Annotated in this window: 94 protein-coding genes, 2 pseudogenes, 1 riboswitch and 3 other annotated features (1 of these 100 running past the window's edge); of the genes and pseudogenes, 70 read left to right on the top strand and 26 right to left on the bottom strand. The window is 38.6% G+C overall.

The window, feature by feature from the left end; translation table 11 throughout:
• The 5 genes from FC19_RS02325 to FC19_RS02305 form a co-directional block, all read left to right on the top strand.
• Window positions 1-480 carry the 3' portion of a DUF1129 domain-containing protein gene (locus FC19_RS02325; protein ID WP_057875389.1) on the top strand. It extends 255 nt beyond the left edge of the window, so only the last 480 of its 735 coding nucleotides appear in the window; its start codon lies off the left edge, out of view; its stop codon occupies window positions 478-480.
• Window positions 481-590: 110 nt separating this feature from the next.
• Window positions 591-825: a binding site (T-box leader), on the top strand.
• A 126-nt stretch (window positions 826-951) separates the two neighbouring features.
• On the top strand, window positions 952-2100 hold the full coding sequence (locus tag FC19_RS02320; protein ID WP_057875388.1) for a trans-sulfuration enzyme family protein: 1149 nt from the start codon (window positions 952-954) through the stop codon (window positions 2098-2100).
• 30 nt (window positions 2101-2130) lie between these two features.
• Complete coding sequence (locus FC19_RS02315) at window positions 2131-2829, top strand: amino acid ABC transporter permease (protein ID WP_057875387.1); 699 nt, start codon at window positions 2131-2133, stop codon at window positions 2827-2829.
• 24 nt (window positions 2830-2853) lie between these two features.
• Entirely contained in the window at window positions 2854-3597 is a 744-nt protein-coding gene (locus tag FC19_RS02310) for an amino acid ABC transporter ATP-binding protein (RefSeq protein ID WP_057875386.1), read from the top strand.
• A gap of 15 nt (window positions 3598-3612) precedes the next feature.
• The gene (locus FC19_RS02305) at window positions 3613-4422 is read left to right on the top strand and encodes a transporter substrate-binding domain-containing protein (protein ID WP_057875385.1); all 810 of its coding nucleotides are present in this window, start codon (window positions 3613-3615) and stop codon (window positions 4420-4422) included.
• A 172-nt stretch (window positions 4423-4594) separates the two neighbouring features.
• Here the strand turns inward: FC19_RS02305 and FC19_RS02300 are convergent, their stop codons facing one another.
• Window positions 4595-5356, bottom strand: coding sequence for a CPBP family intramembrane glutamic endopeptidase (locus FC19_RS02300; protein WP_057875384.1), 762 nt, complete (start codon window positions 5354-5356; stop codon window positions 4595-4597).
• Window positions 5357-5636: 280 nt separating this feature from the next.
• Between FC19_RS02300 and FC19_RS02295 the strand changes: the two genes are divergently transcribed.
• The 12 genes and pseudogenes from FC19_RS02295 (at window position 5637) to FC19_RS02250 (ending at window position 18826) form a co-directional block, all read left to right on the top strand.
• Window positions 5637-6485, top strand: a complete 849-nt coding sequence (locus FC19_RS02295) for a BglG family transcription antiterminator (protein ID WP_057875383.1) — start codon at window positions 5637-5639, stop codon at window positions 6483-6485.
• Between the two features lie 158 nt (window positions 6486-6643).
• Window positions 6644-8605, top strand: coding sequence for a beta-glucoside-specific PTS transporter subunit IIABC (locus tag FC19_RS02290; RefSeq protein WP_057875382.1), 1962 nt, complete (start codon window positions 6644-6646; stop codon window positions 8603-8605).
• Window positions 8606-8620: 15 nt separating this feature from the next.
• Window positions 8621-10048, top strand: coding sequence for a 6-phospho-beta-glucosidase (locus FC19_RS02285; RefSeq protein WP_057875381.1), 1428 nt, complete (start codon window positions 8621-8623; stop codon window positions 10046-10048).
• 17 nt (window positions 10049-10065) lie between these two features.
• Window positions 10066-11529: a glycoside hydrolase family 1 protein gene (locus tag FC19_RS02280; RefSeq protein WP_057875380.1), complete on the top strand. Its 1464-nt coding sequence runs from the start codon at window positions 10066-10068 to the stop codon at window positions 11527-11529.
• Between the two features lie 284 nt (window positions 11530-11813).
• Window positions 11814-12449 carry a superoxide dismutase gene (locus tag FC19_RS02275; protein WP_057875379.1) on the top strand — a complete coding sequence of 212 codons (636 nt, stop codon included), beginning with the start codon at window positions 11814-11816 and terminating at the stop codon, window positions 12447-12449.
• Window positions 12450-12619: 170 nt separating this feature from the next.
• Window positions 12620-12703, top strand: coding sequence for a CAT RNA binding domain-containing protein (locus tag FC19_RS11990; protein ID WP_420805483.1), 84 nt, complete (start codon window positions 12620-12622; stop codon window positions 12701-12703).
• Window positions 12694-12834: pseudogene (locus FC19_RS11285) on the top strand (family 1 glycosylhydrolase); the annotation flags it as partial. The gene FC19_RS11990 and the pseudogene FC19_RS11285, both read left to right, overlap by 10 nt.
• A gap of 363 nt (window positions 12835-13197) precedes the next feature.
• Window positions 13198-14991, top strand: coding sequence for an SEC10/PgrA surface exclusion domain-containing protein (locus FC19_RS02270; RefSeq protein ID WP_162261177.1), 1794 nt, complete (start codon window positions 13198-13200; stop codon window positions 14989-14991).
• 306 nt (window positions 14992-15297) lie between these two features.
• Window positions 15298-16374, top strand: coding sequence for a hypothetical protein (locus tag FC19_RS02265; RefSeq protein ID WP_057875377.1), 1077 nt, complete (start codon window positions 15298-15300; stop codon window positions 16372-16374).
• 3 nt (window positions 16375-16377) lie between these two features.
• On the top strand, window positions 16378-16923 hold the full coding sequence (locus FC19_RS02260) for a phosphoribosyltransferase family protein (RefSeq protein ID WP_057875376.1): 546 nt from the start codon (window positions 16378-16380) through the stop codon (window positions 16921-16923).
• A gap of 386 nt (window positions 16924-17309) precedes the next feature.
• Window positions 17310-17945 (top strand): alpha/beta hydrolase, encoded by a 636-nt coding sequence (locus FC19_RS02255; RefSeq protein ID WP_057875375.1) that lies wholly within the window; start codon window positions 17310-17312, stop codon window positions 17943-17945.
• 2 nt (window positions 17946-17947) lie between these two features.
• Complete coding sequence (locus FC19_RS02250) at window positions 17948-18826, top strand: VOC family protein (protein WP_057875374.1); 879 nt, start codon at window positions 17948-17950, stop codon at window positions 18824-18826.
• A gap of 114 nt (window positions 18827-18940) precedes the next feature.
• On the opposite strand, the gene FC19_RS02245 is transcribed toward FC19_RS02250, so the two are convergent.
• Both FC19_RS02245 and FC19_RS02240 read right to left on the bottom strand, forming a co-directional pair.
• Entirely contained in the window at window positions 18941-20275 is a 1335-nt protein-coding gene (locus FC19_RS02245; RefSeq protein ID WP_057875373.1) for a dihydrolipoyl dehydrogenase family protein, read from the bottom strand.
• A 108-nt stretch (window positions 20276-20383) separates the two neighbouring features.
• On the bottom strand, window positions 20384-21568 hold the full coding sequence (locus FC19_RS02240; protein ID WP_057875372.1) for an ArgE/DapE family deacylase: 1185 nt from the start codon (window positions 21566-21568) through the stop codon (window positions 20384-20386).
• Window positions 21569-21751: 183 nt separating this feature from the next.
• Here FC19_RS02240 and FC19_RS02235 point away from each other — a divergent pair, with 183 nt between their 5' ends.
• From FC19_RS02235 to FC19_RS02150, 17 genes are all read left to right on the top strand, one after another.
• Entirely contained in the window at window positions 21752-22171 is a 420-nt protein-coding gene (locus tag FC19_RS02235; RefSeq protein WP_083488295.1) for a (deoxy)nucleoside triphosphate pyrophosphohydrolase, read from the top strand.
• Window positions 22164-25097, top strand: coding sequence for a DUF3427 domain-containing protein (locus tag FC19_RS02230; RefSeq protein ID WP_057875370.1), 2934 nt, complete (start codon window positions 22164-22166; stop codon window positions 25095-25097). Before FC19_RS02235 ends, FC19_RS02230 begins: the two co-directional genes overlap by 8 nt.
• A gap of 70 nt (window positions 25098-25167) precedes the next feature.
• Window positions 25168-25512, top strand: a complete 345-nt coding sequence (locus FC19_RS02225) for an Arc family DNA-binding protein (RefSeq protein WP_057875369.1) — start codon at window positions 25168-25170, stop codon at window positions 25510-25512.
• A gap of 31 nt (window positions 25513-25543) precedes the next feature.
• Entirely contained in the window at window positions 25544-26359 is an 816-nt protein-coding gene (locus FC19_RS02220; protein ID WP_057875368.1) for an SPFH domain-containing protein, read from the top strand.
• A 202-nt stretch (window positions 26360-26561) separates the two neighbouring features.
• The gene (locus FC19_RS02215) at window positions 26562-27152 is read left to right on the top strand and encodes a uracil-DNA glycosylase family protein (RefSeq protein ID WP_235809301.1); all 591 of its coding nucleotides are present in this window, start codon (window positions 26562-26564) and stop codon (window positions 27150-27152) included.
• Window positions 27153-27321: 169 nt separating this feature from the next.
• Window positions 27322-29439, top strand: coding sequence for a cation:proton antiporter (locus FC19_RS02210; protein WP_057875367.1), 2118 nt, complete (start codon window positions 27322-27324; stop codon window positions 29437-29439).
• Window positions 29440-29828: 389 nt separating this feature from the next.
• A complete protein-coding gene (locus FC19_RS02205) occupies window positions 29829-30668 on the top strand; it encodes a homoserine O-acetyltransferase/O-succinyltransferase family protein (RefSeq protein ID WP_057875366.1) in 840 nt (279 codons plus the stop codon).
• Between the two features lie 88 nt (window positions 30669-30756).
• Window positions 30757-31018: a binding site (T-box leader), on the top strand.
• Between the two features lie 99 nt (window positions 31019-31117).
• The gene (locus FC19_RS02200) at window positions 31118-31960 is read left to right on the top strand and encodes a MetQ/NlpA family ABC transporter substrate-binding protein (protein WP_057875365.1); all 843 of its coding nucleotides are present in this window, start codon (window positions 31118-31120) and stop codon (window positions 31958-31960) included.
• A gap of 55 nt (window positions 31961-32015) precedes the next feature.
• On the top strand, window positions 32016-33098 hold the full coding sequence (locus FC19_RS02195; RefSeq protein WP_057875364.1) for a methionine ABC transporter ATP-binding protein: 1083 nt from the start codon (window positions 32016-32018) through the stop codon (window positions 33096-33098).
• On the top strand, window positions 33091-33792 hold the full coding sequence (locus FC19_RS02190) for a methionine ABC transporter permease (RefSeq protein ID WP_057875363.1): 702 nt from the start codon (window positions 33091-33093) through the stop codon (window positions 33790-33792). Before FC19_RS02195 ends, FC19_RS02190 begins: the two co-directional genes overlap by 8 nt.
• A gap of 45 nt (window positions 33793-33837) precedes the next feature.
• Window positions 33838-34983: an ArgE/DapE family deacylase gene (locus tag FC19_RS02185; protein WP_057875362.1), complete on the top strand. Its 1146-nt coding sequence runs from the start codon at window positions 33838-33840 to the stop codon at window positions 34981-34983.
• 79 nt (window positions 34984-35062) lie between these two features.
• The gene (locus FC19_RS02180) at window positions 35063-36247 is read left to right on the top strand and encodes a pyridoxal phosphate-dependent aminotransferase (RefSeq protein ID WP_057875361.1); all 1185 of its coding nucleotides are present in this window, start codon (window positions 35063-35065) and stop codon (window positions 36245-36247) included.
• A gap of 187 nt (window positions 36248-36434) precedes the next feature.
• Window positions 36435-38240: a sigma-54-dependent Fis family transcriptional regulator gene (locus tag FC19_RS02175; protein ID WP_057875360.1), complete on the top strand. Its 1806-nt coding sequence runs from the start codon at window positions 36435-36437 to the stop codon at window positions 38238-38240.
• Window positions 38241-38663: 423 nt separating this feature from the next.
• Window positions 38664-40016, top strand: a complete 1353-nt coding sequence (lpdA, locus tag FC19_RS02165) for a dihydrolipoyl dehydrogenase (protein ID WP_057875358.1) — start codon at window positions 38664-38666, stop codon at window positions 40014-40016.
• A gap of 84 nt (window positions 40017-40100) precedes the next feature.
• Window positions 40101-41069, top strand: coding sequence for a thiamine pyrophosphate-dependent dehydrogenase E1 component subunit alpha (locus FC19_RS02160; RefSeq protein WP_057875357.1), 969 nt, complete (start codon window positions 40101-40103; stop codon window positions 41067-41069).
• A gap of 23 nt (window positions 41070-41092) precedes the next feature.
• Window positions 41093-42124, top strand: coding sequence for an alpha-ketoacid dehydrogenase subunit beta (locus tag FC19_RS02155; RefSeq protein WP_057875356.1), 1032 nt, complete (start codon window positions 41093-41095; stop codon window positions 42122-42124).
• Between the two features lie 13 nt (window positions 42125-42137).
• The gene (locus FC19_RS02150; RefSeq protein ID WP_057875355.1) at window positions 42138-43373 is read left to right on the top strand and encodes a dihydrolipoamide acetyltransferase family protein; all 1236 of its coding nucleotides are present in this window, start codon (window positions 42138-42140) and stop codon (window positions 43371-43373) included.
• Window positions 43374-43476: 103 nt separating this feature from the next.
• On the opposite strand, the gene FC19_RS02145 is transcribed toward FC19_RS02150, so the two are convergent.
• The 6 genes from FC19_RS02145 to FC19_RS02120 are packed head-to-tail and all read right to left on the bottom strand — an operon-like array spanning window position 43477 to window position 49592.
• Entirely contained in the window at window positions 43477-43986 is a 510-nt protein-coding gene (locus FC19_RS02145; protein ID WP_057875354.1) for a shikimate kinase, read from the bottom strand.
• Between the two features lie 5 nt (window positions 43987-43991).
• On the bottom strand, window positions 43992-45086 hold the full coding sequence (locus FC19_RS02140; RefSeq protein ID WP_057875353.1) for a prephenate dehydrogenase: 1095 nt from the start codon (window positions 45084-45086) through the stop codon (window positions 43992-43994).
• Between the two features lie 6 nt (window positions 45087-45092).
• Window positions 45093-46406 carry a 3-phosphoshikimate 1-carboxyvinyltransferase gene (aroA, locus tag FC19_RS02135; protein WP_057875352.1) on the bottom strand — a complete coding sequence of 438 codons (1314 nt, stop codon included), beginning with the start codon at window positions 46404-46406 and terminating at the stop codon, window positions 45093-45095.
• A gap of 5 nt (window positions 46407-46411) precedes the next feature.
• Window positions 46412-46939, bottom strand: coding sequence for a hypothetical protein (locus FC19_RS02130; protein ID WP_057875351.1), 528 nt, complete (start codon window positions 46937-46939; stop codon window positions 46412-46414).
• Window positions 46940-46955: 16 nt separating this feature from the next.
• The gene (gene aroC, locus FC19_RS02125) at window positions 46956-48122 is read right to left on the bottom strand and encodes a chorismate synthase (protein ID WP_057875350.1); all 1167 of its coding nucleotides are present in this window, start codon (window positions 48120-48122) and stop codon (window positions 46956-46958) included.
• Between the two features lie 27 nt (window positions 48123-48149).
• Entirely contained in the window at window positions 48150-49592 is a 1443-nt protein-coding gene (locus tag FC19_RS02120; protein ID WP_057875349.1) for an MFS transporter, read from the bottom strand.
• Window positions 49593-50113: 521 nt separating this feature from the next.
• Here FC19_RS02120 and guaB point away from each other — a divergent pair.
• From guaB to FC19_RS02080, 8 genes and pseudogenes are all read left to right on the top strand, one after another.
• Window positions 50114-51598 carry an IMP dehydrogenase gene (gene guaB / locus FC19_RS02115; protein ID WP_057875348.1) on the top strand — a complete coding sequence of 495 codons (1485 nt, stop codon included), beginning with the start codon at window positions 50114-50116 and terminating at the stop codon, window positions 51596-51598.
• 315 nt (window positions 51599-51913) lie between these two features.
• Entirely contained in the window at window positions 51914-55966 is a 4053-nt protein-coding gene (locus tag FC19_RS02110; RefSeq protein WP_057875347.1) for a glycosyl hydrolase 53 family protein, read from the top strand.
• Between the two features lie 75 nt (window positions 55967-56041).
• Window positions 56042-56314 (top strand): annotated as a pseudogene (locus tag FC19_RS02105) (oligopeptide ABC transporter substrate-binding protein); the annotation flags it as partial.
• 164 nt (window positions 56315-56478) lie between these two features.
• The gene (locus tag FC19_RS02100) at window positions 56479-57198 is read left to right on the top strand and encodes a demethylmenaquinone methyltransferase (protein ID WP_057875583.1); all 720 of its coding nucleotides are present in this window, start codon (window positions 56479-56481) and stop codon (window positions 57196-57198) included.
• A gap of 225 nt (window positions 57199-57423) precedes the next feature.
• Window positions 57424-59025, top strand: coding sequence for an APC family permease (locus FC19_RS02095; RefSeq protein ID WP_057875345.1), 1602 nt, complete (start codon window positions 57424-57426; stop codon window positions 59023-59025).
• 23 nt (window positions 59026-59048) lie between these two features.
• Window positions 59049-59825 (top strand): NEAT domain-containing protein, encoded by a 777-nt coding sequence (locus tag FC19_RS02090; protein ID WP_057875344.1) that lies wholly within the window; start codon window positions 59049-59051, stop codon window positions 59823-59825.
• 186 nt (window positions 59826-60011) lie between these two features.
• A complete protein-coding gene (locus FC19_RS02085) occupies window positions 60012-60866 on the top strand; it encodes a bifunctional hydroxymethylpyrimidine kinase/phosphomethylpyrimidine kinase (protein ID WP_057875343.1) in 855 nt (284 codons plus the stop codon).
• Window positions 60867-60994: 128 nt separating this feature from the next.
• Entirely contained in the window at window positions 60995-61513 is a 519-nt protein-coding gene (locus FC19_RS02080; protein ID WP_057875342.1) for an ECF transporter S component, read from the top strand.
• A 365-nt stretch (window positions 61514-61878) separates the two neighbouring features.
• Here the strand turns inward: FC19_RS02080 and FC19_RS02075 are convergent, their stop codons facing one another.
• The 7 genes from FC19_RS02075 to budA all read right to left on the bottom strand — a co-directional run bounded on the left by FC19_RS02075 (window position 61879) and on the right by budA (window position 68758).
• A complete protein-coding gene (locus tag FC19_RS02075) occupies window positions 61879-62160 on the bottom strand; it encodes a hypothetical protein (protein ID WP_057875341.1) in 282 nt (93 codons plus the stop codon).
• 79 nt (window positions 62161-62239) lie between these two features.
• Window positions 62240-63259 carry an ornithine carbamoyltransferase gene (gene argF / locus FC19_RS02070; protein ID WP_057875340.1) on the bottom strand — a complete coding sequence of 340 codons (1020 nt, stop codon included), beginning with the start codon at window positions 63257-63259 and terminating at the stop codon, window positions 62240-62242.
• Between the two features lie 240 nt (window positions 63260-63499).
• Window positions 63500-64651: an acetylornithine transaminase gene (locus tag FC19_RS02065; protein WP_057875339.1), complete on the bottom strand. Its 1152-nt coding sequence runs from the start codon at window positions 64649-64651 to the stop codon at window positions 63500-63502.
• A gap of 16 nt (window positions 64652-64667) precedes the next feature.
• A complete protein-coding gene (argB, locus tag FC19_RS02060; protein ID WP_057875338.1) occupies window positions 64668-65399 on the bottom strand; it encodes an acetylglutamate kinase in 732 nt (243 codons plus the stop codon).
• Between the two features lie 54 nt (window positions 65400-65453).
• Window positions 65454-66656 (bottom strand): bifunctional glutamate N-acetyltransferase/amino-acid acetyltransferase ArgJ, encoded by a 1203-nt coding sequence (gene argJ, locus FC19_RS02055; RefSeq protein WP_057875337.1) that lies wholly within the window; start codon window positions 66654-66656, stop codon window positions 65454-65456.
• 19 nt (window positions 66657-66675) lie between these two features.
• Window positions 66676-67707: an N-acetyl-gamma-glutamyl-phosphate reductase gene (gene argC / locus FC19_RS02050; RefSeq protein ID WP_057875336.1), complete on the bottom strand. Its 1032-nt coding sequence runs from the start codon at window positions 67705-67707 to the stop codon at window positions 66676-66678.
• 340 nt (window positions 67708-68047) lie between these two features.
• Entirely contained in the window at window positions 68048-68758 is a 711-nt protein-coding gene (budA, locus tag FC19_RS02045; protein WP_057875335.1) for an acetolactate decarboxylase, read from the bottom strand.
• Window positions 68759-69128: 370 nt separating this feature from the next.
• Between budA and croR the strand changes: the two genes are divergently transcribed.
• The 4 genes from croR (at window position 69129) to FC19_RS02025 (ending at window position 75992) form a co-directional block, all read left to right on the top strand.
• Window positions 69129-69818, top strand: a complete 690-nt coding sequence (croR, locus tag FC19_RS02040) for a response regulator transcription factor CroR (RefSeq protein WP_057875334.1) — start codon at window positions 69129-69131, stop codon at window positions 69816-69818.
• Between the two features lie 23 nt (window positions 69819-69841).
• Window positions 69842-71002 carry a sensor histidine kinase gene (locus tag FC19_RS02035; RefSeq protein ID WP_057875333.1) on the top strand — a complete coding sequence of 387 codons (1161 nt, stop codon included), beginning with the start codon at window positions 69842-69844 and terminating at the stop codon, window positions 71000-71002.
• A 79-nt stretch (window positions 71003-71081) separates the two neighbouring features.
• Window positions 71082-72422: a D-alanyl-D-alanine carboxypeptidase family protein gene (locus FC19_RS02030; RefSeq protein WP_057875332.1), complete on the top strand. Its 1341-nt coding sequence runs from the start codon at window positions 71082-71084 to the stop codon at window positions 72420-72422.
• A gap of 312 nt (window positions 72423-72734) precedes the next feature.
• On the top strand, window positions 72735-75992 hold the full coding sequence (locus tag FC19_RS02025; protein WP_057875582.1) for a YhgE/Pip domain-containing protein: 3258 nt from the start codon (window positions 72735-72737) through the stop codon (window positions 75990-75992).
• Window positions 75993-76243: 251 nt separating this feature from the next.
• Here FC19_RS02025 and FC19_RS02020 read toward each other — a convergent pair whose 3' ends face one another.
• Genes FC19_RS02020 through FC19_RS02010 form a run of 3 tightly spaced genes read right to left on the bottom strand, consistent with a single transcriptional unit; the run spans window position 76244 to window position 78892 of the window.
• A complete protein-coding gene (locus FC19_RS02020; RefSeq protein WP_057875331.1) occupies window positions 76244-76927 on the bottom strand; it encodes an energy-coupling factor transporter transmembrane component T family protein in 684 nt (227 codons plus the stop codon).
• 5 nt (window positions 76928-76932) lie between these two features.
• The gene (locus tag FC19_RS02015) at window positions 76933-78333 is read right to left on the bottom strand and encodes an ABC transporter ATP-binding protein (protein WP_057875330.1); all 1401 of its coding nucleotides are present in this window, start codon (window positions 78331-78333) and stop codon (window positions 76933-76935) included.
• Between the two features lies 1 nt (window position 78334).
• On the bottom strand, window positions 78335-78892 hold the full coding sequence (locus FC19_RS02010) for an ECF transporter S component (protein ID WP_057875329.1): 558 nt from the start codon (window positions 78890-78892) through the stop codon (window positions 78335-78337).
• Window positions 78893-79010: 118 nt separating this feature from the next.
• A riboswitch (TPP riboswitch) is annotated at window positions 79011-79099 on the bottom strand.
• Between the two features lie 299 nt (window positions 79100-79398).
• Between FC19_RS02010 and FC19_RS02005 the strand changes: the two genes are divergently transcribed.
• The 5 genes from FC19_RS02005 (at window position 79399) to FC19_RS01985 (ending at window position 83657) form a co-directional block, all read left to right on the top strand.
• Window positions 79399-79650, top strand: coding sequence for a hypothetical protein (locus FC19_RS02005; RefSeq protein WP_057875328.1), 252 nt, complete (start codon window positions 79399-79401; stop codon window positions 79648-79650).
• Window positions 79651-79686: 36 nt separating this feature from the next.
• Window positions 79687-81075, top strand: coding sequence for a TrkH family potassium uptake protein (locus FC19_RS02000; RefSeq protein WP_235809300.1), 1389 nt, complete (start codon window positions 79687-79689; stop codon window positions 81073-81075).
• Window positions 81076-81190: 115 nt separating this feature from the next.
• Window positions 81191-81961 (top strand): AzlC family ABC transporter permease, encoded by a 771-nt coding sequence (locus FC19_RS01995; RefSeq protein ID WP_057875327.1) that lies wholly within the window; start codon window positions 81191-81193, stop codon window positions 81959-81961.
• Between the two features lie 2 nt (window positions 81962-81963).
• Window positions 81964-82308: an AzlD domain-containing protein gene (locus tag FC19_RS01990; protein ID WP_057875326.1), complete on the top strand. Its 345-nt coding sequence runs from the start codon at window positions 81964-81966 to the stop codon at window positions 82306-82308.
• Between the two features lie 176 nt (window positions 82309-82484).
• Window positions 82485-83657, top strand: a complete 1173-nt coding sequence (locus FC19_RS01985; protein WP_057875325.1) for an SAM-dependent methyltransferase — start codon at window positions 82485-82487, stop codon at window positions 83655-83657.
• Between the two features lie 281 nt (window positions 83658-83938).
• Here the strand turns inward: FC19_RS01985 and FC19_RS01980 are convergent, their stop codons facing one another.
• On the bottom strand, window positions 83939-84952 hold the full coding sequence (locus FC19_RS01980; RefSeq protein WP_057875324.1) for a LacI family DNA-binding transcriptional regulator: 1014 nt from the start codon (window positions 84950-84952) through the stop codon (window positions 83939-83941).
• Window positions 84953-85268: 316 nt separating this feature from the next.
• Between FC19_RS01980 and FC19_RS01975 the strand changes: the two genes are divergently transcribed.
• Together FC19_RS01975 and FC19_RS01970 are read left to right on the top strand one after the other, a co-directional pair.
• On the top strand, window positions 85269-86573 hold the full coding sequence (locus FC19_RS01975; protein ID WP_235809304.1) for an SLC45 family MFS transporter: 1305 nt from the start codon (window positions 85269-85271) through the stop codon (window positions 86571-86573).
• Window positions 86574-86602: 29 nt separating this feature from the next.
• Window positions 86603-88273 carry a glycoside hydrolase family 13 protein gene (locus FC19_RS01970; RefSeq protein WP_057875322.1) on the top strand — a complete coding sequence of 557 codons (1671 nt, stop codon included), beginning with the start codon at window positions 86603-86605 and terminating at the stop codon, window positions 88271-88273.
• 329 nt (window positions 88274-88602) lie between these two features.
• Here the strand turns inward: FC19_RS01970 and FC19_RS01965 are convergent, their stop codons facing one another.
• Window positions 88603-89220: a DedA family protein gene (locus FC19_RS01965; protein WP_057875321.1), complete on the bottom strand. Its 618-nt coding sequence runs from the start codon at window positions 89218-89220 to the stop codon at window positions 88603-88605.
• 150 nt (window positions 89221-89370) lie between these two features.
• Between FC19_RS01965 and FC19_RS01960 the strand changes: the two genes are divergently transcribed.
• A complete protein-coding gene (locus tag FC19_RS01960) occupies window positions 89371-90219 on the top strand; it encodes a hypothetical protein (RefSeq protein WP_057875320.1) in 849 nt (282 codons plus the stop codon).
• Between the two features lie 160 nt (window positions 90220-90379).
• Here FC19_RS01960 and FC19_RS01955 read toward each other — a convergent pair whose 3' ends face one another.
• Entirely contained in the window at window positions 90380-90976 is a 597-nt protein-coding gene (locus tag FC19_RS01955) for a histidine phosphatase family protein (protein ID WP_057875319.1), read from the bottom strand.
• Between the two features lie 167 nt (window positions 90977-91143).
• Between FC19_RS01955 and FC19_RS01950 the strand changes: the two genes are divergently transcribed.
• Window positions 91144-92913, top strand: a complete 1770-nt coding sequence (locus FC19_RS01950) for an ABC1 kinase family protein (protein ID WP_057875318.1) — start codon at window positions 91144-91146, stop codon at window positions 92911-92913.
• 123 nt (window positions 92914-93036) lie between these two features.
• Here FC19_RS01950 and FC19_RS01945 read toward each other — a convergent pair whose 3' ends face one another.
• A complete protein-coding gene (locus FC19_RS01945) occupies window positions 93037-94407 on the bottom strand; it encodes an amino acid permease (RefSeq protein WP_083488291.1) in 1371 nt (456 codons plus the stop codon).
• Window positions 94408-94511: 104 nt separating this feature from the next.
• Window positions 94512-94736 (bottom strand) — a binding site (T-box leader).
• Between the two features lie 134 nt (window positions 94737-94870).
• Window positions 94871-97243, bottom strand: a complete 2373-nt coding sequence (locus FC19_RS01940) for a phosphoketolase family protein (protein ID WP_057875316.1) — start codon at window positions 97241-97243, stop codon at window positions 94871-94873.
• Between the two features lie 392 nt (window positions 97244-97635).
• On the opposite strand from FC19_RS01940, the gene FC19_RS01935 reads away from it, so the two are divergent.
• Entirely contained in the window at window positions 97636-97866 is a 231-nt protein-coding gene (locus FC19_RS01935) for a hypothetical protein (RefSeq protein ID WP_057875315.1), read from the top strand.
• A gap of 4 nt (window positions 97867-97870) precedes the next feature.
• Entirely contained in the window at window positions 97871-98077 is a 207-nt protein-coding gene (locus FC19_RS11985) for a 3-dehydroquinate synthase family protein (protein ID WP_083488289.1), read from the top strand.
• A gap of 83 nt (window positions 98078-98160) precedes the next feature.
• Here the strand turns inward: FC19_RS11985 and FC19_RS01925 are convergent, their stop codons facing one another.
• Window positions 98161-98886 (bottom strand): GntR family transcriptional regulator, encoded by a 726-nt coding sequence (locus FC19_RS01925; RefSeq protein ID WP_057875313.1) that lies wholly within the window; start codon window positions 98884-98886, stop codon window positions 98161-98163.
• A gap of 282 nt (window positions 98887-99168) precedes the next feature.
• On the opposite strand from FC19_RS01925, the gene galE reads away from it, so the two are divergent.
• The 3 genes from galE (at window position 99169) to FC19_RS01910 (ending at window position 103589) form a co-directional block, all read left to right on the top strand.
• The gene (galE, locus tag FC19_RS01920) at window positions 99169-100164 is read left to right on the top strand and encodes a UDP-glucose 4-epimerase GalE (RefSeq protein WP_057875312.1); all 996 of its coding nucleotides are present in this window, start codon (window positions 99169-99171) and stop codon (window positions 100162-100164) included.
• 473 nt (window positions 100165-100637) lie between these two features.
• On the top strand, window positions 100638-101708 hold the full coding sequence (locus FC19_RS01915) for a 2,3-butanediol dehydrogenase (RefSeq protein WP_057875311.1): 1071 nt from the start codon (window positions 100638-100640) through the stop codon (window positions 101706-101708).
• 186 nt (window positions 101709-101894) lie between these two features.
• The gene (locus FC19_RS01910; RefSeq protein ID WP_057875310.1) at window positions 101895-103589 is read left to right on the top strand and encodes an oleate hydratase; all 1695 of its coding nucleotides are present in this window, start codon (window positions 101895-101897) and stop codon (window positions 103587-103589) included.
• A 369-nt stretch (window positions 103590-103958) separates the two neighbouring features.
• Here FC19_RS01910 and FC19_RS01905 read toward each other — a convergent pair whose 3' ends face one another.
• On the bottom strand, window positions 103959-104267 hold the full coding sequence (locus tag FC19_RS01905; RefSeq protein ID WP_057875309.1) for a hypothetical protein: 309 nt from the start codon (window positions 104265-104267) through the stop codon (window positions 103959-103961).
• A gap of 261 nt (window positions 104268-104528) precedes the next feature.
• Between FC19_RS01905 and FC19_RS01900 the strand changes: the two genes are divergently transcribed.
• The 10 genes from FC19_RS01900 (at window position 104529) to FC19_RS01855 (ending at window position 114942) form a co-directional block, all read left to right on the top strand.
• Window positions 104529-106454: a fructose-bisphosphatase class III gene (locus tag FC19_RS01900; RefSeq protein WP_057875308.1), complete on the top strand. Its 1926-nt coding sequence runs from the start codon at window positions 104529-104531 to the stop codon at window positions 106452-106454.
• A gap of 236 nt (window positions 106455-106690) precedes the next feature.
• On the top strand, window positions 106691-107761 hold the full coding sequence (locus FC19_RS01895) for an AI-2E family transporter (RefSeq protein WP_057875307.1): 1071 nt from the start codon (window positions 106691-106693) through the stop codon (window positions 107759-107761).
• Window positions 107761-108942, top strand: coding sequence for a MalY/PatB family protein (locus FC19_RS01890; protein WP_057875580.1), 1182 nt, complete (start codon window positions 107761-107763; stop codon window positions 108940-108942). The genes FC19_RS01895 and FC19_RS01890 overlap by 1 nt, the downstream gene beginning before the upstream one ends.
• Window positions 108943-109047: 105 nt before the next feature.
• A complete protein-coding gene (locus FC19_RS01885) occupies window positions 109048-109734 on the top strand; it encodes a 2,3-diphosphoglycerate-dependent phosphoglycerate mutase (RefSeq protein WP_034988528.1) in 687 nt (228 codons plus the stop codon).
• Between the two features lie 271 nt (window positions 109735-110005).
• Window positions 110006-110749 carry a hypothetical protein gene (locus FC19_RS01880; protein ID WP_057875306.1) on the top strand — a complete coding sequence of 248 codons (744 nt, stop codon included), beginning with the start codon at window positions 110006-110008 and terminating at the stop codon, window positions 110747-110749.
• 113 nt (window positions 110750-110862) lie between these two features.
• The gene (locus tag FC19_RS01875; RefSeq protein ID WP_057875305.1) at window positions 110863-111060 is read left to right on the top strand and encodes a hypothetical protein; all 198 of its coding nucleotides are present in this window, start codon (window positions 110863-110865) and stop codon (window positions 111058-111060) included.
• 393 nt (window positions 111061-111453) lie between these two features.
• Window positions 111454-111915, top strand: coding sequence for a hypothetical protein (locus FC19_RS01870; protein WP_157061235.1), 462 nt, complete (start codon window positions 111454-111456; stop codon window positions 111913-111915).
• A complete protein-coding gene (locus FC19_RS01865) occupies window positions 111908-113578 on the top strand; it encodes a DNA primase family protein (protein WP_162261176.1) in 1671 nt (556 codons plus the stop codon). The genes FC19_RS01870 and FC19_RS01865 overlap by 8 nt, the downstream gene beginning before the upstream one ends.
• Window positions 113556-113771, top strand: coding sequence for an excisionase family DNA-binding protein (locus FC19_RS01860; RefSeq protein WP_057875302.1), 216 nt, complete (start codon window positions 113556-113558; stop codon window positions 113769-113771). Before FC19_RS01865 ends, FC19_RS01860 begins: the two co-directional genes overlap by 23 nt.
• Before the next feature lie 67 nt (window positions 113772-113838).
• The gene (locus FC19_RS01855) at window positions 113839-114942 is read left to right on the top strand and encodes a tyrosine-type recombinase/integrase (protein WP_057875301.1); all 1104 of its coding nucleotides are present in this window, start codon (window positions 113839-113841) and stop codon (window positions 114940-114942) included.
• The last annotated feature ends 401 nt before the right edge of the window (window positions 114943-115343 follow it).

Below are 115343 nucleotides of genomic sequence, written 5' to 3'. Positions count from 1 at the left end.
GCCAGCAAACTGTACGGAACGATCAGCGAACGTACCGAAGCAATCATTGCTGGGCCGAAGAAGAAAGCTAAAGAGCCTTCATATTGGAGTGTTGCGCTTGATAACGGCTTAATTATGTTTATGATGTTTTGTATTATGTACGCGGCGTTAGGGGCCTTTTCAAAAAAACAAGCAGAAGTTAATGGCGGAATTTTAACATTGATTGTGACGTCCGTGATTGCAGGTTTAGGAATGGCTTACTTCTATAAGGTAGCAGGCTATCGGCGTGATCGTAAAAAACGTATTCCGTTCTGGAAAACATTGCTGCTCTCGGGTGCATTAGTTGTTATCTGGATCACAGCATATACTCTGGTCATGGCAGTACCAGGAGTTTTGAACCGTACATTTGAGCCAATTGTTTATGCTGTATTGGCTGTTATTGCATTTGGTGTGCGTTATCTTCTGAAAAAGAAATACGGTCTTATCGGATCGATGTTTTAAGCAGATGTTGCTTCTAATGAATCCTTATTTTGTGCGAAAAAAGCTGGATAAAAAAATAGGGTTGACATTTATTAGAATTAGGTTAAAATAAGTATCTGTATTATGATTTGATAAACAAATTGATCAGGAAAGTAGCTTTTCCGTATATCTAAGAGAGGTTGCGTGTGGTGCGAGCAACTGGTAGACGGAATTGTGAAAATGACCTGTGATTGGTTGTTGCGAGGCTTTGCTGGAGCAGCAGACGGGGTGCCCTCCGTTATTTTGGGACACTATTGTATGTGATAGTAGATTAGCTATGCATTTTTGCATAATTAGAATGGTACCGTGGGTCCTCTCACTTCTAAAAAGAAGTGGGGGGATTTTTTTGTTTTAGAAGAAGATAGAGAGATTACTTGGGACATAAGCATAAAAGGCAAGCATATTTTTAATGGGCTTGATTGAATAGTGTTATACAGAGAGGGAGAATTAAAAATGACAAACTTTGACACAAATTTAGTTCATGGAAAATGTTGTAATGACAACAATACTGGAGCAGTCAATGTTCCGATCTATAATTCATCGACGTATGTTTATCAAAGTGCTGATGCAAAGGTTAAATGGGATTATGCCCGTTCAGGGAATCCGACACGGGCCTTCTTAGAAGATCAAATAGCACTACTTGAAGGAGGAAAACGTGGTTTTGCTTTTTCTTCAGGATTAGCCGCGATTCATGCAGCTCTGGCAATCTTTGCGCCGGGAGATCACATCATTATCGGTGATAAGATATATGGCGGGACTTTCAGGCTGGTCAATCAGTATTTCAAGAGGTGGCAACTTGAATTCACAACAGTTGATACGCAGGATGCAACTGCAGTTGAAGCGGCTGTTAGGCCCAATACTAAGGCAATCTATTTTGAGACTTTCACTAACCCGCTGTTGCGAGTTACAAGCGTTAAAGCAATGTCAGAGATCGCACAGCGGCATCATTTGTTGACGATTGTCGACAATACTTTTTTAACACCTTATTTACAGCAACCATTGAAATTAGGGGCTGATATTGTTATCCATTCAGCAACTAAATATTTAGGTGGACATTCAGATGTTATCGCAGGGCTAGTGGTTGTTAAAAATTCTGAATTGGCAGATAAAATTTATTTTTCTCAAAATGCACTTGGAGGAGTTTTGTCACCTGAAGATTCTAATCTGATTCGACGCGGGATACAGACACTGGGAGTGAGGATGGATCGGCATTTGGCGAATGCCGCTAAACTTGTTGACTTTTTGACCGAAAGACCGGAAATAGCCAAGGTCTATTATCCAGGGATAGAAGGATCTACAGACAATGAAATTGCTCGAAAAGAATGTCGCGGTTTTGGCGGAATTATTAGTTTCGAGTTGGTTGATTCTATAGATTCAAAAGCCTTTGTGGAACATTTGAACTTATTTCAGTTAGCTGTGAGTTTAGGTGCAGTCGAAAGTCTGGTAGAATTGCCGTATAAGATGTCTCACGCTGAACTATCAGCAGCTGATTTGCAAGAATGTGGGATAAGCACACAGCTGATTCGTCTATCTGTTGGTATTGAAGATGCGGAAGATTTGGTCGCTGATCTTGCGCAGGCATTGGATTCGTTCCAAAAATAATATAATTGAAGGATGTGTCAGGTTAAGATTATGTGGGATATTATTGTCAACGCAACACCTCAATTGGTCGTTGCGGGTCTGAAATATACGATCCCGATTTCGATCGTTTCGTTTCTGCTTGGATTAATACTTGCATTGATAACGGCTTTGATCAGGTTGTCGAGCAAGAAGGGACCATTTAGGATACTCAAAGCAATTTTTAGATTTTATGTGTGGCTTTTCCGAAGTACACCATTGTTAGTGCAATTATTTATTGTCTATTTTGGGTTGCCATACCTTAAGCTGACGTTTATTGCACCGGATGGGATTAAATTAACTCCACTTGTGGCTGGAATTATAACATTTTCATTGAATACAGGGGCCTATTGTTCAGAAACAATCAGAGCTTCGATTCTTTCAATTCCTAAGGGTCAGTGGGAAGCTGCTTATTCGATTGGAATGACTAGATCGCAGGCACTTTCACGAATTATTTTACCCCAAGCTGTGCGTGTTTCACTGCCACCGTTAGCCAATAGCTTCATTGGCCTAGTCAAGGATACTTCATTGGCAGCTTCGATTACAATTGTGGAAATGTTTGAAGTCAGTCAACAAATTGCGGCGGAGAATTATCAACCATTAGTTATGTACTGTTTGGTGGCTGCTTTATATGCAGTTGCCTGCTCGTTGCTGTCTTGGCTGCAGGGATATCTTGAGAAAGTGACCTCGCGTTACGTCACGAATGCTGATTAAGATCAGAAGGAGATTAGTACAGTTATGCTTAAATTGGAAAAACTTAACAAGAGCTTCGGCGAGCATCACGCCCTAGTTGATATTACGACCACCTTTCCCGAACATCAAACAACTGTTATCCTAGGACCATCGGGGTCAGGAAAATCAACACTTCTTCGGTCGCTCAATCTTTTGGAAAGACCGGAATCCGGCAGATATTTTTTCGATGATGATGTTTTTGATTTTGCTAAGGGAATTTCGGTCAAGGATACGTTGAATATTAGGAAACGGACAGAGATGGTGTTTCAAGGTTACAACCTTTTTCCGCATTTAACAGTTTTGAAGAACATCATGGAAGGACCGATCCAGGTGTTGCGCCGACCTAAGGCGGAGGTAGAAAAAGATGCACATGCCTTGCTGAAAAAAGTTGGCTTAGCTGACAAAGCAGATGTCTACCCTAATCAGTTGTCTGGTGGGCAGGCACAGCGTGTGGCGATCGCACGTTCGTTGGCAATGCAGCCAAAGTATATTTTATTGGATGAACCGACAAGCGCACTTGATCCAGAACTTGAGTTGGAAGTCCTTAAGGTTTTGAAACAAATTTCAACAGAAAAACGTTCAATGATTATTGTGACGCATAACATGGCATTTGCCCGCGAAGTTGCTGACAAAATTATTTTTGTCGAAGATGGGCACATTCTGTTTGATGGATCGAACGAAGACTTCTTTAAAACAGAAAATAAGCGGATTGCTGACTTTATCTCGGCAATGACATTTGCAAATATTTAAAAAGGGTGGAGAAAAATGAAGTTAAATAAATTGTTAAAGAAAACATTTATAGTTGCTAATATTTTGACAGCAGGAGTTATTTTGGCTGCTTGCTCATCAAGCGGTAAGTCAACTTCAAACGATAGCTACAAATCTGAACTTAATCAAAAAGGAACTTTGACGATTGGACTAGAAGGTACTTATTCACCATATTCTTACCGCAAAGATGGCAAGTTAACAGGATTCGAGGTTGAACTTGGGAACAAGCTAGCAAAAAAAATGGGACTGAAAGCCAAATTTGTTCCAACTAAATGGGATGGATTAGTTGCAGGACTAGGTAGTAATAAGTATGATGTTGTTCTGAACAACATTACTGCTACACCTGCACGTGCTAAAAACTATATTTTTTCTAAGCCCTACATCTATTCGCGCTACGCGTTAATCACCCGTCAAGGTGACAGTATCAAGAAACTTAATGATATTAAGGGGAAAAAGCTGGCTGAAGGAACTGGAACCAATAATGAACTTGTCGCAAAACAAAATGGAGCTACAATTGTTCCATCGGGTGACTTTGCAACTAGTCTGTCATTGGTCAGACAAAAACGTGTGGATGCTACAATCAACGCTCGGGAAGCATGGTATTCATACAAAAAGAGCAATTCAACTGATGGTTTAACGTATCATGACCTTTCATCTGAAAAAGATCCGGCTAAGATCGTTGGCCTGTTCAACAAGAAATCTACCAAGTTACGTTCTGAAACGAACAAGGCTTTGAAGGCTTTACGAGCAGATGGGACGTTGAAGAAGTTGTCTAATAAATATTTTGGGGCGAATATTACAGAGTAGCCAACACAAAAATAATTTTAGAATAACAAAATATAAGGCTTTAGTCCGATACATTTCAGGTATTGGATTAAAGCCTTTTTGTGTACTGCTGCGATTATTCATGAGCTGGGTTATATAAAATTGAACTTGTTGATTTACAGGTCATAGTGGGAATTATAAAGGTTAGTTTGTGTTAAATAGTTCTGTAATGCTGCAGTAATTTATTATCATAGTCATTTGACATTACAATTACTGAAATGCCAATATATATGAACATCCACATAATCGCTGAAACTATCGAATAACTTGTTGTTCCAGGAGAAGAATTAGAATATCCCCAGAAAAGAGTTGAAAGTGAATCAATGAAGAAATGGATCGACATTGGAAACACTATGCTCCCGCTTTTTATGTATACTACTGCTAATAATATGCCCATCCCAAAAACCTGAATCATTTGACAGATAGTACTTATTAAGGACTGGTCAGATAGATTAGTTAGGTGAATAAGACTAAAAAGCAAACTAGATATTAGTATTGAGAATAGGATACTCATGTTTTTATCCTTTGATTTAAATGAAAATAATTTCAACATTTTGCCAAGTAAAATCCCCCTGAAAAGATACTCTTCTGGAACAGCTGCTACAGTACCCACGATCAGAGCCTCAGGTAGCCTTTTTGAACCTGCCAAAAAAAAGATTAGAAAAATTACTGGGATTATTGCCAAAGCCTTAATTATATTGGCTGATGGTGTAAATTTAAAAAAAACTGACTGCTTTGTGAGCAAATAATTAAGGCAAAGTAAAATAATGAATGAACAAACCTTATAAAAGAATAATCCTGAAATTCCTGAAAGATTTAATGCTATTCGTATCTTATGAATTACGCTAAATTCCAGCAAAAAATCTATTATAAGTAATAACATTAAATAAAAAGACTCTTTTTTTATATTTATCAAATAATTTTCCTCCTCGATTGTCGTCCAAGTAACATAATACTCTAACAAAAAAGTTTGGCAATAATAATTTTATTTAAAATAAGCTTGATGTATGTTATTTTTTGTTTTAAAATATTCAAAATAATCATTGACACCGTTTTCATTTACTGTTAGTATAATCTTTGAAGATAGCGTGTGTTACTGATTCGATCAGGCATAAACCTACAGTACTTGTTTAGCATAGATTTCGATTGCTAGGCTGTGCGTAGGTTTTTTTTATCACTTTATAGGGGCGGTGACTATGAATTATATCAGAAACTTTAACAACAATGCTGCACTGGTTAGTGATAGAGAAGGGGTCGAATGGGTTGTTGTTGGGAAAGGGGTCGGTTTTGGCAAAAAGCAAGGTGAAGAAATTGATGAAACATTGGTGGAGCATAAATTTGTCGCGGCAGATAAAAATTCTCCAGAGATTGAAGAATTCAAGGATATTAAGCCGCAAGCTTTGCAGCTTACAACTGAGGTAGTTAAGTTAATCGAGCCATTGCTGGGAATCACTTATAATGATTATCAATACTTTACACTGGCTGATCATATCGATTTTTCATTGAAACGTGCTCGTGATGGAATTGAAATCGATAATGGGACAGTCAGGTGGGAGGTACGCAAATTATTCGCACGTGAATTTACGGTTGCACAAAAGGCAGTTGAATTAGTAAGGAAAAGGACAAATATGACTTTCCCAGATAGTGAGGTTGTTTTCCTGACGTATCATTTTGTCAATGCAGAGTCGGATGGCTCCAAACTGCAGGAAACGATTAAAATTTCACGCTTAATTGCAGGAATAGTTGAAATCGTTCAGTATCAATATCATCTAACGTTAGATACGGAATCGTTTAATTACAACCGTTTTATTACACATCTTAGAGCGATGATGGTCCAACAACTCAGTAAATCTCAAGATAGTGGGGAAGAGCTGGATCCATCGTTGCTTGAACTGATGCGGATTAAGTATCCACTGGCATTCGCAACAGTTGAACGCATTGATGCTTTTTTACAGGAAAAAGCAGGCTGGAAATTAGGCCCCGATGGAAAAGTTTACATGACACTTCACATCTGGCGAGTCACTCATCGACAAAAAATTGAATAGAAAAAAGGATTCTTTAGGTGTGTTACAGGAAACTGGCATTAACCCAAATATCTTTACTTAAGTGATCGGAGCAGGAATAAATTTTCTGCTATGCAACTTAAGCAAGGACATTTGGGTTTTTGTTTTAACTAGAGGAAACAAATAAGGAGGAAAATGTTATGAAATATGAAGAATTAAGCCGCTTGATAATTGATGGTGTTGGCGGCAAGGACAATGTTAAAAGTGTCGTTCACTGCACAACAAGGCTGCGTTTTAAACTTAAAGATGAGAGCATTGCTAAAGATGATATGTTAAAAAACAACGATGGTATCATCACTGTTGTTAAGTCAGGAGGGCAATATCAGGTGGTGATCGGCAATCACGTTGCCGATGTGTATGATGACTTGCTTCAAGTTGGTGGTTTCGCTGACGGGGGCTCTGTTCCTGACGATTATGAGGAGACTGAAAAATTAAATGTTTTAGACAAATTTATTGATCTGGTTTCAGGAATCTTTAATCCGATCTTAGGACCTTTGTGTGCTGCTGGGATGATCAAGGGATTTGCAGCTATGTTTACTTCACTTGGATGGCTAAGCACCAATTCAGGAACATATAAAGTATTATACGCAATTGGTGATGGTTTCTTTTATTTCTTACCAATTGTTTTAGGTGTGACAGCAGCCAAGAAGTTCAAAGTAGATCAATTTGTTGGAATGGCAATTGGAGCTGCTTTGTGCTATCCGGATATTGTAGCACTGAATAGCAGTAAGAATGTTTTATACACGATATTTAGCGGTACTTTTTTCCAATCTGATATTCATGCAACCTTTTTAAAACTTCCCATAATCATGATGAGTTATACGTCATCTGTTATACCGATCATCTTAGCAGTTTGGTTTGCTTCGCATGTTCAAAAATGGGCACGAAAGGTCATCCCAGATGTTGTTAAGACTTTCTTGGTTCCATTTGTAACTTTGCTTGTTGCTGTTCCCTTGACCTTCTTGGTGATCGGACCAATTGCAACATGGTTAAGTGATGCTATTTCAACTGTTTTCGTTGGGATTTATGACTTTAGCCCGCTCGTAGCCGGCCTTGTGATGGGAGCCCTTTGGCAGGTCTTTGTTATGTTTGGGATTCATTGGGGCTTCGTTGCTGTTGCGATGGCCAATTTGGCTTCAAAAGGCTATGATCCTATTCTTGTCCTCTCTTTGGCGGCATCCTTTGCACAAACAGGTGTTGTCTTGGGAATGATTATGCAAACTAAAAATCAGAAAACACGCAGTATTGCTATTCCGGCATTTATCTCGGCAATTTTTGGAGTAACTGAGCCGGCTATTTACGGGCTTACTTTGCCGCGGAAACGTTCATTTGTGCTGAGTTGTATCGCAGCTGCAATCGGTGGCGGAATTATCGGCTTGGCAGGCTCAAAAATGTATATGATGGGAGGAATGGGAATATTTAGCATTCCTACAGCCATCGGAAGCAAAACAGGAATCGATAGTTCCGTTTACGGGCTAATCATTGCAATGGCAGTCGCAACTGTTTTAGGATTAGGACTACAGCTTTTGTTCGGGAAAAAGGTCGTTGATAATATTGAACCTGCAACTGTAGCGGCAGCCGCTGCGCCTTCTGCGCCTGTAACGGAAGAAACAACAAATGTCGTACAAAAACCGAAATATCAACCCGCAACTAAGATAAACAGTCCACTTTCCGGTAAAATAATCTCGCTTAGCAGTATAGACGATGAAGTATTTTCTTCCGGTGCAATGGGTAAGGGCATAGCAATCGAGCCTGATGAGGGAATTTTGATTGCACCTGCTGCTGGAACAGTGACACTTGCCTTCCCAACGGGTCATGCCGTGGGGCTTAAACTGGATACAGGGGCTGAATTATTGATGCATATTGGAATGGACACAGTCGAGCTTGATGGTAAAGGTTTTGAATTACTGGTCAAGCAAGGAGATAAGGTAGCTGCAGGACAAAAACTGCTTAGATTTGATATTGGCTTAATAAAACAGGCTGGATTCAAATTAACAACGCCAATCGTTGTGACGAACACGAAAGAATACCATGAAGTAAATACTATTGATCCGCAACGGGAAAGCGTTAAAAGAAATGATATCTTACTTGATCTGAAATAAATTGGAGGTTTGAATATGGTTTTTCCTGAAAAATTTTTATGGGGTGGAGCGACTGCCGCTAATCAATGCGAAGGCGCGTATGATACTGCTGGAAAAGGGCTCTCATTAGTTGACATTCTACCGGCAGCTAAAGAAAACAGGGAATACGCACTTTTTCATCCTAAAGAGGCGATGCAAAAAGAGTACAGTTACTATCCCAGCCATGAATCAATCGACTTTTATCATCACTATAAAGAAGACATTAAACTGCTTGCTGAAATGGGCTACCGTGTTTTCAGGATGTCACTGAGTTGGCCACGGATTTTCCCAAATGGTGACGACGCAGAACCAAATGAAGCTGGTTTAAAGTTTTATGACGATGTGTTTGCAGAATGTCAGAAATATGGGATCGAACCTCTAGTTACATTGAATCACTTCGATACACCATTAGCGTTGTTTGATAAGTATAATGGGTGGTCAGATCGAAGCTTAATTAAGCTTTATGTCCATTATTGCGAAACGGTTTTGAAACGCTATCGGGGCAAGGTCCATTATTGGCTAACTTTTAATGAGATTAATATGATCCTGCACATCCCCTTTTTGGGCGGAGGAATGGACGTAAATAATGTTGAAAACTCTGAACAGGTAAAATACCAAGCTGCACACCACCAACTTGTTGCATCTGCTTTGGTGACAAAATTAGCACATGAAATTGATCCTGAAAATAAGGTGGGTTGTATGCTAGCAGCTGGTCAAACATATCCATATACATGTGCGCCAGAAGATGTTTTTGCAGCAATGCAAGCAGACCGCGAAAGCTATTTCTTTATTGATGTCCAAGCACGTGGTTATTATCCAAGCTACGCTGAACGAGTTTTTGCAAATAAAGATGTGACGATCGAAATGGCGGCAGATGATAAGAAGATATTGCGTGAGCATACAGTTGACTTCATTTCGTTTAGCTATTACTCGTCGCGTCTAACAAGCACAGATCCTGAGGTTAAGAGTAAAACAGCCGGAAACATTTTTGCCTCCTTAAAAAATCCCTATTTAAAGACAAGCTCATGGGGCTGGCAGACAGATGCTTTGGGATTAAGGATCACGATGAATCAGATCTATGATCGTTACCAAAAACCGCTTTTTGTTGTTGAAAATGGTCTTGGTGAGAAAGATGTGCTGACTGAAGAACATGCAGTTCATGATGAATATCGGATTGCTTATCTAAAGGATAATATCAAAGAAATGGGAGAAGCAATTGCTGATGGAGTTGAATGCTGGGGATATACAAGTTGGGGATGTATTGATCTTGTTTCTGCCGGTTCAGGTGAAATGAGCAAGCGTTATGGTTACATTTACGTTGATCGCGATGACAATGGAAATGGGAGCCTTAGAAGATATAAAAAAGATTCTTTTAATTGGTATACCAAGGTTATTGCAAGTAATGGTCAGCTTTTATTCAAATAAGAAAGGAAGATGTCTAAATGTATTCAAAAAAAGTTCCTGATAAGTTTCCTGATAATTTTTTATGGGGAGGGGCAACTGCTGCCAATCAGCTTGAAGGAGGCTGGAATCTGGATGGTAAAGGATTGACTACAGCCGAAGTGGTTAAGAAGGCTGAGGATCGGCAAAATTTTACCATGAATGAAGTCACGCCTGAGAGTTTACAGGTGGCAGTTAATGACAAAACAGACGAATTATACCCGAAAAGACGCGGAATTGATTTCTACCATCATTATAAAGAAGACATTAAACTTTTTGCGGAAATGGGCTTCAAGGCTTTTAGGCTTTCAATTGCGTGGGCACGTATTTTTCCGAACGGCGATGAAACAGAGCCAAATGAGGCCGGTCTGCGTTTTTATGATAGCGTCTTTGCAGAGTGCAAACGCTATGGAATTGAACCTATTGTGACAATTTCACACTATGAGATGCCCTTAGGAATTACCTTAAAATATAATGGCTGGGCCAGTCGGAAAACAATTGCCCTTTTTACGAAATATACAGAGGTTTTATTTAAACGTTATCAAGGAGTTGTTAAGTATTGGATGACCTTTAATGAGATCAATGCTTCAACATGGGGATTTACAGGAACGGGGGCCCTCGATAGTGAGCTTGACGAACCAGCTAAGATGCAGTTACGTTATCAATCTCTGCACCATGAGTTCATTGCAAGTGCGCTTGCAGTTAAACAGTGCCATCAAATCGATCCTCAAGCGAAGATCGGCTGCATGTTGGCAAGAATGCAGACATATCCAAATACACCCAATCCGATTGATGTGAGGGCGGCACAGTTGCAGGATCAATTGAATTTGTTCTTCACTGATGTTCAAGTGCGTGGCGAATATCCTGAGTATATGAATCGCTATTTTGCTGAGAATGGAATCACACTTGAAATGCAAGCAGATGACCAGCAAATAATTAGTGCGGGTAAAGTAGACTATTTAGGATTTAGCTACTACATGTCGACAGTGACCTCTGCAAACGATGAAGTTGAAAAAGCAACTGGCAATTTTGCTTTTGGAGGTAAGAATCCTTACCTGGAAGCCAGCGATTGGGGCTGGCAAATCGATCCGCTTGGGTTAAGGATCACTTTGAATGAGTTTTGGGACCGTTATCGAGTTCCATTGTTCGTTGTTGAAAACGGCCTGGGTGCGCTTGATAAAGTTGCGCCGGATGGCAAGATACATGATAATTATCGGATTGAGTATTTACGTAAACATATTGAACAGATGAAGGAAGCAATCCGAGACGGAATCAACTTGATGGGATACACCATGTGGGGACCGATTGATCTTATCAGTGCATCGACATCGGAAATGTCCAAAAGATACGGGTTTATCTATGTTGATCAAGATGATGAAGGCCAAGGGACACTTAAACGTCTGCGGAAGGATTCATTCGACTGGTACAAGAAAGTGATTGCTTCAAACGGTGAAGATTTAGCATAAAAAAGAATAGCTAATTCTGAAAAAAGTAAAGTACAAAAAAGGTATAAGAAGGGCTGAGGGCAAAGAAAATTTTTTTATCCTCAGCTTTTTCTGTGCGCGACTTGCCTTAAAACAAGTTAAGTTTCAATCATGATAGTTGTTATGAATTATCCAAGGTTTGCGTGAAAATAAATGCAGATATGTATTCAGAGGTAGAAAGTTAGGCATCTTTCTTGGTATTTTGAAGCTCAGTAGGTTAGAATGTAGTGAGATAAAGCCCTTACAAAAGAAAGGAGACTGATAACATGGCGTATACACTTCCTGACTTGCCGTACGATTACAGTGCTTTAGAACCCTATATTGATGAACAGACGATGCGTTTGCATCATGATAAACATCATCAGACTTATGTTACTAATTTGAATGTGGCTTTGAAAAATCATCCTGAACTTTCTGAACTCCCAATCGAGGAATTAATGACTCAGTTAGACAAGGTACCTGAAGGAATTAAAAAAGCTGTGCGTAACAGTGGAGGAGGGCACGCCAATCATTCGCTTTTTTGGAAGTTACTCTCTCCGCATTTTGACAGTAATCTAGAAGGTCCCTTGCGGGAAGCAATCGATAGCAGATTCGGCAGCTTTGAAAAATTCAAACAGCAGTTCACAGAGGCGGCTTTAAGTGTCTTCGGTTCAGGCTGGGCATGGCTTGTAAAAGATAAAAATAGTGCTTTGAAGATTGTTACGACGCCAAACCAAGATTCACCGCTTTCTGAAGGCTTAACACCGGTGTTAGGTCTTGATGTATGGGAGCATGCTTACTATTTGAAATATCAAAATCGCAGACCGGAATATGTTGAGGCATTCTGGCATATTGTAAATTGGAAAGAGGCTGGTCGATTGTTTGATAGTGAATTAGCAGGAATCGGATCAAAAGTTAAATAAAGCACTTGCAAAAAATACTGAAAAGTAGTAATATTCTAGTTGTCGAAGGATTGTTACCGCTGTCATAAGTGGGCAAAACCTGTCGCAAATTTGGTGTGTGGGCTAGTGATAGTCTGTATGGCGGTTTGTGTACAGGTTTTTTTATATTAACTGTTATTTAGGGAGAATCTATGAAGGCCAAACAGGTTTTTAATAACAATGTTCTTTTAGCGAATCAAGGGGACCAAGAAGTAGAATTGGTTGGTTGCGGATAACCTTGAATGAGATGTGGGATCGCTATCGAAAACGATTATTTATCGTTGAAAATGGGTCCGGAGCTTTAGACAAGCTTGAAGATGGGAAAGTGCATGACAATTACCAATTTGACTACTTAAGGAAACACATTGAAGCAAACTAAAAAGGATTCCTTTTACTAGTATAAGAAGGTTATTTCTTCAAATGGAAAGAATTTAGAATAGAAGTAAGAGCTGGGGAAAGGCATAACTTACCCTCAGCTCTTATTTTTGATGAATAATAAATAAATGTAAAAATTTTGTGCATTAGTGAGAAAGTACTGAGGGTCAATGTATTGAGCGCTTTCAAAATGACTGAACTTTTTAATGCACCGTTGTGGGCTAAACCTCAATATGCTAGTGTTTATTTTATTAGGGATAAATAGCGATAGAAAAGAAGATAAAATACTTTTTGGCACATGAAGTCATGAATCATGCTGTTAACAAAAAGAAATGGGATACGGGGTTGGTTTTTTATGGAGAAAAGGGAAAAGATCATTACGGCAACAGCAGCAACGTTAGCAGCACTAACACTCGGTACAGTACATAGAGATGAGATTAAAGCGGATAATATTGCCCAGACAACCGAAAAATCAGTTTCAACTAGGAATGATCAGGAAAATGGTAGTGCTTCTAGCGAGGTGGTATCTAACCGCAGTGAGACTTCAGAAAATAAGGACAGTCAAACAGCGGTTTCACAATACCAGCAGTCAGAAAAATCAAGTCAAAGTAGCAATTCTTCAGTTAAGGAAGAGCAGCAGAGTAAAATGGTGGAACCAGCAACAGAAAGTAGGGTTGAGCAGACTGCAGACCCAAAACAGCAGGTTACAGAGTCAACTGCAAATAAAAGTCTTGCCGATAAAACATTGACCGAACAGACAGTTAAGATCAATGACGAATACGATACTCAAGCCAACCAGCAGAAACAGGACAATGATCAAAAGCAAAGCACGGCGCAGACAAAACTTGAACAAGCACAAACCAAAGTCCAAAGTTCGGCAAAAGAAGAGATTAAAGCAGCGGTTCCGATTGCACAAACAGATGATCCTGCACAAGCTTATGAAAAAGGACATGTGATCAATACAGATATTGATCTTCCGGTTCAATTACTCAAACCACAAATAACAAATGCTGCAGCCCCGACTTATTATGATTTTTATGGCTACAATGGAGAAAATGATACTTCGGATAAAATCAATGGAACTTTAACCCATAATCAGCAGTATGAACTGGCAGATTACGCATTAACACTATTGAACAATTGGCGTACAGCCAATGGGATGGATCAAATTCATTATAATCAAAACGTTGAGGAGGCGACTCTAGAATTAATCAATTTGCGGAACGAAGAAAACAAAGATTTTGAACACATTACTTTTAATAGTCAAGAAACAGCGTTTTTTTCAAAATATGGTTTAAGCCTAGTGGGGGAAAATCTCGGAGTCTCTATTCCAGAAAAAACGACATTACTGCAGCTAAAAGTTGAAACACTGAATGCAATCACGGCGATGATATGGCAGGATGAAGCTCATTATAACGGGCATTTATTGAACTTTGAGAATGCAGAATACATGGGCTTTGGTGTTCAAGCCAATAAAAACATGACTTATCCATATCAGTTGGTCTTTGAAATAGCCGAGTTGAGTGATTCAAAAAATACGCAAGCACCGGACATCCGGTTAACTTCGGAGGCACTTATTGAAGGCAAACGTGCTGCTGCTATAGCTGATCTTATTGAAGCTGATAGAGGTGTTCAGACAGCAAAAATAAATACTTTAAACATTAAGAATGAAGGCCAGAATGCGCTCATACTGCTTCAAAATCAGCGCCAGGTTGAGTTGGATAAAATTAATGCACTGTACGAGGCAGACTTGAGAGCTTTGTATTTGAATTATCAAAATGAACTTTCAAGTCTACAAGATCTAGAGAGTATACGCTCAGAACAAAAAAAATCGAGCCGAGCTGAAGTGATATTAAATGAGAGACGGCAGCTAGTTAGAAAAGTTGACTTGGGCGGCAAAAAGGTGACAAGCAGGCTGAAAGTTTCATGCTGCGATAAAGAAAGTGGTTCATTCTCACCAGATACAGCATTTGTTCCGACACTCAAGCCGAAATTTCAAGAACACTCGAATGGTTCACTCCCACAACTTGGAACAAAAAAAGATGTACGAGTTTCATTAGCAGGAATGATACTTTTTTCTGTAGCTGCATTGTGCGGATTTAAACATTTTAGTAGAAAGAAAAGATGGGCGTCAAAAACTAAATTTTGATCCCCCATATTGACTCCGGATCAATATGGTTTGTAAACCAAAATTTTCCGTCTAATTTCGAATTATTCATAGCAAAGAAATACGTGGTGTTCGTAGTTTCACGTCAGCACTCAAATTTTACTGACTTACAGTATACATCCACATTTTCAAGTGAAAAAGCAGCCTTAAATCCACGGCTGCTTTTTTATTGTTCATAATATAGCAAAAAAAGATTGCTATAAGGTCTTATTTATAATAAAATAATTCATAAATACGAACTATAAAACACTGAAAAGTGTAAAACGTTTACTGTAAGGAGAAATTATTATGCATTTTATAGCTGACTTAATGGCAGCGCTCGGAGTTGTTTTGAATGGAATACCACAAGGAATAATGGCGATGGGACTAGGATTTGCAGTTTTCCCAACAACTTTCTCATTTGTTTTTGCATCGGCAATTAATGGTTTTTACGGATCTGTAGCGCCGCTTTCGTTCCAAGCGGAATCATTAGCTTTAACTGGAAATCTTGGAAAGACGATCCGTGAGCGGACATCAATTATTTTTGGTGGCTCATTGATCATGGTTTTCATTGGGCTGACTGGAACTTTGACCAAGATTGTTTCATATCTGGGAAACAATATTATGACAGGGATGATGGCTGGTGTCGGCTTGATGCTGGCTAAAATTGCAATTGAGATGACTAAGAAGCAGCGCAAAATCGGCTGGATTTCGATTGCATTGGCTGCAATAACATATTTGATAACTAAGGATCTTGTATGGACAATTACTATTTCTGTAGTTTTTTCCAGCCTCTATGCAGTGAAAATTGAGCATTATCGTGCGGAACTTCCTGAATATGTTACAGAACGAAAATTTAATTTTATGCGTCCGCAGTTCAATTTGCGAATTTTGCGAGGAGCACTCGGTTTAGCTTGCTTGAATATTGGTGCTAATATTTCTTACGGTTTGATTACTGGCCAAATGACAGGTGTTAAACCGAACCCAGTTAATCTGAATTTATTGACAACGACCCAAGCAATCGCGGATATGGGAACTAGTTTGCTTGGTGGAGCTCCGGTTGAGACGATTATTTCTGCAACTGCTAGTGCACCAGAACCTGTAATCGCAGGAATTATGATGATGCTGATTATGGCAGTGATTTTATTTGCTGGCTGGCTTCCTAAAATTGGCCGCTATGTCCCTAGTACCTCAATTGCCGGTTTCCTATTCATTTTAGGCGCTGTCGTTATTTTTCCTGAAAATGCAGCAGCTGCGATGTCTGGTTCAGGAATGACGATTGCTGCAATTACCCTAGTGGTAACGGCGATTTTTGATCCATTTGCTGGTTTGGTAACAGGAGCCGCTTTAAAATTTGTTTTGCCATTACTAGGCTTGGGGGTTTAACAGTTGGAAAAATATTATGAACTAAAAATAGGTGACTTAACGCGGAAGTTACCACTGATAAAACTTAATGATGATTTAGCGATTGCTTCATTTGTTCTTTTGGGAGATGCTGAATTAACACATTATGCGGCCGAGAGGTTGGCTAAAAAAATAGATTTCGAATTTGATTATTTGGTAACGATGGAGAGCAAAGGAATTCCGTTAGCGCAAGAAATGTGCCATTTCTTAAATAAACCACGGTATGTTGTTTTACGCAAAAGCATTAAGGATTATATGAACTCGCCCTTGACTGTACCGGTTAACGCGATTACAACAAGTGCCCAGCAACAACTGGTGATTGATGGTAATGATGCTGCTTTATTGAAGGGAAAAAGGATTGTTATTATTGATGATGTTATCAGTAGCGGTGGTTCAATTACGGCAGCTGAGAAGCTGCTACTCAAAGCAGAAGCAAATGTGGTTGACCGTTTTGCTATTTTAGCGGAAGGAGCCGCTGCTAAGCGCAAAGACATCCAGTTCTTAGAAGAATTGCCACTCTTTCAGCCATAAACTTTTTAGAAATATGACCGCAGAACAGTTGAAAAGCAAATGAGTGTAAGATTGAGGATAGCAAAAGTTAAAGATCCTTAAGTTGTTGTTGAACGGGGAAAGTTTTTTTGAACGCGTCAGTTAGGGAAATAGAAGTTAAGTTGAGAAGAGACAGGGCCAAAGCACACATTTTGGTCCTGCCTCTTTGTGTTATTTTGTATGGTTATTAGGTAAATTTACTTGCGTAGTTAAAGTTTTCTCGACTAATGGTTGAATTCAAAAACGCTCATCTCGTGTGCTTAGGATCAAAAAATACTGATTTTGGAACTGCTCGATAATAAAAACTATACTTACTAATTGTAAGAATATATAATGATATTAGTTATTGAAAAAGGTGAGGTGATTAGATGAAGTATCAGTATGAATTGCTTTACCCAAAAGCAAAAGTGACATCCAAGACGCCTGTCGTGATTACGATGCACGGAATGGGATCAAATTTTTATGACCTAAGACCTTTGCTTGAATTCTTTGATATCCCTGTTATTCAACTACATCTTCAAGGGGATATCTTGTTTTCAAATGGTTTTGCTTTTTTTGATCCTGATTTTTCCCAACAAACTGAAGATGAGGTGATCGGACCGGTGATTACTGCTGTTTATCGTGAGATTAATGCGATATTAGGTGAGCAGGGGCTGGAAGCTCAACCCAAACTGGTACTCGGGTTCAGCCAAGGAGCTATTCTGACAGCCAGTTTAAGTGTGGTTTATCCTAGATGGATGTCAGGTGGAATAATATTGAGTGGTCGCTTGCCTACTTTTATTGAAAAAACTATCAGTGATAATAACAGTGAAAAACGTCCCCCAATCTTTATCTCACAAGGCAAGAAAGATCCATTATTCGCCCCTCAAATTGGGCAAAATCTTGCTAAGTTTATGCAAGAACATGGTTACGACGTGACTTATCGAGAATATCTAATCGGACATGGCGTACACCCTAAAGCTATCAGTGATCTGAGGGATTGGACAAAAGGAAAGGTGTGGTAATTATGGCAGTAGTTATACCGCAATTTAAATTATCGGAAAATACACACACGGGAACAGTTGCTTTGAAAGTAGCTAATCTAGAAAAACAAACACTTTTTTATCAAAATGTAGTAGGCTTGAAGCTGCTGTTTAAGACCGAAAAAGAGAGTATCCTAGCAGCTAAGGGAGATAAGACTCCATTGCTGATTTTGAATAAAGTCGAGGGTACACTCCCGACAGTGAGAAAGACAGGATTGTATCATATAGCTTTTTTACTTCCGAGTAGGAAAGATTTAGGTAATGCTCTAATTCATTACCTGATGATTAAAGCCCCGCTTATCGGTGCAAGTGATCATGGCTACAGCGAGGCACTTTATTTAACCGATTTAGAAGGTAATGGGATTGAGGTATACCATGATAAGCCACATAGCTATTGGGGAGTCCGTGAAGATGGTGAAATTCCAGCAATTACAAAAGAGATGGATGCTCAAGGTGTAGTTGAAGCGGCTGATAAAAGATGGGACGGCTTTCCAAGTGGAACTAAGGTAGGCCACGTTCATCTTAAAGTTGCAGAATTAGATGAGACTCAGACTTTTTACAATGAAGTTTTGGGCTTATCCTTAAAAACTAATTATGGGAATCAAGCCAAGTTTTTTGCAGCTGGAAAGTACCATCACCATATTGGGACTAATATTTGGACAGGAAGAGATATTCCGGCTATGAGTGAAAATGATTTGGGCTTGGACTACTACACTTTCTTTGTCGAAAATAAAGCTGAGCTGGTAAGAATAGAGCACCATTGGAAGATAAAAGGTATAGTTTATCGACAAGATGAGGCAGGTAGTTTATGGATTAAAGATCCAAATGGAATTAAGATCCAGATAGAGATCGAAGATTTTTAGAAGGAGATATAGGGAATTAATAGGAAACTAATTTTTGATGAGCAAGATAAAAAAGCCACCAGGGAGACTAATTGAAAAGTTTCTCAGTGGCTTTTTGAATTATATTATAAATTTTTACAGCAGTTCCCAAGAAGCTGATCCAATAGTTGGAAAGAGGTGAATTAAACGTTCAATCTGTTCAGGTTTTAGTTTTAGTTCGATGGCTGGAAGCAGGCTGTTGATAACATCTTCGGCATGTTCACTAACCTCTGTCGCACCAATGAGATGATGTGATTTATCGAAGACAAGAGCATTTTCACCAAATGTTTCACGTGTAACTTGTCGATACCAGTTATCCAAAACATTGTTTTTGACAACTGTATAATCATCATTTTCTGCAGCTTTCTCAACTGGAAGACCAACGCGCGCAATACGTGGAGATGTGAAAACAACGGAAGGAATCGCAGGGTAGCTGATGGCACTACTTGTTTCACCAGCAAAAAGATGCATTAGATACGTTGATTCGAAGATAGCTGTTGGTGTCAATTTAGGCTGTGATTTTTTAAGGACATCTCCACTTGCATAAATATTGGGGACAGTTGTTTGGAGATGGTCATTAACGATAATGCCATCTTTGTCATATTTAACACCAATGTCTTTAAGCCCAAGATCTTCGACATTGGGAATACGTCCGGTTGCATCGAGAACCCAGTTGACACTGACAGTCCTGTCGTTGGCATAATGAACGATTGTCTCGGCTTCTTTTTTTTCGAAATATGCTACATTAGCACTGCGAACAAAATGGACACCGCGTTTTTCTAAATCTGCGATGATATGTTCAACAAATGGTTGATGAAATTTGCGCAGTGCTTTCTGTCCGTGCATCAAAACGATAACCTCTGAACCGAAAGCATTGGCAATAGTGGCAAACTCTAAACTAATATAACCAGCGCCAATGATCGCGATTTTAGCAGGCAATTCTTTTAAATCCATGAACTCGGAACTGTCGTGCGCAAGTTCACTCCCCGGAATATTTAAGCGATGCGGTCGCAGACCGGTTGCGATGACTATCTTAGCGGCCGTTGCGGTCTGCCCGCCAACACTAACTGTATGCCGATCGAGCAGTTTACCGCGACCGTGGAGAACAGTAACGCCATTGTCTTTTAACAGCCCTGCAATAAAAGCAGGGAGGCCACTAATAACATCATGCTTGTGCTTAACTGTTTCAGACCAATTCAGAGTAATTGGACTAGTGACAATGCCCTGCAGATCTTCAACTTGTCTCTGCAAAGGAACTGGTGCGTCTAATGTAATTTTCGCATTGCAACCGCGATTAGGGCAGGTGCCGCCAATCAAGCCGCTTTCAACGACGGCAACCTTAAGGCCTTTACCAGCCAGAGGGATAGCACCATCAAAGGTACCATGACCGCTTCCAAGATATAGGACATCATAATCATACTTGTTTTCCAATATAACCAGCCTCCTATTGTTTTTTCTCTCTATTCAACAGTAGCGCAGGGAGGCTGTTCAAACAAAGTAAATGCTCACTACATTGAAAAAAGTATCGGCAGATGATACCTAATCGGCTGCAGGAAATTCTTTTCTGATTTGTTTGTCTTGGAGAAAGTCTAATGCGAATTGCTTATAAAATTCAATTGCGTTCAAATAATCGTTTATTTCAACATATTCATTACTTTGGTGTGAAGTGTTTGAACCGGGACCAAGTTCAATACTGTTGAAATTGCCTTTTGCCTGTAAGAATTCAGAACTATCATTTGCACCGGAACTTCCGGTTATTTTAGCTTCAGATCCGAGAACATTTTGATGGGTTCTCTGTGCAATTTTGATAATCCTTGAATCAGGTTTACCAGGAATGGCTTCTTCAGGGAAACTATAAGTAATTGCTAATTTAAACCCCTGTTGTTGATTTAATTCAGCAATGATTGCTTCCAATTCATCATAAAAACACTGGTTAGGATAAGCTGGAATGGTGCGGATGTTTCCCATCAACTCTGCATATGACGGGATACTGTTAACCTGCTCGCCACCTTTTATTTTAGTGATGCTGTGAGTCACACCACCAAGAACGGGATCGGTTTTACTGAATTTGAGCAATCTTTCTATTGCAAGATGATAAAAAACAATCAGATTGTCGATAGCGTTGATTCCATCTTGAGGTTCAGCACTATGTGCAGTTTTGCCGTATGATTTTACCTTATAGTCAATTACACCGCGCGCGGTATAGACAATATTCTGCATGTGCGATGTTGGCTCGGCAACAAGCAAGCCTGCAAGATTATCGGCAAATCCCTTAGTTGTCAGTTGAGCTGCACCATATTCACCGGTTTCTTCTCCAACCGTTGCTAGAAGACGAATTTTACCGGGAAGCTCTGTTTTTTGTTCTAAGAGTTCAAGTAGGGCAACCACGAGCGCGGCCAAACCGCTTTTCATATCAGTGGCACCCCGACCATAAACCTTATTATCAGCAATAGTTGCTGAAAAGGGATCATATTTCCAATCTTCAAGATTTCCAGGTGCAACAACATCCATGTGTCCTGTTAGTCCTAGCATTGGTCCCTGATTTTTACCGATCGTTATCACAAGATTATCTCTGTTTGGAGCGTAAGTAAATTTTTGAATATTAGTTTCAGGAAATCTAGAGAAGAGTGAACTTATATAATCAGCGACTTCACTTTCATTGTCATTAACGGACTTAATTTGAATAATTTTTTGGAGGATCTCAATTTTTTTCTGGTTCTTCATCATTTGCACCTCATCTTTAAAAGTATCAATTCTCACTCATTCTGCAATTATACACTTTTTGTGAATTTTTTCATCTTTAAATGATTAAAAAACCATATTCTGAATATTAGTCTTTAAAATCAGAGAAATTAAGTAGTGTTTGTTATACTCAATGCAGGCGTGAATAGTGAAGGAGTAATGGAAGTGAAAAAAGATATTTATGTAGTAGGTGCCGCATTACTTAGAAATAATCGTATTCTAGCGGCAAAGAGGAACCCCGATCGAATGCTGGGAGGAATGTGGGAATTTCCTGGAGGAAAAATTCAAGGAAATGAAACACCGCAAGCAGCGCTTAAAAGAGAACTTGCGGAAGAGTTCTCTGATAAAATCATTACTGGTCCGCAAGCTGCAATGGAAGTGCATCACGAATATACTTTTGGAACAGTTAACTTAAAAGTTTATTATGCTAAATTGCTGACGCAAAATTTTAACCTGATTGCGCATAGTCAAATTTGCTGGGTTCAATCCTCAGAGTTAAAAAAATTGGATTGGGCACCAGCAAATTGGCCGATTATTGAAAAAATCGCAAAAACTGATTTGAAAAGGGTGAATTTTGATGACTGACATCATAAAGCGTGAGCTGCAAACCGCTATTTTAAATGGGTACGTTGATCAGAAGGAAAACTATGCAGCAGCTGAGTTTTCTCCACAATTGCTGAATAATAGTCAACAAGAAACGGTCTGGGAACGAATTAGATATGAGTTAAACAATTGTTCGACTTTTACTTTTGCAGTTGCCTTTATCACGGATGATATGTTGACACCATTAAAAGCTGTGCTTGCTGATCTTAATTTGCGTGGTGTCCATGGAAGGATCTTGACTTCAAATTATTTGTACTTTAATCAACCTAAGGTCTTTACTGAATTGCTGAAAATTTCGAATTTGAATGTCAGAATACTACAGCAAGCAGGTTTTCATGCTAAGGGCTATTTGTTTCAGCATGCGAAGCAGAATTATCAATCGGTGATTATCGGTAGTTCTAATCTGACAAGATCAGCTTTGCTGCGCAATTATGAATGGAATATCCGTTTTACTTCATATGCGGAAGGCGCAATCACTAAACAGATCAGTGATGAAGTTTCGTATGCGTGGACAAAGGCAGTGCCATTAACGCAGAAGTGGTTGGACGAATATAAATATCTTTTTGCAAAAAAGAGAACTGAGATTGTTAAAGAAGCGGACCAGCTCATCAACGAAGACAAAGCTGCATATCCAGAAACCTCAGAGATCATACCAAACAAAATGCAGCGACAGGCTTTGCAAAAACTCCGAGAATTGCGGGAAAGTGGCGAACATCGCGGGTTAGTCATTTCGGCGACTGGAACGGGAAAAACATATTTAGGTGCCTTTGATGTTAGGCAATTTAAACCGCGACGTTTCTTATTTATTGTTCATCGTGAACAAATACTAGAAAAAGCGCGGCTAAGTTTTCGGAAAGTACTCGGCGGACCAGCAAGCAACTTTGGTATTTTGTCAGGACAGCACACTGATAAAAATGCAAAATATCTATTTGCGACAATTCAAACGCTGTCCAAGCTGGAAAGCCTTAAACATTTCACACCTGAAGAGTTTGATTATATTCTTGTCGATGAAGCCCATCGAACTGGTTCCAAAAGTTACCGTCGAGTGTTGAACTATTTCAAACCAGAATTTTATTTGGGGATGACTGCAACACCCGAACGAACTGATGATTTTAATGTTTATCAATTATTCGACTATAATATTGCTTATGAAATCAGACTACAAGACGCATTAAATGAGCAGATGCTGACACCGTTTCATTATGTAGGACTGCGAGATTATGAATATCAGGGAAAGTTAATCGATGAAAAGTCACCACTGCGTCACCTAGCTTCAAAAGAACGTGTTGCTTATGTACTGGAACAGTTAGAGTATTATGGATGTTCAGGCGATAAAGTCCACGGATTGCTTTTTTGTAGTCGTCAAAAAGAAGCGTACGAACTTGCAAAATTGATGACGGAAAAAGGTCACCCAGCGGTCGCACTTACAGATGAAACAATTCAAACACGCGAAAAAACGATTGAAATGCTTGAGAATGGCGTAATTGAGTATATTGTGACGGTTAATATATTTAACGAAGGGATTGATATTCCTTGTCTTAATCAGATTGTAATGCTGCGCAACACACAATCAAGCATTGTGTTTATCCAGCAGCTTGGCCGTGGTTTGCGCAAATTTCCGCATAAGGAATATGTGACGATTCTAGACTTTATCGGAAACTATAAGAACAATTACTTGATACCAATGGCTTTGACGGGAGACCGATCACGAAATAAGGATAATGCACGAAGTGAAGTCAGTTTGCAGCCGACTATTGGGATTTCTACGATCAACTTCACTGAAATTGCACGGCAGCAGATCTATGCCTCAATTCAAGCGACCAAGCTGGATTCACTGATGGAGATGCGGAAAGATTATCAGGAATTGAAACGCAAAATTGGAAGAATTCCGCTCCTTATTGACTTTGAAAAATACGGTTCTATTGATCCAATAGTGTTTGCAAATAATAATCTCTTGCCCAATTATTATCATTTCCTTTTGAAAATGAAAGAGAGCATCAAATTAACATCTTACCAAGACAAAGTTTTGTACTTTTTGACAAAAGAATTATTGAACGGGATGAGAAGGCATGAACTGCTGCTGTTACGAGAATTAATGCAAAAAAGAATAATAACAGAAACACAATTTGTTGATGTATTGTATAAAAAAGGTTGTTACGTGAATAGTGCTGTTTTAAAGTCAGTGGATGCAATTTTAAGTCTTGAATTTTTTCATGTCAAAGCAGGAAAAAACTTCAAGTCAGATCGATACGGAGGACAACCGCTGGTTTATCATGAAGAAGGAAACTATTATTTGAACCAGGACATTTTGACAATGCTCAATAAAAATGTTTTTTTTAAGTTCTTATTCAAGGACATCGTGAAAACAGGTCTTTTAAAGGCTAGATCTTTTGACCCTGCAGTTCCTTTTACACTTTACCAAAAATATACGCGTAAAGATGTTTGTCGCCTCTTGAATTGGAAAAAAGATGTAAGTGCACCAATGTATGGTTATCGTGTAGGCAAAAATGATTGCCCTATTTTTATAACCTATACAAAAGATAAGAATGTAAAACACAAGGGTGAGAACTATGAGAATGCATTTTTGAGTACATCTATCATTCGTTGGTTTACACGCAGCCCGCGTCATCTTTATTCAGATGAAGTTCGGAAACTATTGCAGACTGATGGAGAAGGAAATCCGATCGTTAAAATTCATTTATTCGTCAAGAAAAGTGATGCTGAAGGTAAAGACTTCTTCTATTTGGGTGAGAGTGAAATAATCAGAGATTCAGCATCTGAAAAAATGATTTTAGGGAAAAACGGACATAAGAAAGCAATTGTTGCACTGGACCTTCGTTTGAAAGATCCTGTACAACATCGCTATTATAAGCTGCTGACGGATACTGATAGTGAAATAAACGGTTGACTAATGATATCTAAATGATATCATTAATATATCGTATGAAGCGATTCTAACTTGCAAGGAAGTGATCTTCATGGAGAAAACCGCAACGTTTTTACTACGGTTGCCTCAAGAGTTGAAAAAAAAGCTTGAAATACGTGCGAAAGAACAGAACAGAAGCGTTAACAGCATGATTCAGACAATGATTGAAGATGAATTAGGGCTAACTGATAAACCGGTGACTTCACTTGAGCATCGGCAGTTTATTGGGCAGGTTATTTCTAGTAAACAGATTGATCAGAGTAATGGTTTAGTGCAGGTTAACGGAATTTTTTATCGTTACTTGATCGAAAGTAATTTGGATTTCAATTCGGATAAGAGTTATATCGTGATTGAAGCCAATGGTAATATATTAACGCTAAGGCCGGTTGAACTTTAAGCATGTCTGGCGCAACAGGGGGAATTTTATATTGTTTGGAATTAAAATTGTGCAACAGAATTGTCAGGGATTAGTAGAGACTTTAGGAAAATATCGCAAAAATGTCGAAGCAGGATTGCACTTCTATATTCCTTTTATTCAACGTATTCGCTCGGTCAACTTAGCAATGAGGCCTTTACAGCTATCGCAGTATTCGGTAATTACTAAAGATAATGCGGATATTAAAGCGAGTGTGACACTTAATTATCATGTTACTGATGCACAAAAATATACGTATGAGAACACTGATTCTGTCGAATCAATGGCTCAATTGGTCCGCGGGCATTTACGTGATATTATCGGACGCTTGGATTTAACTGATGCACTCGGTTCAACATCGAAAATAAATGCAGATCTAGCTGCTGCGATTGGAGATCTGACGAATGTTTATGGAATCAATGTTGACCGTGTTAATATTGACGAGCTGACACCTTCTGCTGCAATTCAAGAGGCGATGGACAAACAACTGACTGCTGATCGTGAACGAATCGCGACGATTGCCAAGGCACAGGGACAAGCACAGAATATCAAGTTGACTACAGATGCTCAAAATAGAGCACTTATTGAAACAGCTCAGGCTCAAGCACAAGCAACCAAAACACGAGCGGATGCTGAGAGCTATCGGATTAATAAGATCCAAGATAGTTTGAAAGATGTTAATGGCAATTACTTTAAAGATCAAAGTATTCATGCCTTTGAAGGCTTGGCAAATTCCAATACTAATTTGGTTGTCTTATCAAAAGATGAAATGACAACTTTAGGTCAGGTACCAGTTATCAAAAAAATGCTGGATCAGGAAAGCAATTAAATAATTTAAAGTAAAAACGTCCTTTCGATATAATAGTTTTCGACTACCAACCAAAACTAAAATCGAAAAGGAGTTTTTTTTCTTGTCTAAAAATTCTAGTAGATTAGCATACACCAGGTGAAATTTTAAGTTCATTTGCAAGATCAAAATGGTGGTTAATGCTACAATAAAAAAGATTATGTTTACTGAGGAGAGGGTTACATTGGTAAAGTCGGACTATAAGGAAATTAATAAAGAAATATGTAATGATCCGCAAAACGCGGCATATACCCGGTGCGGTATCAAACCGCTTTATTCTGCAAGCCCCAAAGCCAAAATTTTAATTATCGGACAGGCACCCGGAAAAAAAGCGCAAGATACACACATTATTTGGAACGATGCAAGCGGGATAAGATTACGGCAATGGCTCGGGGTTTCAGATGAGACTTTTTATCAGTCGGGGAAGATCGCTGTGCTTCCAATGGATTTTTATTTTCCTGGGAAAGGAAAAGCAGGAGATCTTCCTCCCAGAAGGGGTTTTGCCGCTAAATGGCACTCTTGTTTATTAAAAACGATGCCTGATATCCAAATGACAGTGTTGGTTGGAAGTTACGCAGTCAAGTATTATTTAAATTTGAAGAGTTCTGCCAAATTAACTGATGTCGTTCGCGAGTATCAGCGCTATCTGCCAGAATATTTTCCAATAATACATCCTTCACCACGCAACCAAATATGGATGTCTAAAAATCCATGGTTTAATGCGCAAGTGATACCGGCATTAAAAACGAAAACAAAAAACCTGTTAAAAATTTGAATAATTAAAAACATGTTAGCAGATTTTATGGTTAATTATTGAAAAAGCCTGTCGCATACCCTAAAATTTCCATCAGAAGTTCTAATAGAACGTCAAAAAATTGAGCAGTAATTTTTGAATGGTTATTTTACCATATGTACGTAGTTGATATGAGTTTGGAGGCAGTGTTATGACATTTATTTATTCAATAATTTTATTGGTCACGGCTGTGATATTGGCGAATTTTATTGCACAAAAATTTACTGCTGTTCCGCAATCTATTTGGCAAATAATTTTAGGCTTGCTGTGCGCGATGACACCATCATTATCCAATTATATAGTCAACTTAGACCCAGAATGGTTTATGATGCTGGTCATAGCCCCGTTGCTATTTTTTGAGGGACAGCAGACACAGAAACAAACGATCTCGCAAAATATAAAAAACATCTTGCGCCTTTCAATCATGCTGGCATTGATAACAATGATCATCATAGGTTGGGGGATTCATCATTTCTTAAATTGGCCATTTGCAATCGCACTTGCATTGGCAGCAATTGTGACACCGACAGATGCGACTGCCTTAAACTCGGTTAATAATGGTCTGATAATGCCCACGAAGGTTGAACGTTCATTAAACCTTGAATCAATGTTTAACGATGCGACTGGTATCGTTGCTTTAGAATTGGCGATCGTTTGGATCAATACAGGGCATCTCTCAGTCAGTGAGGTTTTGCGAAAATTTGGTTTTGTTGCTTTGGGAGGAATTATTTTTGGTTTGGCGGCAGGCTTTTTCGTTATTCAATTACGTAAATATTTACTACGGAAACAATTCGATGATATGACGGCCCAAGTTCTGTTGCAACTCTTAACGCCGTTAATAATCTATGTTGCAGCAGAAAAAATAGGCGTTTCAGGTATTATTGCGGCTGTGATTGCAGGAATTATCCATCATGAAGAACGGAACCGGACACTGTTGGTTTCTGCTCAAATGAATAATTTGATTACACAGTTATGGAAAGTTATTACACAATTATTAAATGGTGTGGTTTTTGTTATTTTGGGATTGAGTCTAGTGCCGATTCTGAAAAATGTTTTTGGTCTTCGTCTTGAAAAAAGTGTTGGAATTATCACAATTGCCTTTCTCATTTATGCTGGTATGCTGTTACTGAGATATTTTTATGCACTTTATGATGCAAAGCGAATAAATAAAAAAATACCCAAAGACGTTTTTAAGGATGCACTTGTTTTTTCATTAGGAGGAGTTCATGGCACAGTAACTCTTGCGATGGCTTTTTCATTGCCACTTTATTTAGCCAATCATCAGATTTTTAAAGTTAGAGAAAGCATTTTAACAATCTCAGCATTAGTTATTTTATTCAGCTTGATTGTTCCATTGATACTGCTACCTAGAATCTTACCTAAAGAGCAAGAAACGTTCGATATCAATGAATTAGATCAAGCATATAAGGAAATTGTGAATGCAGCGCTGGCTTATATCAATACCTTAGAAATTTCAGATGAGCGACGGCAAAAATTGACACACCGCATTCAAACGCAGCTGGTATATAAATATAATCGAGATCCTCAAACGTGGAATAAAGTGGTTAAGGAATTGGATGATGTCCGCAATCGCGCGGTTGAAAACGCAATTGAAGATGATTTGTTATCAGCGGATGCAATCAAGCTCTGGCATAGAATGAACGAGGGTAGAAAATACAAGCAGCAGACCGTGAGAGGACTTAAAAATAGAATAAGATGTTGGCATATGTTGTATCGCTCTTGGGAAAGAATGCTCAATCTCTTTTTAACAGATAAACAGAAAGTACAGTATCGAGTAAGAAAGTACCGACGTCGAATTGGGAAACTTGAACGAAAAAAGCTGAAGGCAACAAATAAAGAGGAGCGTACATATATCCAAGGTAAGATTACAAAACTTGAACGAAAAATATCATTCGTACAGATTTACAGAGATGATGAGCAGCGACATCGTTGGACAGAAGCTCTGCAAGAGATTGATGATGTGACGGCGGATGATGTTGCTTTGTTTGTTGAAAAAGTTGATGAACAAAATTCGGATAAAGGAATAGTTATTGCTTTACGTGAAAAAATCAATAATGAAAAGTTGAATGTGCGCACACAGCTTGATGTTGAGGCACAGCAAAATGTAGATTTAATGAGTATCTTGCAATTTGAACTCGGATTTATAAAAGATCGGCATATAGAAGGCAAGTACAGTGGAAATTTAACTAAGATTTTGTATGACGATATTATCGCGGCTCAAAGCATTATTTTAGAAGTCGGAATATAAGTTACGAAATTTGCTAATGCTTATTGAGATATAAATGTAAAAGTGCAAAACATGGTTAAGAATTAGCAATAGTTTGCTTTTTAGTCAAGAGCAATGTAAAATTTAACATAATTAAGAATTGAGGGTTGAGGATGGGAACTTTTAATGCAGAAACAGTACACAGTTGTTGTTGTCGTATTTCGTGCACAGGCATTTGGAATACGTCTATTTTGGAGTATTGCTGTTTCTGCATTGGCAGTTGAGCTGCTCATCTTCTAAAAATAGCAATTCTATGCTTGGAGGCACGAATCTCACTGAGGTTGGTGCCTTTTTTGTATTTTCGACGAAGAAAACGAAATTAAGATATTCGATTTAATGGCTAAAAACAGCTTGTAAAAAGGAGAAACGCGATGAAAAAGCAGGAAAGAGTAAAAATTGGAATCCTTAATTTGATGCATAACAAAGAAGAATCGCAGAAACAATTTGCCAAAGTACTGACCAATAAAAATATGCCAGTTGATTTAACTTTTTATTATCCGGTAACACACTACGAAAAACGGTCAGTTCCAGAGAGACTTCAACAGATTGCCAGTCCGCTTGACTTAGAAGAAGTAAAACAGCAAGATGCGTTTATTATTTCAGGAGCACCGATTGAAAAACTGGATTTCAGAGAAATTCGTTACATGCCTGAAATAGAAAAACTGCTCGATACTTTGGAAAAAAGTCTAATTGAGCAGTTATATGTTTGCTGGGGAGCTATGGCTGCGCTTAATTATTTCTATGGGATACAAAAAAATATGATGCCGACTAAGGTTTTTGGTATTTATCCAAATGTCATTCACTCAGAAAGTGCCCTTTTGCAAAATTTTCATGACGGTTTTTTAGCCCCCCATGCTCGTTATGCTGAAATGGACCACCAGCAGATTGCTGAACAGGAGGCCCTCACTATTTTGGCTTCAGATATGAAGGACCGTTTGACTTTGGTAGAAGCGGCAGAAGAATCTCAGACATTTCTATTTTCACACTTGGAGTATGATAAAGAAGCGCTTTTGAAAGAATATCAGCGTGAAATAGCGGCCTATCCGGAGAATGAAGAGAGTTTGGTCAAACCAGAACATTATTTTAAATATCCAGAAAAGATGGAAGAACCTATTTTCAGCTGGGAAGATACACAAAGAAGATTTTATGATAACTGGCTCAAAAAAGTTTTTATTTCTAGGAACAAAAGTATTGTGGCTTATGAACGTTGAATTGCGAGAAACCGAGATATCTTTAGTTAAAAACACTTGACAATTTTTTTAATTAAGTTAAAATACGATTATAATAATTATATGAACGATAAACATATTGAAGAGTAGAGTACATGTTGGATTCTCTAAGAGAGCTTCTGGTTGGTGCGAAGAAGTGTGATGAAGATTTGGAATATGGACTTGGAATGGTAGCGGTGATGTTTAGCCGCTGACGGAGTTGCGTCCGTTAATGATGCAAAGTTATACTGCTTTATTTTAGGAGTGAAGTACAGCAGTGTATCTTATCGAGGTAGTCTGGCGTGAGCTGGCTGCGAACGAAGGTGGCATCACGGAGAGCATCCGTCCTTTTTTAGAGGACGGATGTTTTTTTGTTTGAAAACCAAAAAGACTTCTTCTTTAGTTTATCGTATTCATATTTAATTAAAAAAACGTATAGGGGAGAAAATTAAATGAAAAAATCATTAAAATACATTATCGGGATACTGATTTTATTAGTTATTATTGTTGCAGGTTACTTTAGTTTTGGCGGTGGAAAGAAAGCCGAAGCTGAGACGGTCACCATCGGAATTATGTCAGGTTCTAAACAAGATGATCAAGTTTGGAAGGCCGTTTCCAAAACAGCTAAAGACAAATACAATCTTAATTTGAAATTTAAAAAATTTACTGACTATTCACAGCCTAACAAGGCATTGACGAGCGGCAATGTTGATCTTAATTCGTTTCAGCACTATGCTTTCTTAGATGCATGGAATAAGGCAAATAAAACGAGTATTGAAGCAATCGGTAAGACCATTATCATACCGATTCGTCTGTACTCTAACAAAGTAAAAAGTGTCAAAGACATCGAAAATGGGGCAACGATTGCTATCCCAAATGATGCAACCAATGAGTCACGTGCCTTGTATGTTTTGAAGAATGCAGGACTCATCACATTGAAGCCTAATACCAAGCTGGCAACAGTTAAATCGATTGCTAAAAACCCTAAGAATCTTCAAATTAAGGAGCTTGATGCAAGTCAGACTGCGCGTTCACTATCAGATGTTACAGCGGCTGTTATCAATGGTAACTATGCCCAGACTGCCGGAATCAGTTATAAGTCTGCGATCTATGTAGAACCGGTCAACAAAGACTCCGAGCAATGGATAAACATTATTGCGGCAAATAAAAAGGACAAAAATAAAAAAGCTTATAAAGAAGTTGTAAAAGCTTATCAGACAGAGGCAACTAAAAAGGCTATTAAGGATGCATACGGGACTGCCGAGGTACCAGCATGGGATATTAAGTTGAAGTAGGCGCTTCCCTGTTGAGCAGACACAGCAATTTATGAAAGTCATGAGGTGCAGCAGTATGACAGAAAAAATTATTGAACTGGATAATATTAGTGTTACTTTCAAACAGAAAAACCAAACGATTGAAGCTGTAAAAAATGTTTCTTTGGATATCAATAGAGGAGATATTTATGGAATTGTCGGATATTCAGGAGCTGGGAAATCAACTCTTGTAAGAGTTATTAACTTGCTGCAAAAACCAACTTCTGGAAAAGCCAAAATTAATGGCGATCTTTTTTATGAAAACACGGATGGACATGAAAAAGTAATTGAAACTAACAAGTTGAGGAAGAAGCGGCGTAAAATAGGAATGATCTTTCAGCATTTTAATCTTCTTAATGAACAAACGGTTGTTCAAAATGTTGAGTTTGCACTTAAGCACAGCTCGTTGAAGGAGAAGGAAATAGCATCTAAAGCCTTAGATCTGTTGAAGTTGGTAGGCTTAGAGGACCGTGCAAATGCTTATCCTTCACAGTTGTCGGGCGGACAGCAGCAGCGTGTTGCTATTGCACGAGCATTGGCAAATGATCCGGAAATATTGATTTCGGATGAAGGCACTTCAGCTTTAGATCCTAAGAATACAATCCAGATTCTCGATTTATTGAAACGACTGAACAATGAATTAGGCTTAACAGTTGTTTTGATTACGCACGAAATGGAAGCTGTCAAGCGGATTGCAGATCGCGTAGCGGTCATGGAAAACGGTGAAATTATTGAAACCGGAAATCTGTTAGATATTTTTACGAATGCTAAGCACAAATTGACGAGAGAATTTGTTGGGACAGAGAGCGCCTCTTCCAAAGCATTAGCAACTTTGAAGGCTGCTAAGCTGGTACAGCTTGATGATGATCAAGAATGCATTCAATTGACTTATATCGGTTCATCGGTTAGCGAATCCTTGATAGTTAAGCTGTATAAAGATTTTGATGTTATTGCCAACATCATCTATGGGAATATCGAAATTCTTCAGGGGACACCTGTTGGTGCGCTTTTTGTAATTGTTAAAGGAAGCGTGGAGAATCGTAAAAAAGCTATTAAATTTTTGAAAGAACAAGACATTATTGTAACTAAAGTGGAAGAAGGTGAAGTATTCAATGGCTGAATTATTTGCTAAGTATTTTCCAAATGTTGTGTATCAAGGTTGGAACGGTGATGGTGGGTGGCTTCCAGCGATTGGACAAACGCTTTATATGACATTTTGGTCTGCTATTTTTGGTGGAATTTTAGGTCTCGTATTTGGAATAGGCCTTGTTTTAACAGATTCAGATGGTATTCTGCCTAACCGAGGAACTTTTAGTTTCTTCGATAAAGTCGTTTCCTTTTTCAGAGCTATTCCGTTTATTATTTTACTGGCGTTTATTGCACCGGTTACACAGAAAATCGTTGGGACACAAATCGGAACAACAGCTGCGCTTGTCCCACTTTCGTTAGGTGTTTTCCCATTTTATGCGCGCCAGGTGCAAGTGGCACTGGCTAGTGTTGATCATGGCATTATTGAAGCCGCGCAATCTTTAGGGGCTACTTTCAGTGATATTGTTTTTGATGTTTACCTGCGTGAAGCACGTTCGGAATTGATCAGGGTAACAACTGTTACGTTGATCAGCTTGATTGGCCTAACAGCAATGGCTGGAGCCATTGGTGCCGGTGGTTTAGGTAATATGGCAATTGCTTATGGCTACAACCGTTTTGCAAACGACACCACATTTGTTGCTACTTTGCTGGTATTGATTTTTGTGTTGCTTGTGCAGTTGATCGGAGACTTTTTGGCGAGAGTCTTAAATCACAAAAACATTTGATTCAGTAACTGCTGCTGTTATCTTTTTAGAGAGATGCGATGACTTATGAAAAAAAAAGAAAAAATTAAAATACTAACAGACTTGATTAAGATTCAGTCTGTAAATGGTAATGAGCTTGAAATTTCTGAATACATTGCGGCGTTGTTTAAGGAAAAAAACATCGCAGTTAGACTAGATCGCTTTGACAATACGCGAGCTAACCTGATCGCTGAGATCGGCACGGTGGGGAGCAGGGGCACTTTATGTTTCACTGGACATCAAGATACTGTTGCAGTTGCAGAAAAGAACGAGTGGAAGTATGCCCCCTTTTCAGCCCAGGTTATAGATGGAAAAATTTTTGGACGTGGTGCCGCAGATATGAAAAGTGGACTTGCTGCACAGATAATTGCACTGATTGAATTAACTGAAGAACAGCATGCCCTCAATGGAATCGTACGTTTTGTGGCAACTGCAGGCGAAGAGTACGGGGCGCAAGGAGCGTATCGATTGTGTTCCCAGGACGTAGCGAGTGATATTACTGCAATGATTGTGGGTGAACCGACAAGCGGACAAATCATCTATGCTCATTCAGGAAGTTTAAACTATCAAATTAAGTGTTATGGCAGATCTGCACATAGTTCCCGACCAGCGCAAGGCGTCAATGCGATCAATGGCCTAGTGCAGTACATCAATGCGGAAGAAACACTGTTTGATGATGCTCCGTCAGATCCTTTTTTAGGACGTGTTCAACACAGTGTTACAGTAATTAAAGGTGGTCAACAGGTTAATAGCATTCCAAGTTATGCGGAACTCTATGGGAATATCCGTCCTACGAAAAAATACAATAATGATCAGGTAATTGAGCGAATACAGAATAAAATTAAAGAAATAAATCATGAAAGTCTGTTCAACTTGGAACTCTCAATTGTGCATAATTTTTATCCGGTTGGAACACCACCTGATAATAGTTTTGTAAAAGCGGCACTAAAAATTGCAGCCGGGCAGTATCAAGATCGTAAGATTAATTTAGAGACAATTAATGGTGCCACAGATGCGAGTGTGTTTATTCAAAGTAATCCGACAATGCCTGTTATTGTCTTAGGCCCTGATGCATGGAAGGTTGCACATCAAGCAAATGAGTATACAACAGTTGACAGTTATTTGAAAACAATCGAGATTTACAAGAAAATTGCGTTAAAATTTTTTGAATAGGTATCCGCAAGCTCGCAGGTAATGTTTTTGAAGTGGCAAGCGTGTGTGAGAGATAGTTTGGATTGAGAGGGAACAGCTAATGAAATTTGACGAATCAGAAATGCTAAAGAAACTGCCAGCGCAGTTTTTTGCAGCATTGGTGGCAAAAGTAAATAAAAAAATTGACGCAGGAAATGATGTAATTAACCTAGGACAGGGAAATCCGGATCAACCGACGTTTGACTATATTGTTGCGGCACTTAAAAAGGCAGCGGAGAATCCAAGGACACATAAATATTCTCCATTCAGGGGCTTGGCTGAATTAAAGCAGGCTGCTGCTGATTTTTACAAACAGGAATATGGTGTTGAAGTCGATCCTGAAAAGGAAATCGCGATTTTAGGTGGATCAAAGATCGGCTTGGTAGAACTTCCTTGGGCTTTGATGAATTCAGGTGAAAGTCTGATATTACCAGACCCTGGTTATCCAGATTATCTGTCAGGTGTTGCTTTAGGAAAAGTAAAATATGATACGATTCCTTTACGTAGAGAAAATGGCTTTTTGCCGGATTACAATCAAATTCCTGCGGAAGTTGCACAAAGAGCTAAGTTCATTTATTTAAACTATCCGAACAATCCAACTGGTGCTGTTGCAACGGAGGAGTTCTACCAGCAAACTGTTGCGTTTGCCAAGAAGTACGATATTGGAGTTGTGAGTGATTTTGCATATGGTGCATTAGGTTTTGATAATTATAAAAATCCAAGTTTCTTGCAAGCCGAGGATGCTAAAGATGTTGGAATTGAAATCTATACATTTTCTAAAACATTTAACATGGCCGGTTGGCGGTTGGCTTTTGCCATCGGAAATCCAGATATTATTGAAGCCCTGAATCTGATTCAAGACCATTTATTTGTCAGTGTTTTCCCAGCAATTCAAGAAGCGGGGCTTGAGGCCTTGCGGTCTGAGAAAAGGGAAGAAGAAATTAATGGTTTGGTAGCTCGTTATCAGCAGCGGCGAGATGCATTTATCTCTGAGGCGGATAAAATTGGCTGGCATGCATTCGTTCCTGGGGGAACCTTTTATACATGGATGCCGGTGCCTGATGGATACACAAGTGAAAGCTTTGCAGATCTTCTCCTGAATAAAGCTAATGTGGCTGTCGCTCCTGGGAAGGGTTTCGGAGAAATGGGAGACGGGTATGTTCGAATTGGACTGCTCGTTTCTCCTGAAAGATTGATTGAAGCTGTACAAAGGATTGGCAAGCTGCATTTATTCAAAAAGGAGTAGCAGCAAAAGAAAGATGTCGAGTTTAACAACATATACTGACTAGTTAAAAACTACTTAAATTACGCGGTTTTTTTGAAAATAATCTTCAACTAAACAACAAAAAACTAAAAAGTAGTAATAAAAGCGATCTCATATATAATATAGATGGAGAGCGCTTTTTTCGTTTTTTTGAAGGGAGGTTGAGTTCATGCATGATCAGCAGTTGTGGAAACAATTTATTTCTGGGGACGAGTTTGTTGTAAATGCACTGGATACAAAGATAGCCGAATCGTGGAAACTTTGTTCGCGTGCTGAGATCGATCCGTATCTTGTTAGACCACAAAAGATCCTTTCGGCTTCGGAACTCGCCAGCAAGCAGCAACGGTATAAAAATCTGATTGAAGTTACCAAAAAGCAAATTAGATTAATTGAGAATGATTTGGTTTTAAAACAACCAGTATTTATCTTAACGGATGAAACAGGTAGTATCTTGTGGCGTGGTGGTAACATTCAGGCGAAAGAACATGCAAATGAGTTTTATTTCAGAGAAGGAACGAAGTGGACCGAACTCAACGTTGGAACTAATGCAATTGGGATCGCATTACGGACTAAAAAAGACGAGTATGTTTCTTTGAATCAGCATTATGCTTACGCATCAAGGCAATGGAGCTGTTCGGCCTCACCTATTTTTGATGAGGAGGGCAAACTTTTGGGTATTCTAGATGTTTCTACTTTGCATAATGAATCTGCTAAGGATGCATTTTTAATGCTGACGCTGCTGACACAGCGTATTTCGAATGTTTTGATGAAAGAAGAACTTGAACGTCGGAAGGAATTGCTGCAGTATAGTGCGCTTCATCAGCAAAATGATCTTCTATGTGATACGCATTTCAAATTGGTCAGCGTCCCTGAGAAATACTTAGAATATTTCGATGTAGGTAAAGATATTCATATGTATATGGATAGTAAGACAATATACAAAAGTGAAAAAATATATTTTAAAGATGATGTGATAGGGTATAAAATTCACATTTTTTCCGATGTGTCTCCTCAAAAAAAATACTATTATCCTGGTGTTCCAACTGCAAATAAGGAGTATCAACAATTTTTGCAACAGGTTTTGCATTTAGCCGGCAGCAACTTGCCAATCCATCTTTTCGGGGAATCAGGTACAGGAAAAGAAGTTATTGCTCAAACGATTCATTACAATAGCAAAGTCAAGAAGGGACCACTTGTGGCCATCAATTGCGGTGCTATAAATCAAAACTTGCTTGAGAGTGAACTCTTTGGTTATGCTCCTGGAGCATTTACTGGGTCTAATGCCAAAGGGCAAAAAGGAAAAATTGAACAAGCAGAGGGTGGAACCTTATTCTTAGATGAGATTGAAAGTATGTCAGCACAGATGCAGACAGCACTGTTGCGGGTAGTCGAAGAAAAGAAGATTATGCCGCTCAATGGTGTACCAAAAAAAGTTTCTTTTCGGTTAGTAACGGCTAGTAACCAGGACTTACGTAAATTGGTTCTTCAAAAAAAATTTCGTGAAGATCTTTTTTATCGGCTCTATGTTTGCCCTATTCAGATCCCTCCCTTGCGTAAAAGGAAAGAAGATATAAAACAGTTAATCGCTGCATTTTGCAAATCTAGAAGGTGGCGAATTGATTGGCAAGAAGAAGTTTATAGTATAAGTTGTGCTTATTCCTGGTACGGTAATATTCGCGAATTTAATAACTTTTTAGAACGCTTGCATCTTTTCTATGAGTTTCAAAAGCCGACAAGAGAGCAGCTTAAAAAGTTGATAGAGAATGGTGCATTACTTAAGAAAAACAATGAAACCCCACTAATTAGTTCTGAACGTGTACGAGAATGTGCAAAGGAGCGAGAACAACCGGGGGAAGCAGATGCTTTGCGGCGCAAATTGGAGGAAAATCATTATCATATTAGTAAAACAGCACATGATTTGAATGTATCTAGGACGACTCTTTATCGAAAAATGAAAAAGTACGGTTTGAAATAGAGGACGAATTGTTCAGTATTTTTAATGAAACAAAATGTTTCATGTGTAACATTTTGCTATGTCTTTTAAAGAAACCGTAAATTTAAAAATACGTCAAGTTAAAGGAGTATTGTTAGCGAATTGAATTAATATTTAGAGAGTTAGATTATGAATTATTATAAAGCGAACTATGATTTGATAAATCAAACCATAGTTCGCTTTTTTAGAGTATTGAAGATGATTACAAGAAAAAAGTTTGAGAAAACATATGATGATTTAATAAAAGTATCTCTTGATCGAAGAGTTATTTTAAATTATAAAAAAGTTCAATGTAATTGGACTTCAACTAACAACTAGCAAAAGTGTTGGCATGAAATTTGCTTTTATCTTTAAGTGAGCGGAACAAGAAAATGATAAGGACTTTCGTGAGGAGGGATGTAAACTATGACAAGTTATGATATCGCAGTTGTTGGCGCGGGCCCAGGAGGCTATATTGCTGCAATTCATGCGGCACAGATGGGTAAAAAAGTCGCGGTGATTGAAAAGAAAGACATTGGTGGTGTGTGCCTGAATGCTGGGTGCATACCGTCAAAGAGTTATTTAAAACATAGCCATTGGATATTAGCTGCCCAAGAAGCTCAAAGATTAGGAATTGAAATGGAAATTAAGAAAGTTGATTTCCCAAAATTAGTGCAGCGGAAGGATCGTGTTGTAGCAACACTTCAAGGAGGCATTAAACACTTATTTAAGGCGAATCACATCACGTATATTGAGGGTGAGGCTTCTTTTACAAATGAACATCAGTTAAGTGTCGACGGCAACCAAATAGCTGCGAAGGATATCCTCCTAGCAGCGGGAGGCCATCCATTTGTTCCACCAATTGAAGGTATAGATAAGATCGAGTATTTAACAACAGACACATTTTTTCAAATGACGGAACTGCCTCAAAAACTGGTTGTTATCGGAGGTGGAATCATTGCAGTTGAACTGGCTTTTGCAATGCAACCTTTAGGTGTCGAAGTAACCTTACTCGAAGTTGCACCAGATATTTTGTTGACTGAAGACGAGGACGCACGTTTGATAATTAAAAGAAAATTGCAAAGCATGGGCATCACGGTCAAGGCTGGTGTAAAGATCAAGCGAGTCTCTTCTCAGAAAGTGCAAACTGATGATGGAATGTATACGTTTGATCAGCTGCTAGTTGCCACCGGCCGCAGAGCTAATCTGGAGTTAGCAGCACAGGCGGAAATGGCTCTAGATGAAAGTAAACGTTTCATCAAGGTCGATCGGCACTATCAGACAAGCGTTCCGCATATTTATGCGATCGGTGATGCAATTAGCGGATACCAACTAGCCCACACTGCAAGTGCAGAGGGTATTCGGGTAGTAGATATAATTTCCGGACAGCAGAGGCCGCCAGTAGCACAGCGCTACATTCCACGATGTTTGTATACTGATCCGGAAGTTGCAAGTTTTGGACTGAGTGAAGGTCAAGCAAAAGACAAAGGCTTCGATGTAGTTGTTAAAAGTGCTCCATACAGCGGCAATGGAAAGGCAATTGCTGGTGAGGAAACAAATGGGTTTGTAAAAATTATAAGTGAAAAAAAATATCATGAAATATTGGGCGCTGTTATTGTGGGAAGTAATGCCACCGAAATGATTCATACTATTCTAGCTGTTTGTGAGGCGGAAGGGACGGTCGATGAGTTAGACAAGATCATTTTTGCACATCCAACATTGTCAGAATTAACAGGCGAGGTTGCTGCTTCGTTATTTGGCAAAGCAATTCATAATTAAATGATGTCAAGATATTTTAAAAGTCAATGGATGTTTTAACGGTATTTATAATTCATATTTTAACAATACAAGGAGGTAATAGATATGGACAAGTTAACGAGAGAACGAGCAGAATGGATCTATAAAAAAATGAACGACATTCGTAATTTTGAAGACGAGGTGCATCAAATTTTTTCAGCGGGTTCAATACCAGGTTTTGTCCATTTATATGCTGGCGAAGAGGCAATCGCAACTGGTGTCTGTGCGCACCTAACAGATAATGACTACATTACCAGTACTCACCGTGGACATGGGCACTGTATTGCTAAGGGCTGTGATTTAGATAAAATGATGGCTGAAATATATGGTAAAGAAACTGGGCTTTGCAAAGGTAAAGGTGGATCAATGCATATTGCGGACATCGATAAGGGAATGTTAGGAGCTAACGGAATGGTTGGTGGTGGTTTCCCGATTGCAATTGGGGCTGCTCTGCGTAACAAGTATCTAAAAACAGATGATGTTGCAGTTTGTTTCTTTGGTGATGGAGCTGCTAACGAAGGAACATTCCACGAAAGCATCAATATGGCATCAATTTGGAAACTGCCGGTTGTTTTCGTAAATGAAAATAATTCATTTGGTGAAGCTACTCCGCAAAAATATGCTTCTGGCTCTGAACACATTGCCGATCGCGCATCAGCATACGGAATTCCAGGCGAAACTGTTGATGGAAAAGATCTTATGGCTGTCTATGAAGCAGCGGGTAAAGCAATTGATCGTGCTCGAAAAGGCGAGGGCCCATCTATTATAGAATGTGTTACTTATCGGAATTATGGCCATTTTGAAGGTGATGAACAGAAATATAAAGCCAAGGAAGGTACGGAAAAAGAGTTGGCTGAGCGCGATTGCCTAAAAGAGTTTCGTAAATATGCAATTTCTAAAAAATTGCTAAGTGCTAAGAAAGCAGACGGGATCGAAGAAAACTCAGTTAAAGATATTGAACACGCCATTAAGTTTGCTGAAGAAAGTCCGATTCCAAAGCCAGAGTCTCTGTATGAAGATGTTTTTGTTGATTGATTTAGAAGAAAGGAGAATGCAAAATGGCAAGACGAATAACATTTATGAAAGCGATCAATGAAGGCTTAGATATGGCAATGGAGAAGGATGAACGTGTCATTCTTTTAGGTGAAGATATTGCTGGTGGAGCCGGAGTAGAACATTTAGAGAAAGAAAATGAAGACGCCTGGGGTGGAGTGTTTGGTGTGACTAAAGGACTGATGCCTAAATATGGTCGGGAACGGGTTATTGATACTCCAATTTCCGAAATGGGCTATATGGGAGCCTCGGTAGGTGCGGCCGCTACAGGTTTGCGGCCCGTCCCAGAATTGATGTTTAATGATTTTATCGGATTTTGTTTAGATACAGTTTTAGCTCAAGGCTCTAAGATGCGCTATATGTTCGGGGGCAAAGCAAAGATTCCCATGACAATTCGGACTTGTCATGGAGCAGGTGCCAGCGCTGCGGCACAACATTCCGGTTCTTATTATGGAATTTTAGCATCAATCCCAGGAATTAAAGTTGTAGTCCCTTCTAATCCATATGATGCTAAGGGGCTTTTGATATCAGCAATTGAAGATGACAATGTCGTTGTTTTTTCAGAGGATAAAACACTTTATGGAATAAAGGATGAAGTCCCAGAAGAATATTATAAAGTTGAAATCGGTAAGGCAAAAATAAAACGAGAGGGCAAGGATCTTACGATCGTCACTATTGGTAAGATGCTTTACGTTGCGTTGGAAGTCGCTGATCAATTGGCTAAAGATGGTATTGAGGTTGAAGTTATTGATCTGATTACGGTTGCTCCATGGGATCAGGAAACTGTAATCAATTCCGTCAAGAAAACAGGACGTTTAATAGTAATCGATGAAGCAAATCCACATAACAATACAGCAACGGATATTGCCTCAGTTGTGGGTGATCAGGCATTTGATTACCTAGACGGTCCAATCAAAAAAGTGTGTGCGCCAAATACACCCGTTCCATTTGCAACCAATCTTGAACAACTATATCTGCCTAGTGCTGAACGGGTGCTTGAAACTGCTGCAGAATTGATTGAAGACTTGAAAAAGTAAAGGGGGTGTAAGCATGGCAACGGAAATTATAATGCCAAAACTTGGTTTGACCATGACGGAAGGAACGGTTTATAAATGGACCAAAAATGAAGGAGACAAAGTCAAGAAAGGTGATATTGTCGCCACAATCAGTTCTGAAAAGCTGACTGGCGATGTTGATGCTCCTGCCGATGGAACACTGATTAAAATAGTCGTTCCTGAGGGTGAGGATGCGAAATGCAAAGATCCGATTGGATATATTGGTGAGGCAGGAGAAACAGCTGGTGGAAATGAGACTGCCCAAGAGCAAGAGGCTCAAGTACAGAAACAAGATGTACCTGAGCCTGAAAAAGGATCAGCAGAAGCGGCAGAGGCGGTCGATACTGTGCCTGAAAAGTCACATTCCGAAAACGGGATGAATCGAATCTTTATTACACCTCTAGCACGTAAAATAGCTGAAGAAAAAGGACTTGATTATCGTCAGATTCATGGGACCGGCGGCAATGGCAGGATCACCAGACGGGATGTTGAAAATTATGTTCCAACCAAAGAGCAGCCTGCAGCTTCCGTAACGGCTTCAGCAGGAGCTGGGCTAACTGGTATGCGTCAGATCATTGCGCAGAGGATGATGAGCAGTCTGCAGAATACGGCTCAGGTTACTTTGCAGCGTAAAGCTGATGTTACAAGTTTGATGGAATTTAGACAGGATATGAAAAAGAAAATCAGCCAGCCGTTAGTCGATGGGCAACTAAGCATTACAACTTTGCTAGCTAAAGCTGTGATTTTGGCACTGAAAGATACACCAGCGATGAACGCATGGTACCATGACGGTGAGTACGAGCAGGTTGAGAGTATCAATATTGGTATGGCAGTTGCATTAGATGACGGGCTAGTGGTTCCGGTTGTTAAAGGAGCGGGTTCAATGACGTTGACAGAATTAGGCCAATCGTTGAACAGCATAATAACAGACGCGCGCGAAGGTATACTTGATAGTAGCGCTTATAGCGGCGGGACCTTTACGATTAGCAATTTAGGGCGAAGCGGAGTCGAGTATTTTACCCCGGTCATTAATCAACCTGAAATTGGAATTTTAGGTGTTGGCACATTAGTAAATGAACTTGCTTTAGGCGAGAGCGGAGAGATTAAAAAATTATCTAAGCTACCATTAAGTTTAACCTTTGATCATCAAATCATTGACGGTGCTCCGGCTGCCGACTTTTTGGCTAAAATTGTTTCTTACCTTGAGGATCCTTATACATTAATGCTGTAGTGTAGAAAAATAAAAAAATCATCTTGAGAACGTATGTTGCAGGTGTTTTCAAGGTGTTTTTTTCGTGTCTTGATTTCAAAAGGTACTCTTGTGCAAAATTGGTTTAGTCAGTTTGTCTGTTTAAATAGTTTAAAATCTGTGTGACAATTTTTTCAGGACTTGAGCCATCTGTTTTGATAGTTAAATCAGCACATGCTTGGTATTTTGGTTGTCGTTTTTCTTTTAGAGAAGTTAGGCCGTCTCTGTCCAAAGAATTCACAAGTGGTCTTTCAATATCACCACTGACACGTTCTAGAATCGTGTCTGCAGCAGCCTCCAGTAAAATAACTGGAATTTCAGCTTTTTTCAAGGCTGTTAGGTTTTCGGATTGAGTTGGGGTTCCGCCACCGGTCGAAAGGATACCTTCTTGCGATATTGCATTCAGTAGAACTTCATGCTCAAGTTGACGAAAATAGTTTTCACCATGCTGGCTGAATATGTCAGTAATCGCAATTCCTGCTGCAGCTGTGATCTGATCATCAAGATCAACATGTGGCAAGTTAAGTTTTTCTGCTAAAAGTTTTCCGATAGTTGTTTTTCCACTGCCCATAAAACCGATTAAAATAGCTTTCATTCTCTTCAGCTCCTTCGTAGGATAATGTAGTGATTTCGGGTTAATATATTTTCAGCCTGAATGCGGTCTCTTTCACGCATAAAAGTAAGTTGCAAGACACCATCAATATCTTCTCTAATCTCCAAAATATGAATATTCACAAGATTGATTCGATTGAGCGCAAGTAATTGTGTAATGTTGGCAATTGAGCCAATTTGATCAGCGATATTTATAAAAAGGTCAAAAAAATCGGGCAATTGGCCAACCTTTTCAGGTCCAAGCTGGTCACGACTATTTTTAGCGGATTCAAAGAACGAAAAAATCTGATCATGATCGTCGCTTTCAATCGCAAGCTTAATGCTCTCTAATTCGTCGACATACTGTTTGATCTGTTCGACAATAATTTGAGAATTGGATTGCAGAATCGCACTCCACATCATTGGGTCAGAAGAGGCGATCCTTGTTATTGACTTGAAACCGCCAGCGGCCATCCGCATCCCTAGAGGTGAATCTGCAAAAAAATTTTGGGTCTGATTAACAAGCGCGGACGCAATGATATGCGGCAAATGACTGATTTGACCCACTAATTGATCATGTTCTTCAGCGGAAATCAAAAGCCATTTTACTTTTGTGCTCTGCAACAACTGTTGAAGCTGCAAATATGCTAAGTCATGAGTTTCAGTATTTACAAGAAAGTAAAAAGCATTTTCAAAAAGATCAGCTCGACCTGCTGTTACGCCAGTTTTGTGTGAACCAGCCATTGGGTGTCCTCCAATAAAGGTTATGCCCTTTTTTTGCAAGGGAATAGCAGCTTTTAGAACTTCTTGTTTGGTACTGCCGACATCGGTGATAATCACTTTTTCTTTTAATGAAAGTTCAGCGAGTTGTTGCAGATCTTTAATAATCGTGGAGACTGGAGTAGCTAAGATGATAAAGTCTGCAATTGCCGCTTCATTCAGGTCAGTAGCGGCTTGATCGATCAATTTGTGTTCTAGCGCATATGCACAGGCTTTTTCGTCTGCATCGACGCCAACTATTTTGAAGGTTGGATGCTGCATACGAATTGCTCTGATTAGGGAACTTCCAATTAAACCTAGCCCTTTGATGAAGACAATTTTCATGCTATGCTACACTTCCGTTCTTGTTTTGAGTAGTGAACTTAAATCACTAAAAAAATTAGGATAAGAAATTGAAACTGCTTCGGGATTGTTTAATAAAAGGTCATCAGTTGATCGTAAAGCTGCAATGGTCATCATCATCCCAATACGGTGATCGCCATGACTATCCAAAGTAGAGTCAGTTATCTGCCATGCAGATTGTCCCTCAATAATCAGGCCGTCTGGCAACTCTTTCAGTTGAACGCCTAATTTGCGTAGTTCTTGAGCGACAGTTGCAATGCGATCGGTTTCCTTAAAGCGAAGCTCTTGTGCTCCAGTAATGGTGCTTTGGCCATTTGCGCATGCAGCAAGGAGTGCAATCAAAGGAAGCTCATCAATAATTGCTGGGATATCTTTCGCACTGAGTTTAATCGGAGTAAGCGGTGCATATTTGACTTGAATGTCCGCAACAGGTTCTTCTTGAGATTCAAGTTTGGTGATTTTAATATTCGCGCCCATTTTTAACAATGCCTTGAGGATGCCTGTTCGTGTTTTGTTGATGTTGACATTGCACAAAGTTATATTCGAGTTAGGAATGATTGTTGCCGCAACGAGGAAAAAGGCTGCTGATGACATGTCACCAGGAACGGTAACAGTTTGGCCTTCAAGCTTGGGATGCGGTTGAACAGTAATTGTCAATTTATCTGGGGCAGTTTGAACATCAGCTCCAAATTTACGCAGCATTCGTTCTGTATGGTCCCTTGTAGGCAGCTTCTCAATGATTGTTGAGGGGCTGTTTGCTTGTAAGGCTGCCAAAATGAGTGCACTTTTGACCTGGGCGCTGGCAATCTGTAGCTTAATTTTGGTTCCATGGAGTGGCTGACCATCAATCTTAACCGGCAATGTTCCAGCGGGGGCTGTTTGAATTTTTGCGCCCATTGCAGCTAAAGGTTCGCTTACCCGACGCATCGGCCTTTTCTGCAGCGATGAATCTCCGATCAATTTGCTCCTAAAAGGCTGTCCTGCCAACAAGCCCATTATTAAACGTGTTGTTGTACCGGAATTACCCATGTCGAGCGGCTGGCTAGCTGGTTGTAAACCGTAAAGGCCCTTGCCATGAATGATGATATCTGTACTATGTTGTTCAACAAAAATTCCTAGATTTTTGATGGCTTGAAGTGTATTCAGACAATCATCAGAACGCAAGAAATGCTTGATAACTGTCTTACCATTGCTGATAGCACCTATTAAAAGGGCTCGATGAGAAATACTCTTGTCTCCAGGAAGCAGTAATTTTCCGTGCAAACCCGATTCAGGTAGTTTGAACATTTTTTTTGGTGTCATTTTAATTACCCCTTAATTTGATATAGACTCCAGATCATTTGCGATTCGTAGCGCGCGAGGATCTTTTCGTTTGAAGAAAGTGAAATATTCCTTTCGTTTGTCAAGCTGTACTGTCCATCCTGGAGATATTGCTGATATGCCAGATACTTGCTGGGACAGTATCGTATTTGGCTTGGTTGAACGTGTGTAATTAATAGTTGTGCCGTCGCAGGATGGGAATAGGCGATCCCGTTTTTTTGCCCGCAGTTTTCAAGAACCACCAATGGATTCAATGAATGTAAAAAACAATCTTTTAAGATCAGTTGGCTCAGATAACGGTAATGTAGTTCTCCCCAACTCATGTTAAATTTGGCTGATTTGAACGCTGTTGGCACTAAGAAAAATTCATTTCTGTATTTTGGAAAAGTATTGATAATTTCTTCATAGCTATTATGCAAAATAATTTGTGCTTTGATGCTTGTATTTCTGTCAAGGTAATAGTGAGCCGCATCGTTGCTGTCGGTTTCCTGTGGACCAAGAGTATGAATAATCACTGAGTTCACCTCGAAATTAATATTCTTTTAGTTCTTGACGATAATCGGCCATTTCCCGCTGTAGTCGTGACATATTACTGCTTTCAAAAGTGTCAGTGATAACCTTAGCTAGCTCGATGGCGACCACACTCTCAATGACAATTGAGGCTGGGACGATTGCAGTGGTATCTGAACGTTCGACATTTGCTTTTTGAATTTCCCGTGTTTTAAGATTAACGCTTTGAAGAGCTTTGTAGAGAGTAGGAATAGGCTTCATTGCAGCTTGAACTATTATTGGCATTCCGTTAGTCATTCCACCTTCAAATCCACCAAGGTGGTTGGATAGTCTGCTCCAGCCGTCTTTTTCATTCCAAGTGATAGGGTCCATTACTTCGCTGCCTAAGTTTGTTGCAGCTGTAAATCCATCACCGATTGCGACACCTTTCATAGCATTGACTCCCATGACAGCTGCGGCAAGTTTTGCGTCTAATTTAGTATCCCAGCTGATATAGCTGCCTAAACCGGCAGGCACATTTTCGGCAACAACACGAATGATGCCGCCGAGAGTATTGCCCGCACGTTTAGTATCATCGATCAATTTGTGTATGTCCGAAGCCTGCTGGTTATCTAAAATGCGTAGGTCATTTTGTGCTATTTTTTCTTCAATTAGAGCAACGTTAGTTGGAAAATCTTTGGAGCAAGTAATTTTTCCAATCTGTTGAACATAACCGATTAGACCAATATCCAGCTGATTTAATAATTGTTTACAGACCGATCCGATTGCAACGCGCATAGCTGTTTCTCGAGCGGAAGAGCGTTCTAAAACGTTACGCAGATCTCGATGGCGGTACTTCATGCCACCGACAAGGTCAGCATGTCCAGGTCGAGGGCGATCCACTCGGCGAAGGGTATTTTCAGCTGTTTCAGGACTGATTGGATCCATAATTTTGGACCAATGAGCATGATCCCGATTTTGAATTGTCAAAGCCAAAGGAGAGCCAAGAGTGATTCCGTGACGCAGACCGCCAACGATTTGAACTTGATCATGTTCTATTCTTTGGCGATTACCACGACCATATCCACCTTGCCGTGCTGCTAAGGCTTGATTGATAAGTTCTACATTAATTTCTAACCCAGCAGGAAGGCCTTCAATAATTCCGGTAAGTTGTGGGCCATGGGATTCACCAGCTGTTAAAAAGTACATAAAATTCTACCTCCAATTATTTGATGTTTACTTATTATTATGACGCTTGTTTTCCTGATACTTACGTGAAGAGGCCATTATTGACATGTAAATCTCTTGCAGATAAGGAATGATTTTCTGATTAGAGCATTGGTCAGCAACGTTGTCCAAAACCTTTTCTTCACGCTTACTGTCGAGGACGGGGATATTTATCTCTTCCTTAAACGTGATAATTGTGTCTACAGCTTTAAAGCGGCGAACCAGTAGGCGAACAATTAGTTTATCAATATATGAGATGGTTCTTCTTGTCCCAGCAAGTGTTTTTTGTTTGCCTAAGGTGAGACGAATAATTACTACAAGGATTAGGCTGGCACAGCTGATCAACAGATCGAATTCTAGAGCAGCTGCGATATTTTTTTTTGATAACCAGCCTGTAATAACTGGAACTGTGAATGAGGCGAGGCTTCCAAAAGTGAAGAAGATTCCTGTAACCAGTCCCTTTGTTTGGGGGTAAAGTTTCAAGAAAGTATTAAGACCGACTTGCATGACTCCGCTGGCTGCAGTTAAGCCAAATACGAATGACGCGAGTTGAGTTAACCATGCAATATGAATAAAACAGATAATGCTTAGTGAGATAAGTGCTGCGATATTAAAAAAGACCAGCAATGTTAATTCTGAAATTTGTCTGCGCAGTAACCAGAACATGATCAAGACACCGCTGATAGAGCCGATACTGTAAAGTGAGAGAAGAAAATGCGCAGCAACATTTCCCATATGCAATGTTTCGGATGCATATAAGGTTATCCATTGAGTAAAAAGAATCATTAAAGCCATGGAGGTGTACCCATACAGAGCAAGTGCAGTAGTTATTATTATTTTTCTTGGTTTACTGAGAAATTTTAAAGTTCCAAGCATCGTTGATTTAGATTGATTTGCCTTGGGAAATTTTATTGGCAGCAGCAAGAAAAAATTGATGATCAAGACTGAAGCAGCTAAAATAAAGGACCAACCGAACCACAGACTGTTATTCTCTAAAGAAGCAACGAAAAGTGGCAAGACAAATTCACCTAACGACATAAATGCTTTGATTAGGACATTTGAAGCACCCTCTTTTCCACCGAGCTCAACAAAAGTTGTGTATGTGCCTGAATCGAGGGCAGAATTGGCAATGCCGGCAATGATAGCTAAAAGATAAGCTATTTGTATATTAGGTGCACCCAACATACCAAGGAAAAAAACGAAATAGCAAATCATTCCTAAAAAAACAAAATTTTTGCGGCCATAACGATCAGATAAAATACCAAGAAGCAAATAAGCAATAAGTCGGCCGATGCCTACACCGGAGATAACATAAGATACAGTGGCAAGAGGTGCGTGCCAGAGTTGACCTAAAGACTGCATATTTTGTGCTAAGATGATCAGCCCAATGCCATGGACAAAATAATTTAAGTAAAGGCTTAGAGAGAGACGATGCTGCATATGTGCATTCATTTGTGATTCCTCCTTAATTTAAAAACAAAAAACCAGCTAGGATTTTTAAATCCAGCTGGTTTAATAGTCATTAATTAAAAAGCAAAGAATCAATGAAGCCAGCTAGACTTTAGTTAAGTGTCTAACTGGCAAAGAAAAAACAACCTTGCAACTTTAGACACGAACGTGTAAACCAACGTCCGTATCTGAAGTACGGACGTCTACATAAAGTAAGCAAAGCCATAATAATATGAAATTGTTTGAAAATTCCTGTTATTATTCAAGGTCATTATTCCTTTCCTGTTAATAATGTTAAAACAATTAAAGCATTGTTAATGATTCAAGTCAATACATAATCGTAAATTAATCCTAATGCAATCAATAGTGAAATTAAAACAACTATGAATTATGTTCTATTTCAGGATTGGATCTTTTTTAAAGACATAGGAACAGATTTTCTGAAAAATAGATGAGAATACTTGCTTTTATTGCTAAAATTGGGTAAGTTAGAAAATAAAAATATTAAAAGGAGCGCTATTGTAATGTCCAACTGGGATACTAAATTTGCCAAAAAAGGATTCACTTTTGATGATGTTCTACTAATACCGGCGGAAAGCCATGTTTTACCAAATGATGTTGATTTAACCGTGCAACTTGCTAAGAATATCAGATTAAATATCCCGATCATTAGTGCTGGAATGGATACGGTTACCGAGTCTGCAATGGCAATCGCAATGGCTCGTCAAGGCGGGCTAGGCGTTATTCATAAGAATATGACGATTGAACGTCAAGCAGACGAAGTTCGTAAAGTAAAACGGTCTGAAAGTGGGGTCATCATCGATCCCTTCTTCTTGACACCTGAGAATTCTGTAGCTGAAGCAGAAAAACTAATGAAAAAATATCGCATTAGCGGTGTTCCAATTGTTGATACATTACAAAATCGCAAGTTTGTAGGTATTATTACAAATCGTGATTTGCGTTTTGTGAATGACCTTAGCGTAGCTATTGATAAGGTAATGACTAAAGACGGCCTTGTGACTGCACCGGAAGGAACATCTTTGAAGACAGCGGAAGCTATTTTGCAGAAGCATAAGATTGAAAAACTTCCGATGGTTGATAAAGACGGCAGATTGACCGGTTTGATAACAATCAAAGATATCGAGAAAGTCGTGGAATTTCCCAATGCTGCCAAGGATGAGCATGGTCGCTTGTTAGTAGCAGCTGCTGTTGGTGTAACAAGTGACACATTTGATCGTGCTAGAGCGTTGCTCGATGCTGGTGTGGATGCAATTGTAATTGACACGGCTCACGGACATTCTGCTGGTGTTATCCGCAAAATCAAAGAGATTCGGCAGACATTCCCTAAGGCAACACTGATTGCGGGAAATGTCGCAACAGCTGCTGCAACTGAAGCACTGTATGATGCTGGGGTCGATATCGTTAAAGTCGGTATTGGACCGGGGTCGATTTGTACAACACGTATTGTTGCAGGTGTGGGAGTACCTCAGTTAACCGCTGTTTATGATGCTGCAAGTGTCGCACGTAAATACGGCAAAACGATTATCGCTGATGGCGGAATCAAATATTCTGGAGATATCGTCAAGGCTTTGGCTGCTGGTGGAAATGCGGTTATGCTTGGCGGAATGCTGGCCGGAACGGATGAAGCACCCGGTGAAACGGAGATTTACCAAGGACGCCGCTTCAAAACCTATCGCGGGATGGGCAGTTTAGGCGCAATGGACAGCAAACATGGTTCTTCCGATCGTTACTTCCAAAGTGGTGTTAACGAGGCTAACAAGCTTGTTCCTGAAGGTATTGAAGGTCGTGTTGCTTACAAAGGCAGCCTTTCTGATATGGTTTATCAGTTGGTTGGTGGCCTGCGTGCTGGAATGGGATATGTTGGAGCTGCGCATCTTAAAGAATTGCAAGATGATGCTCAATTTGTCCAGATTTCTAACGCTGGGTTGCTTGAGTCGCATCCACATGATGTTCAAATCACGAAAGAATCGCCTAACTACAGTAAATAATTATAAGAGAGTGGAATCTCAGATAAGCACAATTGTGCTTATCTGAGATTTTTTTTGAATTGGACAAAAGTTAAAGCTTGATCTAGTTTTCTTGCTGATTCCGTACAAATGTGTCCCATAACCCAAAATGTTCCATCTAACTTCGCATTATCCATAGCAAAGGATGCTTTACATTCGTAATCCGGTATTTGTACTCAAATTTTACCGATTTACACCACACTTCTTTTTTGCGAGAAAATAGAGTTAGGCTACTACTAAAGAATAATAATCTAGTATATTATGAGTGGGGGAATATATGTCTAAAAGGAGAAAATAATGGTTGAATATAAATTACATTACAAAATGTACAAAGCAGGGAAAAATTGGATCTATGCGGCGCTGACTACAATTGCTTTAGGGATAGCATTTGTATCAGACAATAGTATTGTTAAAGCCGACACTGTGACTACTACGGTTGCAGCGGCGCAGAATGAACCAACCACTGGTAAAAAACTTGGGTCTTCGACAGCAGCATCAACTGAGGAGGCTGCTGCCTCCAATAGCAGCGATACACAAGAGGTTCAAAATAATGTGCAAACTTTAACAAAAAAAGACATGGCTGCTTCGGATACTTCATCTACAGTTCAGGCCTCTGAGACTGCTGCGACAGATACAAAAACAGCAACAACAAAAGCTGGTAAAACGACACAAGATGTTCAAGCACCTTCATCTAGAGAAGTGGATAAGACTGCATCCTCTAATAGTAAAAGCGTAGCGTCGGTACAAACTTCCACGCGACAAATGACTGACGAAACAGCGAACAGTTCTGAAAATCAAAAAAGTTCTGTGAAAACTGTGAAAGCAGCAGTTGTAGTAAGTTCAGACAAAGTAAATACGCAGACTCAATCGTCAGTTGTACAGACACAGAATGATAAGAAAACAAAAACAATAACACAACCGAAGACAAATTTGATTCAAAAGCAGGAAAATGGCAATTGGTATATTTATGATGCAGATGGTAAGTATCAAGTAGGCTTTCAAAAAATAGTAGATCAAAATAAAACTGTCTATTATAACAATCAGGGCCAGATGCAATATGGACAACAACAAATTCAAAATAATTGGTATCTTTTTGATAAGAACACGGGCGCAATGCAGACGGGATTCCAAAATATACCAGAACAAAAGAAAAAGGTTTATTACAATGACCAAGGTCAAATGCAGTATGGACAACAGCAAATTCAAAGCAAATGGTATCTTTTTGATAAGAATACCGGTGCAATGAAGACAGGGTTCCAGAATATACCGGAACAGAGGAAGACGGTTTATTACAATGGTCAGGGCCAGATGCAATATGGACAACAGCAAATTCAAAGCAAATGGTATCTCTTTGACAATAAAACTGGTGCAATGATGAAGGGCCTTCAGTATATCCTCGGTCAAAATAAAATGGTTTATTACAATAATCAAGGTCAAATGATTTATGGGACACAGAAAGTTAATGGGCATCTATACGTGTTTAATAGGGCTACAGGAGCTTTGAATGTTAAACCGGGTCAACAATGGATTGATGGTCATTGGTATCTTTTTTCTAAAAGGCTTGCAATGCAGACGGGATTTCAGAATATCGTCGGACAAAAGAAGACGGTTTATTACAATGCTCAAGGCCAGATGCAGTACGGACAGCAGCGGATTCAAAATAATTGGTATCTCTTTGATAAGAATACCGGTGCAATGCAGACAGGGTTCCAGAATATATCGGACCAGAAAAAGACGGTTTATTACAATAATCAAGGTCGGATGCAGTATGGTCAACAGCGGATTCAAAATAATTGGTATCTCTTTGATAAGAATACCGGCGCGATGCAGACGGGATTCCAGAATATATCAGATCAGAAAAAGACGGCTTATTACAATAATCAAGGTCGGATGCAGTATGGTCAGCAGCGGATTCAAAATAATTGGTATCTCTTTGATAAAAATACCGGTGCAATGCAGACAGGGTTCCAGAATATATCGGACCAGAAAAAGACGGTTTATTATAATGATCAAGGCCAGATGTTGTATGCATGGCAGATAATAAATAACGACAAGTATTATTTTGATAAAAATACCGGTGCACTGACCACAGGGACGGTCAGAATAGATGGTGATAAATATGATTTTGATAAGAACGGTGTGTTGCTTGATCAAAGTAAGTATGATATTAAAACGTATCGTGAGCTGACTGCTAATGATATCAATTCGAAGTTAGAACAGAGTGGTCAGCATAGTCTGAATGTAGATCTATCTAATAGTCAAGACAATTATGCAGCTTTTTCACTGCATGATGGGGCACAGCTGATTGCACAAGGAGATTTATCTGATGAAACAACAGCCGTGGAAGAATACTTGCGAAAAAATGCTAATATGACTGGAACGGCAACAGTTTATCGTGCAAATGTAACAGCAGCAAATGCAGTGGAGGCAGCACAAAAAACATCTCGCTTATTTGCAGATTGGTATAACGGAGCAAGTGACTTCAGCTGGACATCATTAGGAATTGGCGGAGTTCGCGACTTAGACAATAAAAACGGTTGGACTAGTGCAATGCTTTTATACAAGGCAGTACCCGATACAACCAATGTTCCTAGTGCTGCAAGTTCCAAAATTGTTTACAGAGTGGGCACAGTCTATGGTAATGAAGCGATTACTGCGAGTAAACAGGAACAATTACAAGAAGGAATGACTGTTTCTGAGGCTGAGGTGGATAATTCAGATAATAATGAACATCTTGAAAATATTTTGCAAGGTAGGCTTGGACAGAAAATCAGCACTGATAGTTTGAAAGTAATTGCTAATTCTATTGGTGGCATGACAACTGTTCTTGTTGGAACAAAACAGTACTTAGACGGTAACGGGCAAGCCTATCATTACGAATTCTGGTTGGACGGACAAACAGCTGTGCTCAAAGAAGAAAATTTTGTTAATGATAATATTGATGCTTCTTATGGCAATATCTTGGTTGCTAATGTTTCGGCTACTGCAATTTATGAAAAAGAACAGTCGGTTCCGAATGCAGAGATCCCGACATCAAAAATGACAAGTGATCAGATAACAGCAGCCTATCAAACAGGAACTGAAACAGGGCTGAAGTATGAGAATGTTAATATCAAACCAATTGAAGGCATGAAGCAAGATACTATTCGGGGTGTTGATATTTCGAGTTATATTGCTTTGAAGAATGCAGGCGTACAGTTTTATGATTTTGATGGCAAGAAAGCTAGTTTGATCAAAGTTTTACATGATGCAGGTGTCAATTATTTGCGATTGCGAATATGGAATGATCCTTATGACAGTCAAAATAATTCTTATGGCGGTGGTGCTTCAGATGAAGCAAATATGCTTGCAATAGCACGCGAGGCGTCACAATATGGAATGAAGCTAGCAATTGATTTTCAATATTCCGACTTCTGGACAGATCCAGGCAAGCAAGTTGTGCCTAAGGCATGGAGAAATTTAACGAATTCAGAGCTTGAACAGGCAGTTTATCTCTATACTAAGAAAGTTATGTCTGATTTCAAAGGCAGTGGTGCAGATGTTGGGATGGTCCAGATTGGAAATGAAATCACAAACGGATTGCTAGGAATTGTTGCTAGTCGTGATCAAGGAGAGTCTTATGCTAACATATGGAATAATGCTCAAAGTGCAGGAAAGATAAGCGACTATCTTGTTGCTGGAGCACACGCAGTGAGAGAAAGTACACCCGACGCCAAAGTTGTGATTCATATTGAAACACCTAATATCGACAAATACAGTGCAATTATGACTGCGCTGAAAAATAATGGTGTTGATTACGATGTTCTTGGATCTTCATATTATCCATTTTGGTCAACTGGGACTGATAATGGACATGGTCTGGGACGTGGGGCAAACACACCGGCTAATCTTGCTGCAGTTGAGAAAATGGTACAAGAAAAGTATGGTAAGCAGTTTGTCATACTTGAAACAGGTTGGGTAAATTCTTTGCAAGATGCGGATGGAACGGGGAATTCAATTAGTTCAAACACGAATGCTTACACTGTAGGACCGCAAGGACAAGTTGATGCTATGAGAGAAATGTACCAAGTGCTCGTGAAACAAGGTGGATTAGGAGCATTTTATTGGGAACCAGCTTGGATTCCAGTTAAAGCTGGCTGGGACAATTGGCAATACAACAAGAGTGCCGCGGATTTGTATGGCACCGGTTGGGCATCAAAATATGCAGTTGGGTATGCTCCAGACAATGTTATGTATTATCAAGGACAACCAGCATGGGGTGGAACAACATGGGACAATGTAACATTATTTGATGACCACGGTTATCCTTTGCAATCACTGAAGGCTTTTAAGGGATTTCTTAAAAGTTAGAAAAAATGTACAGAACTATATTTCTGCATAATGGTATATTTCACAAGAATTGTCCAAGGACTTTGCTTGTTAGAAAAAGATACTCCATTTAATATGGGACACTTTGTTTCTAAGAAAAATACGCAACTGATGAATGATATGAATAGCAACAAAGCATGGAACAATTCATATCGGGTTGAAAAATCCAAAGAATGGCAGGCATATGTGAATGATCAGGCAGCATATGCACCAGGTAGTTTCAGTTATCAATGGTCACCTGTCAATCATCGTGTTAAGGGCTTCAATGTAAGTTCAGCTAACAATGAATTTTGGAGTAATTTGTCCTTGACATCTGCGAATTTGAAATAAGTTTATTTAGTAGTACTAGCATAGTATTGTGTTTAAATAAAAAAGGTAACCGGGAATTAATTCGGTTATCTTTTTTATTTTGTGGAATATGATGTGGTAATATTGATTGAAAGATCAGCAATAAAAAAGCAGTGCGGATGTTGCTGCAAAAGGGAGCTTTTTTGATGGTAAAAACAAATAATACACCTCAAAAACAGGTACATTCACTATTTGACAGAGTTGCGCCTAAATACGATCAGATGAATAATCTAATCACTTTAGGATTGCATCGGCATTGGCGTGCAGAAACAATAAAAAAATTAAATGTAAAAAAAGGTGATTTCGCACTTGATTTGTGTTGCGGAACAGGTGATCTGACACTTGATCTGGCGCAAAGTGTTGGGCCGAGTGGTCATGTTGTGGCACTTGATTTAAGCACAGAAATGTTAAAATTGGCGAAAAAGAAGATCAGAGCAGCCCGTCTTGCTGATCGAGTGACATTTGTGGCAGGTGATTCGATGCAACTGCCTTTCGAAACGAACTACTTTGATCTTGTTACAATCGGTTTTGGCCTGCGTAATGTTCCAGATGCTGATCAGGTCTTAGGTGAAATGGTGCGGGTTTTGAGACCAGGCGGACAAGCTGCTTGCCTCGAAACATCGCAGCCACAGCAGCCGCTTATTCGATTAGGTTGGGAAGGGTACTTCCACATTGTTCCGCTGATGGCTAAGTTAACAGGCAGCCGCTATCAAGACTACGATTATCTTCAAAAAACAACAAAAGCTTTTGTATCGGTTCAAAAATTAGCCGAGATGTTTGCGGCCGCAGGGTTGGATAAAGTTCAGTATTCTCTTTTTACTTTTGGTGCGGGGGCTTTGCATATCGGAAGGAAACACTTTAAATAAAAAAATGAAAGCTTGTTTGAGAGGTAAGCCTCGCGGCAAGCTTTTTAAGTGTATCTTTTTAGAACGGTTGAAGAAATGATTAGTTTTGGAATAAAAGCGTATATCATAGGGAAAATTATTAAGCAGAATGTTTGATAGAAATGCGTGGTTACAGTAATTTGCCGTGTATTATTTAGCTGCTGTGGTATAATTAGGCATTGAATTTCGGATAAAGGGGAGACAAAGATGCCGCGTAAGATGAGTTTATTTTCGATTGTAATGCTGACATTGAGTGCAATTATTGGGTCAGGATGGCTGTTTGGATCAGGAATGGCTGCGCATATTGCCGGGCCAGCAGCAATTCTCTCATGGATATTAGGCGGTATAATTATTGGTGTCATTGCATTGAACTATATAGAGCTGGGCACGATGTTTCCTACTAGCGGTGGGATGAGTCAGTATGCATCATTTTCTCACGGACCATTATTAGGTTTTGTTGCTGGTTGGGCAAACTGGATTTCATTGTTAACTATCATTCCGATTGAAGCAGTTGCCGCAGTTCAATATATGAGCTCATGGCCATGGAGTTGGGCAAACTGGACTCAGGTGTTTATTCAAAAAGAAAATATTACGAATTTAGGATTGGCGGTTGTTTTCTTATTTATTCTTGCATTCACCTTATTGAATTTTTGGTCCATACGCTTATTAACGAGTTTTACAAGTTTAATTTCAGTTTTTAAGATTCTCATTCCGCTAATGACGATCATTATTCTTTTTATAACAGGGTTTCACGGCTCTAACTTTCAAACGGCTGCCGGTTTCATGCCTTACGGGAGTGATACAATTTTCACAGCAACGACTTCAGCAGGAATTATTTTTTCGTATAATGCTTTTCAAACAACGATCAATATGGGAAATGAAATCGAAAAACCAGAGAAGAATATTTTTTGGGGAATTGTGATTGCCTTCGGAATAAGTATGGTCATTTATACTTTTCTTCAAATTGCTTTTATTGGAGCTGTTCCCACTAGCAGACTTGAAATTATGGGTTGGCATGGAATTAATTTTCAATCACCATTTGCAGATATTGCAATTTTGCTTAATTTGTCTTGGCTGGCAAATCTTCTGTATCTTGATGCTTTTGTGTCTCCTTTTGGAACAGGTGTCTCCTTTGTTGCGACGACTTCGAGAGCTTTGGCTGCAATGACACAAACGAGACATTTGCCTACGCTTCTAGGGCAGCTGAATCAGAAGTATAAAACTCCCCGAAGAGCAATGATCGTCAATATGTTTTTGGGAGTTATTATGGTAGCTGTTTTTCGAAATTGGAGTGCGTTGTCCAATGTTATTTCGACCTCTACGCTGATTGCGTATTTAACTGGTCCAATTACTTTGATGTCTTTTCGTCGACATGGAACAAACTTAAAAAGGCCTTTCCGTCTGTATGGAGCTGCAATTTTGGCTCCAGCGGCTTATATACTGGCCAGTTTGGCTATTTATTGGGCAAAGTGGCCAACAACGATCGAAGTTTTTGGGGTGATCATGATTGGTCTTGTTTTTTATATTTTTTACGAACTGCGGCAGCCATCAAGCCGGAAAAAACTTTTTTCAAGCCTGCGCGGTACGCGTTGGCTCTTTTGCGAAATGTTATGGCTGACAATTATGTCTTTAGTGGGCAGTGATCAGTTTGGAGGTAATGGCTGGGTTTCTTATCCAATTGATTTTATTTTTGTCATAGTTGGAAGCCTGTGTTGCTATTTAATGGGAGTGCATGATAGTTACACTAGCCGTGAGACGATGGTGGCTTATGAATTGAATCAGCAAGTGGAAATTAAAAAAAGAGGATAGCGGCATATTTTTTAGGAGGATACATGAAAAAATTTTGGGTGTTGGGAACGTTGTCTGCAATAGTTATTTGGTTAGCAGTTATTTGCGGTACAGCAGTAGCTGATACGACTGCATATCACGTAAATTATACGATTAGGCAGCCAATTACTAATAAAAGAGCAGAGATTGACACTTATTTTAATAAACCAGCAACAGTCAATATTGAAGATGGTCATTATAAAGTTGTACTTAGTATCGTTACTAATCATGATCTAGGGTCATTTCCATTTCAGATTTTGAAAATCAATGGTCTGATGCCTAAAATCGAGAAAAAGACACTAGGACAGCAGGACTATTATACAATTTCATTTATAACACAAGATGTACATCAAAAAATATACGGTGAGCTCAAAGTTGATATCAGTAGCAGCAATTATCATTATCAGGGCGGCTTTAATCTTGATCTGGATGCAGAAAAAATTCCTGAGCTTGCAAACGCAGCGAATGAAAAGGCCTCAACGGCAGACACTGACTCGAGTATCGCTGAAAGTACGACCGGTAAGGTTGCACAGAAACCAACTGGAGTTGCAAAAAATGAAGCGGCTGGGCGGGAGAATAGACAGTCAAAAAAAACAGTTACTAAGAACAAAGTGAATAATGTGAAAAAAGCCAGCGATGAGGCGGCTGCAAAAAATAAGGCGAACAAAGATGCCTCTAAGAAAACAAATTCTAATGATACTGGTAAAATATTGCTGGTGATCGGTATTGTACTTGCATTAGGCATTGGAGGCTGGGGGTTGCTGTCAAACTATCGCGGATGATAATACTTTGCTACCCATCATTGAGTGTTAGAAACAAAACGATCAAAAATGACTCCAAAAAAGATTTAGGAGTTGTGCAAGAAATTGAGAAAAACTGACAGTTAGTTCTCAATTCTTGTTTTTTTTGTATTATATGTTCCAATTATAATTGATGTATCGCTTGATAAGGTAAAGGGGGAAGCAGCAATGGAAAATTTTAGCAAAAGCGGACGGCTGATGGTTGCCGAAGACATATCAGCAATCGGCGATCTATCAATGACCGCCGCACTCCCTTTACTGCAGGCGCAGGGGATACCTACGGCTTTACTACCAACAAGTATTTTATCAACACAAAGCGAGGGTTTTGGTAAACCAGTAAGTTTATCTGTTTCTCAATGGTTGCCACGTGTTTTGCAGCATTGGGAACAACAACAGATTGAGATTGGTGGAGCCTTAATTGGTTACATTGCAGATTTTCAAGTTGGAAAAGAAATGGTTTCTTTTTTATCACGGAATAAATTTTCCTTTGTTTATATTGACCCGGTTTTTGCTGATGAAGGCAAGATTTATCCTACTTTATCCGTTGCACAGTTAGCTATTACACGGCAATTGATTAAACAGGCAGATGTTATCACACCGAATTATACAGAGGCCTTATTTTTAGCGGGAATAAAGGATGAAGCAAGTTCAAAGAAGGCGGAAATTCCTACTGAATTTGAATTATTGAAGAGATTAGAAGACCTGATGCCTAAGCGAGGAAGAGCCATTATTACAGGAGTTGAAGATGCAGACAAGATAGGATGCATTTGGCTGGACGAAGATGAGCGAATAATGAAGCGCATGTTTCCGCGATTAAAAGGACATTTTTATGGAAGCGGAGATATTTTTGCAGCTCTCTTGGCAGGCTTTTTATGGAATGGGCAGCCTTTATCAGACGCTGTTGGTGAAGCTGTTTTCTTAACGTACCAAGCACTAAAAGATACAGCTGATAGTAAGCGCGAAAGACGCTATGGAATTGATATAAGTAGAGTTATACATGAATTAGTTCAAAAAAAGTACTAAAATGGTCTGGCATATTTGGAAACAAGTGTTATAATTCAGATTAACAAATCATGAGAAGATTAGAAAATTTGCTCTGTATTTCAATTTAAATATGAAAATTTTCATATTACGGAGGTGCACATGCGAGTATGCAACCAAAAAATAATTTACAATCTCCACTGAAGCGGCTGACCTTAGTAGCAGTCTTAATTGCTGTAAATATTGTCGTTGCGAGGATTTTTTTAATTCCAGTTCCAATGACTCATGGGTACATTAATCTGTGTGATGCAGGGATTTTTATTGCTGCATTGTTGTTTGGAAAAAAGGAGGGTGCGTTGGTTGGAGGACTGAGTGGTTTTTTGTTAGATCTAATTGCCGGTTACCCGCAATATATGCTTTTTTCTTTGATTATACATGGGTTGGAAGGTTATCTGATCGGACTGCTGCTCGGTAAAACAGATAAAGTAAAATTCAAATTTTTATTGGCCTCATTTGTAGGAGTTATTGTTATGGTTGGAGGCTACTTTGCAGCTGACTCCTTTCTCTATACGATACAGACTGGTTTGATAGGTGTTCCAACCAACTTATTTCAAGGAATTGTTGGTGCGTTGGTTGCATTCCCTGTTTATTACCGTCTCAGCAGTGGGGTTACAAGTAGTGGTAAATAAGGTAAATAGAGTAAATCAATATAATTAAAAGGACAAAAGAAAACAAATAACAGCATTCCTCGTGCAAGGGGAGTGCTGTTTTAGTCTATTTTGGTACTTGGGGTTAGAGAGCTTGGTAATTCAAATCTAAGCTAATTGAGAAGAAGTCGGCAGTTTTGAAAGGTATTGATACAGTGTAAGAAAATGCAAACAAAAAATTGCTGAGAGCGTGATTTATGGAACAAGTTATATAGAATCAGGAAGGGATTAGATCAAAATTTAAATTTCGATCTAATCCCTTCCAATTTAGTATTCAAAAGATTAAGCAAAGCAGTGTGAAATATAAAGCTTTAAACTTAAAATATTTAATTTCTATCCCACATATTTTACATTCTAAAAACATAAAAACCTATTATAGCAAGAATTACCTGCCAAAGGCACAAAACAGCTTTCAGCTTTGAATAGCGTGCAGAACTTGAAGATGCATAGAAAAAATGGAAAAGCAACTTTTCGTTAAAAAGAGCTGTTCCAAAGTTCCACACTAAAAATAAAATGCGTACTATCAATGCTTCTTGACTTAGAAAAGCATTGATAATAGCAATAATGGTAAAGAACACGGTAACCGAGTAACGGTTCAAAACAACCAAGAACTTAGGTGGTGTTGGCATGACACTCAGATCCTTTTTTTTATCTTATAAGCTAGGATCATAATAACATATATTAAAAATCAAAAACAATTTTTAATTATTACGCGAAAAGGTTCTCGGGAATGAATAAGTTTCCTAAGGTTACAGCCATAATCGACTTGATTGCGTGCATTCGGTTTCCAGCTTCTTGAAAGACAAGTGCTTGATCACTTTGAAAAACAGAATCTGTTATTTCAAGAGCATCAAGTTCATGCTCATTTAACAACTTTGCACCGATTGTTGTTTTGGTATCATGGAATGCTGGGAGACAGTGGAGAACGATTGTTTCCTTTTTTTCAGTTTTGAGCAAGAGCTCATCGTTGATTTGATAGGGGAGCAGTTGTTTGATGCGCTTGTCATAATCAACGTCCTCACCCATTGAGACCCACACATCAGTATAGAGTGCATCAGCATTTTTAACAGCAGCCCCAGCATCATCAGTGATCAGCAATTCAGCTCCACTTTTAGCTGCTTCTTTTTTTGCAATTTCAAGGACTGAAGCTGCAGGTTGAAGTCCTTTAGGGGCTCCAATATGAACATTAACACCCAGGATAGCCCCTGTAACTAGCAGACTGTTAGCAACATTGTTGCGACCGTCTCCAACATAAGTCAGTGTTAACCCCTTTAAGCTACCGAATTGTTCCTTTAATGTCATAAAGTCGGCAATCATCTGTGTAGGATGCCAATCATCTGTTAGACCGTTCCAAACGGGAACGCCGCTATATTCAGCCAGATCTGAAACAGTTTTTTGTTTAAAACCGCGAAACTCGATTCCATCGAACATACTTCCTAGAACTTTAGCAGTGTCGGCTACGGATTCCTTATTACCAAATTGAATATCATTTTTGCCAAGAAATTCAGGATGTGCTCCCAAATCATTTGCGGCGACTGTGAAAGCAGACCGTGTTCGTGTCGAGGCTTTTTCAAACAACAACGCAATGTTTTTTCCATCAAGATAGTGATGTGCAATATGTTGCTTTTTTAAGTCTTTGAGATGGATAGCAAAATCGATCAAATAATTGAGTTCTGCTGCCGAAAAATCAGTTTCTTTTAGAAAAGATTTACCATAAAAATGATTCATTGAGGACCCTCCATTAAAGAAAATGTGCCAAAATACTATTTTTGCCACATTCCCTCTCAACTTGTATTTTAGTTTTGACTCTAACGTGTTCCAAATTTTTTTAAAATTCTGTCCCGCATTCTCTTGCAGTTAGTACAATTTAAAGAACAATATTTTAGCATGAATTAATAATGAATAGTTTTGAATATATCTGCAGATCTTAAGTTCTGGAAAAGTATATTCAACTTTTAACAGCCGTCTTTACTGACCTACAACTGCACTTGATAATGTGTCTTTGATAACATGGACTGCATGCAGTAACTCTGATCCAGTAATGATCAGTGGAGGTAGTAAGCGTAGCGTGTTATCCCGTGAAGAAAGGGTTAGGATTCCCTGTTCATGCAAACTAGTGATTACTTTGCCGACTTCAATATCGGATTTTAAGTGGATGCCGACCATTAATCCCTTACCAGAAATACCTTTTACTAATTCCAGTGGCTGAATCTCTTTTTCTAAATAGTGCCAGAAGAAGAGCGCCTTCTGCTGAACAGCTTCAAGAAAATCGTCGTTTAAAATATCCAGCACGGCTGAAGCTGAAGCCATTGCAAGCGGATTGCCGCCAAAAGTGGTTCCATGGCTTCCAGGCCCAAAAGCAGCAGCAAGTTCTGTTTTACCAATCATGGCTCCAACAGGAATTCCGTTTGCTAGACCTTTGGCTGCCGTTACAATATCTGGATCGAGATCGTAATTCTGATAAGCAAACAATTTTCCGGTCCGTCCCATTCCGGTCTGAACTTCATCAATGATTAAAAGAGTTTTTTCTTGCTTACATTTGGCTGCCACGGCCTTAAGCCAATCTGGATCACCATTGACTACACCGCCTTCACCCTGGATTACCTCTAAAATTACCGCTGCAAGATCAGATGTTATTTGCGTAAGTGCCTCTTGGTCATTGTAATTTGCAAATTTAATATCGGGAACGAGCGGGCCGAAGCCTTCTTTGAGTTTGTCGTTGCCGGTCATAGAGAGGGAACCATAGCTACGGCCATGGAATGAATGATCAAATGCTAGGATTGAACTTTTACCACTTGCTTTACGTGCTAGTTTCATAGCTGCTTCGTTAGCTTCAGTTCCAGAATTACAGAAGTAAACATCCTTGTCTTCATTTTTCACCAAAAGTGACGCTGTCTTTTCTTGAAGCGAACTATCATATAAATTGGATGTATGCCAAACCTTATCCAATTGTTTTTTAACGGCTTTTTTTATAGGCGCTGTGTTGTACCCAAGGTTGCAAACACCAATTCCACTAGTAAGGTCAAGATATTTCTTACCACTATCGTCTATTAAAGTGACACCGTTACCTTTTACTATTTCAAATGGAAACCTTTTATATGTCGGAAAAATATGTTTCATCTTCATTCTCTCCTTCCTAAATGATAAGAGTACCAGTTGTTGTTAATTTATTTGTGATCGAAACATGCTCGACCCCTGTTTGAAAAGCTTGGAAAGCCGCAGTTATTTTAGGCTGCATACCGTTTGTAATAATTTTTTGGTTGCGCAGATCGTGTGCTGTTTCAAGAGAGAGCTGGGAGACGATTTTACCATTATTTAGAACACCGGGAACATCAGTCATGAGATAAAGCGCAGTTGCATTCAATAAACTTGCGATGTCAGCTGCAGCTGTATCAGCATTGACATTAAGCCATTGCTTTGAAGGTGTTAAAGTAAGGGGAGCGATAACTCCAATATGTGTAGTTAGCAGTTTTTCGAGTAGTTTTTTATTCACTGTTTTTATTTCGCCAACATAACCATAAGTTTTTTTATCCAAGAAATCACCGACTAAAAGATTATCATCGGATGCGTTTAAACCGATAGCAGGCAGTGAATGTTCACTCAGCTTTTGCAGCAGCAGCGGTTGAGTTTTTCCTAGTAAAACCATACGTGTTAGATCAAGTGTTTTTTCGTCAGAAACACGAATACCATTGAGTTTTCGAACTGGCAACTTCAATTGAACCGACAGACTCGAAATAGTGGAACCGCCTCCGTGAACCAAGAGGATCCTTTTTCCTTCTTCAAGCCACAGATGCAATTGTTGATAAAAGTCAGCTGTTAACTGTTCGATTGTGTTCCCGCCAATTTTGATGACAATAAAATCTTTCATTCTGTGATCCTTTCTCTCTTAATAAGCAAGGTGGTTTAAAAAATATTTGGTTTATTAGCTATGATAAGCAGCATTGATTTTGACATAGCCATAAGTTAAGTCGCATCCCCATGCCTGACCCTTTGATTCTCCATCATGCAAATCAACGTCGATCGTGACTTTAGAACCTTTTAAGTCATCGCTTGCAGCCGTTTTGTCAAATTTGACAGCTAAACTATGATCAACAACCAAAGTATCGTTAAGCTTGATCGTTATATTTTGAGGATCAAAAGCTGCGTCGGTAGCACCGATAGTGCTCATTACACGTCCCCAATTAGGATCATCTCCAAAAAGTGCTGCTTTAACGAGGCTTGAGCCCACTATGGCTTTTGCAATTTTTTTGCCATCTTGAGTAGATGCGGCATTATCAACATTAACTTCGACTAATTTAGTTGCACCTTCACCATCTGCAGCGATGCTTTGAGCTAGAAAGGCTAAAACGTGATGTAAAGCGGACTTGAAAGTAGCTAATGCAGGAGAAGAAGATACAAGTTCCTCGTTTTTTGCCAAACCATTTGCTAGAACAACTACCATGTCATTAGTTGAAGTGTCTCCATCAACAGTAATCTGATTAAATGTTTCATCAGCCAGTTCACTGACAAGTTTTTGCAATACAGCAGGACTGACAGCCGCATCGGTCGTGATGAACGCGAGCATTGTAGCCATATTTGGATGGATCATACCTGATCCTTTAGCAAAGCCTGTTAGTGTACATAATTGATCTCCAAGCTTAAAGGAAACACTGATTTTCTTAGAGCGAGTATCAGTTGTCATAACTGCTTTAGTCACTGTATCTGTTTTTTTACCTTGCAGTTTACTGATTCCAGCAGTTATTTTTTCCATTGGGAGATAGGCGCCGATCAAACCGGTTGAGGCAACGCCGACAAGTGAGGGTGAAATGTTTAATTTTTTAGCCACAAGTGTCTGTTCAAGAGCAACATCTTTTTCACCTTGTTTACCTGTACATGAGTTGGCGAATACGCTATTCATAACAACTGCCTGCAGTTTGTGAGATTGAACAATCGTTTTTTTGGTCAAAGCAGTTGGTGCCGCACAAACTTTATTTGTAGTATAAACACCGGCTGCGACCGCAGGTGTCTCTGAGTAAAGCCAACCGAGATCTGGACGTTTCTCCCGCATTCCGGTATTAACACCATCACTGTAAAAGCCCTCGGGCCAAGTAAATTCTATTTCATGATAATTTTTTTCTGTATTCATATTTTTGCTGCTCCTTTATTTAAGGGAAAACTGGTAATGAAGGCAAGCCGGCTTCTTCAGAGAAACCAAATAAATGATTAAAGTTTTGAATAGCCTGCCCTGCAGCTCCCTTCATTAAATTGTCGATCACTGAAACAATTATGATTGTATTGGTAGCTGGATTATAATCAAAACCGATATCACAGTAATTTGAACCAACGACTTCCTTGATGCTTGGAAGTCCGTCTGCTAAAACGCGAACAAACTTTTTGTCTTGATACTGTTTTTGAAATGATCGTCGCAATTTCTCCAAGGTTACACCAGTTTCTGCTTTAACATAAATTGTTGCCATAATACCGCGAGTTATGGGAATCAAAGTTGTTGCAAATTGGATTGCTGGAATAGCCGTATTCCACTTATGCAATTGCTGCATAATTTCAGGAATATGTTGATGTTTGTTTAACTTGTACAGCCATGCGTTTTCATTTATGAAAGTGTAATGGCTGCTTGCACTAGGTTTTTTCCCTGCACCGGAAACACCAGACTTGGCATCAACGATAATTGTGTCAGGAACGATCAACTTATCGATTACCAGTGGTGCTAGCGCGAGAAGTGTAGCTGTTGCATAGCATCCAGGGTTGGCAACATAATGTGATGTCAGTTGATTAAACTCGGCTAATCCATAACATGCTCCTTGCAGCTGTTCGTCAGGTGCTGCAGGTTTGTTATACCACTTGGAATACGTTGTTGAGTCTTTAAAACGAAAATCACCAGAAAGATCGATAACGGGGAAGTTGTTTTCAATGAAAGGTCGGGCTAGTTTATTCGTGACTCCTGATGGTGTGGCAAAAAACAAAGCATCATCGTTGCCCATGATTGAAGCCGCATCAAACTCCTTTAGCTGTAAATGCTCATTCAAGTACGCAGGGATAGCTGTATCAAGAAATTCAGCTTTTTCAGCCGCTTTATGGTGACCGTACAGATCAATATGTGTAATGTTGGGGTGTTGTTTTAATAAGGAATATAGAACCGCACCGCTATACCCAGTAGCACCCAATAGCCCAACTTTCATTTTGTCTCCTTCTTCCATCCATATAAATTGAATAACAATTCATTTTGTTGTTTACAACTATATTATATTATGCGGCTTGATTCAATAGTTTTTTTATAAAATTTCAAAAAAAGTCCTTTAAAATGAATATTTATATGAATATAAGGCGTATTATGTATATTTTATCAATGCATAAAAGAAAAAATAGCTGTTTGAATAAAAAAGTATAAAAGAGGCTGATAATGTATAAAAAAGACTAGAATTATAAAAACTGTTTAACGGTTTATCAGCTAAGCTCTAAACTGTTAGATGCAGCAATAATTCTAGTCTTTTATCACATTATACAGAAGAAGGTAAAACTTTATTCTGTTCTCTCAATAACATCTGCAATGTTGTCTTTTGAAAAATCATGATCCATGAATTCAGTGTTATCGACAGGTAGATGCTGTTCCAGGGTATCAAAAAGTTGAATATCAAGTTTTCCAGAAGCGAGTTTGAAGTCGAGTACGTGTCCACCTATTGAATGGTCATTTGCAAGAAAATGATTATGAAAACCACCAACAGCGGCACCATGAAATAATGTTGGTGAATAGTAGCTGAGAAGTGTTCCTTCAACATCATGTTTTTCAAAAATACTTTGCTTTTTAGCTGTTTCTTCAAGTGTGTCAAACGGCGGGGCAGATTTGACGACAGCACGTGTCTTCATATAAGAGAAGTTTCCTTTGACTCGGACGGAGAAAAAAGTATTAGAGTTTGTTTTTCCACTTAAGGCAGCTGTAGCAAATTTTTCAGGATCAGCATCTTTGAGATCAGTTAAAAATTTAAAGTCGGCTAAGTGAATATTAGCGAAGGGCATTGTGAAATCATTTTTTAAAACATGTACTTTCCCAAAACTGTCGGCCTGATAGGGGATCCCATCAAGAATTATCAATTCACCGTTTAAACCTTCGCCAGTGCCAATTCCTGTATCACCATGCTGCAAAAGTTCTTTCATTGTAAGTGTGCCTGCTAGTAGGCCGGGGACTAGCAAAGCTAGTGTCCCATGCTGATAAAGAACGTTCGTTTGTCCCATTTTAATTCCTCCTGTTATGTAACAAAAATATGGTTTATTTTTTTAAATTATGTTGTCCTCAACATTTTAAATAATAACACATAAATCCGGTTAATCGTCATCAGGTGTTTTTATCAAAAAAACAAAACAAAAATTAAAGATCAGATGTTAAATTTAGATAGTATGAACAGTAGTTAGAAATAAAAAGACGGAAAACGGCTACTTAGCTTGATTTTAACCAATTCTTTAGATACGATGAAACTGTCTTTTGTTACAATTAAGAATATGAAGTGCTGCGATAGTAGAAAATAATGTGCACGGTGCTTTGAAATTTTTAGAATGATGCAAAGCATTGAGAGAAAGAAATACAAATTTAAGGAGCTAATAAATTATGAAAATTCTAGTTGTTGACGATGATAAAGATATTGTTGAATTATTGAGCATCTACATTAAAAATGAAGGTTACGAAGTCGAAAAAGCATATGATGGGAAAGAAGCGATAACGAAGCTTAATACTAATCCCGATGTTTCCCTTATGATACTTGACATTATGATGCCTCACATGGATGGGATTGATGTTATCAAAGAGGTTAGGAAAGATTCACAAATTCCTGTGTTAATGTTATCAGCTAAAACAGGTGATCTGGATAAAATCCAAGGACTTATTCAGGGTGCTGACGATTATGTAACTAAGCCGTTTAATCCGCTGGAAGTGATGGCTCGTGTTAAGTCACTTCTAAGGAGATCACAGCATGCGGTAACTAATGATGTCCCAGATATTCTTGAAGTTGGGCCGCTGATCATCAAGAAAGACTCACATGAAGTTGAGACTGTTGATGGAAAATCAATACAGTTAACAGCTCTGGAATTTGGTATTTTACATCTGCTTGCCAGCCATCCTAACCGTGTTTTCTCTGCTGATGATATTTTTGAGCGTGTTTGGCAGCAAGAGTCTGTTGTTTCAGCGAAGACAGTTATGGTTCATGTCAGTCATCTGCGTGATAAGATTGAGGACGCAACTAATGGTGAAAAGGTAATTCAAACGGTCTGGGGTGTTGGGTATAAGATTGAAGCACACTAGTCCAGAATGGAGATGATTTTCGAGTGAAACTCACCGCGCGTGAAAAAAGTGAACTGTTCGGTGAAGGTATTGTGACAGTTATTTTGCTGCTGTTACTGAATCTATCGATTTATGTTCTGCTTGATCAAATGATTAAATCAAATCCAGCATTGGCAGATGGTATTTTTCAAATAAAAATGTCTCTTTCTTTTGGGCCAGGACCGTATCATATTCGTTTTTGGAGCTGGGGCGGTCTGTTTGTCAGCATCATGCTGGTCGCGGATGTGTTTATAGTATATTGGCGCCTAATTAGACGTTATCGGCAAATGCAACTGCATCATGTCATTTCCGAACTTCATTATATTGCTGAGGGACACTTTGATCATCGCATTCCTTTTCAACTCCAAGGCGATATGCAGAGAGTTGTTCAAAGTATTAATGCTTTGGTTGACAGTACCATTAAATCGATGGAAGAAGAACGTCAAATTGAACGTTCAAAAGATGAACTTATTACGAATGTTAGTCATGATATTCGGACGCCCTTGACTTCGATCATAGGCTATTTGGGACTGATTGAGGATAAGCAATATCATTCAACGGAAGATGTTTTTAAGTACACACATACGGCTTTCCTGAAGGCTAAGCAGATGAAGGTCCTAGTGGAAGATCTTTTTGAGTATACCAAGGTACGTCAGACTGCAACACCATTGAATTTGACTCAAATTGATGTTGGACAGATGATTCAACAGTTAGCTGCCAGCTTTGAACTTGAAGCAAGCAAAAAGGGAATGAAAATTACTACTGAGGTTGCTTCAGAAAAGGTTATGATGGAGGCTGATGCTGAGAAATTAGCTCGTGTATTTAATAACCTGCTTTCAAATGCGCTAAAATATGGAAATGGTGGTAAACACATCTTTTTGAAAGCTTCATATGCTAATCAGAAAGAAATAATTGTTGAGGTGGCAAATGATGGTCCGATGATCCCGCAAGAGTCGCTCCATCAGTTGTTCGATCGTTTTTACAGAGTTGAGGGTTCTCGTTCAAAGGAAACCGGTGGGAGTGGTTTAGGACTGGCAATTGCGCAAAGTATTATTGACTTGCACAATGGATATATCTATGCCCTTTCAGATAAAAAACTGACGAGTTTTGTTATGCATCTTCCGGTAAAACAGATTTACAAGATAGAAAAGAAACAAAATAATTAAAAATTAAGATTAGTCGTTGTCAGACTAATTTTTTTTGGTTATTCTAGAGTAGACTTAATAAACGAGGGGACAGACAAGAATGTTGATTTTTAAAAGAACAAAAAAGTTGCTGCTGGGGCTAGTGATAGCTGCGACTGCTTTTGCTGCAGCCGCGGGCGGAATTTTCACGAATGAGAATGTTAAAGCAGATACCACAACAACGGACAAAACGCTTCAATTAGATGTAAAGGCAGCGATAGCAGTTGATGCCAAAACAGGACAGATCATTTATAGTAAAAATGCTGATCAGATCTTACCGGTTGCATCGATGACTAAGCTTCTTTCAATCTACCTAGTATTGCAGGCTATTAAGGAAGGTAAGCTGTCATGGGATCAGAAAGTACCTGTAGACAGCGCTTCTTATCAAGTAAGCCAAAATACTAGCTTGTCTAATGTTCCGTTAAAAAAAGATACTAAATATACTGTTCGCCAATTATACCAGGCAAGCCTGATCTATTCAGCAAATGGTGCTGTGATGACATTAGCTAATGCGGTTTTCGGTTCACAAACAGCTTTCGTAAACAAGATGCGCCAGCTGCTAAAGAGTTGGAACATTAATGATGCAGAACTTTACACAACATCAGGACTTGGAAATGATGAGATCGGAACTGGTAAATATCCGAATGCGCCTGCGAAAGCTCAAAACAAGTTATCTGCCAAAGACATGGCATTGATTTCACAGAAACTGTTGCAGGATTATCCTGAGGTGTTGAAAACAACAAGTATTGCACGAATGAAATTCAATAATGGAACCAGTGAGACCGAAATGGAGAACTGGAATTGGATGCTAAAAGGTTTGGCTAAATCTTATTCAGAGCTTCCGGTAGATGGCCTGAAAACAGGGACTTCTGATAGTGCAGGTGCTAATTTTACTGGGACTGTCCATAAAGATGGACACCGAATTATTACTGTTGTTTTAGGTGCTAAACATGCAAATGATGAAGATACTTCACGTTTTGAACAAACGCAAAAATTGATGTCCTATGTCTACAATAACTTTACTTATACAACCGTTAAAGCTCAAACGAAGTTTAAAGGTGCATCAAGTTTGCCGGTTTATCACGGGAAAAAGTTAACAACTCAGATTGCAACAAAGCAGGGCTCTGATATCTGGTTAAAGAATGGTACTTCTGTTAGTGATTTAAAAGCTAGCTTGAGTGGTAATAAGAAGTTATATAAAAAAGATGGGCTGGAAGCCCCATTGGCTAAGAACAAGACTGTTGGTACTTTGACTCTAAATTCTAAGGATCAACAATTGGAATATTTAAATGGAAGCAGCAAGCTAGAGCTTCCAGCAACTAATACCCAGAAAATTCAAAAGGCAAATATCTTTGTTATTATGGGAAGAGCGATAAAAAACTTTTTCACTAACCTTTTTTAGATTTTTCAGAGGGTCTAGATTCACAAAATGAACTGTGTTTATTTGGAATTTTACTCGTTTAAAATATTAAATTCTTTCGAAGTGGAGAAATCCGCTTCTTTTTTTTGCAAAAAATATATATATTGCCCTAGATTCGATGATAATGCAGTTTCTAGCTGAATAAACTGAATTTTAGGCTGATTTATCTTTGGAATTTTTTATTTGCGACAAGTCATATCTTGTTTTACATGGACATGGAGTGTATATTATAGATTGTCAAAGTAGATGATTAAAATATAGCAGTAAATTTAGGTAGAGGTGAGAAAGTTGAATATGTTGAAAGAGGAGTTCAAGAATATTGGAAAACATAAGTTGTTAATTGCGACAATTTCGGCAATTATGTTTATTCCTTTTTTGTATGCCGTTTTTTTCTTGAAATCAGTTTGGGATCCGTATGGAAATACGGGGTCGTTACCCATAGCAGTAGTTAACGAAGACCGAACGGTTGAATATCAAGGGAAAAAGATGGCGGTTGGAAACGACCTTGTTAAAAAGTTGAAAAAAAATGATAGTTTGCAATGGCATTTTGTTTCATCTAAGAAAGCACTTAAGGGATTGAAAGATAAAAAATATTATACGATTATTACAATTCCAAAGGATTTTTCTAAAAATGCAACCACAGTTTTGGATAAAAATCCTAAAAAAATGCACTTAATATATAAAACAAATGATTCGTTGAATTATATCGGAAAGGTTATTAGTGAGGAAGGTGTTAAGCAGTTAAATACTCAAATACGTGCCTCTGTGACGAATGCATATGCCAAAACCATGTTTTCAACAATTAAGACTGTCGGCAAAGGCTTTACAACTGCTTCTAATGGTGCAAATAAACTTAGTACCGGTTCGAATACCTTATCTGATGGAATCAACACGTATACAGCCGGGGTTAAAAAGGTCAATGATGGTGTTATTACCCTTCAAACAGGTGTGGTGCCTTTAGGTCAAGGCGTGCTTAAATTAACGACGGGTGCGACAGCACTTAAAACAGGAATTAATCAATATACTGCTGGTGTTTCCAAAGTAAACGCGGGTACTCAAAAGTTAAACGGGAGTACAGGTACATTGGCAAGTGGTGTCAGCAAATTGGCAACGGGGTCCAATACTTTGTCCTCAGGAGTCTATGCTTACACATCCGGTGTAACAAAGGTCAACAGCGGTGTTCAGACGTTAAATGGAAGTACCGGCCAATTGTCAAGTGGTGTAAATCAATTGACAATTGGATCTAATAGTTTGAACAGCGGTGTGAATCAGTATACTGCAGGAGTAGCCAAGGTTAACAGCGGATTAGGCGAATTGAACAGTAAGACAGGGACACTGGCTTCTGGTGTAACGCAATTATCAAGTGGTTCTGCTAAGCTTGCTTCTGGTGTTCAGACGTATACATCTGGAGTGACACAGCTTAACACGGGATTAGGGAAACTTTCCAGCCAGTCCAGTCAATTAAATCAAGGCGCAGCTGTTTTAAACAATTTGCCACAAGCTGCTTCAGCGTTATACGTTACAAATGCGGTTATTTCAGGCGGACTTAAGCAAATTGATACTGGATTGAAGAATACGCAGGATCTTTCGAGTGCAATTACGATGTTGAAGAGCTTAGCAACTTTCTATAATCAGTACAGTAGCACTTTAGCGAACATGGGAACACTAACGACTAGCTTACAGACCGTAAATACTTCTCTGCAAAAAATTGCGCAGAATAGTCAAACGATTGAACAGAATGCAGAAGCGCTTCAGTCATCCAAAAATTTGGATGAGAGCGACAAGCAAAAGGTGCAGGCAATTTTGTCCGCCAATCAGACTAATTTAACTCAGATACAGGCATTACAAAAATCAGGCATATCGTCTGAGCAGATCACAGCAGTTAATAATGCGCTGAACAGCTTTCAAAGTATTATGAAAAATGCAAGTTTGTCACAGGATAAGTTGAATCAGCTTGATAGCGCATCGGGAAGTATAAGCAAGTTGTCAACTAGTGTTTCAGAATTAAGCACAATGGCTGCAAAATCTCAATCCGTAGCCGAAACGCTTAATCAAAATGTGGGTAACAGCAGCAATGTCGATGTCGCTAGTATTTTAAATGGTGGTTCGAATGCACAAAGCCAAATTCAAAGTGCGGTTACAAAAAATACAAATGGTACAAAAATTAACCAGTTGATAACTGGTATCAAGGCATACACAGCTGGAGTAGATCAGGCTGCTGCTGGTTCAGAAAAATTGGCTCAGAATTCGACGACGCTGAATCAAGGGGCATCCGAGCTAAGCAGTAATCTATCACTTCTGAATACTAAAATTCCGGCGTTAACGAGCGGAGTCTCGCAACTATTTAGCGGTTCAAACCAACTTAACGAAAATTCGGCATCTTTGGTAAGCGGAACTGCACAATTAGCTTCCGGATTAGGAACGTTAAATAGTAAAGTTCCAGCATTGACGAGTGGGGTTTCGCAACTTGCGTCCGGCACAGGGCAACTTGCGGCTAACAGTACAGCTTTGAATAGTGGAGCTGCACAGCTTTCTAGTGGATTAGGTACATTAAATAGTAAAGTTCCAGCACTAACGAGCGGAGTTTCACAACTGGCCTCTGGAACGCAGCAGTTGAATAACAATAGCACCAAGTTGAATAGTGGAGCTGCTCAATTGGCCTCTGGGACACAGCAGCTAAATTCAAAGGTTCCAACACTGAGCTCTGGCGTAAATAAATTAGCCAGTGGAACACAGCAGTTGTCTGATAATTCAGGAAAGCTTTCAGATGGAGCTAAGAAATTACAAAAAGGTAACAAGCAGTTAGCGAGTGGGCTGACCAAGGGTGCTGATAAAATTAATGCAGTTAAAACTTCAAATAAGACGGCAAATATGTTTGCTGCTCCATCTAACTTGAAGCATGAGAATTACAGCAAAGTTCCAAATTACGGGTATGCACTAGCACCTTACATGCTCTCAGTAGCGTTATATGTTGGAGCCTTAGTCTTCAATTTGGTTTATCCGATTCGGCGGTTGTCAACTCCGGATGGATCAGGGACAGATTGGTTCTTAAGCAAAGTTGCAGTTGGAACTATGATTGCAGTTGGGACGGCTGTCGTAGAAACCGGGTTGATGATGGCAGCAGGACTAGTGCCTGATCATCCTGTTCAGATGATATTGAATGCAATTTTCTTCTCAATGACGGCAATGTATTTGATTATGCTGATGTCAATGGCTGGAGGAAATCCAGGACGTTTTGCGGCTATGATTCTGCTGGTTATTCAATTAGGCGGTTCAGGTGGATCGTTCCCAATTGAGATTACCACTGGGATGAATGGCTTTTTCCAAGCTATTAACCCATTCCTTCCAATGACATACTCCATACTTGGATTCCGTGAGGCACTTACATCTGGTCTAGGAACCAGCCAGTTTGTAACTTCGTTGCTGGTTATGCTGGTCTTCATCATCGTCTCATTGATTCTTTTATGGTTTACGATGGTTCGGCTCAGACGAAGTGGAGCAATCAGTTATGTTGAAACAGATGAAGGGGAAGACGCTGCAAAGCAGGCATAAATTTTTGGTGTTAAAGAAGGGCTACAAACACAATTAATAGGCTGGTAAAACATCTTCCAACGGTACATTAAAAAGGACTAGATCAAAAGTTGTATCTTTTGATCTAGTCCTTTTTTTATATTATCCTGCGTTAACTCGTATTATTGTATTCTATTAGTGCTCAATAAATACTGATTTGGTATGATCTTAAAATCGGAGACAGTTCTTTTGAAAAATAACTTGAAAGTCTCAGAAACGTTTGTACCTATACCTCACCAAGGCCGCAGTAGAAAGGCTGCCCCAAAATGTAATACTAGCACAATAATAGCAATTCCCAACTGCCACTTGGGCAGGGGATCATTGAACATTCTTGTTCGTGGGAATCCCTCTGAAAAGCCTTGTGATGACATTGCTTCGGCTAAATCCTCTGACCAATGCAGAGCTACGATAATAATACGCAAATACAAAGCCGGCTGCCAGAGACGATAATTTTTCCCGCGCATTTGAGCTGAGTACTGAATAAGTTTAAATTGCTGCCGGATACGAGAAAGCATGTTGAATGAAGCCAAAAGGCCATAGACAAAAGTTTCCGAAAGTTTCGCATGTATTGAAAGACTAATTAACAATTCCTTAACCGATACAGTCATTGTTAAGATCGAGCCTAGTAACAGGTAGGCATAAACACGTGTTCCATAAATCCAAGCACTATGCCAAGTGTCACCAGTTCCGAACATGATAAAAGACCACCAACTTCCAAGGGCCAGCGGAAAGGCGACCAATAGCATGACAAAAATTTTTTTAAAAGAAGTACGGCAATACAGCAGATATAGCAAACAAATGAGCACGACAATCACATTGAGACTAACACTGCGGGAAAAGGCTATTTGAAGACCGATTCCAAGCATAATAACCGTCAAAATGGTTGCATTCAATTGTTTCTTACGCTCGGACAACATGTCTTTTATCCTCCCTGGATAGTTAAGGCTTGGTTAGCAAAATTCAATTCATAATCAATAAGTTCGGTAACACCGATTCGTTGGTGTGAAATGATAAGGCTGCTTAAGTTTAAGTCAATTACGGTTCGTCTTACTAATTCCATAACGTTTTTGAGCGAAACTGCATCAAGCCCAGCCAATGGTTCATCTAATAGTAATATAGGCTGTGACATGATCAGCATGCTTAAAACCTGGAGTTTTTTCTGCTGTCCACCAGACAATTGATAACTAACGTGGTCCATAACTTCAGAGAGGTGCAATTTTCTAACTGCACTTTTTATCCGCCTCTCTGTCCAGTAGTGCGGTTGCAGAGTGTTTTGATGCGACAAGGAAATTTCATCTTGAGCTGTTAATTTGATGAATTGATCGGTGCTGTTTTGAAAAACTAGGCCAACAATTCGGGCCCATTGTTTGATCCGGATTCTTTCCGAAGCTTTGTTTTTGTACAAAACTTGTCCTTGATAGTTTATCTGGTGAGAGAGAGCTGCAAAAAGAGTCGACTTTCCAATGCCATTTGCTCCAGATAAAAGTCCAAGCTGACCCTCAGGCAAATGAAATGAATGCGGAGTAAGGAGTGTACGAGTGGCGGCGGTGAAACTGAGATCATGCCAGCCAAACACTGATGCTGCATTCAGCTTGCTGTGCACAGGTGTCTCGCGCGTTACCGAGTTCAGTCGTGTTTGATTTATTTCATTGATGTTTTTTTGAACGGTATCAACTTCGTAAAGATGATCGACTAGGTCTTGGTATCCCGTTAGATCATGATCTGAGATGAAAATAGTTTTGCCTTGCGTGATTTGCATATTTTTTAAATCAGTTAAAAGTGTTCGACGCCCATTCTGATCGACATTTGCAAATGGTTCATCAAGCAAAATAATGTCACTGCCCATAGCTATAACCGTGGCAAGAGCAACGCGTTGCTGCTCTCCTCCAGAAAGTGTTAACAATTGCCGATCTTTGAAAGATTCCAAACCAAGTTGGTGAAGAGTTGCCGTTACAAGATCAGTGATGCTTTGGGGACTCAACTGAAGATTTTCAAGGGCAAAAATCAGCTGTTCTTTGACTGTGCGCATGGCAAACTGTCGGCTGGGATTCTGAAAGAGCATAGCAATATGTTTAGCCCGCTCATAAGGAACGAGTGTGCTGACACTTTGCCCATTTAATTTGATCGTTCCAGCTGTGATTTTACCGCCGTATTCTGGATAAAGACCAGCCATTAATTTGAACAGCGTGGATTTCCCGCTCCCAGAAGGACCAATTAGAAGATTAAAGGAACCTGATTCAAGGTTAAGGTTAACCGTGTTTAAAATAGTTGGTCGAGTTTTGGCATAGGAGAAGGTTAAATTAGAAATAGACAGTACGGCCATTTTATTTATTCAAACCTGTCTTTAAAACAAGCTTTTTAATCCAATAAACCAAAACACCTGCGAAGAAACCAATTGAGATAAAACGAATAATCAGCAAAGTAATCAAAAGGCCTGCATGATATTCACTGTAGCCACTTTGGAACCAATCCCAGATGAACGTTAGAATAGTTGCGCCAATTGTAGAGAATAGGAGACCCAGTTTTGACCAGTTCCTATAGCCTGTACAGGCAAACCCAAGCTCATTTCCGAGCCCTTGAATAAAGCCAGAGATCAGGTTGGCTGCACCCCAACTTGAAAAAAGCAGCATTTCAACTGTGGCAGCAAGCAGTTCACCGATAATTGTTGCTCCTGCTTTTTGTAGTAAAACTCCAGCAAGCGGACCAGCCATAATCCAGACACCAAGTGTTAGATCGTTAGCGTAAGGTTTCAATGGAGTTGCAGCGATCAAATAATACGCATAGCTCCAAACTTGATAAATAACGCCAAAAAAGATACCAATGATTGCTAAAAAAATGACATCGCGTAAAGACCATCCGCGCTTTTGTTTCAATGTTTGCATTTTGAGCACCCCTTTTATAAAAATATTGTGAGACAGAATTCATTTCAGACAAAAAAATAACCACCACACTCAAAGAGAAAGAGCATGCCGGTAGACGCTTTCATTCATTAAACGCAAATTATCAATGGATTAAGCTCCCTACGCTGGCATTGTCCAGATCAGGTATCATGGGTATTTCTCAGCCAAAAGGCACCCCAGCTCACACAATTACAGTGTAAGTCTAGCAGAAAGTAACTGAAAAGTAAATCTTGCCAGTTTGAAAAGAACGATAAAGTTTAATGTCAGTGCTTAAGAAAGAAAAAAGATATCAAAAATAACGGATGAGATAAAACGGTATTAAAGCAAGGAAAAGAAGCGGTTGAACAAGTTAGCTTTCACAGCATATTAGCTGTATAATGATAATACACGGTATAGGCTGGGAGGAGTTCTGCCAGTTTGTTAAGCAACGAATTCAGGAACACTTTTAGAGCATGGACAGTTGAACTTACCGTCGAGGAGGAAAAAGTATGAGCGAAAAACGAAAGCCTAGGAACAATAGGGACGAACAGGTGATTGAAGTAAGCGAGCTTGGAACACCTTTCGTTAAAAATACACATGTTGCATTTGTCTTCCATCGACACCATTTTAAGGGGAAAATTGAGAAACAATTACGCAATTCTGCTATTATTGATTTTGATAATGCTTTTAAAGAATCATCAACTGCACTTGAGCTGAAGCAGAAGGTCGTCATTAGTTATTCAAAAATGAAATTGGTTTAAATTAATTTTGATCAGTGCAATTAGGAGGAAAGATACTTGTTAGTAAGTAAGATTAATTATTTGTTAGTAAAGGTTCGCGAAAACACGACCCCGATTCAATTGATAGTTATTTCTTACTTTCTAATGATTATGCTTGCCTTCTTTTTGCTATGTCTACCTTTTTTTCGTAAAACAGGGGTAAGTGTTGCACCACTTGATACTTTTTTCATGGCTGTATCCACAGTTAGTGTGACGGGTCTAACAACCTTCCCTTTGCACGAAGTTTATAACAATTATGGGGTTATCCTGTTAGAAGTACTTTTTCAAATAGGCGGTTTGGGGATTACAATGCTGGCAACAGTTGGGCTGGTTTTAGCACGGAAGAGAATCACACTTCATCAAAGACAACTGATTCAAATTGATATGAATCAGCCGAGTTTAAGTGGAACGGTTAGACTAGCTTATTCTGTTTTTGGATTGATGATGTTGTTGCAATTTTTCTTTGGAATTCTTTTTTCTTTGTATTTATATTTTACACAGGGATACGAGCAGCTAAGCAGCGCTTTTTTTGAAGGATTTTATATCGCAATTTCGGCGGTAACTAATGCAGGATTTGATATCACAGGCACTTCGATCATGCCATTTCGACATGACTATTTATTTCTGTTGGCAATTATTTTTTTGATCGGCATCGGTGGAATTGGATTTCCAGTATTAACCGAATTGCGTGAATGGTTTGGTATCAAATTTCGGCGGCAGGAGAATTCTCGGTTTAGATTCTCGTTGTTTGTGAAGTTGGCGGTTTTCTTCGCTGTATTGTTCTTTGTAATAGGAACAGTACTTATCATGTTATCTGAATCAAAAGGGGCTTTTGCACACCAGAGTTTTATTAGCAAGTTAATGACTGCAATGTTTTACAGCGCATCAACACGTAATGCTGGCTTGCAGTTGGATTCATTAAGCACATTTAATTCAACTACGCTTTTGATCTTTTCATTATTAATGTTTATTGGAGCAAGCCCAAGTTCAGTCGGAGGTGGTGTCCGGACAACGACGATTGGAATCTTGCTGCTTTACATGTATTCGTTTATTCGAGGACACCGTAATGTTAATATTTTTGGGCGTCAAATAGGTCAGGATGATATTCAAAAAGCGGTTGTAGTTGTTAATTTGTCCGTTCTGCTCTGCGGTACAGCAGTTTTGATTTTATCAGCAACTGAAAAACAGCCGTTGACAGCTTTGATATTGGAGGTTACGTCCGCTTTTGGTACAACAGGCCTTTCCTTAGGGATAACGGGTTCACTAAGTATGGTAGGTAAATGGGTTATTATTATTCTAATGTTTGTTGGTCGGGTTGGAATGTTGTATATGTTGATGTTATTTGTTTCTAGACGGAAACGAGACCTCAATTACAGATTTCCAACTGAGAAGGTTATTATCGGGTAATTTTCTATCAAATATGTGCTTAGAATCTTCTCATTGATGGAAATTTATACCCGAACGTTAATAATCATATGTTATAATCGAACCTGCGAGGACTTTTATTTTTGGAGGCTTATTCGTGAAAAAAGAAGAACCACGTTGGCTAGAGGTGTTAAAGATTGCCCTGCCATTATGTTTAAGTTACATTCCGATCGGACTTGCTTGCGGTATTTTGTTGAATGTTGCAGGATTTAACGTGATTTTGACAGGCTTGGTTTCGATCTTAGTGTTCTCAGGTGGTGCGCAGTTCCTGCTTGCTTCGATGCTGACGGCAAATGCACCAATACACACAGTGTTAATTATGCTTTTCTTCTTGGAATTACGTTATGCGTTGCTAGGTTCTAGCATATCACAGTATTTGCGGAACACGAGTAAGAAGTTTTTGTATATCTTCGCCGTTTCGTTGAATGATGAGAATTATGCTGTTAACTATTTGAAGTTTGCGACAGATAAAAGTTGGACCCCTAAAGATGCACTAAAGGTCGAACATTATTCGCTTCTTTTTTGGACATTTGCAAACATTGTTGGAAGCTTGATTGGGAATCTCTTATCAGTAGATCTGGCAATTGTTGATTATGCATTGACAGCCTTGTTTATATATATGATTGTGATGCAAGTTGCAAATAAGTTGACGATTGTAGTCAGTTTTGTTGCGGCTGTTTTTGCGATTATTTCAATGGTTGTCCTTAAGAGTACAATGGGGTTGGTTGTTTCAACGTTACTGGCATCCTTTGTCGGTTTTGCTGCCGAGGATTATTTAGTTAAGCACGGTAAAAAAAGAGGTTTTCTTTTGCGGAAAATAAAGCCTAAGGCTAGTCGCAGTGTGATCAGTAAGTCGGGGGATAATTGATTATGACAGAAAAAACTATGGAACATCTGATTTTAATCATTTTATCTATGCTGGTAGCATTTGGCCCGCGCTTCATACCTTTGCGAATCTTTTCAACACGTGATATTCCAAAATGGTTTAATGAATGGATGAAATATGTGCCAGTCTCTTTGTTTACAGCGCTTGTTGTCAAGGATGTTTTTATTGATACTAGTGCAGGATACGTTTTTACAGGTATACATAATATGGCAAAAATTATTGCCTCGTTGATTGTCATAGTGGTAGCGTACCGGTCACGTTCAATGGGACTTTCAGTTGTGTTAGGTTTGACAGCAGTTACTCTGTTAGCAATAGTTTTTACAGTTTGATAGAAAAAGATAAATGAACGAGAGGGTTTGTTTGGCATGTATTAGCCTAGCGGATCCCTTTTTTGTCTGATTAAGACAGACACATGTAGGAGAGTATTCTGAAAAAAACGGCAAAAAGTGCTAGAATATTATTATTTAAGCACGAAGTGAGAAAAAAGCGGAGGTTAGATTTAGTTATGATCGATAAAATGTTTTACAAGAAGATGTTGAGCAAATCTTTCAGTATTCCAGTACGTGTAAATTATTGGGATGGTGACAGCGAAGAATATGGAAAAGGAACACCCAAGGTGACAATTACATTTAAAGAAGCTGTGCCAATCAAAGATTTGATGCGTAATGCTTCTATTGCATTGGGTGAAGCTTACATGGACGGTCGGATTCAAATTGATGGTTCTATTCAGGAATTGGTCAGATCTGCCTATGAATCTGCGGAGAGCTTTTTCTACAATAGTAAATTAAAACGTTTTTTACCGAAGCAGTCTCATTCAGAAAAGCATAGCAAGACAGATGTCCAAAGCCATTATGATCTTGGGAACGATTTTTATCGTTTATGGTTGGATCCATCGATGACATATTCTTGTGCGTATTTTGAGAATGACAACGACACGCTAGAACAGGCTCAGTTGAACAAGGTTCATCATATTATTAAGAAGCTAGACCCGCAGCCGGGTAAAAAGCTGCTTGATATTGGATGTGGCTGGGGAACATTAATGCTGACAGCCGCAAAAGAATATAACTTAGATGTTTCGGGTATCACATTAAGTGAGGAACAATACTTATTCGTCCAAAAAAGGATCAAAGAAGAGGGCCTTGAGGAACGAGCACATGTTTATTTAGAAGATTATCGGGAGCTTAAGGAAGGTCCGTTCGATTACATTACAAGTGTCGGTATGTTTGAACATGTTGGCAAAGAGAATCTTGGAACTTATTTTCAAACAGTGTCAGATTATCTTAGTGATGATGGGGTTGCTTTGATCCACGGTATTACACGCCAGCAAGGCGGTGCATTCAATGGATGGATCAATCAATATATTTTCCCTGGTGGTTATATTCCAGGAATGACAGAAAATTTGCAGCACATTATTGATTCAGGAATGCAGATTTTCGATATGGAAACTTTGCGACGCCATTATCAGCGGACACTTGAAACTTGGGATAAGAATTTTCATGATCATTTAGATGTTATTTCTGAAAAAACAGATGAAAAATTCATCCGGATGTGGGATCTATACCTGCAAGCTTGTGCGGCATCATTTGAATCTGGTAATATTGATTGTATTCAGTATTTGATTTCTAAAGGGCCAAGTGGCAGAACTTTGCCTAAAACCCGTAGCTATATCTATCAGTAATTTATAGTTAAGTAAAAACTAATTTTCAGTACAGGCTAATACAGAAATTGCAATTTTTAATAGAGGGGAGTGTGACATAAGTCGGTAAAATTTGAGTACTAACGCGAAATTACGTGTACAGCAAGTGTTTTTGCTATGAATAATTCGCGTTATACGGAGAATTTTGACTTATGGAACACATTTATACAAAATAAATAGAGGAGCTAGGTTAAAATTTAACTTTTGACCCGGTTCCTCTTTTTATTTTGTATTTTAATGTGTGCCCAATATAGTTTCCTAGTCTAATTTTCACTGTCAGCGGCTGTCAATTTACGAACACTCCCGCGTTCAGAGATTTGGATGTCTGTAAAAGCATTCTGACGCTGATTGCTAATCAGATATTCAGCCCCTAAATATCCCATACTATAAAAGTTTTGTGTGATACTGGTTAACTGAGGTTGCACAATTCTGCAAAGGTAGGTGCCATCGATCGTGATCAAAGATAAATCATTAGGAATAGAAATATTCATTTTTGCTGCTTGGTTTAAAAGACCGATTCCAACCAAATCACTTCCTGTAATAATGGCACTTACATTTTTCTGCTGGCCATAGTTTTTCATAGCGTTCAAACCTGCTTTATAACTATAGTTTCCAGTTTGAATCCAGTCTTTTTGAGGGGTAATGTTATTTTCAATCAAAGCGCGTTGATAACCGGCCAGCCTCAGTTTTCCTGTGTGAGCACTGGATTCAATATCGACTCCAGCTAATCCAATTTTGCGATGCCCTTTTTTTAACAGATATTTTGTTGCAAGATACCCGATCTGCCAATCATCTGAGGCTACATATTTAAGATCTGGGTCCTGAAAGGAAATAGAGATGAAGCGGAAGGGGACATTGGCTGTTTTCAACAGTTGCAAATTATCAGCAAATAAATCGACAGACAGAAGCAATATTCCCATGAGCGGCCGTTCTAGCGCGGTAGTAAGAGCTCGTTGTTGCGATCTAAAATCATGATCTCCAGCATAAAGAATGATGACTCTTTTGTCAGCCTCATTAGCCTTCTGCTGAATGCCTTCAATGATCGGATCAGAAAAATTAGTTTTAGTTGAGTTTATAATGACTGCAATAATGCTGCTTTTTTGCGTAACAAGTTCTGTGGCAGCCATATTTTTTTTATAGCCTAGCTTTAGCGCAGCAGCATTAACGATGGCTGCTGTTTCTTGGCTGAAAAAGCCTACCTTATTTGAAAGTACCCGGGAGACAGTTGCGACTGAGAACCCAGTTTCCTTGGCAATATCTTTAATCGTTACACCCATATGTTCTTCCCCTTAAGTTACAGATATATCTCAATTCTACCGCTTATAATAAAGAATTAAAATGTTAAACTCCAACAATGAAGAACTTTTACCGCAAACGTTTACTTTTTATCCAAAAGCTATTGTAAACGTTTGCTTAGAGTGCTATAGTTTCTAATGAAAGCAGTTGCATGGAAACGATTATGAATAGGAGTGAATAAATATGGAGGGTAAATTGCATACAACATCTGTCACAAGGACACAAGATGTTTCAAAAAAGAATGGTGCGCAAATTACGAACTCATTGCCATCATTGTCTTTGAAAACTATTTTTGCAATGACTTTTGGTTTCTTTGGGGTTAACATGGTTTTTTCGTTGCAGTCTTCACAAATGGGAAGAATATTTCAAACGATAGGAGCAGATCCAACTAAATTGGGCTTTTTCTTTATACTTCCTCCGTTGGCCGGAATGGTAGTTCAGCCGTTGGTCGGAAAATACTCTGATTTGACTTGGTCGAATAAACTTGGGCGCAGGATGCCGTATCTGATGATTGGAGCTCCAATTGCGGCATTGGTAATGGTGTTGCTGCCTAATTCAGGGTCTTTCGGATTTGGTTATGCATCTGTTGCAGCGTTAACGTTTGGAGCGATTGCAATTCTATTTATGGATCTTTCAAGTAACGTTTGTATGCAACCATTTAAGATGATTATTGGAGATATGGTGAATGAAGACCAAAAAGATTTAGCTTGGTCGTGGCAGCAATCGTTCAGCAATCTTGGTGGTGTTATCGCAACTATTTTCCCGTTTCTATTAACTATGCTGGGAGTTGCTAATGTTGCAAAACAAGGCGAGGTCCCTCTTTCAGTAAGGCTGTCTTTTTACATTGGGGCTGCTATTTTATTAGCTACATCTATTTATACGATTGTAACGGTTAAAGAATATGATCCAGGTTCTTATGCACGGTACCATCACATTGATGCCAAGGCGCATCAGGAAAAACCTTCATTATGGGAATTAGTGAAAAAAGCACCACGTTCGTTTTGGGAAGTTTCATTTGTCCAATTGTTTGATTGGTTTGCATTTCAATACTTGTGGACATATGCCACTGGGGCAATCGCTAAAAATGTTTGGAATACAGCCGATACAGCGTCAGCCGGTTATCAAGCCGCTGGCAATTGGTATGGTATTCTAACCTGTATTCAGTCACTAGCAGCAGTTGTTTGGGGATTCTTAGTTTTGTCTAAAACCAATCCATATAAAAGAAAATTCTGGTTTAGAGTCGGTTTATTCAGTGGGGCCTTAGGCTTCATCAGTGTCTTCTTCGTACATGATCAATATTTGCTGATCCTGCCATTTTGTTTGATAGGTATTTCTTATTTAACAATGCAGACTGAAGCATTCTCAATTTTTACATCATCACTAGATGGTAAGAATGAGGGAGCTTATATGGGGCTTTTTAATTGTGGAATTTGTTTACCTCAGATTATTGCTTCACTAGCAAGCTTTATTATTTTTCCGCTCATTAACAAATCAATGCCGGGAATGATTTTGGTGGCTGGAATAGTAATGCTGTTAGGTGTTTTTGCTGTTGGTGTGATCAAAGAAGACGAACCGCAAACAGGACTTGCAAATAAAAAGTAGAAGCTTTTTGGAGGGAGATAGAATTAAGTATGAAAGAGAAATGGTGGCAAAAAGCAGTTGTATATCAGGTATATCCGCGTAGTTTTCAAGATAGCGATAGTGATGGTATTGGTGATTTAGCAGGTGTACTCCAACGACTACCGTATATCAAGAAACTGGGAGTAGATGTAATCTGGCTTAACCCGATCTATAAATCTCCAGATAAGGATAATGGTTATGATATAAGCAATTATCGTGATATTCAGCCTAAATTTGGGAATATGCAAATTTTTGACAAGCTTTTAAATGAAGCGCATCGTTTAGGTTTGAAAATAGTGATGGATCTGGTTGTCAATCATACCTCCGACCAACATAAGTGGTTTAAGGAAAGCAGAAAATCAACTTCTAATCCGTATCGTGATTTCTATGTCTGGCGAGATGGACATGATGGAAAAGCACCGAATAATTGGGGGTCATACTTCGGAGGATCAACTTGGAAATATGATGAAGCTACTAAGCAGTATTACCTGCATTTATTCGCAGAAGGACAGCCAGACTTGAATTGGGAAAATCCAGAAGTTCGTGAACAGGTTTGGGAATTAATGCGTTTTTGGTTGGATAAGGGAATAGATGGATTCAGAATGGATGTTATTAACTTTATTTCTAAACCAGAAGGCTTACCAGATGCACCCAATCCTAAAAACGCTGAGTATGCGGATGTTGAACCTATGGTAGCAGATGGAGCTAAAGTAAATGACTATTTAAAAGAAATGAACGACAGAGTTTTATCAAAATATGATGTAATGAGTGTAGGCGAGATGCCAAGTTCTAAGCCAGAAGATGCTGTTCAGTATACAGGTTTAAATGCAGGAGAATTGAATATGGTCTTTCAGTTCGATCACGTTACATTAGCATTCAATGATGATCCACGCCTTGGAAAATGGAATGACAAGCCGGTGAAATTGGTAGCTTTGAAAGAAGCTCTGTCACGGTGGCAACAGGCTTTGGATGGTAAAGGTTGGAACAGTTTGTATTGGAATAATCATGATCGTGCGCGAGCTGTTTCGCGATTTGGCAATGATAGCCCTCAATTTCGGGTAAAATCAGCTAAAATGCTAGCCACAACGCTCCATATGATGCAAGGAACGCCTTATATTTATCAAGGTGAAGAACTAGGAATGACCAATGCTCATTTTACCGACTTGAAGCAGTATCAAGATATTGAATCTTTAGAGGCTTATCATCAAATCGTTGATAAGGAAGGGTTGATAGGTCATGATACGATGATGCGTTACTTGGCAACTGAATCAAGAGATAATGCAAGGACTCCGATGCAGTGGGATGATTCGAAAAACGCTGGTTTTACAGATGGAAAGCCATGGTTAGAACTAAATAAGAATTATCGTGAAATAAATGCTGCTAAAGAACTACGGGATAAAGATTCAGTATTTTATTTTTATAAGCATTTGATCGATCTCAGGCACAATAGTGACCTAATCGTATATGGAAATTATATTGAACTAGATCCCGAAGATGATGAGATATTCGCATATAAACGTCAATACGAAGGTAAAACACTGCTTGTTATCAGTAACTTCACATCTAAAGATGTGGTACGTGAATATGTCAGCGGAACTGATAGGAAACTGGTGATCAGTAATTATGACGATGATCTAGGATCAAAATTACGACCGTATGAGTCTAAAGTTTACCTCTATTGATAAAAATGATAAAAAATAAAAAAGAGGCGGCAAAGAATGAGACCGCTAGGATCGAAAAACAAAATTTAGAGTGTTTTGAATTGTAAATCTTTTATAGTCAGATAATAAGAATTATATTTAAAAATATGTTAATTCACATGATACAATTTTAAGATAAATGGCTGGATCAAGATATAGACTTTGAGGAGTATCGATGCCCCGTAAGCTATATTTTGACCCAGCCACTTTGTGCTATTTGCGATATTGTATTGATGTGCCAATAGTACCAGCTTTTGATAAACCTTCTTCTCTGCACATTTAGAGTTTAAACTCTAATAAAGCTGGAAAAATTAACTTTTAGTGTTCTTTTTTCTACGCCAAACAAGGAAACAAACAAGCATGATGATAAGAAGTACTATAAGTGCGACCTTACCGTAAGTTTCGATAAGCGCAACAATATGTGGCCATGCCTGTCCAGATAAACGACCAACAAAAATCAAGACAGTGTTCCATATCAATGTACCGGCAGTTGAAAAAACAATAAAACGTCCGAATGGGTATCCAGTCATCCCCGCTGGAATTGATATTAGGCTGCGGATGACTGGAACAAAACGTCCAAAGAAAACAGCTGCGCCTCCATGGCGATTGAAAAAGGCAGCCGCTTTTTCGATATCTGCAGGTTTTAGGCGGAGTATTTTACCCCAGCGCCCAGAAAGGATTTTTTGAAGCCGGCCAACGGATAAAAAACGTCCAACAGCATACAAAACAGCAGCACCAATAATAGCACCGATTGTTGCAGCGAGGATGCTTCCCCAGACACTCAACTTACTAGAGAGTGTGATGAAACCAGTGAAAGCTAAAATTACTTCAGATGGAATCGGTGGGAAAATATTCTCGATTGCAATCAAAAAGGCAATTCCCAGATAACCATATTGGTTTATAACGTCAATTAAAACAGATGTGTTCATACAACTCTCCCTAAAAACAAATTTTAATAATTGTAACTTTTTTTGATTGGGCGGGTCAAATATAATGAAAGAAAGTTGTGAACCCTTAGTGTTATTTTAAAAAAATGTTATACTGAAATAGCTAGTTATTTATACGAGGAGGTGCGAAAATTGAGAAGGTGGATGTGGCTCATTGCGGCATTTGTGATAGCAATTATTTTTGTCGGATATGGCTATACTAAACATATTGAAACAGCACAATATTATCGTGAATCCTTTCAACAAGGAGAAAGTGCGCTTAAAGCAGGGAAGTATACAGCTGCAGAAAATCATTTTCGAAACGCACAGAAGAAAAAGGCAAACAATGATATAGCTAGTGTTTACGTCAAACAAATTCAAAAATATAAAAAAGGTCTTCGATTATCGAAAGATGGAAAGTATGATGCGGCAAGAGATGCGTTTGATGAGACTGCGGGAGTCGAAAATGGTTCACCGATTTTAGTGCGGCGGGCCTCTGTAAAAAAGACTGAACTTGAAGAAGTTGCGCGCGAGCTAAAAATCTTCCAGAAGAACTATAAAAAAGCGCGCGTTCTATCGAGTAATTACGAATACACGGCATCAAATTTGAAATTGGCAACTATTTTAGGGTATGGAAATATAGACGAAAGCTATTACGCTGAAATTTATAAAAAAGCTCGAAAACTTGAAGCATACAATAATCATATTCTTGCAGGTTTAGGATATCGAACAGCATCAGCTACGAGCAGTTCAAGTACTTCAAGGTCAATTTTACCATCTGATTCGAATAATGATCCGACGCAGGCAGAAGTACCTGCTGCTCAAGACGATGACAATGATGATAGTCCAATAACGAAAGCACAGATAAAAAAGGCACGGCGCGATATAGCTAGTCAGGGGATTGATGTATCAGCATTTAAAGACCGTGATGTTAAAGAGGTAATTCAAAGAGCACGAAATCATCAAATGACAGTCAAAGAAGTTGCTCAGGAATTTAAGTAATCTGAAGTAGTTTATGAATATACGAATAAATGGGTATAAATAAAAAGGAAGAATTTTACGGCAAAATTGATATTTTGTCCGAGAATTCTTCCTTTTGGTTTGTAATAATATTTTAGGGCTGGTTTCTAGCAGTTATTATGGTGCTTAACGCGATACGTAATTAGGAAAATTCCTGATTGAAATATAATAATGTCCTAGTTTCGGGCGTCAACTCAATTTTGGTTACCCCAGCGTTTGAAGGTTCGTTTAAATTGACTAAATTTTTGATACCAAGAATGGCATTCAACATTAATTTGATCGTAAAGCCGTGGCTTACAATCAGCAGTTTCTCGTCTGCATGCTTAACAACAAGTTCTGAGAAGAACTCTTCTAGGCGTTGAGTCACTTCTTCAAAAGTTTCACCATGAGATATTTTATCGGAACCAGGCAGGAGGTTATGCTGGCTATTAAAAAAGCGCGCATACTTTTGGTGAACATCTTCCACCAAAAGGCCGTCCCATTCGCCGTAATCATATTCTTTTAAACGCGAGTCGTAGACAGTGGTCGCATTGTTGGCAATGATATGTGCCGTTTGCGCTGCTCGAAGCAGAGGGCTGGCATATACTTTATCGAAATCTAGTTTTTGCAGCTGCTGATAGACTGCATCCGCTTGGCTACGGCCCTTCGCAGTTAAGGGTGTATCAATTTTATTTCCTTGCAGAATCCCTGCTTTATTTGCTTCACTTTGACCGTGACGTACGATGTATAAAGTAGTCATCATGACCTCCTAATAGTAATTGAATATTGTTATTCAAATCATATACATTTTTACGGTAAAATGCAAAAAAGATCAGTACTTTTTTTGCGTTCAATGAATCTAGGGTGCCTTTTTAACTTAAAAATGTTATCGTAAAGTAAATTGGACTTGAAAAAGCAGGTGTGCAAATGACAGAGAAAAAAATTGATGTTGTTTCTAAGAAGGAACGCCACGCCCGATTATTAGAAATTATTTCAGTTTTCAGGAAGTATGATGTTTTGTTTAATTTTGTTAGACAGAGAAACCCTCATAGGGTGAGAGTTGCATTTGAAGAACTTGGTGTGACTTTTATTAAGATTGGTCAGATGCTTTCGACGCGGTCAGATCTTGTTTCACCTGAATTTGTTGAGGAGTTCAAGCAGCTGCAAGATAATGTGATGGTTGATGAATTTTCTGCTGTAGAAAAAACGATAAAAAAACAAACAGGGCACACAGTGAATGAACTCTTCAAGAGCTTTTCACCGCAGCCGTTCGCGTCGGCATCAATTGGGCAGACACATTTGGCAAAACTTCGAGATGGGACTCAGGTTGCTGTCAAAGTTCAGCATGAAAATGTTAAGGAAATAGTTGAAACGGATCTGGCACTCTTTGAACAAGCACTTACTATTTTGAAATTTGCCCCTGAAGCGAGTGTAGTTGATATTCGCAAAACATTATTCGAAATTAAAAGGGCTTTATTAGACGAAATTGATACCAAAATCGAGGCTAAAAATGGAAATGAATTTTATCGCCTGAACAATGATCAAGGAATAATTCGTTCACCTAAATTTTATTCGGAACTATCCGTTCAAGGTATGCTGGTTTCGGAGTACATGGCAGGAGAAAGCATAAAAAAAATAGTTGATGAGCCACAGGTACAAGATGAAGCTCAGCTTGATCAAAAACGACAAGACGAACGACATTTTTTAGCTGAGTCATTAATAAAGAATTTTATTAAACAGGTCTTTACGGATCATTTTTTTCATGCTGATCCACATCCGGGAAATATTTTATTTACACGCATAGAAAAGAATAATAATCAGTCAGAGGAGTTGGAACATCATTTTTCAAAAAGATTTGGTGGTGCCAACGTTACTGTTAGCAAAATTAGAAATCTTCCTCCATATCGTTTGACGTATCTGGATTTTGGGATGATGGGTCGCTTGTCACCTAATATGGCTGATGGAATCGCGAATGTTATTATTGCGATTAATTCAAAAGATATGCGTGATATTGGGCAGACTTTGCTGGCAATTTGTGATCGTGCTGGTGAAGTAGACGAAGAAGATTTTTATTCACAGTTAACAGTATTTTTAGCACCCTACTTTCAAAATAGTTTAGGTAGCATCAATTTTCCAGAACTGCTTTATCGCATAATGCAATTGTGCCGCAATAATAATCTGCGTATTAAGTCTGAGGTAACTCTTCTAGTTAAAGCTTTCGGACTAATAGAAGGATTAGTGGTGCAGCTTGATCCAGAAATTTCAATGCTTGATGTGGCTCGGCCGTTTGCCAAAGAATATCTGCTAAAAAGGTTTAATTTGCAAAATGCGGCTGAAGATAGTGCGGTAAATTTTTGGCGAGCTTTTGTAGCAACACCGCAGATTCCCGTTAAAATAAACAAGTTTTTAGATGTGTTGACGCAAGGAAGGGCACAAGTTCGGTTCAACTATAAGGATCAGGAAGTACTACTGAAAAGAATTGAGCATATGCTGAATAAAGTTGTGACTGCTATAATTTTAGCGGCGACCATCGTTGGTTCTTCCCTGTTGGTTCAAGCAAGTTCAGCACACCCGATTGTCTATAACTTAGGGGTCTGGGGATATGGAATAACTTTGTTTGTGGTTGTTTTAATGATAATCAACGATCTGAATAAGCGTTATAAGGACTGGCGAAAAAAAAGACGTGAAAAAAGATAATTGCCAATCATGTGGAAATATGGAAATTTTTTTAAAAGAAATCAAAAGACAATAAAAAGCGGCTGAGTCAAAAATGTTAATTTTGGCTCGGCCGCTTTTTGTTATGCATGGTTAAAAAGTATTTTAGCTTCTTTTATGTTGTGTAAAAACAAATACTAATGAGACAATCATCAAAAAGATAAACCCAATAATAACAGGAATGCGTGTTTCAGGATTGAGGAACATAAAACTTAAAGTTACCAGTAAGGCAACGATGGCAAAATAATTACTCAAAGGATAAAGCGGCAATTTAAATGGATGATCTGCCATTTCAGCTGCGTGTGCTTTCCTGAATTTTATTTGACTAAAAAGAATAATGAACCAAGGAACCATCCCCGGCAGGACACTTGAACTGTAAACTAAAACAAAAATGTTGGAGCTCCCTTTAACGAAATATGGTAGAAGTTCGTTAGCAATCATACCAATAAATATACCGACAGAAATTGCAATGACTGGCAATTTAGGAACGCCGTGTTTAGAGAGTTTAACGAATTTGTCTGAAATTTCTTTTTTAAGGCCTAGCGTATAAAGCATACGGCTAGAACTAAAGATCCCCGAATTGCATCCAGACATCGCAGCAGTAACAAGAACAAAGTTGATGATACCTGCAGCAGCAGTAATTCCAACACGCGAAAAGGTTTCGACAAAGGGTGACCCAACTTGATCTAGTTGATTCCAAGGATAAATTGTGACAATTACAAAGATGGAACCGATATAGAAAAGGAGGATACGCGCTACAATTGATCTAATAGACTTGACCACAGTAACTTGAGGATCTTTTGCTTCGCCAGCGGTAATTCCAATAACTTCTATTCCTTGGTAAGATGCAATTACGATTGAAAGAGCAAAAATGAAGCCTTTAAATCCACCTGTGAAGAATCCACCGTGAGACCAGAGGTTGGAAAAACCTAGTGGTTGCCAATTATTTCCAAAGCCAAGCAAAATAACTAAAGCTCCCAGAACCAGCATAAAAATAATGGTGACAACTTTGATCAATGCAAACCAGAATTCTAGTTCTCCATAAGCTTTGACTGAAACTAAATTAGCAATGCAGAGTGTAATTACGATCACGGAACCGGATATCCAGCCTGGAAGTCCTGGCCACCAATAATTTAAATACTGGCCAACTGCAATTACTTCACTGATACCGACTACAAGATATTGAAAGATATTGCTCCAAGCAGTCAGGTAACCAGCGAGCGGATGAATATATTCGGTTGCATATTTTGCAAACGAACCGGTCGAAGGATCAACGTAAAGCATTTCTCCTAAAGCACGCATGACGATATATAAAACCAAACCTGCCAAGCCATAAGCCAAGAGGACAGAAGGGCCTGTCCATTTGATGGTGGCAGAAGATCCCATGAAGAGCCCAACCCCGATCGTTCCACCGAGTGCAATCATCTGCATTTGTCGAGACGACAGGTCTCTTTTTAAATGTTCTTTGTTTTCCATCTTGATCTCCTTCATATTTACAGTTAAACAGCCAGATTATTTGAGAGAAAGTATTCAAAAGGCTGAAGCTAAAAGAAAAGAGCGTCCCCAGATATATTTAATATCTTAGGGGCGCTCTTAGCGCGGTACCACCCATTTTTAATTAACAAAATTAATTACACTTTGACTCAGATAACGGACATGTCCGGTAATACATTCAACTAAAAAGTTTACTCGTATCACTACTCAAGGGTAGTCTATCAAAAAAATACTTTTAACTGTTTTCACCGACCACAGTTTCTCTGCAAAAAAGCGCTTATTAAGATATATGTCCCTCTCATTGTTTACCATGTTATTGTAAATTATTAATCTTGATAATGCAACCTGAAACATTAATTTTTTTAGTATAATTTCAGGAGGTAAGTCGAAGTCAATTCCGCTAAAAGCTTTATTTAATTAGAATTCAACGAAATATTAAACTCTATTATTTTAAGCCTTTCCATTCCCAATTCTCAACCTCAGGCAGGTCGGTTCCTTCATCACGTATAAATTGATGATGCTTTTCGATCGTACTATTCATCTCTGCAACGATCTGAGCGTACTTATCAGCGTTTGGCAGGCTTAAAATAGCTGATTTAACAAGATCGAAACGATCCATCTGATTAAGCACACGCATATCAAATGGTGTTGTAATATCACCATTTTCACGATAACCGTGGATGTGAAGGTTGTGATTATGACGGTCAAAGAAAATATCTCTGATCAGACCTTCATAACCATGGAAGGCAAAGATGACAGGTTTATCTTTTGTAAAGTAAGCATCAAATTCAGCATCACTTAGACCACGTCCGTCCACTTTTTGGCTGCGCAGTTTCAAAAGATCAACAATGTTAATAAAACGAATCTTCAATTCTGGTATTTTTTCATGCAGAATTGAAATGGCAGCTAATGTTTCTAGATTAGGTTCCGTTCCGGCGGCAGCAAAGATAACATCTGGTTCCACATTTTGATCTGTTGAAGCCCAATCAATTACCTTAAGTCCGCGATCAACTAATTCTTTAGCTTCAGCAGCTGAATAAAATTGTGGACGCGGGTGTTTGGAAGAAACAATCAAATTAATTTTTTGACGATCATTTAAAACTTTGTCAAATACAGCTAACAAGGAATTAGCATCTGCTGGCAGATATTCACGGATGAATTCAGGCTTTTTGTCAGCTAAATGTCCGAGAATACCAGGATCTTGATGGGTGTATCCATTGTGATCCTGTTGGAAAACAGTCGATGTTGCTACGACATTCAAGGAAGGAATATCACTGCGCCAAGATTGATCAGTAGCTTTGCGCAACCACTTGAAATGCTGTGTCAACATTGAATCAACAACGCGCAAGAAAGCTTCATAGCTGGCGAAGATTCCATGACGGCCAGTTAAAACATAACCTTCAAGCCAGCCCTCGGCCTGATGTTCAGAGAGCTGCGAGTCAATTACACGACCCTCGGGGGCTAGAAATTCATCATTTGGTTCTTTAATATTTTCGAGCCATTGACGTTTAGTTGCTTCAAAAATAGGTGCAAGGCGGTTTGACATTGTTTCATCCGGGCCAAACAAGCGGAAGTTGCTGTTCTGAGCATTCTCTTCAAAAACGTCACGTAGATATTTACCTAAAACAGTCATATCTTGTGCAATTACCTTGCCTCTTGCGGAATTATCAACGGTATAGTCACGATAGTCTGGTAAAATCAGATCTTTGATTAGTTTTCCTGGGTTGGTATGTGGATTAGCAGCCATACGTTTGTCACCCTTAGGAGTGAGTGCAGCAAGTTCAGCTTTTAAGCTGCCATCTTCATTAAAGAGCTCTTCAGGTCGATAACTTTTTAACCATTCTACTAATGCGTCGGCATGCTGCATGTCGTTTTGATCAACTGGAATCGGAATCTGATGGGCACGGAAGGAACCTTCAATCGGTTCATTGTCCCAATATTTTGGACCAGTCCAGCCTTTAGGGGCGCGGAAGATGATCATTGGCCATGTCGGCAAAGTAGGATCATTATTTTCACGCGCATTTTTTTGAATAGCTTTAATTTCTTCGACTGCTTCGTCCATTGCTTTAGCCATCATAGGATGAACTTTAGCCGGATCGTTACCTTCGACAATAATTGGATGCCAGCCAAGACCTTCAAAATATTTTTGCAATTCTTCATTACTTTGGCGTGAGAGAATTGTTGGATTTGAGATTTTAAAGCCGTTTAAGTCAAGGATAGGTAAAAGTGCACCATCGTTGATTGGATTAATGAATTTATTAGATTGCCATGAAGTTGCCAATGGACCGGTTTCAGCTTCACCATCACCGACGACTGCAGCAGCAATCAAGTCTGGATTATCAAATATTGCACCAGTTGCGTGTGAGATTGAATAGCCTAACTCACCGCCTTCATGGATAGATCCAGGTGTTTCTGGAGCGGCATGTGAAGCAACTCCGCCTGGGAAAGAGAAACGTTTAAAGAGCTTTTTCATACCAGTTTCATCTTGTGTTATGTCAGAGTATATTTCTGTGTAACTGCCATCAAGATAAGAATTTGAAACCATAACTTGACCACCGTGACCAGGGCCTTCAACATAAAACATATTTAAATCGTACTTATTGATAATACGATTTAAATGGGCATAGATGAAGTTTTGACCGGCAATAGTTCCCCAGTGCCCGATCGGTTTAACCTTAACATCTTTTGCTTCTAATGGACGTTTTAATAATGGATTGTCTTTGAGGTATAATTGACCGACTGAAATATAATTAGCAGCTCGCCAATAAGCATCGAGTTTGTCTAAATATTGTGGAGATGAGTAGTCTTCTGAAGTCATAAAAAAGCTCCTTTATTTAAAATTCAACTTGCGAAAAATCAACTTATTATTCATCTATAATAATAATGGATTTGTGACTAAAGTCAACTTTTTCGAGCATTGGACCGTTCCAATTTTAAAAAGATTTATAGTAAGGTTTTAAGCTGCCTAGATGAAGAGAATTTCTAATGCTTTTCACGATAAAAGTAAAAACTAACAAAGGCTTGACATCTATATGTAAAATCGGTGTTATCATTGATAACAACTTGTTTCTAATCATTTTTTAGGAGAATCTAATTATGCAAAAATTATTGGCTAAACAGTCAAATCGATTTTATTATTACTGGTTTATTCAGTAATTTTTGCATGTTGAATATTATTAAAAGTCACATGATGTAATTACTAAGCACTATGTGGCTTTTTCTAAATTACAGCTGGATGTTTCTGTCTCTGTTAAGGGAGGTAAGGTCCAAGGTAATTCGGAATGTGCGCGCTCTCATTGTGCAGACCATGAGAGCTTTTTCATTGCCGTCAGAGGAATTGGAGGCAAACCGGCAATCAACTTAAATGCAGGTAAAAATATGGCTGGTAATTATTGTCGCTGGAAGTTTTTGGAATGTTGTTCAGAAAGTGAATTGACCTGAAGATATTATCGAGCAAGCTGAAAGTTTGATCCGTGCCAGCATAGCTTTTAAAGCAGGAGTCGTATTACGTGATGAGAAGGAGAAAGGTGTGCTCAAACTGCTAAATTTTGGTCATACATTAGTATATGTAAAAAAATCGAGCAACAGGTTTTTTTACACGCTCAAAATAGCTGAGATAAGAGAGCGGCTTGATCCCGTGCTCGATTTCTAGTTTTCTAGCATCGAAGCAGTTGGTAGCAACTGCAAAAAAAAAATACAGTTGAAAAAAACACGTAGGAAGCTAAAAATAAAGTATTAGTTAACTGATACAAAACTGTTAAATTTTAAGTATTTGTAATGAAAACGCATATGTGAAAATTCAAACGGTGTTCCGTTATCTAAAAAAAAGATTCCTTCCATAATGCCTGTTGGTTCTTTTTCTGAAAGGTTAAGCAAGCGTTGATCTCTTGCAGTAGAAGGTTCTGCAAAAACTGAGAGGAATGACTTGCTAACAGCTTGATGGTGTTCTTTTTGAACATAGTTGAAAATCGATCCTTGAATGATATCGTGTGATAATTCAGGGATAATCTTGATTGGAATGTAGCCAGTTTCAATCATAAAAGGGTGTTCTTCGAATAAGCGCAGGCGAACAATTTTATAGACAAAGTCATCACTTTTTAAGAAAAGATCGCGTTGTAATTCATCTGTGGGTTTGATGACTTCAAAGGAGAGAACTTTAATGCGCGGTTTTTGCCCGTCCATTTTAAAATTGTCGGTTACGCCCAGATTGGAGCTTTCTTCATAATTAAAAACAGATTCATTTTTTAAATATAAGGGATTAATAAACGTTCCAGCACCACGTTTTTTAAAGATGATGCCGTCACTGGCCATCCGGTCCAAGGCTCTTTTGATAGTGCTCCGGCTGACACTGTAGAGTGAACTTAAAGTTCGTTCGTCCGGCAACTTTAGTTCAGGATAATCTCCTGCGAAAATTTTTTGCTTCAGATCAGTGATGATTTGTTTGTAGACCAGCTCAGCCATAATTTTACCCCTTATATCAATTTCTAATCTCTAGTTAACCACAAGAAACAATAAACGACAAGTGCTCTTCGTTTCAGCGGTTGTATTGAAATATTTTTAAATTTTTGTTTAATTTGACAAAAGGGTATGAATAACTGGTAAAATGTTATCGGGTAGATTCATAAGCATTAGTTAAGAATCTAATTATGAATGTACTCCGTAAACAATTGCTTCTTATTAAATAAAAGCAAACGTGCATGAGTTACCTCAAAAAATGTGCACGCTCCAAGGAGGAAATGCCTAATGGCAGTTTTAGTTTTAGGTGGAGCCGGTTATATTGGTTCTCACACAGTTGATCGTTTAGTTGAAAAAGGTGATGAGGTTGTCGTTGTCGATAGCTTGGTCACAGGGCATCGAGCAGCTGTTAATGATAAAGCAAAGTTCTATCAAGGCGATATTGCCGATAAACCATTCATGCGAAAAGTCTTTGCTGAGAATCCTGCAGTTGATGCGGTAATTCATTTTGCAGCTTTTTCTCTTGTTGCAGAATCGATGAAGAAACCGCTAAAATATTTTGATAATAACACGGCTGGGATGATTAATTTATTAGAAGTTATGAATGAAGTCGGAGTTAAACGTATTGTCTTTTCCTCAACTGCCGCAACATATGGTATTCCTGAAACGATGCCTATTAAAGAAACAGATCCGCAAAAACCAATCAATCCTTATGGTGAAAGCAAGTTGGCAATGGAAAAGATCATGCATTGGACGGATCTTGCTAATGGAATAAAATTTGTAGCATTGCGTTACTTTAATGTTGCTGGCGCGAAACCAGATGGTAGTATTGGAGAAGATCACAATCCTGAAACACATTTGTTGCCGATTGTATTGCAAGTCGCTGCAGGGACACGTGACCAACTTCAAATCTTTGGTGATGATTATAATACGCCTGATGGAACTAACGTGCGCGATTATGTTCATCCTTTTGATTTAGCTGATGCTCATATCCTAGCAATGAATTATTTGCGCCAAGGTAATGATAGTGATGCTTTCAATTTGGGATCCTCAACTGGTTTTTCAAATATGGAAATTTTGAAAGCTGCACGTGAAGTCACAGGGAAACCCATTCCGACAGTAATGGCACCAAGAAGAGGTGGAGATCCAGATACATTGATCGCTGCTTCGGATAAAGCACGTAAGATCTTGGGATGGAAACCTGAATTTGATGATATTCATAAAATCATTGAGACAGCTTGGAAATGGCATCGAACCCATCCAAATGGGTTTGCAGATCGTTAAAAATTAAAGAACAGAATTATGATCATTTTTTGATTGATTTTCTAAAACATTGAAGTATTGCCTAATGGTGATTTTTCAATGTTTTTTTGTCTAGTCTTTAATTAATATCGTAACAAACTTAACATTCTTTTGAACTGCATCATTGTTTTAAGAAAAAAAGCAGATGTATATTCGATATAAAAATTTAGCTTATTATTTTAGAATGTATTAAAATCAGCTTATTAACAAACTTTTTAATTAGTTATTTCAAATGTTAGTATTTGAAATATTATTATTAGGGTTGAAATAAAGCGTCAAAAGAGCTAGAATTTAAGGTGTTAAAAAAGAAAGCGATTCCACTAATGCCCTATACGTATTTGCCTGTAAGATTTGCGACATCAAATATTTTATGGTTGATTTAAAAAGTGACGACAAATCAAGCAAATTATATAGTCCACTTTAGTGCATCACTGCAACTAGGGAGGATGATATTGATGAAAGCTGCAAGGATATATGGTAAAAAAGATGTTAGGCTTGAAGATGTTCCGATAGCAGATCCAGAGGAGGGGCAAGTTCAGATTAAGGTCAAGTATTGCGGTATTTGCGGGAGTGATCTGCATGCGTATTTAGAAGCTTGGGGATTGCCAACTGAACCACATCCGCTTACTGAAAGAACTTTACCTATAATTTTAGGCCACGAATTTTCTGGAGAAGTGGTTAAAGTAGGTGCTGGAGTAACAACTTTGGAAAAAGGTGATGCGGTTGCGGTAGAACCGTTAATTGCATGTGGGAAGTGTGACAATTGCCGAAGAGGTGATTACAATTTCTGCAATAGAGTGTTTGCTCCTGATGGTGCTGGAAATTTTCTCGGTTTTTCAGATGATGGTGGTTTTGCGGAATATGCCAATGTGAAAGAAATTTTTGCGCATAAGATGCCAGCTGGGATGAGTTATGAGTTAGGAGCACTGGCTGAACCGACCGCTGTTGTTTTTGAAGCAATTAAGCGAAGCGGCCTGCGTGAAGGACAGAATGTTGCTGTTTTGGGAGCTGGACCAATTGGCCTACTGACGGCCCTGCTTGCAAAAATAGCTGGAGCTGACAATGTTTACATTATTGATGTTTCGAAGTCTCGATTGGCTAAGGCAAAGGAACTGGGGATTACGAAAACATTGAATCCGTTAAAAGTTGATGTTGTTGAAGAAGTTAGAAAAAGTTGTCCTAATGGTGTTGATGTTACGTTTGAAGCAGCTGGAGTGCAAGCTACATTTGATTCTGGTCTAAAACTAACCAGAAGAAATGGAACTTTCCAGATTGTTGCGCTTTTCGGTAGACCAGTCACAATCGATTTAACAAATGACTTAATTATGAACGGAATTAGAATTGTGACAACTTTGGCCTACAATAATTCTTTCACATCTGTTTTAGGGATGTTGAAGAATCATCAAGAGCTTTTTGAAAAGATCATTACGAAAAAAATAAGTTTAGATAACGTTGTGCAAGAAGGTATCAAAACATTAGCGGTGGACAAGGAGCAGGTCAAAATCTTAGTTTCACCAGAGATGTAAAATAAGCGTAATTAGGCTGAAGCAAATCAGTTAAATATTTTTTTTAAAAGTTCATAGATGTCAGCCAGAAAGTGGCGCATCGATGAGCTTTTTTCCGTTAAAAATAATTAACATCTTATTCGTGGATTAATTATGTCTATGAGATTATAATGTTTCTTGAAAGCGATGACAAAAAGGAGGGGCATTATGATTAAAGACAAAGCTATTATGATTGGTGCAGGTTTAGCTAACATGGCAGCAGCAGTTTATTTAATTCAAGAAGGACACTGGAAGGGAACGCAAATTACTTTTTACTCGTTAGATGACCATGGTTCTAATGATGGTGCAGAAACGGCAGCTATGACGGACGAATATTGGAATAAAAACCATCCGTTAGAGAATCAGAGAGGCTATGTTGCACGTGGCGGACGGATGCTCAACTATCGCACATATGTGGATTTAATGGATCTCCTCGGAAGAATACCTTCTGCCACAGAAGTAGGAATGACTGCTGCGGAGGACACACGAGATTTTGATGCACGTCACCAGACTTTTGATAAAGCTCGTTTGCTTGAAGGCAAAAAGGGAATACTTGATGCTGGGAAACTAGGGTTGAATAATAAGGATCGTTACTTGCTGACCAAGCTTATTATGATGCCTGACTCCAAAGAAGAAGAGCTTGATAATGTTTCTATTGCAGACTATTTTGAGAATGATCCACATATCTTTACAACGAACTTTTGGTTCATGTGGGAAACAACTTTTGCATTTAGAACACAGAGTTCTGCGCAGGAATTGCGGCGTTATATGCATCAAATGATCTACGAGTTTACGCAGATCGAACACTTGGTAGGGGTTAATCGGACACGGTATAATCAGTATGAGAGTATAATGTTGCCACTGATAAATTACCTTAAGGAACAAGGATGTAAATTAATTTTGAATAGGCGTGTCACTGATTGGAAGTTTAAAGAGACAGCGATGCAGGATGAAATAACAGTGACAGGATTAAAGATGCAGAATACTCTGACTGGGGAAGAAGAGAGTGTTGAGGTCGATGACCAAACAGCTGTCTTTTTTACCAATGGCTCAATCACGGACTCTGCAACATTAGGCGATTATACGCAACCCGCTGTTGAAAACGCTGATTATGGTGCAGCAGCGAGTCTTTGGAAGAAAGCAACTGAGCATTTTTATAATTTAGGCAATCCAGACAAGTTTTTTGCCGATCGGAATGCCAGTGAGTGGGTGAGTTTCACACTGACGACAAAAAATCATTTGTTGTTGAATGAAATTACACGAATTACCACACAATTACCAGGGAATGCATTGAATTCGTTTATTTCAACTATGCCTATTACTCCATTAGGACACAAAGACGTTAACATGTCGATTGTGGTTCATCATCAACCGCATTTTACAACACAAAAATCGAACGAAACTGTTATTTGGGGCTACTTCCTGTACCCGCGTCGGAAAGGCGAATTTGTTGATAAGCAATATATCAAAATGAATGGTAAAGAAATGATTTTAGAGTTAATCGGTCAACTTGCAAAAGTTGATCCGGGTCCACTTAATATTATGGATAAAAAAGAAGCGATTCTAAATAGTGTTATCAATTGCATCCCTGTTTACATGCCATATGCATCGGCTTTATTCAATAATCGGGCAAAAGCTGACCGACCCGAGGTTATTCCAGTACATTCAACGAATTTGGCATTTACAGGCGAATTTGTTGAACAACCATATCAAATGATCTTTACCGAGCAAAGCGCAGTTCGTTCAGGTGAAATTGCAGCTTTTCATTTTGCGGGGGTCTCAATGGACAAGTTAGTTAAAACACCGCGATATGATAAGGATCCTGTGACATTAGCCAAGGCAACTAAAAAGATGTTTTCTTAAGGAAAGATGAGTGTAAGTGGGCAAATAATGCTGAAGGAGCATGGCCCCATCTTAATGCTTGACCATTTTTGTACTTAAGTCTCTAAATAATGGTCGGTTCCTAGAACACTTTCTCTTTGACGTTGAGAAGGAGAGAAAGTGTATACTAAAAAAAGAGTAGATTGTCGAAAATCGCTTTGGTTTTTCGACGATCTACTCTTTTTAGTTTATGAACTTATAACGTAGTCTGCTCTTGGCAAAATTTAAAGTTCTTGTTTTAAAAGTCATTTTCCCATCTAACGGGGCAGTGTGCGTGACTGGTGTTAATTCATAGTTGTAAGTTGGTGCTAGTGCCTGAAACCATTCAGTTTTTCAGCATGCAAACTCAATTTAAACACTGACTTTTTTTAGCAAATGTTCTGCATCTTTAGGCGAAATCGGCAAGAAATCAGAACCGATTACTTTTTTATCGATAATGAGTTGATAGTTACTATCCAATGTTTCAACTAGGGGACGAAGATAGTTGAGCTGCTCGGATTCGAAACGGCTAAAGGAAAAATTCCGACTATTTTTCATATCATTTTCAAGTTCTTTTGAAAAGACAACATCCAAAAAATGACCACTTTCCTCATTTAATAAACGCCATTCTGTATCTTTAGCTGCACGGGCCTCTGTTCTTTCAATTTTTGTGTTTACCATTTAAAAATTCCTCCTTATGAATCCCCTTACATTCGATGGGTCTACCTTATCATTAAAAATGATTTTTTGCAACTTAATTGCTGGCAGATTCTAAATTGGTATTGCTAATTATTTGTACGTTTATTTAAGCTTTAATAAGCTTTTTGAGGAGCTTAAAATACTATTGGTATTTATGCTAATATGGTGTATATTATGGAATATACTAACTGCATGTTATCGTTAACAATAACATCTGAGATAAGAGGCTAAGGAGAATACAAAATGTCGTATACACAAGAATTGTTGCGTGAAAAGTTTCCTGCAAAACAGGATGTTGTCACCGAAATCACTAACTTAGAGGCAATTTTAAATCTTCCAAAAGCCACAGAGCATTTCGTGAGTGATGTTCATGGCGAATATAACGCGTTTGATCACACTCTAAGGAATGGCTCCGGTAATGTGAAGCAGAAAATAAATGAGAACTTTGGCGGCCGTTTGACTCCCAGAAATATTCAGGAATTTGCAACGTTGATCTACTATCCTGAGGATAAGCTGGCTTATCGCAAGAAAAATGTTGCGACTCAAGATGAATTGGATCAATGGTATCTGAATACGATTGCGCGCTTGGTTGAAGTCTTAAAAATTACAGCTACTAAATATACACGCTCCAAAGTTCGAAAGGCAATGGATCCTAATTATGTTTATATAACAGAAGAGCTTTTGTATAACGATCAGCAAGAATTGGATAAACGTAACTACTATAATCAGATTCTGCATAATTTGGTAGCACTTCATCAAGCTGACGAATTTATTACGGTGACTTGTTACACCATTCAACGCCTTGTCGTTGATCATCTGCATGTGATAGGAGATATTTACGATCGTGGTCCGGCCCCAGATAAAATTATGGACACATTAATGAAGTATCATTCTGTCGACATTCAGTGGGGAAATCATGATATTATTTGGCTTGGGGCTGTTTCTGGCTCAGCTTTGTGTATCATGAACTTATTACGGATCTGTGCCCGCTATAACAATCTTTCAATTATTGAGGATGCGTACGGAATCAACTTGCGGCACCTATCAATGTTTGCAGAACAGAATTACACTGATATAAAAGCTTTTAGGCCGAAGACAATTGAGGACAGCGAGGTCATAAGTGCTGATGAGCGGAAACAAATAACTCAGATTCATCAAGCTGTTGCAATGATTCAATTCAAACTAGAAGGACAGATCTGTCAACGGCATCCAGAATTTAAAATGAACAACATTGTCTTGCTCGATAAAATCAACTATGAGAACGGCACGATTAAGATTGGAGACAAGACATATCCGTTGACATGTGATTGCTTTTCAACGATTGATCCTAAGGATCCGTATAAGTTAACCGCGGAAGAGGAAAAAGTCACACGGTCATTGCTTGACTCTTTCGAAAATGCAGCTAAATTACGCAAACATTTGAATTTTATGATGGATAAAGGGAGCATGTATAAGTGCTACAACGGCAATCTTCTTTTTCACGGTTGTATACCGGTTCAAAAAGATGGTTCGTTCCAACTTTTTGAATTTGATGGTAAAAAATACCAAGGCAAAGGTTTGCTGGATTTCTTTGAAAAACAGTTGCGTAAAGCGTATAGTGAGCCTCAGAAAAACGATGATCTGGCTACAGATATGGTGTGGTATTTGTGGCAAGGACCATTGTCACCGCTGTTTGGCAAACATGCGATGACAACTTTTGCACGTTACTTTATTGAAGATGAAGATATACACGTTGAGAAGAAGAACGCATATTATAATTTGCGCAAGGAAGAGTGGTTTTGCCGCAAATTATTGAACGAATTTGGCTTAAATGCTGATGAAGGACACGTTATCAATGGACATACACCGGTCAAAAAAGGCAGTCAACCGATCATGGCTAATAAAAAAATGATAGTGATTGATGGAGGATATTCAAAAGCTTATCAGCCAACTACTGGTATTGGTGGTTACACGCTTTTATATAACTCATATGGTTTGCAGTTGGTAACGCATCATCCTTTTACATCAAAAGAAGATGCAATCAAAAACGGGCGCGACATCCTTTCAACAAGAAGAGTTGTAAATCAAGAATTGAAAAGACAGACAGTTGCTGATACTGATACAGGCCGTGAAATAAAAGAAAAATTGCAAATTTTGAGAAATATGCTTGCTGACTATAAACAAAGTTAAAGGCATTTTGCCAAAGTCAAATATCTAATAGATAACAAGGGTTAATTGAAGGCGAATCTAAACAAGGGCTGGATCTACGACAAAATATTATTTTTTGTCGTGATCCTGCCTTTTTAGTGTGTTCAAAATAAGCGAATTTGTAAAAATTATTTTTTGTTCTCCTAAAAGCAGATTTTTGGTTCTAGTTTATGTACAATTAAGGTCAGAAGCAACAATGATTATGAGGAGTGATGTTATTGGGTTTATGGGAAAAATTTTTGAAAAATGTTAAACTGCGCAGGACCATTGTTCTGCTTATCATTATTTTGGTGCTGTATTTGATGAAAAGCATGTTAAGCCTTATACTACTGACATTTATTTTTACGTTTTTGGTGCTCAGTCTTAATAAGATCATACAAAAGCATGTTAAAATCCCATCACGCCTGATTATAATTGGAGTCTACCTGCTAATTATCAGCCTGCTTTATTTTGCAGTGACTATTTACCTGCCTAAATTATTTACACAGACAGAAGCGATGGCGAAGTATGTAATTAATTTTTATCAGAATCCAACGAGTGATACGAATACGGTGATGAAGTATCTCAATGATTATATTAGCAGCTCAGAGATTACAGCGCAGATGAAAAATGGAGTAACACTGATTTTTAAGTATTTAACCAGCATTGGCTCGATGGGTTTCACTTTCGTGGTTTCATTGATACTGAGTTTCTTCTTCACACTTGAAAAAAAAGAAATGTATCATTTTTCAAAAGGTTTTTTAAAGGGACCTTTCGCATGGTTCTTTCAGGATATTTACTTTTTTGCTGAGAAATTTGTCAATACATTTGGAATCGTACTTGAAACACAATTTATCATTGCAATTGTTAATACGACACTGACAACGATCTGTCTAGCTGTGCTGAACATGCCACAGCTGTTCAGTCTCTCACTACTCATTTTCCTGATGAGCTTGATTCCGGTTGCTGGTGTGATTATTTCAGCAATTCCGATGAGTTTTATTGGATATTCGGTGGGTGGTATAAATTATGTTGCCTACATTCTTATTATGCTGCTTGTTATTCATTCAATTGAATCTTATGTGTTGAATCCTAAACTGATGTCTAATAAAACCGAACTGCCTATTTTCTATACTTTTGCGGTTTTGTTTGTTTCCGAGCATTTTTTTGGCATGTGGGGCTTGATTGTAGGGATTCCGATCTTTACCTTTTTACTGGACATATTAGGTGTAAAACCAATCAGAAGTAACAAAAAACGCACATTGAATTTAAAAAAAAGACGCGAATTGAGAGAGGATGGAAAGAATTGATAAGTGTTGAGGACTTTGTAAGACGTTATGCGGTGGACCGCCACAATACAGATTCTGTTAAGTGGGATGGAATGGATGAATTGTTTGGAACGAATGATCTGCTGCCGTTATGGGTTGCAGACACAGAATTTAAGGTTCCAGAAGAAGTAACAGAAGCATTGAAGAAAAGAATCGAACATGGTGTTTATGGTTATTCGAAGACGCCGGATAATTACTATGAAGCTTATTGCAAATGGCAAAGTGAACGCTATGGGACAGAGATTCAGCATGAGTGGCTCAGATTCAGTACTGGTGTTGTCCAATCTTTGAGTACTTTAGTTAACATTCTGACACAACCAGATGATGCGGTTATGATTTTGCAGCCGGTATATTATCCATTTATGAATGTGATCAAACAGAACGATCGTCGGATGGTAATATCAAACCTTAAGCAAGATGGAACCAGCTATAAAATGGATCTGGAAGACATTAAGAACAAAATCGAAGAAAATCATGTGAAGCTTTTTATCAATTGTTCTCCACATAATCCGGTCGGACGCGTCTGGGACAAAGAAGAGTTGGAGGCGCTGCTTGAACTATGTCGGCAAGAAAAAGTGCTTTTTATTTCTGATGAGATTCATCATGACTTGATTGTTGGCGAAAAACCCTTCACATCAGTATTGGCGATCAAGGATGGCCTTTATCGTGATAATACAGTGATGGTTGATTCTGCATCAAAAACATTTAACTTAGCAGCTTTACAGAACAGTCATGTGGTGATACCTAATCCGCAAGTGCGTGAGCGGTATGATCACTATATGTCACAGTTGGCGGCTCCTGCCGGCAGCATTATTGGGAAGATCGCGGCTGAAGCTGCCTATACAAATGGGGCTGAATGGTTGGAAGGACTTCTGCAGGTTGTCAGAAGCAACTATGGATATCTGAAGAAAAGTTTGCGTACTCATTGTCCTGAAGCAGTTGTTTATGATCTTGAGGGAACATACCTTGCCTGGATCGATCTTTCTGCAGTTATCGAACCAGAGCATTTAGAATATATTCTTAAGAAGAAAGCACATTTGGCGGTTGATTTCGGTACGATGTTCGGTAAAACCGGAAAGGGCTTTATCCGAGTTAATTTGGCGACAACGCCAGCTAATATCAAGGCGGCAACGGCTGCTTTGCTGGAGAACATACAGGGCTAATGATTATTTTCACGATTGAATAGCGTTTGCACTATGAATTTTTAGTTTTTCAGTGTAAAATGTGAGTTGTAATCAAATCAAAAATGAAAGAGGTTTTCGCTAGTTATGACAAAATTAGTATTTATTCGTCACGGACAAAGTGAATGGAACTTAAAGAACCTTTTCACTGGTTGGGTAGATGTTAACTTAAGTGAACAAGGTGAAAAAGAAGCTAAAGAAGCAGGCCGCAAACTTAAAGAAGCAGGAATTGAATTTGATCAAGCTTATACATCAGTTTTGACTCGTGCTATCAAGACTTTGCACTTCGCTTTAGAAGAATCAGGTCAATTATGGGTTCCAGAAGAAAAAACATGGCGCTTGAATGAACGTCATTATGGCGCATTGCAAGGTAAGAACAAGGCCAAAGCTGCTGAAAAATACGGTGAAGAACAAGTTCATATCTGGCGTCGTTCATACGACGTCCTTCCTCCATTATTGAGTGCTGATGATGAAGGTTCTGCAGCACAAGATCGTCGTTATGCAGATTTAGATCCACGTGCTATTCCTGGTGGCGAAAACTTGAAAGTTACATTGGAACGTGTTATCCCATTCTGGGAAGACAAAATCGCTCCTACATTATTAGATGGCAAGAATGTTATCATCGCAGCACATGGTAACTCACTTCGTGCCCTCACAAAATACATCGAAGGTATCTCAGATGAAGATATCATGGGTGTTGAAATGGCAACAGGTCAACCAGTTGTTTATGATTTGGATGACAAGTTGAACGTTGTTAAAAAAGAAAAACTTTAAGCTTAAATAGAGTGATAATAAATAAGGCCCAGTCCCTTTTAGAGGGAGCTGGACCTTATTTTTGTATGTTATTTTTTTGTTGTTTTTTATGCCATAAGCTAACTTGAGAATGTCAGTTTATGACAAATACTAAGATTGGGGTGGCATTTTTTTGACGAATATAGCTAAAGTTTAAAATGAATGTAAAAGGCTACCCAAGTGCCCCTGCTATCCCTTACCCAATTTCTGGTATAATTAATTTAATCAGTAATCGTAAAATGGGGGAAAGCCAATGCTATTAGAAAAAATTTTGAAAGTTGTTCCTGCAAATATTAGTAAAAAAAAGCCTAAAAATGTAGATAATTTTCTAGGTAGATCAACAGATACTGAAGTAAAAAGAACGTTACTCTATTGTTTACGCTCCGAATATTTTGTTGAAAATATGGGCCTGACTGAAAAAGAATTGGCAAAAAATTTTTTGGAAAATCCTAAAGCAAAAGACATAGTGAACAAAGAATGCGTAGCCGCAATAATTTTATTTCTATACAACAAAAAAATTTTTACTGGTAAAGCATTTTTAGAAAATTTGAGAGATGAATGTCCATACATAGAAAATAATTATTCATCGTCTGGAGACTTGGAATTTGAAATAAACATGCTAGAGTTGAGTGAGGCTGTTAAGAACAATGTTGACAACAATAATTTTAGGATAATTAGCAGAGGCATAGCATTGTTTGGAACAACCTATATTTTGAAAATGAAAAAAGTAAAATCTTTTGAAAACGAGAGTAAGCTGAGTAAACTTATATTGAACGGCAGTGGAATACAGGCAAAAACAAAGCCATTAATAGAGAATAAAGAACAATTTGTTCTACGTTTAATTATTTTCTGTGAGTTGTGTGAACTTGCAAAAAATAATACAGTAAACAATGTGACAGAGACATGGTCTTTAAATGAGAGTTTTCTCGGAATAGACAGGCATCCTGCAGTGAAGAACGATCTGAGAAATGATACAAGAGTTTTTTTGATTTCATAAATAATTTTAATGTCGAAAATTTAAAAAGAATAATTTTTGAAGCGGTTTTTCCAATTGTAGATGGTTCAGGAAAAGAAGCAATTATTAATGCGGAACTAGTAGAAGCAGAAGCAATGTTGAATAAGTTAAAAAAAACATTGGACGAAAATAAGAAAATTCTAAACGAAGATGTTGTGCTTAAGTTTGAATACAAATTAAGAAAAATTATTGAAAATCGACAGTATGAAAAATTGCTCTATTATATAAGAAAGGCTAAAGAATATAATAATGTGTCTGAAAAATATGTTAAAGAGGTACGTAAAAACAAATAGTATATTTAAAATTTGGTTACAATTATTGGCTTGATGCATAGATTGATTCAGGAATGTAGACTCAGTATAACAACAAGCAAAGTATCAATACGCTCATTTGGATGAACGAAGTTCAGCTATTACGAAAGATATACTAATTTTAAATTTTTGCAGGGTTAAAGAATCATTAACTGTGTGGGTTGATTATTAATGCCTTACACATAAGTGCGTTCAATTGAAAATTATACTCAAGAAAGGTCAAATCATGCAAAATGATCTGGCCTTTCTTGGTGTTAAAAAAAGACAAAAAATTTTTTTTGAAACGGATAGATAATTACACACGGCTTTTCTATAGTATTAGTTGTAATAAAGTTCAGCAGCTCATATGTTGATGTTATTACGTTAAACAACTTGATGGCGCCATCAGTTGAAAAAACTATCATAAGAAAGCAGGAACTTATAATGACTAAAAACCCAGAAATAGTTGCTCGGTATGGAAATATGGACTCAGATCCTTTTGAACACAAAATAATGTTTGTTAAAAATATTGTGATGTCTCAGAATCAAGAATTAATTTTTATGACTAGTAATCGTAAAAAAGAAACAGAGATAATCACTGTTGATACCAAAAACAGGTACAATCAAGTGATGATTTATAGTAGTCTTTTTGAACAGATTGGTGTGACAGATGATTCTCATGCCATGGTAATTGACCTCAATATGTTAGTGAATAGATGGTGTATTTTCACCATTCAAAACTATGTAACAAATAATGCAGTAAGTTTTCGTAATCTCAAGGATATAATCTTGCTTGATAGCGAAGGCAGAATTAACCTGGGTAATAAAGAGGAGCAAAGAGATGGTGTTGATGAGTAGTTGCACAAACAAGGTATTGCAGAGTGATATTATGACCTCCTTCGTACTTTATGATTCTCAAAAATCTCAGAATACATTTTCTTATGTTCAGCAGCTTGATCTTTCCTTGGTGGTTTCATTGAAAAGAATGGACTCCAAAACAATAAATGACGCCATTTCTACTTTTGGTGTTGAAAAAAAAGCACTAAAAACTATGCTGAAGATCGACACAAACGGTTATGTTGATAGTAACAAGCAGCTGGAAACGACCTCGGCCCATAATGTTTTCGAGAAATTAAAGCTATTCCTCAAACAAAGTGCTGGTTTTCGCGGGCAATGCAATGGAGGTTTAGTCTTAAATACGGATTATTTTTCGGCATTTATTGACAGACGTGTTCGCTTGATAGTTAAGGATGAAGGGCTTGAGCATGAACTCTTTATATACAATTTCGAGCAGGGATGCTATACAAATGACCTCGAAATGCTGCGGTTGATTATTTTCAATTATCTTACTTACTTTTCTTTTGGTGATGAGTTTTCTAGCACTCAGATTGAAAATCAAGTGATTGCTTTCTTACGTCGATCAGCCCAACATGTAACAAGCAGCCTTTTTGATTCCGAATATTTTGCTTTTTCTGATAAAGATGTGCGTTTTGTAGATGGACAAATTGTTGACCACGATTCTAGCCATTTTGTAACTCTCCGCACCAATGTACTATATGATGCATATGCAAGTACACCAAACTTTGACAAATTTTTAAACGAAATTTTTCAAAGTGATCAAGAATTAATAACTTTTGTGCAGGAGTTCATGGGTTATTTGCTAGTTGGAAATCAGCGTGCCAATGCATTTTTGGTTATCGTGGGTGAAGGAGCTAATGGGAAGTCTTGTTTAACTTCAGTTTGGTCAAAAATGATAGGCGTTGAGAACACTTCTGCGGTTCCATTTGAAAACTTAGGCGCGCCATTTGCACTGCAACCAATGTTAAATAAAAAAATGAACTTAGCGACTGAGAATCTTGCTGAGATTCCTAACACCGCGAAATTAAAAGCTATAACTTCAGGAGACGAAATTAGCGTAAATCGCAAAAATTTAAAAGAGATTGCTGTACATCTCGATAGTAAGTTGGTGTTTGTGATGAATGATGCACCGATCTTTAAAGACAGCAGTTACGGACTTGCTCGCAGGCTATTTGTTTTACCCATGACTCGAAAATTTAGCAAAGATGAGCAAGATCCAATTTTAGAAAAAAAGCTCGAAAAAGAACTGCCCGGGATTTTAAGTTGGTCTCTAATGGGTTTACGAAGATTGATCAGTAACAACTACAAATTTTCCAAGAGCGTCGTCATGGAGGAGACCAAGGATAAAATCTTAGCAAGGGCTAATCCACTAGCTACTTTTATCAAAGATAGCATTGTTTTAAAGTCGGGCAACAAAATGATGAGTAAAGAGGTACATGATTGTTTTATAGAATGGTCAACAGAACACAATGTTTCTGTGGGGGCGTATACAGCTGCTAACGCATTTTGGAAAGCTTTTTCAAACGAATTTGTGTTGCAATTCAAAAGGCCATTAGTCAAAGGCAAATCAGGAACGTCAATTGTACGCGACCTTGCTTTGAAGAAGGTTGCTGAGAATGCTGGGATAGGAGATGATGTTTTTGAAACAAAAAATACAAAATAAGAAGTTGCAACTACTATCGATTCCTCAGACGGCTAGATTGTTGAACGTTAAGCGGGAAACAATTGAAATGTGGCTGCAGGATCCTGAAGTTCCAAGACTCTTTGTTGGCCGATCTAAGCAGGTAAGACTGCCCCAAAAACAGTTTTTTGAATATTTGGATAGCCGTGCTAAAGATTGGCCACAGTATCAATGAACTATGCATATGTAAAAGCAAGGGCGAATGTCCCTTGCTTTTTTAGAAGAGGATGGATGATTAAATCATGAGCAATGTAAAAAAGTTAAATAAAGGTTATGAAGCTTCATTCAGTAAGGGAAGCGGATGCAATAGAGTTCGTATTAATAGACGGTTCAAAACAAAGACTGAAGCCCTTGCTTTCATTGCTGAGCAAACGCTGAAGCATAACTCAAATGGTAAACTGTTTCGAAGGCGACTATTAATCAGTGCTTATTTAAAATATTGGCTCAAGTTTGAAAAGAATAACATTAGTGAAGAGACGCTGCATACTTATAAAACTACTATAAATCATGTGCAACTTGTTTTGCCCAGAATAAAGATGTACGAAATTAACAGGCGAATAATACAATCAGCTATAACCCTGCTTAGCCAACGGTATGCGCATGAGACAGTTAGAAAAGATGTCAGTCATTTGAAAGTAATGTTTAGAGCAGCTGTTAGAATGGGAGACATTCATAAAAATCCAATGGAAGATATTACAGTTCCAACTGACAGATTTCGTCAGAAATCGATTGATGAAAAAGTAATGCCCGAATCAGACTTTAAAAAGATAAAAAATTACTTGCTAAATTATGATTACCATGAGAAAGATTGTAATCGTTTGGTGGTTTTGTTGATTATTTTTACGGGTATTCGTGTTGGTGAGGCGTTGGGCTTATCAGTTGAAAACGTCGATTTTAAAAATAATAGTATTTTGATCAATCAATCATGGAAGACGATAACTAAGACTGTGGGAGAAACCAAGACTCCAAACTCAGTCAGAAAATTACCGGTTCAGAGTAAGGTATTGCAGAAGATGAAAAATTGGCGTTACTTGGGACATACGACTCCAGATGGTAGTAATGGGAAATTATTTTTTCAAACATTCGATGGACGTTTTTTACAGCCTGCATCAATCAATGCTTGTTACCAAGGGCTACAAAAGAAACTCAAAATTGTCGGTAATTATTCAATCCACACAGTTCGGCACACAATAGCCTCTCTACTTCTTGAAAAGGGAGCAGACATAGTGCAGGTTTCGCGATTATTAGGACATTCAAGTCCTAAAATTACGGCAACGTATTATTTGGGATTGACACCTGATAAAGGGCTTAATAAAAGAAGAACAATGCTGGATATGTTGGAGTAATAATAGAAAGCTCAAGTATATATTATGTTTTGGAGTTCATGGAAATATAGCCATGGGCTCTTTTTTGTGTAAGGAGGAATGCAAGTTAATGTAGCAATACAAGTAAAAGGCTTTCTGCAAGACTAAATGTACAGTCATAGTTAGATAGCGGAAGTATAGTAAGTTGCTTAAAATTTAAAGTAAGGGAGGTAAATGGTAAAAAATAAAAATGATAAAAACGAGAAGGAGACGTAATGAAAGAACCAGTTGATGTAGAAGCTTTGCAGTTTTTCTACAAAGGCTTGAGTGAGTTAATAGGTGTTGATGCAATGCTAGTGGTATATGAGCATTACCGAGGATCACAACTAACAATTCCGACTCATCTGTATGATAGAAAATTGGCTGCAAAGCAAGTAATGAGT

It is taken from the genome of Liquorilactobacillus aquaticus DSM 21051, from assembly GCF_001436755.1.
In the GTDB taxonomy this organism is placed as follows: domain Bacteria; phylum Bacillota; class Bacilli; order Lactobacillales; family Lactobacillaceae; genus Liquorilactobacillus; species Liquorilactobacillus aquaticus.
This window is presented reverse-complemented; position numbering and strand designations above follow the sequence as displayed.

Bases quoted from the DNA above. Each gene is read 5' to 3' on its own strand.
- FC19_RS02320 (WP_057875388.1), top strand. From the start codon at position 952: ATGACAAACTTTGACACAAATTTAGTTCATGGAAAATGTTGTAATGAC.
- FC19_RS02315 (WP_057875387.1), top strand. From the start codon at position 2,131: ATGTGGGATATTATTGTCAACGCAACACCTCAATTGGTCGTTGCGGGT.
- FC19_RS02310 (WP_057875386.1), top strand. From the start codon at position 2,854: ATGCTTAAATTGGAAAAACTTAACAAGAGCTTCGGCGAGCATCACGCC.
- FC19_RS02305 (WP_057875385.1), top strand. From the start codon at position 3,613: ATGAAGTTAAATAAATTGTTAAAGAAAACATTTATAGTTGCTAATATT.
- FC19_RS02295 (WP_057875383.1), top strand. From the start codon at position 5,637: ATGAATTATATCAGAAACTTTAACAACAATGCTGCACTGGTTAGTGAT.
- FC19_RS02290 (WP_057875382.1), top strand. From the start codon at position 6,644: ATGAAATATGAAGAATTAAGCCGCTTGATAATTGATGGTGTTGGCGGC.
- FC19_RS02285 (WP_057875381.1), top strand. From the start codon at position 8,621: ATGGTTTTTCCTGAAAAATTTTTATGGGGTGGAGCGACTGCCGCTAAT.
- FC19_RS02280 (WP_057875380.1), top strand. From the start codon at position 10,066: ATGTATTCAAAAAAAGTTCCTGATAAGTTTCCTGATAATTTTTTATGG.
- FC19_RS02275 (WP_057875379.1), top strand. From the start codon at position 11,814: ATGGCGTATACACTTCCTGACTTGCCGTACGATTACAGTGCTTTAGAA.
- FC19_RS11990 (WP_420805483.1), top strand. From the start codon at position 12,620: ATGAAGGCCAAACAGGTTTTTAATAACAATGTTCTTTTAGCGAATCAA.
- FC19_RS02270 (WP_162261177.1), top strand. From the start codon at position 13,198: ATGGAGAAAAGGGAAAAGATCATTACGGCAACAGCAGCAACGTTAGCA.
- FC19_RS02265 (WP_057875377.1), top strand. From the start codon at position 15,298: ATGCATTTTATAGCTGACTTAATGGCAGCGCTCGGAGTTGTTTTGAAT.
- FC19_RS02255 (WP_057875375.1), top strand. From the start codon at position 17,310: ATGAAGTATCAGTATGAATTGCTTTACCCAAAAGCAAAAGTGACATCC.
- FC19_RS02250 (WP_057875374.1), top strand. From the start codon at position 17,948: ATGGCAGTAGTTATACCGCAATTTAAATTATCGGAAAATACACACACG.
- FC19_RS02240 (WP_057875372.1), bottom strand. From the start codon at position 21,568: ATGAAGAACCAGAAAAAAATTGAGATCCTCCAAAAAATTATTCAAATT.
- FC19_RS02230 (WP_057875370.1), top strand. From the start codon at position 22,164: ATGACTGACATCATAAAGCGTGAGCTGCAAACCGCTATTTTAAATGGG.
- FC19_RS02225 (WP_057875369.1), top strand. From the start codon at position 25,168: ATGGAGAAAACCGCAACGTTTTTACTACGGTTGCCTCAAGAGTTGAAA.
- FC19_RS02210 (WP_057875367.1), top strand. From the start codon at position 27,322: ATGACATTTATTTATTCAATAATTTTATTGGTCACGGCTGTGATATTG.
- FC19_RS02205 (WP_057875366.1), top strand. From the start codon at position 29,829: ATGAAAAAGCAGGAAAGAGTAAAAATTGGAATCCTTAATTTGATGCAT.
- FC19_RS02200 (WP_057875365.1), top strand. From the start codon at position 31,118: ATGAAAAAATCATTAAAATACATTATCGGGATACTGATTTTATTAGTT.
- FC19_RS02195 (WP_057875364.1), top strand. From the start codon at position 32,016: ATGACAGAAAAAATTATTGAACTGGATAATATTAGTGTTACTTTCAAA.
- FC19_RS02190 (WP_057875363.1), top strand. From the start codon at position 33,091: ATGGCTGAATTATTTGCTAAGTATTTTCCAAATGTTGTGTATCAAGGT.
- FC19_RS02185 (WP_057875362.1), top strand. From the start codon at position 33,838: ATGAAAAAAAAAGAAAAAATTAAAATACTAACAGACTTGATTAAGATT.
- FC19_RS02180 (WP_057875361.1), top strand. From the start codon at position 35,063: ATGAAATTTGACGAATCAGAAATGCTAAAGAAACTGCCAGCGCAGTTT.
- FC19_RS02175 (WP_057875360.1), top strand. From the start codon at position 36,435: ATGCATGATCAGCAGTTGTGGAAACAATTTATTTCTGGGGACGAGTTT.
- lpdA (WP_057875358.1), top strand. From the start codon at position 38,664: ATGACAAGTTATGATATCGCAGTTGTTGGCGCGGGCCCAGGAGGCTAT.
- FC19_RS02160 (WP_057875357.1), top strand. From the start codon at position 40,101: ATGGACAAGTTAACGAGAGAACGAGCAGAATGGATCTATAAAAAAATG.
- FC19_RS02155 (WP_057875356.1), top strand. From the start codon at position 41,093: ATGGCAAGACGAATAACATTTATGAAAGCGATCAATGAAGGCTTAGAT.
- FC19_RS02150 (WP_057875355.1), top strand. From the start codon at position 42,138: ATGGCAACGGAAATTATAATGCCAAAACTTGGTTTGACCATGACGGAA.
- FC19_RS02145 (WP_057875354.1), bottom strand. From the start codon at position 43,986: ATGAAAGCTATTTTAATCGGTTTTATGGGCAGTGGAAAAACAACTATC.
- FC19_RS02140 (WP_057875353.1), bottom strand. From the start codon at position 45,086: ATGAAAATTGTCTTCATCAAAGGGCTAGGTTTAATTGGAAGTTCCCTA.
- aroA (WP_057875352.1), bottom strand. From the start codon at position 46,406: ATGACACCAAAAAAAATGTTCAAACTACCTGAATCGGGTTTGCACGGA.
- aroC (WP_057875350.1), bottom strand. From the start codon at position 48,122: ATGTACTTTTTAACAGCTGGTGAATCCCATGGCCCACAACTTACCGGA.
- FC19_RS02120 (WP_057875349.1), bottom strand. From the start codon at position 49,592: ATGAATGCACATATGCAGCATCGTCTCTCTCTAAGCCTTTACTTAAAT.
- guaB (WP_057875348.1), top strand. From the start codon at position 50,114: ATGTCCAACTGGGATACTAAATTTGCCAAAAAAGGATTCACTTTTGAT.
- FC19_RS02110 (WP_057875347.1), top strand. From the start codon at position 51,914: ATGGTTGAATATAAATTACATTACAAAATGTACAAAGCAGGGAAAAAT.
- FC19_RS02100 (WP_057875583.1), top strand. From the start codon at position 56,479: ATGGTAAAAACAAATAATACACCTCAAAAACAGGTACATTCACTATTT.
- FC19_RS02095 (WP_057875345.1), top strand. From the start codon at position 57,424: ATGCCGCGTAAGATGAGTTTATTTTCGATTGTAATGCTGACATTGAGT.
- FC19_RS02090 (WP_057875344.1), top strand. From the start codon at position 59,049: ATGAAAAAATTTTGGGTGTTGGGAACGTTGTCTGCAATAGTTATTTGG.
- FC19_RS02085 (WP_057875343.1), top strand. From the start codon at position 60,012: ATGGAAAATTTTAGCAAAAGCGGACGGCTGATGGTTGCCGAAGACATA.
- FC19_RS02080 (WP_057875342.1), top strand. From the start codon at position 60,995: ATGCAACCAAAAAATAATTTACAATCTCCACTGAAGCGGCTGACCTTA.
- FC19_RS02075 (WP_057875341.1), bottom strand. From the start codon at position 62,160: ATGCCAACACCACCTAAGTTCTTGGTTGTTTTGAACCGTTACTCGGTT.
- argF (WP_057875340.1), bottom strand. From the start codon at position 63,259: ATGAATCATTTTTATGGTAAATCTTTTCTAAAAGAAACTGATTTTTCG.
- FC19_RS02065 (WP_057875339.1), bottom strand. From the start codon at position 64,651: ATGAAACATATTTTTCCGACATATAAAAGGTTTCCATTTGAAATAGTA.
- argB (WP_057875338.1), bottom strand. From the start codon at position 65,399: ATGAAAGATTTTATTGTCATCAAAATTGGCGGGAACACAATCGAACAG.
- argJ (WP_057875337.1), bottom strand. From the start codon at position 66,656: ATGAATACAGAAAAAAATTATCATGAAATAGAATTTACTTGGCCCGAG.
- argC (WP_057875336.1), bottom strand. From the start codon at position 67,707: ATGAAAGTTGGGCTATTGGGTGCTACTGGGTATAGCGGTGCGGTTCTA.
- budA (WP_057875335.1), bottom strand. From the start codon at position 68,758: ATGGGACAAACGAACGTTCTTTATCAGCATGGGACACTAGCTTTGCTA.
- croR (WP_057875334.1), top strand. From the start codon at position 69,129: ATGAAAATTCTAGTTGTTGACGATGATAAAGATATTGTTGAATTATTG.
- FC19_RS02030 (WP_057875332.1), top strand. From the start codon at position 71,082: ATGTTGATTTTTAAAAGAACAAAAAAGTTGCTGCTGGGGCTAGTGATA.
- FC19_RS02025 (WP_057875582.1), top strand. From the start codon at position 72,735: ATGTTGAAAGAGGAGTTCAAGAATATTGGAAAACATAAGTTGTTAATT.
- FC19_RS02020 (WP_057875331.1), bottom strand. From the start codon at position 76,927: ATGTTGTCCGAGCGTAAGAAACAATTGAATGCAACCATTTTGACGGTT.
- FC19_RS02015 (WP_057875330.1), bottom strand. From the start codon at position 78,333: ATGGCCGTACTGTCTATTTCTAATTTAACCTTCTCCTATGCCAAAACT.
- FC19_RS02010 (WP_057875329.1), bottom strand. From the start codon at position 78,892: ATGCAAACATTGAAACAAAAGCGCGGATGGTCTTTACGCGATGTCATT.
- FC19_RS02005 (WP_057875328.1), top strand. From the start codon at position 79,399: ATGAGCGAAAAACGAAAGCCTAGGAACAATAGGGACGAACAGGTGATT.
- FC19_RS01990 (WP_057875326.1), top strand. From the start codon at position 81,964: ATGACAGAAAAAACTATGGAACATCTGATTTTAATCATTTTATCTATG.
- FC19_RS01985 (WP_057875325.1), top strand. From the start codon at position 82,485: ATGATCGATAAAATGTTTTACAAGAAGATGTTGAGCAAATCTTTCAGT.
- FC19_RS01980 (WP_057875324.1), bottom strand. From the start codon at position 84,952: ATGGGTGTAACGATTAAAGATATTGCCAAGGAAACTGGGTTCTCAGTC.
- FC19_RS01975 (WP_235809304.1), top strand. From the start codon at position 85,269: ATGACTTTTGGTTTCTTTGGGGTTAACATGGTTTTTTCGTTGCAGTCT.
- FC19_RS01970 (WP_057875322.1), top strand. From the start codon at position 86,603: ATGAAAGAGAAATGGTGGCAAAAAGCAGTTGTATATCAGGTATATCCG.
- FC19_RS01965 (WP_057875321.1), bottom strand. From the start codon at position 89,220: ATGAACACATCTGTTTTAATTGACGTTATAAACCAATATGGTTATCTG.
- FC19_RS01955 (WP_057875319.1), bottom strand. From the start codon at position 90,976: ATGACTACTTTATACATCGTACGTCACGGTCAAAGTGAAGCAAATAAA.
- FC19_RS01950 (WP_057875318.1), top strand. From the start codon at position 91,144: ATGACAGAGAAAAAAATTGATGTTGTTTCTAAGAAGGAACGCCACGCC.
- FC19_RS01945 (WP_083488291.1), bottom strand. From the start codon at position 94,407: ATGGAAAACAAAGAACATTTAAAAAGAGACCTGTCGTCTCGACAAATG.
- FC19_RS01940 (WP_057875316.1), bottom strand. From the start codon at position 97,243: ATGACTTCAGAAGACTACTCATCTCCACAATATTTAGACAAACTCGAT.
- FC19_RS01925 (WP_057875313.1), bottom strand. From the start codon at position 98,886: ATGGCTGAGCTGGTCTACAAACAAATCATCACTGATCTGAAGCAAAAA.
- galE (WP_057875312.1), top strand. From the start codon at position 99,169: ATGGCAGTTTTAGTTTTAGGTGGAGCCGGTTATATTGGTTCTCACACA.
- FC19_RS01915 (WP_057875311.1), top strand. From the start codon at position 100,638: ATGAAAGCTGCAAGGATATATGGTAAAAAAGATGTTAGGCTTGAAGAT.
- FC19_RS01910 (WP_057875310.1), top strand. From the start codon at position 101,895: ATGATTAAAGACAAAGCTATTATGATTGGTGCAGGTTTAGCTAACATG.
- FC19_RS01905 (WP_057875309.1), bottom strand. From the start codon at position 104,267: ATGGTAAACACAAAAATTGAAAGAACAGAGGCCCGTGCAGCTAAAGAT.
- FC19_RS01900 (WP_057875308.1), top strand. From the start codon at position 104,529: ATGTCGTATACACAAGAATTGTTGCGTGAAAAGTTTCCTGCAAAACAG.
- FC19_RS01885 (WP_034988528.1), top strand. From the start codon at position 109,048: ATGACAAAATTAGTATTTATTCGTCACGGACAAAGTGAATGGAACTTA.
- FC19_RS01880 (WP_057875306.1), top strand. From the start codon at position 110,006: ATGCTATTAGAAAAAATTTTGAAAGTTGTTCCTGCAAATATTAGTAAA.
- FC19_RS01875 (WP_057875305.1), top strand. From the start codon at position 110,863: ATGTTGAATAAGTTAAAAAAAACATTGGACGAAAATAAGAAAATTCTA.
- FC19_RS01870 (WP_157061235.1), top strand. From the start codon at position 111,454: ATGGCGCCATCAGTTGAAAAAACTATCATAAGAAAGCAGGAACTTATA.
- FC19_RS01865 (WP_162261176.1), top strand. From the start codon at position 111,908: ATGAGTAGTTGCACAAACAAGGTATTGCAGAGTGATATTATGACCTCC.
- FC19_RS01855 (WP_057875301.1), top strand. From the start codon at position 113,839: ATGAGCAATGTAAAAAAGTTAAATAAAGGTTATGAAGCTTCATTCAGT.